Raw genomic sequence first — 115,343 nt, 5'->3', positions numbered from 1 at the left:
TTGAAATTTTGAAGATGGATCGTCGTCGTGGTAATATTGTGGTTTCACGTCGTACTGTTTTAGAAGAAAGTCGCGCCGAGCAACGTTCAGAAATTGTACAAAATCTTGAAGAAAACCAAATCGTTGAAGGTGTGGTGAAAAATATCACAGATTACGGTGCCTTTGTTGATCTTGGTGGGATTGATGGTCTCTTGCACGTTACAGATATGGCATGGCGGCGTGTTAACCACCCATCTGAAGTTCTCACAATTGGTCAAACGATTAAAGTTCAAATTATTCGCATCAATCAGGATACGCACCGTATTTCTCTTGGAATGAAACAGCTTGAAAGTGATCCTTGGGAAAGCATCAGTGTTCGGTATCCGATTGGTAAAAAAATTACAGGTGCTGTCACCAACATTACTGATTACGGTGGTTTTGTTGAAATTGAGCCAGGAATCGAAGGGTTGATCCATGTTTCTGAAATGAGCTGGACGAAGAAAAATGTTCATCCTGGAAAAATTCTGTCTACATCACAAGAAGTAGAAGTAGTTGTTCTTGAGATTGATCCTTCTAAACGGCGTATTTCTCTTGGCTTAAAGCAAACATTTGAAAATCCATGGGAAGCTTTTGCCAATAAATTTCCTGTCAATTCACAAATTGAAGGAGAGGTTAAAAATAAAACAGAATTTGGTCTGTTTATTGGGCTTGAAGGCGATGTTGATGGTATGGTCCATTTATCTGATCTTGATTGGAACCGTCCTGGTGAACAAGTCATTGATACTTACAATAAAGGCGATATCGTTAAAGCTGTGGTCCTTGATGTTGACATTGAAAAAGAGCGCATTTCTCTTGGAATTAAGCAGCTTTCCAGCGATAAAGTTGGAGAAGCAGCTGCTTCTGGCGAATTGCGAAAAGGTGCTGTTGTAACATGCGAAGTGATTGCTGTTAACGACAATGACATTGGTGTGAAGTTGATTGACCACAACCTTGAGACAACCATTCGGCGTGCTGATCTCGCGCGTGATCGTGATGAGCAACGTCCTGAGCGTTTCGCAATTGGACAAAAGGTTGATGCTCGCATCACAGCATTTGATAAAAAAACACGTAAAATTTCAGTATCGATTAAAGCTTTAGAAATTGCAGAGGAAAAAGAAGCTGTTGCACAATATGGTTCTACAGACTCGGGTGCTTCTCTTGGTGATATTCTTGGTGCTGCTTTAAAAAAACAAGAACAAGATTAATCATCAATCATTAAAGCTTACGGTGTTATTAAGGTCACTCATTTTAGGGTGACCTTTTTATTTTCTAAAAAAATTGTCTGCTCATTTTCTAATTATTGCGTAAAAAATTATAACTGCTTGCAACTAAAAACAAAAAGTTTGTTTTTTTGTCTATCAACGGTTCACTATTCAGATAAAATGCTTACAATTTAAATAAAAAACGATGTAATTGAATAACAATGGGACATTATGACGTGCATAATACCTTTCATAAAGTGCTTTTTTTCTCAAAAAGAGAAAAAAAACCATTTTATTAATACGGATTTTCCTCTTCGTGCAATTTATAAGGTACGGGAAGATCTTTATAACTTAGGGCATGATATAGCTTCTGGTAAAGAAATTTTACTCCCTGAATATGAAGGAGTAGAAGATTTTCGCAAGAGATTGAATGAAAATGCGAAACTTATTCTTAATGCCTTTCATACCAGTGATTTTGCAGCCCGAAATGATGAGACTATCGCACCGTCTGCTCAATGGCTCATTGATAATCATTACACCATTGATAAAACTATACAAAAGCTACGTCGTAATCTACCCAAGTCCTTCATAAAGCAACTTCCTCTTTCTACACACAAAGCGGAAATACCACGAATTTTTGCTTTAACTTGGCTTTATATTGCGCATACTGATAGCAGCTTTTCACAAGAAACACTCACTGCTATGACCAATGGATTTCAAGAAGTTTGTGCGCTCACAATTGGTGAATTGTGGGCTCTTCCTTCTGTTATGCAAATGCTGCTCATTGAAAATGTTCGTCGTCTTTCAGTACGTATCGAAAAAGCGCGACATATGCGCCATCTTGCTAGCCAAGTGGCTGATAAAATTTCTCTTGTAGAAAATAAAAAAAATCTACACTCTCTCTTTACGCAGTATAAACCATTTACTGTTGATCCAACGTTTTCAGCACATTTATTCTATCGCCTGCGTAGTGCATCTGTCGATTCAACCGTAGCATTAACTTGGCTTGAAAAGCAATTGAAAAGCCAAGGCAGTAGCTTAGAGATTGCAACAGCTGATGAACATACCCGACAAGCAGCAGATGGTGTGACCATGGGAAATATTATCCGTGCTCTTAAAGCTATAGATGATGTTGATTGGACAGCATGGTTTGAAACAGTGAGTTGTGTCGATTCTATTTTGCGTAAAAATAGTGATTTTTCTGAAATTGATTCTCACTCACGCAATATTTATCGACAAGTCATTGAAAAAGTTGCACGCTTTTCGCCTCTTAGTGAGCTGGAAATTGCACATAAAGTTGTAGAAATGGCAAATTCCACTTCTAAAGATATGCCTCATCATTCTTGTGTGGGGTGGTACCTTGTTGATGATGGTCGTGGCATATTTGAAAAGGCTTGTGGATATATCCCGCCCTTTCTCATAAAATGGACACGAGCTTCCTGTTGCTCAAAATTGAGAGTCATCGCCATTCCTGTCTCTTTTCTGACGCTCGCTCTTTTGCTTGTAATTTACGCCCTTTTACAAATATCTGGCATGACATCATGGATGTCTTTTTGCTTTACTGTATTAGCGCTTTTTCCTGCTATCGATGCTGCTTTTGCTTTATTTAACACTGTTGTTTCATGGTTTGTCCCATCAAGACAACTCATTGGCTATGAATATAAAGAAGGTATTCCAAAACATGCACGGACAATGGTTGTTGTACCTACTTTGATGACATCACGCGATGATATTGATGAACAAGTGCGCAATCTTGAAGTGCACTATCTTTCCAATCCTAAAGGTGCCATTCATTTTGCACTCATTACAGATTGGGTGGATGCTCCATTGAGAGAAACGCAAGATGATCTTGATTTATTGCACTATGCGCAAAAAAGTATTGATAAACTCAATAGTCGTTATCATTGTGATGAACTTCCTCTTTTTTTCCTTTTACATCGCCGACGCCTTTATAATACAAGCGAAAAATGTTGGATGGGATGGGAACGAAAGCGAGGAAAACTTCATGAACTCAATCGGCTCTTAAGAGGCGATAAAAACACAAGCTTTTATCCTCCCAATCCACACCTTCCTATGGATTGCCGTTTTGTTATGACGCTGGATTGTGATACACGTCTTACTCCAGAGAGCGTCGCGAAACTTGTTGGAAAGCTTAACCATCCACTCAATCATCCCATTTTTGATCCGCAAAGTGGAAAGGTTGTAAAAGGCTATAGCGTTTTACAACCACGCATTATTCCTTCTCTTACAACAGGAAAAAAAACATCAATTCTCCAACGGGTTTTTTCTATCAACCGTGGCATTGATCCTTATGTTTTTGCCGTTTCTGATACTTATCAAGATCTTTTAGGAGAAGGTACCTTTATCGGTAAAGGTCTTTATAATATTGATGCATTTGAACAAGCGCTTGATGGCAAAATTAAAGAAAATACTATTCTTAGTCATGATCTCTTAGAAGGAGGTTATGCTCGTACTGCTCTGGTAAGTAGCATAGAAGTCATTGAAGACTATCCAACCGCTTATAATATTGATGTTATGCGTTATCATCGCTGGATTCGCGGTGATTGGCAGCTTTTGCCTTATCTTTTTTCCCACCGTCAAATAAGTTCCGTGACGCGTTGGAAAATGCAGGATAATTTACGTCGTTCTCTTACTCCACTTATGTGGTTAATCGCAGCATTTGCAGGATGGACTTTTTTGTCTTTCAAGAGTGCAATTGTCTGGCAAATATTCTTGTTGTTTAGCTCCTTCATTTCTCCCATTCTATGTGTGTTAAAAACGCTAGTCTCGTCCAATATAGATCATTCTTTGCGTGGACATTTTCAATTAATTTGGAACAAAACTGCTCTTACAAGCGCTGATATATTTCTTAAAACAACGTTTCTTGCTCATTCGGCGTATTTTATGACCGATGCGATTATTCGTACACTCTATCGTATGACGATTTCAAAACAGCATCTTCTTGAATGGAAAACTTCTGCCGCAACAAAATCAATGCCCAATAGTTTGCGTTTCTATGTTTTTACAATGGCACCAGCATCGCTTATTGGTGTCCTTACTGTAGCACTTTCTCTTTTTTCTGATAGTTTTGCAAGCTTGATTGCTTTTCCTTTTGGGATAGCATGGTTTTTTTCACCCTTCATTGCTTGGATTGTGAGTCAACCTTCAACCTTTCAAGATAGCCTTGATCTTTCTTCAAAAGATGAAAAAAAACTTCGCTCTATTGCACGGCGTACATGGCTTTATTATACAACCTTTGTCAATGCACAAAACAACTATTTGCCTCCCGATAATTTTCAAGAAGATCCTGAACCTCTTGTTGCTCAACGTACATCTCCTACGAATATTGGCGTTTATCTCCTTTCTGTTATTGCTGCACGTGATTTTGGCTGGATTGGTTTTGAAGAGACCATTACCCGTATTGAATGTACATTACGCTCTCTTACAAAAATGGAAAAGTTCCGTGGTCATCTCTATAATTGGTATGAAACGGATACACTCAGGCCTCTTTTACCTACTTATGTATCAACCGTTGATTCAGGAAATCTTGCCGGTCATTTGATAACACTCTCTTCTGCCTTAAGTGAATGGGCTGAAAAACCGCCTCTTTTTTTTCAAATTGATCGAGAAGGCTTATCGGATGTTCTTGCTATTCTTGAAGAAACTGTCAAAGAAATTCCAGATCATCAACCCAATTTACGCTCGTTACGTCAAAAAATCGAAGAAAACATCACTCGTTTTCATGACTCTGTCTTCACTTTTGTAAAACAAGAAAATACGATACCTTCTCACATCATAGACCTTTCACATGCAGCCCACGATATTGTGCACTTAGTCAGTGAACTTGACTACAAAATTCAAACAATAGAATCTGCTCGTGCGCTTTCTTGGGCTAAATGCCTTATCGATACCTGTAACGCTTATCATCATGATGCGACTGCTCATTGTGATACTGAAAAATTACGTAAAAAACTAAACAGGTTGGCTATAGTGGCACGGCAAATAGCCTTTGATATGAAATTTGACTTTTTAGAACAGCCTAAACGGCATCTCTTATCCATTGGATATCGTGTTCAAGAAAACAAACTCGATGAAAATTGTTATGATCTACTTGCTTCAGAAGCACGTCTTGCAAGTTTTTTTGCTATCGCAAAAGGAGACATAAAACTTAAACATTGGTTTCGTCTTGGTCGACTCCTCGTACCCATAGGTTGGAAAGGTGCGCTCCTATCATGGTCTGGATCGATGTTCGAATATCTTATGCCATCTCTCATAATGCATGAACCTTTAGGATCTCTCCTAGATCAAACAAATCGATTGATTATTCGTTGTCAAATACAATATGCTCATAAACGGGAATTGCCATGGGGTATTTCAGAGGCCGCATTTAACGCTCGCGATCATTTAATGAATTACCAATACGCTCATTTTGGTGTTCCAAACCTCGGACTCCAACGTGGTCTTTCACGCAATGCTGTCATTGCTCCCTATGCCAGCCTTCTAGCGGCACAATATGCTCCTGCTTGCGCTGTCGCTAATTTAAAACGACTTCGTGATCTTGGAGCTTTAGGAACATATGGTTATTATGACTCTGTCGATTTTACCCCTTCACGCGTGAAAACAGGGGAAAAATACGCTGTTGTACGCAATTATTATGCGCACCATCATGGCATGTCTATCCTTGCTCTTAACAATGTTATTTTTCAAGGGCGAATGCGTGACCGTTTTCACCGTGATCCCATTATTGAAGCAACGCAATTGCTGTTACAGGAAAGAGCGCCTCATCTCATTCCTATTATTCATACCAAAGCTGTTAATCGTATGCGCAATAAGTCTCAAGCACTTGACGCCGCTCCTTTGCGCATTATTACAAACCCGTTGCTCAAACCACGAGAAACGTTACTTTTGTCTAATGGCTTTTATTTTACCATGCTAACAGCGAATGGTTCTGGTTACAGTCGGTGGCACGATTATGCGATTACGCGCTTTATTCCTGATGCAACAGAAGATCAACAAGGTACTTTATTCTTCTTACGCGATACGCATAGTGGACGGTGGTGGTCTGTTACTAGTGAGCCAACACGTGTTATTGAAGAAGAAGCTGTCAGCATTTTTACAGATGAAAAGGCTGAATATACAAAAATGGTTGATGGTATAAAATCAACACTTGAATGTCTTATTACATCTGAAGGATGTGGCGAAGGTAGACGTATTCAACTGATGAATACGACAAATAAAGAGCGCCTCATTGAAGTGACTTCTTATGGTGAATTAGCGCTTGCCACAATGGATACAGACGAAGCTCATCCTGTTTTTTCCCGTATGTTTATAGAGACAGAAATTGCTGAGGAAGGTAAAACAATTTTTGCTAAAAGGCGCAAACGTTCACCTAGCGATCCTGAAATCTATGTTGCCCATTTTGTCTCTAGTACAACAGATATTCTCCAAGAGACAGAAGCTGAAACGGATCGCTCTCTGTTTATTGGGCGGGGTCGATCTATTCATCGGCCCGCTGCATTTGACCAAAATGCTCGTTTCAGTAACAGTCAAGGTTGTGTTCTTGATCCTATTATGTCATTGCGATGCCGTATAAAAATTTCAGCATATGGAAAAGCAGAATTTATTTTTTGGACTTTTGCTGCTCATACAAAAGAAGCGCTGCATAATCATATTAAACATTATCGACAACCCGATATGTTTCAAAAAGAACTTTCAAGGGCATGGACGCGCTCACAAGTCGCACTGTATCAGAGCGGAACCCAGCCTAAAGAAGCTATTGTCTATCAAAAATATGCCACATCGCTTATCTACCTTGATCGAATATGGCGTCTTTCTCCTGAAATATTAGCAAAAACGCTTGGAAAACAGTCCGATCTTTGGCCTATGTCCATTTCAGGAGACAATCCACTCTGTCTCCTTAGATTAAATAACGAGGGAAATATCTCTGTACTGCGTGAGCTCCTTAAAGCACACGAATATTGGCGTATGCGCGGACTCATCGTTGATTTGGTAATTCTCAATGAACAAGTATTTTCCTATATACAAAATACACAACGGGCTCTTGAATGGGTCTGTGAATCTTATCGACACCACGCACAAGAGGCAGATGAACGCCAACATATTTTCATGCTTCAGCGTGACAAAATAAATGAACAAAGTTTTAAAACGCTTCTTGCATCAGCGCGCATCGTTCTTGATGCCCAAAATGGCTCTTTATCTGAACAGCTTAAACGATTTGATGAGAGTGATTTTGATCTTACAGTTCATAAAAATTATCATGAATTGCATGATCAATTAGATTACCAAAAATATAACGAAGGAAGGCAAGTTACAACACAAACTGAACAAAATTTTTTTGCTTCCATTGGTCTTATTAGCCAACGAAAACCATCTTCTTTTCTCATAAATGGAGAAGATCTAAAATATTGGAATGGTTACGGTGGTTTTAACCAGTATAACCATTATGTAATACGTCTTCATGGACGTACAACCACACCGCACCCGTGGATTAACGTCATCGCTAATCACAAATTTGGTTTTCATGTCTCTGCTGAAGGTGCAATTTTTACTTGGGTTAACAATAGCCGCGATTATAAATTAACTCCTTGGGCAAATGATCCAACATCTAACCGGCCAGGAGAAGCACTTTATCTGGTTGATCGCCAGTCTTTAAAACGTTTTTCACCCGTTTCTGCTGTAGAATGTGATGAAAATATTGTCTATGAGGCTTGTCATGGTTTTGGATTTTCAACTTTTAAATCGACACATTCAGAAATTGCATTAGAACTGACTCATACACTCGATCCGGAAAAACCAGTTCGCTTTTCACGTCTTACCCTCACGAATGAAGGGAAAAAACCACGCAGTTTACGCCTTTATAATTATGTTGAATGGGTTTTGGGAAATACCCGTACAAAATATGCCCCCTTCATTATTTCCTCTTATGAGGACAAAAGGGGTGTACATTTTATTCAAAATCCTTATCACATTGAAAAATCTCAACAAGTCACATTCTTATCGGCATCTGAAATGCCAACCAGCACCACAACCAATCGTGCTGAATTTATTGGTGCAACGGGAACCGTAACGCATCCAACAGCGATCCGTAAAGCTGGTGCTCTTTCGAATACCATTGAAGCAGGATGTGATCCTTGTTCAGCATTTTCCTATGATATTGATCTTCAAGCAGGGCAAACAAAAGAAATCATCTTTTATCTTGGCAGTGCTGAAAATAGACAAGAAGCTGAAAAATTACTTAATCACGTACGTGCAAGTGATTTTGAAATTCTGCTCACAAAACAAAAACAGCAATGGAGCGATTTTGTTTCTCCTTTTCAAGTTAAAACACCGGATCCCTCTTTTGATATTATGGTCAATCATTGGCTCCCTTATCAGACCTATGCATGCCGCATCATGGCACGCGCAGGATTTTACCAAGCTAGTGGTGCATTTGGCTTCCGTGACCAGTTACAAGATAGCTTATCTTTATTATTGCTGGAACCACAACTGGCACGTGAACAATTGTTAAACGCCGCCGCGCACCAATTTCTTGAAGGGGATGTGCAACATTGGTGGTTACCCGATACAAATGCTGGTGTTCGTATGCGCATTTCTGATGATATCGTTTGGCTTGCATATGCAACAGCTCTTTATGTCAATACCACTGGCGATGATGCCTTTCTTGATACGCTCATTCCTTTTATTGAAGGCGATGTTCTCAAAAGTGGGCAACAGGATGCTTATTTTCAACCCACCCAATCCTCAAAGGTTGCAACAGTTTATGAACATTGTGTTTTAGCTTTAGACCTTGCCATTAAACGTTGTGGACCCCATGGTCTCCCTCTTATTTTAGGTGGGGATTGGAATGATGGCATGAATTTGGTAGGTGTGGAAGAAAAAGGTGAAAGCACTTGGTTAGGATGGTTTCTTGGTACTACATTAAAAGCATTTATTCCTTTGGCCAAAAAACGTGGTGATAACAGCCATATGCAAATATGGAGTACATACCTTGAACGCTTAACAAAATCCCTAGAGGAAAACGGTTGGGATGGTGCTTGGTATCGACGTGGTTATTTTGATGATGGAACACCTCTTGGTTCTAAAATCAATGATGAATGCCAAATTGATACCATTGCTCAATCTTGGGCTGTCATTTCTCAAATGGCGTCGCCTGAACATCAAAAGCAAGCAATGACATCAATGTTGGAACATCTCTATGATAAAAAAGGCGGACTTATTCGCCTTTTTTGGCCACCTTTTGACAAAAGCACACTTGAGCCCGGTTATATAAAAGGTTATCCTCCAGGAATCCGAGAAAATGGTGGTCAATACACGCATGGTGCCATTTGGAGTATTTTAGCATTGGCAAAAATGGGGCAAAACGATAAAGCTTATGCGTTATTTTCTATGATTAATCCGATTACCCATGGACAAGATCCTGAGACTTATCGTGTTGAACCTTATGTGATGGCCGCAGATATTTATTCTGTTGAACCACGATGTGGTCAAGGCGGTTGGACATGGTATACAGGCTCAGCCGGTTGGTTTTATCGCGCTGCAACACAAGCTATTCTTGGAATACAGCGTCAGGGAGATCTGTTGTTTTTACAGCCACATTTACCCTCTATTTGGCCAAAATATGAAGCAACAATGAAGTTTTATGATGCCGTTTATACCATTAAAGTAAAATGGGGACCTAAAAATATGCTCCATGTTAATGGCAAAAAATATACCGAAGTTCATGCGGGGATAAAGTTACACAAAACAGGTCAGCATGAAATTATACGTATTGTTAAATCTTAGAGATGAAAGATGAAAAAGAGAGCAGACTTTTTTATTCTTGCTCAAAACTGTAGAGTTGTTATATCGCACCGCCTATATTGTCCGTGTTGGTGCATAATATTTTAGATTTTATGAAACTGAAAGAAAAAGGTTATGAATCATCCGGATATTGCTAGACGTGTTTACAATCATACTTGGAAACTTGATCCCATTATTCGTTCACTTCTTGATACGGATTTTTATAAGCTTCTTATGGTACAGATGATTTGGGGGTTGTATCCTGATGTTAATGTTACTTTTTCCCTCATAAATCGCTCTAAAACAATACGTCTTTCCGATGATATTGATGAGAGTGAATTACGTGCTCAACTTGATCATGCTCTTAGTTTGCGCTTTACAAAAAAAGAAATGATCTGGCTTGCTGGTAATACATTTTATGGACGCAAACAAATTTTTGAACCGGATTTTCTTCAGTGGCTTGAGAATTTTCAACTCCCAGAATATGAACTAACCCGCAAAGATGGCCAATATATGCTTCATTTTTATGGTTCGTGGGCTCATAGCTCTATGTGGGAAATTCCAGCCCTTGCTATTATCAGTGAATTACGTTCACGTGCAGCTCTCAAAAAACTAGATCGTTTTGCTCTTGATGTACTTTATGCGCGTGCTAAAGCAAAAATGTGGAGTAAAGTTGAACGTCTCAAAAAATTGCCTGATATTAAAATATCTGACTTTGGGACAAGGCGTCGCCATTCTTTTTTATGGCAGCGCTGGTGTGTGGAAGCATTAAAAGAAGGCATTGGTAATTCTTTTACTGGAACTTCTAATGTTCTTCTTGCCATGGATACGGATTTAGAAGCTCTTGGAACCAATGCACACGAATTGCCCATGGTTATTGCGGCTCTCAGCAACAACGATGATGAATTACGCAGAGCTCCATATCAAGTCTTGCAAGATTGGAACCGTTATTATGGTGGAAATCTTCTCATTGTTTTACCTGATACCTTTGGTACAGAAGCATTTTTACGCAATGCACCAGATTGGGTCGCTGATTGGACAGGTTTCAGACCCGATAGTGCGCCCCCTATTGAAGGTGGTGAACGTATTATTCAATGGTGGAAAGAAAAAGGAAAAGATCCACGCGAAAAACTTTTAATTTTTTCTGATGCTCTTGATGTCAATACAATTGAAAAAACCTATCATCATTTCCATGGCAGAGTGCGCATGAGTTTTGGATGGGGCACGGATCTTACCAATGACTTTACAGGCTGTGCACCTCAGGAAATCGAAACTCTTGATGCTCTTTCCCTTGTTTGTAAGGTGACCTATGCCAATGGTCGACCAGCCGTAAAGCTTTCAGATAATCCTGAAAAAACGATCGGTGATTCAAAAGAAGTACAACGTTATCTCAATTTTTTTGGTAATAAAAAGCGAATTGCTAGACCTATAAAGACGTAGTTTCCGGTTCTTTAAACGAGTATATTGACTCATCATATTGTTCATAAGATTGATTTTTGTCCTACCCTAAGGATGAGGGTTCTTAACCTTTGCTGGTCTGTAAATAGTTCGGTTGTTTTTTAAGAATTATCCTTAAGCTAAGAACAGATGTAACATTAAAGATTGATATAATAGACCGGCTTCTTAACTGTATAAGTATAAAATGATGATGTTTAGTAAGCTTTGTATTATATCTTCATTAAGAGATATGAAAACAAACGAAACGTCTTTTTAGAAAGAAAAGGCTATCATATCAATGACTTTTCAATGACGTATATATAGAGATTCATACAAACATGTCTTATAAAAATAATGACTCTCTTCCATGAATGTGGTTTATCCAAGTGAGAACATTTTGAGTGTGCGTAAACAGTCTTCTTTGTTCATAAAAATCATTTCACAAATATATTATTAATTAATTGCTTTCAAAAAGCTTACTACGTCATATGCATTTTGGATATGGAGAGCTTATATTCAAAACTTAAAAGTCCTCATAGTTTTTACAAATAAGTCGAAGCTAAAAAGAATATCTCATAAAGCCTTTTCTATCATTATGAAGATGGACGTGTTACAATATAAATGGCAATCAGCAGTAATATAACCGCAACAAGTAAGGAAATCCATAAAGGAGGGTGTACCATTACGAAAAAGGATAAAAATCCTCCTGTCATACTCATTATTGCAAAAACTTTAATGAATGGAGAGATTGCTTTTTTTTCTTCCCATCGCTTAATAGGGGGACCAAAAATACGATGATTATTCAACCATTGATGAAAACGTGGAGAAGAACGCGTAAAACACCATGAGGCAACTAACAAAAAAGGCACAGTTGGCATAATAGGTAATACTACACCGATAATACCTAATATAACCATTGTCCACCCTGCTATATAATAGCAGATACGCAAAGGGTGAGATATCTTCAAATCTTTTTTCATTTTCTTGTATTTTTTTCCTCTACGCAAAACCCTCTACAAAAACATTGTATCTGTTTCTTTCTGTTTACATGTCTGAGTGCACAATTACGTTCTATCCCTTCATGCGTAAGCGTCTTTGCTGTTATAAGTTCCTTGAAAATACCGAATAGCTTACGCAATATGATAATCATTTTAAATGATTTCAAGAAAAGAGAAGAGATTTTAGAAAATCAAAAAAATAAAAAGGCTGCAGAATAAATCGATGCAGCCTCTTAATTAAGAATGCAGCGTTGGGGGGAGAAAATGTACCGCATTCACTTGCTAGACATTAGGAGGAAAAATAACCTAGCGCCTCGAACTCTAATTAAAATAGAAATGAGAAACAATATATAAAAATGCATGGCTGATATGCATGAATTTTAACACTTTTAAGTTTCTTGAACTGTGTTTTGACGAAAAAAAATCATCATGAAAATAGCCATAAAAATCAACGTCAAGATCAACACAATTGTGGAAGCAGAATCAGAGCCGATAAATAAGCTGAGATAAATCCCTAAAAAACCAGAAAAAGCTGCAACAAGTATCGCGATCATTAACATAAAAGAAAACCGCTTTGTAACAAGATAGGCAATTGCTCCTGGTGCTATCAGTAAAGAAATAACGAGCACGATACCTACAGCTTTCAAAGCCGCAACAATTGTAAGAGAAATCATCGTTAGAAGGGTATAGTGAAGTAGAGATATTGGTAACCCCATTGCATGTCCTTGAACTGTATCAAAAATATACAACATAAAGTCGCGCCATTTTGCTGCTAAAATGAAAGTGACAACAGCAGAAATGATCGCCGTTTGTGTTATATCAAGCCAGTTAACACCTAAAAGATTACCAAATAGAATATGATTCAAATCTAAGCTACTATAAATAGACGTGGCTAAAACAAGCCCCAAACCAAACATCGAAGAAAAGACCACACCCATCACCGTGTCCTGTTTGATACGGCTATTGCTTCCTAAAAAACCCGTTAATAGTGCACACACCATTCCTGCAACAAAAGCACCGCAAGTAATCAGAGTCATTGTAATATTCTCTGGACGCATATGTTGAAACCAAGCAAATGGCAAAGAAGTCAGAAATGCAATTACCCATGGTGTTGTCATATAACCAACAACAACACCTGGAAAAACTGCATGAGAAATGGCATCGCCTAACAGCGCCCATCCTTTCAAAATAAGAAAACAGGAAAGCATCGCCATGGGAATAGAAAGAATCATGACAATAAGCATACCCTTAAGCATAAAAGAAAACTGAAACGGAAGTAGTAATTGATCAATCATGATAATATTACACCCTTTTTTGCCGCATTTATGCGTAAGCGCGCAGCAATATACCCATGTTTAGGAGCAAAAATAAAAGCCAAAACAAATAAAGATGCTTGAAAAAGCACAACAACCCCCCCCGTTTGTGCATTTAAAAAATAACTCACATAAACACCCAAGACACTTGTGAATGTTCCAATTACAACTGCAATAACCAAGATATTCACGAAACGATCACTTAAAAGATAGGCTGTAGCCCCAGGTGTCACAACAAGACAAATGACTAAGAACGCTCCAACGGTTTGCATAGCAGCAACAGTACAAGCAGCAAGTAATGTGAAAAAGAGAATCTTTAAAAACTTTACATTTAATCCAATGGCATGCGCATGCGTTTCATCAAATAACGAAACAAGAAGATCTTTCCATTTCAAAAGCAATATAAGCAACGAAAAAAAGCCGATAAAAGCCAATTGTAGAATATCTGATGAACTAACGGCTAAAATATTTCCCAAAACAATCGTATCAATATTAACAGCCATTGGTTTTAATGATTTGAGAAACAACCCAAAGGCAAAAAAGGAAGAAAAAATGAGCCCAATAATGGTATCTTCTTTCAGCTTTGTCCGGTGGTTAAAAAAGAGCATTGCTGCTGCTGCAAGACCACCAGAAAAAAAAGCGCCGAGTGAAAAAGGTAATCCTAAAAGATAAGCTCCTGCTACACCAGGAACAATTGAATGGGAAAGAGCATCACCAATTAATGACCAACCTTTTAACATCAAAAAAGCTGAAAGAAAGGCACAAACACACCCAACTAATCCAGAAACCCACATTGCATTCACCATATATTGATAGCTCAGTGGCTCAAGCAACCAAGAAATCATGCAACGTGCTCCACTCTTTCAATGTCTTCACAAACTGCAGACTGCTTTCTTCCTATGAAAACATCATTTTTTTTTGTGCTTTGAAGATCAAAAATATGGTGGTGCAAAGACCCTCCAAAGGTTTTCTCCAGATTTTCCTTTGTAAAGATTTTTTCTGTTAACCCAGAAGCTAAAACGGTTCCTTTTATTAAAACTGTATGATCACAAAATTCGCGAACAGAACCCAAATTGTGAGTTGAAACCAAGATCACTGCTCCTTCTTTACGAAGATCTTGTAACAAAGCAATGATTTTATCTTCTGTTGTAACGTCAACCCCTGTAAATGGCTCATCTAATAAAATAGCTTTTGCTTTCTGTGCAAGAGCGCGCGCTAGGAAAACGCGCTTTTTCTGTCCACCAGAAAGTTCTCCAATCTGGCGCTTGGCAAAAGCCAACATATCAACGCGTTCTAAGGCAATACGAACGGCTTCATAATCTTGTGTACGGGCATAGCGAAAGAAATTCATATGACCGTACCGCCCCATCAATACAACATCTTCGACCAAGACAGGAAAATTCCAATCAACATCTTCACTTTGAGGAACATAAGCAATAAGGTTTTTTTTCAAAGCTATATCAACGGGCAAATCAAACATGCGAATTTTTCCCTTTGAGGGGCGTACAAACCCCATAATCGCTTTAAATAACGTTGACTTACCGGATCCATTAACACCAACTAATGCCGTAACAGAACCCTTTGGACTTTCAAAATTTACTTCGCGTAAAGCTGTATGTCCATTACGATAAGTTACCGTTACTCCTTGGGCAAATATTCCAGATTCTGTCATTGGCTTTTTACTCCCTCTAATAAAGCATTGCTAATACGCCCACTCGTGACACGTAATAAATCAATATAAGTGGGTACCTCACCATTTTTCTCACTTAAAGAATCAACATAAAGAACACCACCGTATTTAGCCCCTGTTTCTCTGGCAACCTGTTTAGCAGGTGCAGGGGAAATAGTGCTTTCAGAAAAAACTGCATGAATATTGTATTTGCGAACCATATCAATAACATGCTTGACTTGCTGTGGTGTTCCTTGTTGGTCAGCATTGATGGGCCATAAATAAAGTTCTTTTAGATTAAAATCACGCGCCAAATAGCTAAATGCCCCCTCACTGGTCACAAGCCAACGCTTATCTTGCGGTACGGCTTCTAATTCAGCCTTAATTGGATCAATCGTTGCACGAATTTTCTGTTTATAAATTTCAGCATTCTCTTTATAAATAGCAGCATGTTCAGGATCATATTTCACAAAAGCATCGCGAATATTATCAACATAAATCAAAGCAGAGGTTGGTGACATCCAAGCATGAGGATTGGGTTTACCGCTAAAGGGGCCCTCACCAATTTTAATGGGTACAATACCTTTTGAAACAACAACACTTGGAACATCCTTGATATTTTGAAAAAACTTTTCAAACCAAAGCTCTAACTCTAATCCATTCCACAATACAAGGTTAGCTCCCTGGGCACGCATAAGATCGCGTGGGGTGGGTTGATATTCATGAATTTCCGCACCTGGTTTTGTAATGGATTCAACCTCAGCGGCATCACCTGCTACATTGCGTGCCATATCAGCAATGATAGTGAATGTCGTAACAGCTTTAAATTTACCAGCACACAAAGCAAAATTGGGTGTAAAAAAAATAACACTTCCAAAAACTATGCTGAAAAACGTTCTTACGTTCATTGATTCTCTCTTTCCTCTATATGCTTTCTTTTTATTGCAAATAATTTGCATTATCATTTAGCAATAGCAGTTATCTTTTACATTTGCAATGAAGGATTAAGAGAAAAAATAACTTTTCAAGATGTTTAAAAACAGCTTTTTTCATATTGAAAAAATTGATGATTTAAGCAGCTTGTTTTGGTAAGGAGCACCGCTTTCAAGAAGCTCTATCGCTCTTGAATGCCAAATAAAAAGGGAGCACTCAAAAATGCTCCCACTTCATGTAAAATATCTCATAAAAAATGAAAATACTCAGTAGCGCAAATATGCACCTGTCATTTTGGTAACATTATCCACGATCTTTAAGGCAAGCTTTTCTAAATCTTCATCTGTTAGAGTCCGTTCTATGGGCTGAATAGTTACTTCAATCGCAACAGATTTTTTATCTTCGCCCAAGCTTAAATCTTCAAAAATATCAAAAATCTGCACTGAATGAATAAGTTTTTTATCGGCTCCACTTGCCGCACGAATAATAAGAGAAGAGGCAACAGTTTTATCCGCTATAAAGGCAAAATCACGCCGCACCATTTGAAAAGGTGAGAGTTTCAAAGGAGGACGGCTTTTGGTCGTTTTTTTCTTTGATTCTGGAATTCTGTCTAGAAAAATTTCAAAGCCGCATAAAGGGCCACTAACATCTAACTTTTCTAATGTAGCAGGATGAAAAACACCAAAAAAACCAAGAATAATCTTTGATCCAAGTTTTATGACACCTGAACGACCAGGATGATACCAATCGGGCGCTCCTATTTCAATCTGCACTTTCCCAACATCCATATCGCATGCTTCTAAAATAGCTAAAGCATCTGCTTTGGCATCAAAAACATCAACGACGGTTGCATTGCCATTCCAAAAACGACCAGCCCCTTTAAATTGCTCTGTTCCGCGACGAATCCCACTAACAACACGGTGTTGTTTATCAGGGGTATCGCCTTCATAAATATTGGAAACTTCAAACAAAGCAAGATCGGAAAAACCACGATCAGCATTTCTCTGTGCCGCCATAATCAAACCAGGTAAAAGGGAAGGACGCATCATTGACATATCAGCAGCAATAGGATTAACCAATTTAAGCTCTTCTTGACCTCCTCCAAAAGCAAGAGCTTGATTTTCAGAAATAAAAGACCATGTTACCGCTTCTTTCATACCACGTTGCACTAAAGCCAAACGTGTAGCACGTGAACGAATTTGTGCGCATGTTAAAATTTGATCTTTTCCTTCTGCGAAGTTTTCCAAAGGAATAGGTTTAATTTTATCTAGCCCATAAATCCTCATGACTTCTTCCACCAAATCGGCTTTCCCCATAATATCAGGGCGCCATGATGGTACTTTTACTGTAACGACATCTCCTTTTCCTTCAACGAAAAATCCAAGTTTTGTTAAAATAGAGATGACTTTTTCAGGTTCTATTTCCAAATTTGTTAAACGTTTAATTTCAGAAAAAGGAAAAGCGATCTGTTTGATTTCTTGTTGCTGATAGCCAACGATCCTCTTCTTAGATACTTCACCACCACAAAGACGTAAGACCAATTCTGTTGCAATCTCAAGCCCTGTTTCTATAAAAGCCGGATCAACACCTCGTTCAAATCGATAACGTGCATCACTGATAAGACCTAATGCTCTTCCTGTTTGTGCAATGCTTTGCGCATCCCAAAGCGCTGATTCAATAATAACGCGACGTGTTGTCTCATCACAACTCGTTCTTTCACCGCCCATGATACCGGCAATCGAAACAATCCCCTCTTCATCTGCAATGGCACAATTCTTAGCGCCCAAATGATAGATTTTTCCGTTCAGTGCTTGAAGCTGTTCTCCCTCACGAGCACAACGTACACACAAATTACCTTTAATTTTATCTGCATCAAAAACATGGAGTGGACGACCAAGGTCAAAACTTATGTAATTGGTCATATCAACAAGCGCATTAATCGGTCTCAAACCAATTGCATTCAAACGCTGTTGCATCCACTGAGGTGATGCACCATTTTGAACATTGCGCACTTCACGCCAAGCAAAACCTAAACATAATGATGAATCTTGCGAAAAATCTAATGAAACATCGAGAGGTGTTTCAAAGGAAGGCTCAAATTTTGACAAGGATAATTCTTTTAATTTTCCTATTCCAGCGGCAGCAAGATCACGGGCAATACCACGAACACCTGTACAATCAGAGCGATTGGGGGTCAAACCAATATCAATGATCGGATCATCTAAACCAGCATAAGTTGCAAATGAATCTCCAATAGGTGCATCTTCTGGAAGTTCGATAATTCCGTCATGTTCATTTGATAATTCAAGCTCCGCTTGCGAACACATCATCCCAAAACTTTCAACACCGCGGATTTTTCCTACAGATAATGTCACATCGAGTCCTGAAATATAAGTGCCTGGTAGTGCCAGAACACCAACAAGACCTGCACGCGCATTTGGTGCTCCACAGACAACTTGAACAGGTGTAGAAGTCCCTGTATCGACGGACAGAATCTGGAGTTTATCTGCATCAGGATGCTTTATTGCTGTTAAAACTTTTGCAATCACAAAACCTTTTAAAGAAGACCGATCATCAACGTAATCAACCTCAAGACCTATAGCTGTTAGTTTCTCACAAATTTCATCCAAAGATGCACTTGTCTCTAAGTGATCTTTTAACCACGACAATGTAAATTTCATTTTAAAACCTCACATGAAAGCGATGACTAAGATCACATATTTCTATTAGGAAAAAAAGCAGGCATATCAAAGCAACGAAAGCCATAATGGTCTAACCAACGCAGATCAGCATCAAAAAAAGCTCGTAAATCAGGCATACCGTATTTCAACATGGCAATACGATCAATGCCCATTCCCCATGCAAAGCCTTGATATTCATCGGGATCTAAACCAACATTTTTCAACACATGAGGATGCACCATTCCGCATCCTAAAATTTCCAACCAATCCTGTCCTTCTCCGAACTTTACTTCTGAACCAGAACGATCACATTGAATATCCACTTCCATAGATGGTTCGGTAAAAGGGAAAAAAGAGGGACGAAAACGCATTTTTACAGAGGGAACTTCAAAAAATTCTTTACAAAAGGTTTCATGTAGCCACATCATATGGGCAATGGTGGAGGTTTTATCAATGACAAGACCTTCTACCTGATGGAACATGGGCGAATGCGTCGCATCCGAATCCATGCGGTAAGTTTTTCCAGGAATAATGATCCGTATCGGTGCTTTTTGTTTTTCTAGTGTGCGAATTTGTACGGGTGATGTATGGGTCCGCAATAATTTTCGTTCTCCCATTTTATCGACATCAAAAAAGAAGGTATCATGCATTTCGCGTGCTGGATGCCCTTCAGGAAAATTCAATGCCGTAAAATTATAATAATCTGTTTCAATATCAGGTCCCTCTGCAAGAGAAAAACCCAACTTCGTATAAATGGCAATAATTTCCTCAATCACCTGTGAAATAGGATGAATGCGTCCCCGTTCTATAGGTGAAGAGCGAATAGGCAAGGTAACATCAACCGTTTCACGAGAAAGACGGGCATCCATTGCCTGTCTTTTCAGAAGATCACGCTTTTGCGCCCATAATTCTAAAATACGATTTTTTAATCCATTAAGAACTGGTCCAACTTTATGGCGCTCGCTAGCATCCATCTTCCCTAATGCTTTTAATTTTTCAGAGATGCTACCTTTTTTACCCAATGCTGCAATACGCACTGCTTCAAGTGCCTGTTCATCACCCGCTGCCTCTAAGGCTAAACAAATTTCTTGTTCCAGACGCTCAATATCGTTCATATTTTTGCCTATTTTTTTAATAAAAAAAAACCCGCACTCGCAACAGCCAGCACGGGACCTCGAATAAATAAATGCTTTAAGAGAACACGACTGGCTTACTTGACAGCGCCTTCAAAAGCATTAGGTGTCGTATCTTTTAAATATTCCAAAGCCTTTTTTGCCGAAGCTACTAAAGCAGAAAATGCTTCTGCTTCGTGGATTGCTATATCTGAAAGAACCTTACGATCAACCTCAATACCGGCTTTTGATAAGCCATCAATAAAACGTCCATAAGTTAAACCTTCTGCGCGAACAGCCGCATTAATTCTCTGAATCCACAAAGCACGGAAAGTACGTTTCCTATTTTTGCGATCACGATAAGCGTATTGCTTTGAACGATCAACTGCTGCTTTAGCTGCACGAATGGTATTTTTACGACGACCGTAAAAACCTTCAGCCTGTTTAAGAACTTTTTTGTGCTTAGCGTGTGCTGTCACACCTCTTTTCACACGTGCCATATTATAATCTCCTCAAAATCAAAAGCGTAAGGTTTAAACACCATTCGGCAAATAATGCTGAACGACTTTTTTAGCATCTTGTTCACACAAAACCATTGTCCCACGTGCATCGCGAATAAATTTATTCGAACGCTTAATCATACCGTGGCGCTTACCGGCAGCTGCTACTTTAATTTTGCCTGACGCAGTGATTTTAAACCGCTTTTTAGCGGATGATTTGGTCTTCATCTTGGGCATTTTGCTACTCCGTACATTAATTTATTCAATCAAATATTTTATTCACTCAAGCGGACCAACGCTTGAACAAGCATTTAAACAGCCACGGCATGCCCTGCCGGGCGGTTCTAATAGTGTTTCCATAAGCCACTATACACAAAATAGCAAGACCGTATTACAAAAAAATCGGAGCTCCATTGCCTTGAAGCTCAACTAAAGGTGCCGGAATAGCATTTGTTTTGATAGCTGCTTTACATAGATCAGCAATAATGCATTGCCTACATTGTGCTTTACGTGCTTGGCAAACATAGCGTCCATGTAAAATAAGCCAATGATGTGCATGACGAAGATAATGGATTGGTATAATCTTTAATAATTTCTTCTCAACAATCTCTGGTGTTTTGCCAGGCGCTAAACCAAGACGATTGCTTAAGCGAAAAATATGTGTATCTACTGCCAATGTAGGCTGACCAAAAGCAACATTCAAAACAACATTAGCTGTTTTGCGCCCCACTCCAGGAAGGGACATAAGTGCTTCACGCGTATCAGGTACTTGACCGCCATAACAATCAATTAAACAGTTGCAAAGTGCATAAACATTGCGTGCTTTTGCTCGCCAAAGACCAATTGAACGGATATAATGTGCTATTTCTTCTTCTCCTAATGCAACCATTTTTTCCGGTTGATCAGCAAGGCGAAATAATTCTTTTGTCGCTTTATTAACGCTTACATCTGTCGCTTGAGCCGAAAGCACAACGGCAACCAAAAGCGTAAAAATATTTGTATAGATAAGATCACTCTTAGGCGCTGGGCGTTGCACAGAAAAACGGCGAAATATTTCTGCAATTTCATTTTCATTATATAATATACCAGATAAATTTCGCACGTTTGGCAATTTTATGGTACTTTGAGGCATTGAACTCTCTTAAATCTTCTCTCTTGAAGTTATCATTCACGCTCGCCATATGAGAGGAATGCAGCGAACACTTTTATAGAGTTTGGTCAAGTAAAGCCGTTTTAAAGAGGATACTCATGAATGACACATGTGACACCTTTCTCCAATCCCTTCCTTTTAGGGTTTGAAACCGTAGAAAAAATATTGCAACGTATCGGTAAAGCTGATGAGGCTTACCCAGCCTATAACATTGAACGTTTGCATAAAAATGATGATGCAAATCATATCCGCATAACTTTGGCTGTTGCTGGATTTAAGATTAACCATCTTAATATTTTGCTCGATGATAATCAATTGGTTATTCATGGTAAACAAACAGATAACCAAAATCATCAATATTTATATCGCGGTATAGCTGCGCGACAATTCCAGCGAACCTTTGTTCTCGCGGAAGGGATGCATGTTACAAATGCAGAGTTGAAAAATGGTCTTTTATCAATTAATCTGTATCAACCAAAGTTAAAAAAAGAAATAAAACAGATTCCAATTAAAGTCAGTAGTGGTGAGTCATAAAAGTTAAGGCGTAAAGGAACAGTGAAATGGGAGAACATAAACAGAACTTGTCGTTTCAGAACACATCCTACTCTGATGCGGGACAGATTGCCTATTTAAAAAAAGTTTGTACAGATGATCTGGCTAAAAATTTTCCAGATCTTCCACCAATGACCCCAGGAATTACGATATGGGCTCTCTTTGGTGAAACAGGTTATCCTATCATTTTATCCGATGAACGTTCTATCGCTCTTGCTGGAGCCAATGAGCATGAACTACAAATTGTAACTCTGCACTAGATCACCTTACGAGAAAACGCTGTACTCTTTGTAAATTCTATCTGTTTTTTCGTAAAGGGTGTAATGTGAGTTATAATGAGATAAGTATTGGTTTATATTCATAATTAATTTTTTACAACTGGAATGAGAGTCCCGAATATCATAAGGTTCTCTCATTTTAGATCCTCTTGTATTAAAACAATTAAAGTCACTTGCTTGTATGTCACACGCAGGGAAAGCCGTTTAGATAAAAACGCTTGAAGGAAGGAATAAAAATATCTCTTGTTAATTGTCTTAATTACCAAGGATGTTCGCAATATTGGGGATGAGAAAAATGTATGATGGTGTCAGTTTGCTTCTTCATAAGTGTGAAGATGTTCCCTATAGATTTATATTATTCACGGGGATTTTTATACCATTCATAGGCGCTATCGTGAAATAGGTTCGAGTGTGCATTGAAAAATGTTTCTTTAAAATGAGTACATAAAGGCTATACAAGTATATTTTGTTTGAGGTGTTCTGTTCTTCCCGAGGGAAGTAACTCCATTGAAGAGTGTAAAAACAAAAGCATGAGATAATGCGTCATCATTATTTAAAATATATTGCTATGAATGCTTTTGAAAGATGTAAAGCTGAATTGTAAGGAGATGATAGATTTTTACCATGATGCCTTTATATTCTTTCCAAATTAGGCTGTCTTCTTGTTCCAAAAATTACGCAAACAGATAGATGCAATATACTTACCAAATCTGGCCAAATCTTGCATACAAAAATCTGGAATAGTTCGTGCCACACTGAAGCGTTTTGATATTTGTCTCAAACGTGGACTTGCACAGGGATTAGATGTTGATTAACAGGTAATAAAAAAAACAAAGGCTTTACGAAAAAGTTTATGCAGAGCTTTTAATTTTGTGCTTCAAATGCCTCAGTACAAGGTATTTTTCTCTTTTGAATATTAAAGCTCTTGTTTTTATAATGAAGTTACAGCACAACAAGCAAAATGGAATTATTTGAGGGGAAAAAAATAATGCCTTCTTACCGTTCAAGAATATCGACCCACGGGCGTAATATGGCAGGAGCCCGCGGACTTTGGCGTGCAACAGGGATGAAAGATACTGATTTTGGTAAACCCATTATTGCGATTGCGAATTCGTTTACACAATTTGTACCAGGGCATGTCCATTTAAAAGATCTTGGGCAATTAGTCGCACAACAGATAGCAGTTGCTGGTGGTGTTGCGAAAGAATTTAATACCATTGCTGTAGATGATGGAATTGCGATGGGGCACGATGGAATGCTCTATTCTTTGCCCTCACGTGAAATCATTGCTGATTCTGTAGAGTACATGGTTAATGCACATTGTGCGGATGCACTTGTCTGTATTTCTAATTGTGACAAAATTACGCCTGGTATGTTAATGGCTGCTTTACGGTTGAATATTCCGACAATCTTTGTTTCCGGCGGTCCTATGGAAGCAGGTAAGATTAAATGGAAGGATCAAGATCTAAGGGTTGATTTGGTCGATGCCATGGTCGCAGCAGCTTCAGAACAGAATTCAGAAGAAGAAGTTGCTGAAATGGAGCGTGCTGCTTGTCCTACATGTGGTTCTTGTTCAGGAATGTTTACAGCCAACTCCATGAATTGCTTAACGGAAGCATTGGGGCTTTCGCTTCCCGGAAATGGATCAATGTTAGCAACACATGCAGATCGACGGATGCTTTTTGAAGAAGCTGGAAAACAGATTGTTGCATTGGTTAAACGTTATTATGAAAAAGATGATGAAACAGTTTTGCCCCGCTCTATTGCTTCACGCAAGGCTTTTGAAAATGCAATGACCGTTGATATTGCTATGGGGGGATCAACCAATACGGTACTGCATCTTTTAGCCGCGGCGCAAGAAGGTGAGGTGGATTTTACCATGACGGATATTGATCATCTTTCACGTCGTGTTCCTGTTTTATGTAAGGTTGCTCCTGCTGTTGCGAATGTACATATGGAAGATGTTCATCGCGCTGGTGGTATTATGGGGCTTTTAGGTGAACTGGATGCGGCAGGACTCATTGATACGTCAACTTATACGGTTCACGCAAAAACAATGAAAGAAGCTCTTTACCGTTGGGATGTGAAACAAACTAATGAACCAACAGTTCGTACATTTTATCGTGCTGCTCCTGGTGGTATTCCAACACAGACAGCTTTTAGCCAATCTTGTCGCTATGAGACCCTTGATCTTGATCGTGAAAAAGGTGTGATTCGCGATAGGGAACATGCATATTCACAAGATGGAGGATTGGCAGTTCTTTATGGAAATCTTGCAAAAGATGGCTGCATTGTAAAAACAGCAGGCGTTGATCAATCAATTTTAACTTTTAAAGGTCCGGCAAGAATTTTTGAAAGCCAAGATTCAGCTGTTTCAGCTATATTAACTGATAAGATTAAAATAGGTGAAATTGTTTTAATCCGTTATGAAGGTCCACGTGGTGGACCTGGAATGCAAGAAATGCTTTATCCAACAAGTTATCTCAAATCTAAAGGATTGGGCAAGGTTTGTGCACTTGTTACAGATGGACGTTTTTCAGGGGGAAGTTCAGGGCTCTCGATAGGACATATTTCACCAGAAGCTGCTGAAGGAGGAGAAATTGCGTTGGTGGAGGAGGGGGATATCATAGAAATTGATATTCCAAATCGTAGAATTCATATGTTGGTGGATGACGTTGAGATGAAGCAGCGCCGTGCTAAGATGGAAGCAAAAGGAAAAGGTGCTTGGCAACCGATTGAGAAGCGTCAGCGTAAAGTTTCAAAGGCTCTCAAAGCCTATGCAGCGATGACTACATCTGCTGCAAAGGGTGCAGTACGTAATATTTGATGAGATGAATGACGCGTCTTATAAAAGAGAGATAGTATTCTGATTTTTTGCATCTTTTACACGATATTCTAAGCTAATTATTTTATGAGCTTATCAGAATATTTCGAGTCATGATCAGTATGATTAAAAAGCTATCAATACAACTAAAAGCTGCTGCGGATTGCTTATTTTAGCAGCTATGTAAGACAGATAAAGATAGATATGGTATGATTACGTTTCATATCATATTTTAATTTTATACGAAATTACGATTTCCTGTTCTTATATTTATGAAAGATATCTATTGTACTGGTGGCATTATCTTGTTGTACCGTAAAAACACTGTCATTTAGAGCTGTGATATACGGCATCCTACTTAATATATTTAGTGTGTGGTGAATATTCTTAGACTTGTTTATCAAACTTTGAGTTTAAGTGAATCACATGACTAGGAAGTCAAGGTAAATCCCTTAGAATCTGGACTGTTTGCAGACTTGATTCGAATGAAAATCCTTATCCTTTGAGGTGCGGGAAGGAGTTCAAAGGATGTTTAGGAAAATAAAATGCTGCTGTGATATATCTGATTATATGATTCATATGAAAACAGTAAAAGAGCTCTTTATAACTTAAAATGTGAAGAAAATGCGAGACCCATTATCCATGAATTTATTATGCAAAATGGAGTGGCATCCCAACACCGACAGCTTTAAACTAAAACTGTTGCTATGATAACAATAATATTGATTGTGAAAAAGCATAATTCATTAAATGTTGTGTATTTGCAAGGTGGAGGAGATTTCATGACAATCTTTGCAAAAAACGACTATCTTGTAAAAATAGTCGATATTGACCAATTTTTTGTATACGGGCCAATGTTGATCTAAGGAAATATGAAATATAATGCATAGGATTTTGCCTCTATATGCATTACACTTATCAAAATATATTGTGTAGAAAAGCGATGGGAATACGGTAAACAACAGTTTGTGCTGTGGCATATCAAAAAGGGATACTTTATCTCCTATTAAGAAAGCTTTTTAATAAAAAATAACATCCGTTTTCTATAAAGGGTTACTCTTTTCAAGTTGTTTGAGGTGGTAAATTGCTTCTAAAGCTTGTTTAGGAGAGAGTTCGTCGGGATGGATATTTTTTAAAGCTTCGTGAAGTACACAATGTTTGTTTCTTGCTTCATTGACGGGAGATGTTGCTTTAAGAGAAAAGAGTGGTAAATCATCAATGAGTTTATGTCCTTTTCCAGCCATTTCACCTTGTTCTAATTGATGGAGTACATCTGTTGCTCGTGTAATAACGGCTGGGGGAAGTCCAGCAAGCTTTGCGACTTGTACACCATAGGAACGGTCAGCAGCTCCTGGCGTGACCTCATGAAGAAAAACTACATCACCATCCCAATTTTTGACTTTCATGGTTACATTATGCAGTCTGTCAAGTTTTTCGGTAAGTGCGGTCATTTCATGAAAATGGGTAGCGAGAATAGCACGACAATGGTTAACCTCATGGAGATATTCAACGGCAGCCCAAGCAATAGAAAGTCCATCAAAAGTTGATGTCCCACGCCCTATTTCATCAAGAATAACAAGGGAATGGTGGCTAGCATGATTGAGAATCGTTGCTGTTTCAACCATTTCCATCATAAAGGTTGAGCGCCCCCGTGCAAGATCATCGGAAGCCCCAACACGACTAAATAGGCGATCAACGACACCAATATGTGCTGAAGTTGCTGGAACGAAGGACCCCATTTGCGCCATAATAGCAATGAGAGCATTTTGCCGCAAAAAAGTTGATTTTCCTCCCATATTAGGCCCTGTCAACAGCCAGATTGCTGCATATTGCTGATTTTCTTGCACAGAGAGATCACAATTATTGGCAATAAAAGGTTCTGCTGCTTGTTTGCGGAGTGCTTGCTCGACGACAGGATGGCGTCCTGCTGTGATATGAAAGGTAAGTGAAAGATCAATTTTAGGTCGGCAATAGCCTTGTTCTTCAGCAAGATATGCTAAGGCGACAGAGACATCTAAAATAGCAAGTGCTTCAGAGGCTTTACGAATAAAATCAACTTGTTCGGTAATTTCCTGAACGAGAATATCAAAAATCTCTAGTTCAAGTGTCAATGCGTGATTGGCAGCATGGGCAATACGGCTTTCAAGGTCAGCAAGCTCTGTTGTCGTAAAACGCATAGCGTTTGCCATTGTTTGCCGATGAATAAAACGCGCTTTAGCTTGTGGATTATTTGTAAGAGCAGATGCTTGTGTACTGGTTACTTCAATGAAATAACCTAGAATATTATTATGCTTTATTTTAAGAGTCTTAATATCTGTTTCTTGGGCATATTGCGCTTGAAGTTCAGCAATGACACGGCGCGATTCATCACGTAAAGCACGCATTTCATCGAGCTCTTTATGATAATTTGAACGAATAAAACCACCATCACGTTTAAGGAGTGGGAGATCATCAGCTAATGTTTGTTCTAAATGAAAGTACAACGCTGTGGGTAAGTTTGAGAACACCTGTTGTACATCACTTATTTCTTGAGGCAGAAGCTCATTATTAAGAAGTTGATGCAATTCACGAATGATTTCAAAGCCGCGCTGAATTGTTGCCATATCACGGGGACCTCCTCGTCCAAGAGCCAAACGTGAAACGGCGCGAGGCATATCTGGTCCCCCTTTTAAAATAAGCTTTATCGCTTCTGCAAGAGAAGGATTACGTAGAAAAAAATCGATAGAATCCAAACGCGTATCAATAGCTGAAGGAGTGGTGAGGGGAGCAATAAGGCGATCGATGAGAAGGCGTGATCCTCCTCCTGTTACAGTGCGATCAATAGCTTTTAATAAACTTCCATCCCGTTGACCTGATGTCGTACGAATAAGTTCAAGGCTTAATCTGGTTGCGGCATCAATAAAAAGAGTCGCACTTTCATTTTGGCGCTCAGGCTGCATGAGGGGAGGACGATGCGTTATTTGTGTTTTTTCGATATAACGAATAGCAGCTACAATTGCAGAGAGTTCGGAACGTGAATAATCGGCAACACCTTCAAGAGTTGAGAGTTTAAAATAATTGCAAATATCGCGTTCAGCGGTTAGTGCATCAAAGAGACAAGCAGGTTGAGGTGAAATGATACGATCAAGAACATTAAAAAGTGATTTGTGAGATTTATCATGAAAGAATGAATCAGCAACAATGATTTCTTGTGGATCCACACGCATAATATCTGCTAAAAGTTTTTCTTGGCGGCTTTCTGTTACACGAAATATGCCTGTTGAGATATCAATCCAAGAAAGAGCAAATTCCTCTCCATCGCTAGTTTTTATACGAGAAAGTGTCATCAAATAATTTGCGCGTGTTGGATCAAGGAGTTTTTCTTCTGTTATCGTTCCAGGTGTTACAAGGCGAACAACATCACGCCGAACAACAGATTTTGAGCCACGTTTTTTTGCTTCAGCAGGATCTTCTATTTGCTCACACACAGCAACTCGGTAACCACAAGCAATCAGTTTTTGTAAATAATCATCAGCAGCATGAACGGGAACACCGCACATAGGAATATCTTGTCCTAAATGTTTTCCGCGTGCTGTGAGTGTGATTCCTAAAGCCTGAGCAGCTTCAATCGCATCATTAAAAAATAATTCATAAAAATCCCCCATTCGGTAAAAGAGAAGGGAATCATGATGGACGGCTTTGATTTCTATGTACTGCTCCATCATAGGTGTCAGACGTTCTTGAGAGGAAGCAGATGAGGAGACAGGCTGTGGAGTTAAATTATTTTTATGGTTGTCTTTTTTATCCATTTGTACGAGGCCTGTTTCCTTTAAGTGAAGTTTTTACTCTTTTTTGTTTACTTCAATATCTATTTATCTCTAAATTGCAACGCATCATCAGATTTGCTAAGGCAAGAATAGCGATTTCTAATATATGAATCAAATTTAATGACTATACGCATTATCAAGCAAAATTTACACTGTTTTTGGAGAAAATAAAGTGAGATGAAAGAGAGCGAGCAGGATCAGAAAATGTCTCAAACTGGTTACAGTGCGAGCGAACGAGAAGCTCTAGATTTTCATAGTCGTGGTCGACCAGGAAAGCTTGAGATTGTTGCAACAAAGTCTATGGCAACACAGCATGATTTAGCACTTGCTTATTCACCAGGTGTTGCAGTTCCAGTTAAAGCAATTGCTCAAAATCCAGCGTTAGCTTATGATTATACAGCAAAAGGAAATCTTGTTGCTGTTATTTCAAATGGTACAGCTATTTTAGGGTTAGGCAACTTAGGAGCCCTTGCCTCTAAGCCGGTCATGGAAGGCAAAGCAGTGCTGTTTAAGCGTTTTGCGGATATTGATTCCATTGATTTAGAAATTGATATAAACGATACAGAAAGTTTTATCAATTTGGTGCGTCATTTAGAACCTTCTTTTGGTGGAATTAATCTTGAAGACATTAAGGCGCCAGAGTGCTTTATGATTGAAAGCCGCCTACGCGAGGTGATGAATATACCTGTTTTTCACGACGATCAACATGGTACAGCAATTATTGTTGCTGCCGGTGTTCTCAATGCTTTGACTTTAACAGGGCGTGATATGCAAAATACGCGGTTAGTCTGTAATGGTGCTGGTTCTGCAGGAATTGCTTGTATTGAACTGATTAAAGCGATGGGCTTTCGTTCTGAAAATATCATATTATGTGATACAAAGGGTGTGGTCTATGAAGGACGCAAAGAGGGAATGAATCAGTGGAAATCTGCGCATGCTATTCCAACAGATAAACGTACGCTTATAGAAGCAATGGAAGGTGCAGATATATTTTTTGGGGTTTCTGCTAAAGGTGCTCTTACTCCTGAAATGGTAAGATCTATGGCACCACAGCCGATCATTTTTGCTATGGCTAATCCTGATCCAGAAATTACGCCGGAAGAGGTTATGCAAGTGCGTCATGATGCCATTGTTGCAACAGGGCGTTCCGATTATCCAAATCAGATTAATAATGTTCTCTGCTTTCCTTATATATTTCGTGGTGCACTTGATGTGCGTGCAAGAGTTATTAATGAAGAAATGAAGATTGCTGCGGCAAAGGCTCTTGCCAATTTAGCGCATGAAGAAGTGCCTGACAGCGTTGCGGAAGCTTATCGTGGAAAGCGATTAAAATTTGGTCCTAATTATATCATCCCTGTTCCTTTTGATCCACGTTTATTGACGGTTGTTTCAATAGCGGTAGCAAAAGCAGCAATGGAAAGCGGTGTTGCGCAAAAGAACATAGATGATTTAGAGGCCTATGAGCGCGATTTGAATGCGAGACGTGATCCTACTTCTTCGATGATGCGTGGGGTTTATAACCATGTTCGTCAAGCACCAAAACAAATTGTCTTTGCAGAAGGTGAAGAAGAGCAAGTTATGCGGGCAGCCGTTTCCTATGTTCATCAAAAATTAGGACAAGCGATTTTGGTTGGTCGTGAAGAGCAAGTAAGAGAAACAGCTGTTATCGCTGGAATTGATCTGGAGCGTGAAGGTATTTCTATTATGAATGCTAAGCTTTCTTGCCGTACAGATGCTTATGCGAATTATCTTTATAAAAAGATGCAGCGTCAAGGTTGGCTGTTGCGTGATTGTCATCGTCGTATCAATAATGATCGCAATTATTTTGCTGCGTGTATGGTGGCACTAGGAGATGCTGATGCAATGGTTACAGGGGTGACACGCAATTATGAAACAGCGCTGATCGACATACGTCGTGCAATTGATGAAAAACCAAAAGAACGATTGATTGGTATCTCAATGGCCATTTGCCGAGGACGAACTGTGTTTATTACGGATACAGCTGTTTATGAAAATCCTAATGCTGAAGAACTTGCGGATATAGCGGAACAAACCGCTTCATTTGTACGTGGATTTGGATATCAACCACGGGTAGCATTTTTAGCATTTTCTACGTTTGGTTATATGAAAGGGCAAATCACACAGCAAATTCAGGATGCGATTAATATTTTGCATGAACGCAAGGTTGATTTTGAGTTTGACGGAGAAATGAGCGCCGATGTAGCACTCAATTCCAAATTGATGCAGCAATATCCATTTATGGGATTAACAGAGCCCGCTAACATTTTGGTTATGCCTGGATATCACGCGTCTTCCATTGCAAGCAAAATGTTACAAGAACTTGGTGGAGCAACCATCATTGGTCCTATTTTAATTGGATTGGAAAAATCTGTCCAAATTGTACCGTTTAGTGGAAACGATACAGATGTTGTCAATATCGCAATGCTTGCGGCTTATCATGCCGCAAAAGTCGTCTAAAGGAAAAAAGCCCCTAATATACTAATAATATATCAAGGGGCTTTATGATAGCAAAAGAATAAATTTTTTAAGAGGGCTGTATTTGATTGTCTTTTTGTTCTTCAGCGAGACGCTTTTGGAAGAGGGCTGCAAAATCAATAGGATCAATCCATAAAGGTGGAAAACCACCATTTTGAGTAGCATCAGATATAATTTGGCGAGCAAATGGGAATAAAAGACGGGGACATTCAATAAAGACCAATGGCATAACATGTTCTTGTGGAATGTTTTCAAGGTGGAAAACACCACCGTAAATCAGTTCTACATGAAATAAGATTTCAGTGTTATCATTGGCTTTGACGGAGAGAGACAAAACGACATCATAATTGTCATCACCAATTGGGTTAGCATTGACGTTAATATTGATATCAATTTGTGGTGATTTTTCACGTGTACGCAATGAACGAGGAGCACCTGGGTTTTCGAATGATAAATCTTTTAAATACTGAGTTAATACAGCAAAAACCGGCTCTCCACCACTGTTATTCATTTCATCTTCGGCCATACGACGAACCTCTCTCATTATAATATGTATATTTATTTTAGATCTAAAGACAAAATTGGTTATCACGCCTTGCAAAAGGTTGCAAGAAATGCGCTCTTTATCTTGAATATTTTTTTAGTTTGTTACAGATTTTTTAGGCATTTCAATGGTTATCATCATTTTTGCGCCATGGAGATTCTGTCGTATCATAAGTTGTGTAATCTTCTGCATTAAGATCAATTATTTTTTCAGCATCATTTTTTCTTTTAGTATTGAGATTCATTTTGTTTTGTAATGATGTAAAGAAATGCCAAACAACAGAGCGAATTGGTTTAATAAGAAGTAATATTCCCAAGAGATCACTTACAAAGCCAGGAAGAATAAGTAAAATTGCACTAAACATAATGAAAACATCATTAATAATATTATTCTCTAATGTGCGTCCTTGGATAAGTTCAGTTTGTATGTTTTTTAAAAGGCTAATCCCTTGAATTCGCAATAAAACAACCCCAACTATGGTTGTGAGAATAACCAAACTCAAAGTTGCCAAAATACCAATTTCTTGACCAACAAAGATAAAACCAGCGATCTCGATTAAAAGAATGCAAAGAAAGATAACAACAAAAAAACGAGGATTTGTAGAATAAAGTTTTATCACATGCAAATTTCCTTCTGAATGAGGTGGGGAGAAATTCTTAAGAGCACTCCATTTAATATAAAATCTATAAAAATATTTGAATGGTAGGATTCCTTATTTTACATATTTATTGATAAATGGTATTGACTGCAATGTTTATTAGAGATTTAAGCTTTGGAGATTGACAGCGCCCATGGAATTTGACGTTATACTTGTCATAGCTCTTGTTGTTATGGTTGTTATTTTTGTACAACTCCGTAATGTATTAGGGAAACGAATTGGGTTTGAAAAGCCCCCCTTTGATCCTTATTCGCGTCGTTCTAAAAAACAGGTTGAAGCAGAAACGGCTGATAATATTGTTTCGTTCCCTCATCAGAAAAATTCACAAAAAGACGACTTTAGTGAAATTGATAAAATTTCACCGGAGGGGAGTGTTTTGAATAAAAATTTGCGGGAATTGCATAAAATTGATCCTCAATTTTCTCCTCAATTTTTTATAAAAGGTGCACAAATTGCTTATGAAATGATTGTAACAGCTTTTGCCAAAGGTGATCGCAATCAACTTAGAAGCTTGCTTTGTCAGGATGTTTTTGAGAGCTTTTGTACGGCTATTGAGCAACGAGAAAAAAATAAAGAGAGAATAGAGTTCACTTTTGTTGGAATTAATAAGATCGAATTTGTTGCGGCGGCAATACAAGAAAAGGATGAACTTCTAACGATACGTATTGTCAGTGAGATGATTTCTGTTACTTATAATGAACAGGGTGAGCGTATAGACGGTGATCCTGATGCTATTGTAGAAATCAGGGATATTTGGACTTTCGTTCGCAATAGTTTATCGTCAGATCCAAACTGGAAGCTTTTTGCTACAGAAAATGAAAATTAAAATACTTTTTGTTTTTCTTCCATAAGCATTCAATGATTTATGAGAAATTAAAATGTCCTCAAGTAAATGGAGACAAAAAAGAGATTTATTGGCTTCACAGGATCGCCTTTTATGGGAGATGGTTTGTCGTACGATAACACCGCTTCACGGGAAGAGGCTCTCTTCTGCTTCAGAAACTATTGCAAATATTAATGATAAAAAACAGCCTGTAACTCAAATCTCCTCATTGTCTCAGGAAAATCAACAACCCTCGACAATTATTAAAAGAGAAAAGAGGGCAGTTACACAAGTACAAAAGATTCATTTCTTTGATCATGTTGCACATCGTAAAATTTCCCAAGGTCGTTATCCTCTTGAGGCGCGCCTTGATCTCCACGGCTATATGCAGGAAGAAGCTTATTTTTTCTTAAAAAAATTTCTACAATCCTCTCAGCAGAGAGGATTGCGTTATGTCCTTGTGATTACAGGAAAAGGGCGATCCGTTGGGAGCGATGGAGCTTTGTATAGATTTGTTCCGTATTGGTTATCAACACCAGCTTTTCGATATTATGTCCATGCGTTTGAGCAAGCAGCGCGTCAGCATGGCGGAGAAGGTGCACTTTATGTTTGGTTGCGCCGTTTCTTGTCGGGAAAAGGAAAGTGATGTTATTGTGGTCGTTCTAGGTTTAATATTTATTTATAAGTAATAATTCATAGTTTTCGTATATTTCGTAAGAGCCTTGAATACAACATCCCCTTATTTATAAATAATTATAAATATATCATTTTACATTCTACGTATTGCTTCACGCTTTTGTTTATCGCATTCTTTAATGGGGCACATCCCTCACGCAAAACAGAATGACATTGGATTGCATATATGCACAGGCTTGTTTTAAAGAAACATTTCTCAACGCACCCAAGCCTATTTTGCGACGGCATCCGTGAAGGGTATAACGATAAATCCATTAAGACTCTTATTTTTATGCTTAATAAAAGAGCAAGCTGGCATCATCACACACTTTGCTAGCTCCCAATGTTGCAACAACTCTTGAAGCTCTTGGCACTTGAAAGCATTTGTAGAAGGCATGCTTTTCTTTAAGTGTTTTTACTCTTCACAGTTCTCATCTCATTCGTGACGCCCAAACGAAAGATTTTGATTGATTCAATATAAGAGGGCTTGAAATGAAAGAGATATTGATGGATCTCATTTAGGGTGCAACGCGATAAATTGTTTTTATAAACCACAGCATTACTCTATTAAATACACGAAGAATAAAAACATGAGAAATTGTCTTATTCAAAAGATATTGCTATGGATAGTGTTAGAAGTAGTACAACTAAATTAAAGAGAATCTTGGAAATAAACAGGAATATAACTTTACAACACATAATTGTGCAATAGCACAAAAGATACAATTTCGTTGAATAGTTTCATGAAGAAATTTTTTCACTCATTAAAAGCTCTATTAAATTTCTTTCTCATAATAATTCGATAATTAAAATTTCATAACGAAGCGCAGAAGGTGTAGAATATGAGATTCAATCGAGGATATTACACTCTTATCCGACGTCTTTCAGATATTGGTTGAAATGCTAACTTAGCATGAAAGGCACAATAGGGGCTATTTTCATCAGAATCTGCACCACAAAAATGAAAATCTGCTGATAATGGATCGCCAACCGGCCATCTACATGTATTTTCACTCAATTGTAAAAGATTAAGTTGACGTGATATAGGCACAACTACATTGGATTTTGTGGACATATCAACTTCTTTTATATCTTCCGCTACAAATTCTGTCTTTAAAGCTGTTTCTTCAATACTTACAGATGATGTGTTCATTGGCGATACCGTGGATGTGTTGCGACGCACACGTGGAGATGATGGGCTGCTTCCCACGGGGTTTTTTTGCGTACGCGCACTTCCTTGTGCTGTTTTACCGCGTCCTGGCAACTTTAATCGGTGTACTTTTCCGATGACTGCGTTTCTGCTGACCCCACCTAATTGAGCAGCAATTTGACTTGCACTTAACCCTTCACTCCAAAGCTTTTTAAGAAGCTCAACGCGTTCACATGTCCAACCCATACCAGCACTCCATTCCGATTACGTCACTAAGATGCTATCCCCCTTTGCATCTTCAAATGTTTTAATAATATTCTCACTACGCTGAATGAAAGAATTTTACACTCTAAGCGAGCATAAGAAAATCATCCAACCTGTGGACTTACAAACTAAAACACATCATCTTGCTTATTATATTATAAATTACAATATGCACTCACTCTATGACAAGAGTCTTTACCTCTTGAAGAGTTTATTTAGAATGTTTTCCCCAACTTGCAAATCAATCATAGGTTAAACTTTCACTTTTGTTTAAGGCTTTTTCCCAAAATGCTTATTTGTAGAACCTTCATTGACTTTTTTTCAATTGGTGTAATGATCTATTCCATAGGTGTAATCATTAATCGTAATGAAATGTTGAAAGCACCGTAACAAAATGTACCATGTTGTTTTATTTGTAGTGTTGCTTTGTATATATATTGAAAAGGTTAAAATATAAAGGAAATTATGATGGATGCCGTCTCTATACAACCACTTTATGAATGCTTCGCACGACGAGATTTGCATTTTGAACAGGGGCATGGTGTATGGCTTATTTCCGATAAGGGAGAACATTATCTTGATTTCACATCTGGCATTGCTGTTAATGCATTAGGGTATTCACATCCAAAATTGGTTGATACGCTTAAAATGCAAGCTGAAAAACTTTGGCATGTTTCTAATATTTTTCAATCCCCTGAACAAGCAGCTCTTGCCACGCGGCTTTGTGCAAATAGTTTTGCGGATAAGGTTTTTTTCTGCAATTCAGGCACTGAAGCATTGGAGTGCGCATTCAAAACGGCACGTCATTATTACTATGCTGCGGGTCATTCAGAACGCATTGAAATAATTACTTTTGAAGGGGCATTTCATGGACGTACACTTGCAGCACTTGCTGCGACTGGGCATGAAAAATATCTTGAAGGCTTTGGACCTAAAGCTGGTGGATTTATTCAAGTACCTTTTTGTGATGAAATCGCTTTGCGTAACGCTATTAATAAAAATACCGCCGCTATTCTTATTGAACCTATTCAAGGAGAAGGAGGAATACGAACAGTTTCTCATGAATATTTAAGATTTTTGCGCAAAATATGCGATGATAATGGTCTGTTATTGATTTTGGATGAAGTCCAAACGGGTATAGGACGAACAGGGAAGCTTTTTGCTTATGAATGGAGTGATGTCTCGCCTGATATTCTTACCCTCGCAAAAGGATTAGGAGGAGGATTTCCATTAGGTGCTTGCCTTGCAACGGATAAAGTTGCAAAAAGCATGACACTTGGGACCCATGGTTCAACCTTTGGAGGAAATCTTCTTGGAATGGCTGTAGGAAATAGTGTTCTTGATATTTTGTTAGAGCCAAATTTTCTCAACCATGTTCAGCGTATGGGAAATAAACTAAGAAGTGGACTTTTGCACATTCTCAATATCTATCCTGATATTATCTGCGCAGTTCAGGGGATGGGCCTAATGGTGGGTATTCAGTGTGTTGTGTCTTCTAATCTTGTCGTTAATGCTTTAGAAAATGAATATCTCTTAAGTGTTGCTGCCAACAACAATGTTGTGCGCTTATTGCCTCCTCTTATCATTAGGGAAGAAGAAATAGATGAAAGTTTGCATCGTATTGAAAAAGCAATAGCGTATCTTTCGCAAGTAAACAAAGAAAGACAAATATTACACACATGACAAATGCTCTTCGTCATTTCACGGACTTATCCATTTTAACGCCATCAATAGCACGCGCACTGATCGATTATGCAAAAATCCTTAAAGCATCTTTTAAAGCAGGGAAAGGTTCAAAACCTTTTATAGGTAAAACACTTGCGATGATTTTTGAAAAACCATCCACACGAACCCGTATTTCATTCGATATCAGTATGCGCCAGCTTGGGGGAGATACAATCATGCTCACGGGGTCAGAGATGCAGCTTGGTCATAGTGAAACTATAGCTGATACGGCTCGTGTTTTATCCCGTTTTGTGGATATCGTGATATTACGAACAACAAAACATCAACGTATGCTCGAATTGGCACAATATGCACAAATTCCTGTCATTAATGCCCTTACAGATGATACACATCCTTGCCAAATTTTAGCAGATATATTAACCTATGAAGAGCATCGGGGGCCAATTGCTGGCAAAATATTCGCGTGGATGGGGGATGGTAATAATGTGCTCCATTCCTTAATTGAGGCCGCAGCTCTTTTTGATTTTCATTTGCGTATTGCTACTCCAAAGGGCAGTGAACCACAAGAAAAATTTATACATTGGGCACGTGAACGAGGAGCGCACCTTACACTAACCCATAGTCCCCAAAAAGCAGCTCAAGATGCTGATTGTATTATGACCGATACATGGGTCTCCATGGGACAAGAATTTCGTGCTCGCAGTCATTCTATTTTTCAGCCTTATCAAGTCAATGAAGCTCTCATGAAATTAGCAAAATCTGATGCTCTTTTTATGCATTGTCTTCCTGCTCATCGTGGTGAAGAAGTGGTTGATTCTGTTATTGATGGACCGCACTCCGTTGTTTTTGATGAGGCTGAAAATCGTCTTCATGCTCAAAAGGCAATTCTTTCTTGGTGTTTACAAGATGCGTTTTTCTCTCCACAATAGCTCCTCTACAACAAATTATATAAAAAAGGCAAAGCTATGAGTAAACAAGCTAAAGATGAAGCCTCTCTCAACAACAACTTCTTGCATGAAGATGATACTGTTATTCCCTTTCAAGTCGAAGAACTTGATATCCGTGGACGTGCCGTACAACTTGGGGAATCTTTAAATTCTATTCTTAACAGACATCAATATCCTGAACCGGTTTCTTATCTTCTAGCAGAAGCTTTACTTTTAACTGTTTTGCTTGGAACTTCTCTAAAGCTTACGGGAAAATTTATTTTACAAACTCATTCCGATGGACCGGTTAATATGTTGGTATGCGATTTTTCGCCTCCTTCCAGTTTACGTGGATATGCTCGTTTTGATAAAGAACAGCTTAAACAAGCCATAGACAATAATCAAATCTCTTCAGAAACACTTTTAGGAAAAGGCACTTTAGCCTTCACAATTGATCAAGGTCCCCATATGCAACCCTATCAAGGGATAGTTGCATTAGATGGATCAAATTTACAAGAAACTTCTCGTATTTATTTTGATCAATCAGAACAAATTCCTACCGATATCCGTTTGGCTGTTGCTATATTAATTAATCGTGACCAACAAGGAAAAACGCAGAAAAGCTGGCGAGCTGGAGGTATTTTGATCCAACTTTTACCCCAAGAATCGTCTCATCATAAAATAGATACCCCTCATCAAACGCGAGAAAAAACGAAAACCCATAGCCAATTGGATAACCAATGGCAGGAAGCTAAAATACTCATGGCAACGATTGAAAGTTCAGAATTAACAGATCCCCAAGTTGGTAGTAAACAGCTCTTGTTCCGTCTTTTTCATGAACAAGGTGTTAGAGTTTTTAATCCTTTTTCTCTTGTCGATCAATGTTCTTGTTCACACGAAAAAATTAAAGGAATCCTAGAAGGATTTTCGATTGATGAACGCAATAAAATGGTTAAAAATAAATATATCTCAGTCACATGTGAATTTTGCTCAAAAACGTATTGTTTTACACCACAAGAATTTTTAGAAGAAAAAACATAATCAAATATTTTTCATAAAAAAATGATGATTGCAACAAAAGCCTATTTTATTTGCGTCATAAAAGTTTACCTATAAGCTCATATGAAGTTCTAGAATATTTCTTGTCTTAGAGTTTTTTAATGTATACGAGTGATCTTTCTGTTGAAATCAGTAATCACGTCACAGAGTGCTTAAAAAAGAGTTCTCTGTAAAATATATTTTCTCCTCTCGAAAAAGCTTCTTGTTTATTTTTTTCATCTCAAAAGCTTATTTCTTACAATGAATTCTTTTATAATATTCATTGATAGATTGATCATGTACTTATAACTTATCTTCTCTGTTAAATGAGATTTTTTGATTGTAGTCATATTTTCTTACTCGAATTTATCTTATTAAGAGTCAAAAAAGCTTATTAGTTATAATCATAAGATAAATTATCGAAAGAATAAGAATGTATAGACTCAATATGGACTTTATGGAGTCTATTACGAACAGATAGTGTAATGGGAATAAATATACCAATAACGCTGCGAAGGAATGGATTTGTTATTTTATAAAGATGAAAATAGTGGTGAAGTCCCCTCATAACAATGTGCATTTCAGATAAAAAAGCGGAGACAGAACACTATATGATTTTGAAAATAATAGTCGGTTTCTTTCACTAATCTAACGATGTTTCTATAACAATATTGTTTTGTCCAAATAATCAAAAATAAAGCTCCCAAACAGATATTTAATCGCTAAAAAAATGAAAACTACTTTAATTTTTGTCATATTTGGGAGGTTTGCTCTACAGATATTTCTTTGCACATGTTTTTGAATCAACAATGGTAATACTCTTGTCAAATTTTCCTAAGAAGAATGAGGATCCGTATAAATAAAATAGCATACATAGCATGATAAAACGTTATGTTTTTACAAACCTGCATTATTATATTTTTCAATTTAAAATATTGCCAATACTTTTCACGTTTAGACAATTCATAAAAGGTATTTTTAGTCTTTATCCTAAATGTTTTTTTGATTCAACATATAGAAATTTTAAAAAATCTCATAGTATACGGTATTTTCATTTAATAGATAAAAATGGTAAATTATTATTTATAAATCAATATGTTGATATTTTATTTTTCTTCTGTCATGAGCGCTTGTTCAATTTTTGGTAGAATTTTTTTTTGATAAATTTGCCATGTTAAGGGACCAACATGTTTAGCGATAATGGTGCTCTCTTTATTCAAGAGAAAGGTTTCTGGGGGGCCATATATTCCCCAATCAATGGCTGTATATCCTGAAACATCAAAGCCAATAAATTTAAAAGGATTACCAAAACTGTTTAAAAAGCGCAGGGCGTTTGTTTTGTTATCTTTATAATTAATACCAATCAGATCAAAACGTTTATCTTGTGCAATTTTCATAAGAATAGGATGCTCTTCGCGACAGGGCAAACACCAAGAGCCCCAAAAATTGACCAATGTGACACGTCCTTTAAACTGTTTTGAATTGAGATAACTTTCTTTATCAAGAAGAGGAAGATGAATATTAGGAGCAGATTTTTCAGCTAATGCGTTTGGGAGAAGGGAAGAATCTTGAAGGTATTTTTTATCCATAAAGTTGAAAAAAAGCACCATGAGAAGAAGAAAAAGCACAAATGGTCCAAAAAAAACAAGCAGAATAGGCAAAGATATATTTTTTTTAAGTTTTGGAGGGATGTTTTTCATTATACTTTTCTTTTTGTGACAGCTCTTTTTTGTTTAGCTGTTGGAGAATTTTTTTTTGGTATAGGGCTTTGCAAAGAATATATCCAATAAGACATAAGAGGGATATTGCAGAAAGCACATAGCTTAAAACAACAATTTGCTCGTGTTTAAGGGTGCTAAGGAAAAAATCAATTTTCTGAGATAGATTTCCTAAAAGTCCGCCTTGGATGCCATTTAGGTCGAGCATGATGAAGAGTCCTGTTGTTGTGCACGGCGGGATTTTTTAATCTGAAGCATTCGGATATAATGACTATTGATTTCATTTCGCATAGCCATCAAATAGAGCGAAATAAACATAAATATGAAACAAAATAGCATTGTTATAAGAGGCCATAACATAGCATTGTCGATTGTTGATCCTCCAGCACGTAACAATGATGCTGGTTGATGCAATGTATTCCACCAATTAACGGAAAATTTAATAACAGGGATATTAACAAATCCAACAAGTGTAAGAATTGCAGTAGCGCGAGCGCCTTTTACTTGGTTGTCAAAAGCACGTCCAAGCAGGATAATAGAAAGATAGATAAAAAGCAGAATTAAAACTGATGTTAACCGTGCATCCCAGACCCACCATGTTCCCCATGTAGGTCGCCCCCAAAGTGCTCCTGTCATGAGAGCCAATGCGGTAAAAATTGCTCCAATAGGCGCCCCACATTTAAGTGCCACATCAGCAAGATGATATTTCCAAATCAGATTTCCTAATGCCGCTGCACTTATCGTTACATAACAGAATGTAGACAACCACGCAAAGGGCACATGAAGGTACATAATCTTAACAGTAACGCCTTGTTGATAGTCATCAGGGGAATGCATTATCAGAATAAGCCCTAAAATAAGGAAACACAATGTTATGCCGGCCAACCAAGGTAAGACGGTACTGCTTATTTTCATGAAAAGGGTGAAACTTGCAGGGAGTGATCTGATTTTATATGGACGAGATAGTTCATTCATGAAATTCATAATAGGCAGAGTTTTTCTATGCGGCAATCATCTTTTATTATTCTGATAAAAGTTTAAGCGTTATTGCAGCAACAAAAGAGCCAAAGAGACTCAAAATAAGTGAAAAAGCGCTAAGAAGAGCCAAGGACGTGAGAAAAGAAATATTTGGATTTATTGGGGCTGTAGCAGCAGAAACACCAAAAATCATAATTGGAATGATCCACGGTAAGATAATGATAAAAATAAGCAGAGTACTGTGCAACAATGAGGTTGCGAGTGCAGCGCCTATGGCGCCAATAAAAATAATGGCTGGTGTTCCGCATAAAAGGGTAAGTATTGTTGTAAAAGTTATTGTTGCATCTAAATGGAGCATGAGGGCTAAAATAGGTGTAGCAAAAATAAGAGGAAGCATTGTTCCTACCCAATGGGCAAGACATTTGGTAAAGATAATTAGTGTAAAACTTTGTCTTTTTCCTGAAAGGATAAATTGGTCGAGATTACCATCATCGCGATCGATTTGGAAAAGTTTGTTCAGATTGAGGAGTCCTGCAAGAAGGGCTCCAAACCACAATATACCAGGCCCTATTTGTGCAAGAATTTTGGGATCTGGTCCAATGGCAAAGGGGGTTATGACAACAACAGCGATAAAAAACAATAGTCCTGTTAGTGAAGAGGCTTGTGGCGCTAATAATAGTTTAAGATCACGCCAGAACAGTGCTTTCATTTTATTCTCTCCTAGAGAGGTAAAAATTTTTCCAGAGCGATTTTATGGTTTTCTGGAATACCTAGGGAATTATGAGTTGCAGCGATAATCATACCACCTTGATTGAGATGACGCTGGAAAATACGAGCAAGGAGTTTTTGAGCATGGTTATCAAGCCCAGATATTGGTTCATCTAAAATCCAAAGAGGACGATAGGAGAGCAAAAGGCGAGCAATAGCTACGCGTCTTTTTTGTCCAGTTGACAGAGCTTTAAAGGGTAAATGTTCAAGGTTAGAAAGACCAATATCAGCAAGAACCTCATGCACAAAGCGTAAATGTTGACCATAAAAATCTGCCCAAAATTGCAAATTGTCCATGACAGATAAGAGAGGTTTCATAGCATTTTGAGGACCAAGATAATGACACGCAGTTGCAACAGGGTATATTTGATCATGGTCTTTAAGTATTATATGACCTTCAGCAGCTTCAAGAAGACCGACAATGATTCGGAGTAATGTAGACTTTCCGATACCATTAGGACCAGTGATTGTCATCAGTTGCTGTGAAAACAAACAAAAAGAAAGACCTTTAAACAGAATTTCCTCGTTTCTGTAAGCAGCTAAATCTTTGCCTGATAACACCATGTGATTACCTATTTTGTTTTTATTTTCATATTCTTTATTGCATTATAGAATAAAAAACACATTTTTTGTGCAATTGTACCTAGAATAGTTCTAGAAATAATTCTATAAGGGATGCCATACATCAATATCTGGTGTAAAATGGTTTCTGGCGCTGATTTCCGCATTTGCCTATGAGAAGGTGGAGGGGGAAATGGATAGCGGAGGTGATTGCGTCTGCGCTCAAGCTGCGACCTTGACTCGTAGTTTGTGTTGTTCATTCCTGGAAATTGGGTGGTTATAGTATGAGGGTGGACAGTCATGACTCAAATTGATAGCTTTAATTGTCGCAGAGTATTAAATGTTGGTGGCAAAGAATATACTTATTATAGTTTGATCGAAGCGGAGAAGAATGGACTTGAAGGTGTTTCTCGTTTACCGTTTTCGATGAAAGTTATTCTCGAAAATTTATTGCGATTTGAAGATGGTCGCACAGTTAAAAAAGAGGATATCCTCAATGTTGCTAAGTGGTTAAACGACAAAGGGAGCGCTGGAGCAGAAATTGCTTACCGTCCTGCACGTGTTCTGATGCAGGATTTTACGGGTGTGCCAGCAGTTGTTGATCTTTCTGCAATGCGTGATGCTATGGTTAAACTTGGCGGTAACGCTGAAAAAATTAATCCTCTCATTCCCGTTGATCTCATCATTGATCACTCAGTTATTGTTGATGCTTTTGGCAATTCCATGGCTTTTAAGGAAAACGTTGAGCATGAATATGAACGCAATGGTGAACGCTATCGTTTCCTTAAATGGGGGCAGCAAGCCTTTCAAAATTTTCGCGTTGTTCCTCCAGGAACAGGGATTTGTCATCAGGTTAACCTAGAGTATTTAGCACAATGTGTATGGATGAAGAATGAAGAGGGCTGTGAGACGATTTATCCTGACACCTGTGTGGGAACTGATTCGCATACGACTATGGTTAATGGTTTAGGGGTTTTAGGTTGGGGTGTTGGTGGTATTGAAGCAGAAGCAGCAATGTTAGGCCAACCTGTTTCTATGTTGTTACCTGAAGTGATTGGTTTTCGTCTAACAGGTAAACTTAAAGAAGGTGTAACAGCCACCGATCTCGTATTGACTGTGACTCAAATGCTACGCCGGAAGGGTGTTGTCGGTAAATTTGTTGAGTTTTTTGGTCCTGGTTTGGAGCAGATGACGCTTGCTGATCGGGCAACGATTGGAAATATGGCACCTGAATATGGAGCAACATGTGGTTTTTTCCCAATTGATAAGGAGACAGTGCGTTATCTCAATATGACAGGGCGTGATGAAGATCGGATCGCCTTAGTAGAAGCTTACACCAAAGCACAAGGGATGTGGCATGACGAAATGGTGGCTCATCCCATTTTTAGTGATACAATTGAATTGGATATGGGAACTGTTGTTCCTTCTATGGCTGGTCCTAAACGTCCTGAAGGACGTATTGCATTGGAAAACGTTGGGCAGGGTTTTGAAAAGGCGTTGGTCGAAGACTATAAGAAGACTTCTGAACAAGATAAGCGTTATCAGGTTGAGGGTGAAGAATATACGCTTGGTCACGGTGATGTGGTGATCGCTGCGATTACGTCGTGTACGAATACATCGAATCCAAGTGTTCTTATTGCAGCGGGTCTTTTGGCAAGAAATGCTGTGGCAAAAGGTCTCAAGAGCAAACCATGGGTAAAAACTTCTCTTGCACCAGGTTCACAAGTCGTTGAAGCTTACCTTCAAAATTCCGGTCTGCAAAAAGATTTAGATGCATTAGGATTTAACTTAGTAGGATTTGGGTGCACAACATGTATTGGGAATTCTGGTCCTTTGCATCCAGCTATTTCCAAAACGATTAATGACAATGGTATAATTGCATCTGCAGTTCTTTCGGGAAATCGTAATTTTGAAGGGCGTGTTTCCCCTGATGTGCAAGCGAATTATTTAGCTTCACCACCGTTAGTTGTTGCACATGCGCTCATCGGGACGGTGTGTAAAGATTTAACCAAGGAACCTCTTGGTGAAGATTCAAATGGCCAACCCATTTATTTGAGAGATATTTGGCCAACCTCTCAAGAAATACAGGAATTCATCGAAAAAAATGTCACGCGTAAGGTTTTTGCTGAAAAGTATGCAGATGTTTTTAAGGGAGATGAAAATTGGCAAAAAGTTCAGATCCCTACGGGTTCTACCTATTCTTGGGATGAGCAATCCACTTATGTACGCAATCCACCTTATTTCGATGATATGCAGAAAACACCTGATATCTTACCAGATATTAAAGATGCACGGATTTTAGGTTTATTTGGTGATAAAATCACGACGGATCATATTTCTCCTGCTGGTTCTATTAAAGCAGCTTCTCCTGCCGGAAAATATTTAATGGATCATGGTGTTAAAGTGGCTGATTTTAATCAGTATGGAACGCGTCGTGGGAATCATGAAGTTATGGTGCGTGGGACCTTTGCCAATATTCGCATTCGTAATTTCATGTTGGGGGAAAATGGTCGAGAAGGAGGTTATACGGTTCATTATCCGTCAGCGGTAGAACAAGCCATTTACGATGCAGCAATGGCGTATAAGCAAGAAGGTACTCCACTCGTTGTTTTTGCTGGTATTGAATATGGCAATGGATCATCGCGCGATTGGGCAGCCAAAGGTACCAATCTTCTTGGTATAAAAGCAGTGATTGTACAGTCTTTTGAAAGGATTCATCGCTCTAATCTTGTTGGTATGGGCATTGTTCCCTTTGTCTTTGAGGAGGGTGTAAGTTGGAAATCTTTAGGCTTAAAGGGAGATGAAAAGGTGACAATTGAAGGAATTCATAACTTGAAACCTCGTCAAAAGACAGTAGCGAAAATTACTTTTTCTGATGGTACGATAAAAACCGCTCCGTTATTATGCCGTATCGATACTGAAGATGAGCTAGATTATTTGCATCATGGGGGAATTTTGCAATATGTCTTGCGTAAGTTAGCCGTTTAAATTTTTTTGTTTGTTAAGGAATATCTATTATTAAGCTATAAAGTTGCGGATCAAAGAGTTTGGCTTCGTTTTTTTATGACTATCTTTGAAAATCTAATTGACGTTAGCTTTGGGATTGCGCTATAAGCCACACAGTTATAGGCAGCTTTATAGTTTTGCTTGGGTTGAATTTATTTATATTGGTAGAGTTGTTATTTAGACTCATTTTACCAAGGTGTTGAAAGAGAGATTATATTTATGGCGAATACACCTTCTGCTCGAAAAGCGGTGCGCAAGGTTGCGGCACGCACACAGGTTAATAGGGCCCGTCGTTCGCGCGTTCGTACCTTTATACGTAAGTTTGATGATGCTTTAGCGGGTGGCGATAAGGCATCTGCAGAGATTGCATTTAAGAATTTTGAGCCTGAAATTATGCGTGCGGTTTCTAAAGGGGTTTTTCATAAAAATGCTGCTGCGAGGAAAGTATCGCGTTTAGCTAAACGTTTGAAGGCTCTCAGCGTTTAAGCTTTTTCTCCTTTATTGAGAATCAAGCCAGTATCCATGAGGATGCTGGCTTTTTGTTTATTATTTCAAAAAGTTTCTATTGAAAATAAGAATCGATAATGATTCTCCTCTTGAAAAAGGAGAGAAAGTTTATAAGGGGAGTATGGTTATCCACAAGCTTTGTGGATTTTTACAGAGTCTTTTTTGTCAAGCATTTTATTTTTTTTTTTAAATCTGAAGAGATTTTTTAATTGTTGGTAAATTTAGAGAAAAAAAATGAATTGAATCAATATTTTTTTCATTCCTCATTGATACAAGCATTTTTTTCGGGTTTTTTGATTTTATTTTGACCTCTTGCATTTTACCTCTGCTGTTTTGTATGGTTCTTATGAAGACTAAAAAGCATGAAGGGGTCACACCAGCACATTGTTCTATATTTTGTTGAGTACAAGATGTTTTGACTTAGGCTTTTCGAAGCTTTTGTGCTGGAGAGGTTTTCTGACGATTTTTTAGTTTTCTGAATGGATATGTTTACCATTTTAGAAGGGTGGGTCATATCATGAGTGCAAGTAAATCTTATTGGTCATCTTTGTTAGTGGGGTTGTGATGAGGCTATCCTAGGGGAGGGTGAGTAATCTTATTTGGGGTAGGGCGTTTTGCCTTCGCTAGATTTATTTTAGCTGTTTGGCAGGACAAAATTTTATTTTTATCAGGATGGAAGATGGTGGATAAATTGAACTCTAAAGCTAGTTCCTTTAAAAGGGTTTCGGTGAATATCCTGTCAGCAGAGAACATAATAAAGAATAGGGTGACGGAGAGTGATGAGGATGTTTGTAGAAATGCTTCTATAGGGCATTCTATTGTTTCAGAGGAGGAAAGTGCGGCGGCTTTTATACGTGTTATGGCGCAATTAAAGGTGCAGGTTGGTGTTGAGGCTTATACCAGTTGGTTTGGGCGCGTGAAGCTTGCTGAATATAGCCATACTCTTGTAAAGCTTTCTGTTCCTACTGCTTTTTTACGTTCATGGATTAATAATCACTATGGTTCTCTTTTGACTCATTTATGGAAACAAGAGAATTCAGCAATTCTTCGTGTTGAAGTTATTGTTCGTGGTATGGAACGCGTTTCAAGAGACGTTGTTTGTAAAAGAAGTGTTCCTTCTGTTGTGCTAGAGGAGCAGGCGACTTCATCTTTTGTTGAAAGTTGTGCAGAGCATTCAGTTAAGAATTCTCAAACGGGAGTTTTTGGGTCTCCGCTTGATTCTCGCTATACTTTTGAAAGTTTTGTTGAGGGGGCTTCTAATCGTGTTGCTTTAGCAGCTGCGCGTTCAATTGCGGAGGGGCATAAAAGTGCTTTGCGTTTTAATCCTCTTTTTATTCACGCATCTGTTGGTTTAGGAAAAACACATTTGCTTCAAGCGATTGCTGCTTCTGCATTGAAGCGTTTAACGTCTGCGCGCGTTATTTATTTAACTGCTGAATATTTTATGTGGCGTTTTGCAACAGCTATTCGTGATAATGATGCTCTTTCTTTTAAAGAACAGCTTCGTGATATCGACCTTTTGATTATTGATGATATGCAGTTTTTGCAGGGTAAGTCGATACAACATGAGTTTTGCCATTTGCTTAATATGTTGCTTGATAGTGCAAAACAAGTTGTTGTCGCTGCAGATCGTCCGCCAGCAGAATTAGAATCGCTTGATCTTCGCGTTCGTTCTCGTCTTCAGGGAGGGGTAGCCCTTGAAATTGAAGCACCAGATTATGAAATGCGTTTGCAAATGTTGCGCCAGCGGTTGAAGGTGGCACAGCAAGATGATGGCATGGTATCAATTTCTGATGATATCTTGGAATATATTGCGAAAACGGTTTTAGGGTCGGGGCGTGATATTGAAGGTGCATTTAATCAGCTCTTGTTTCGTCAATCTTTTGAGTCTGATTTATCTTTAGAGCGGATTGATGAGTTATTAGGTCATTTGACACGTCCTGGTGAACCTAAGCGCATTCGGATTGAAGAAATTCAGCGTACGGTAGCACGTCATTATAATGTTTCTAAACAGGACTTGTTATCTAATCGTCGAACACGTACGGTTGTGAAGCCACGGCAAGTTGCAATGTATTTAGCAAAAGTATTAACTCCTCGCTCGTTGCCAGAAATTGGGCGTCGTTTTGGTGGACGTGATCATACAACAGTTTTACACGCTGTGCGTAAAATTGAAGATTTGGTTTGTGGTGATCAGACCTTGGCTAAGGAACTTGAACTGCTTAAGCGGTTGATTGGAGAACAGGCTGTATAGTGTTTATCGTTTCTTTCTTTGGAGAAACTTTAAAGAATTTAATGAAAAGATTTATTTTTTCTTATGCAGGAGTGACTTGCCATTTTAAGAGAGGTTTAATAAAGTCTAGCAGGCGATTCTTTGAAGAGGATCTATTTTAATGCTAAGGAATTCTTATAGTTTTTAGTAAATCATACGGGGCTTTTATGCGTATTACAGTTGATCGCAGTCAATTTCTCAAGTCTCTTGGTCGGGTTCACCGTGTGGTAGAGCGCCGTAATACTGTTCCTATTTTATCGAATGTGCTGATTGATGCAGAAAATGGTTCTGTGCAGTTAAAAGCAACAGACCTTGATTTAGAGGTTACGGAATCTTTTGCAGTTAATGTTAAACAAGCTGGAGCAACAACTGTTCCGGCACATTTGCTCTATGATATCATTCGAAAACTTCCTGATAGCAATGAAGTTGTATTATCCGTCGATGAGAATCAGGCAGGTACAATGTCTGTTGTTTCGGGTTGTGCACATTTTCAGCTTCAATGTCTTCCGAAGGCAGATTTTCCAGAGTCGCTTCCTGGGCAGTTTGGTTATCGTTTTTCTCTATCGGCATCAAGCTTAAAACATTTACTTGATTGTACGCAGTTTGCTATTTCTACTGAAGAAACCCGTTATTATCTGAATGGTATTTATTTACATGTTATTAATGATGGTGTTTTGAAATTGCGTTTGGTTGCAACTGATGGTCATCGTTTGGCACAAGTTGAGATGGAAGCTCCTTCAGGAGTTGAGGGAATGCCTGGTGTTATAGTCCCCCGTAAAGCTGTAGGAGAATTGCAAAAACTTCTTTCAGAAGAAAATGATAGCGATGTATGTATAGAGCTTTCAGAGACAAAGATTCGTTTTTCTGTAGGTTCTGTGATTTTTACATCAAAATTAATTGATGGAACATTTCCGGATTATCAACGTGTTATCCCTCTTGGAAATGATAAAGAATTAATTGTTAATAGGCAGGACTTTTCTTCTGCAGTTGATCGTGTTTCAACGATTTCAAGTGATCGGGGGCGTGCAGTTAAATTAACGATTGAGCATGGACAGTTAAGGCTTGTTGTTAATAGCCCAGATTCGGGCAGTGCAGAAGATCAATTATCAGTAACTTATGCATCTGAACCGCTTGAGATAGGATTTAATTCACGTTATCTTTTGGATATTGCTGGGCAGCTTTCAAGTGACGAGATGGTTTTTATGTTGGCTGAGGCTGGAGCACCAGCTCTGATTCGTGATAATGATGATGCGGATGTGCTCTATGTACTGATGCCTATTCGCGTTTAGGGGCAATTGTTTTGCAATGCATGGCCAGTCATGTGCACAAAGTGGCAGTGAGGCAGCTGAAGCTTTTACGTTATCGCAATTATCCTTTTTTCAATATTCATTTTTCTGGTCAGCATGTGGTTTTTACCGGCCATAACGGTGCTGGTAAGACGAATCTTTTAGAGGCGTTATCTTTTCTTTCTCCTGGTCGTGGTTTGCGGCGTGCTGCTTATTCTGACGTTAGCTTTGTAGATGGTGGCGGTGGAGGATTTGTTGTATTTGCGCGTCTTGAATGCGCTCTTTATGGTGAAGTAAAGATTGGTACAGCTTTGGAGGTTAGCGATAACAGTCGAAAAGTCCATATTAATGGTGTAAATGAGTCGGGTGATTGCCTAACAGATTATTGTCATATTAGTGTCCTAACACCGTCCATGGATGGTCTTTTTACAGGTCCTTCGCTTGAGCGCCGTAGTTTTTTGGATCGTATGGTTTTGGCGATTGATCCCTTGCATAGGCGCCGCATAGCCGATTATGATAGAGCTATGCGCGCACGTAATCGTTTGTTTTTAGATGGAAATGAGGATTGTGCTTGGTTTGATGCTTTAGAAAAGCAGATGGCAGAACTGGCGACAGCTATTTCTGCGGCGCGTATTGATGTTATTCGTCTTTTAAATGATATGTTTACACAAATGCCATCACAGATACCTTTCCCACGAGCTTTTTTGCAAATTGATGGTTTTTTGGAAACAGCTCTTGGTGAAATATCAGCAATTGAAGTTGAAGAGCAATTTTGTGATCGATTGCGACATAATCGCGCAATGGACCGTGCTGCTGGTCGGACGTTAGAAGGACCACATCGCGCAGATTTGCAGGTTTTTTATGCTGATAAAAATATAGCAGCAACATCGTGTTCAACAGGTGAACAAAAAGCGCTGCTGACAGGTTTAGTTTTGTGTCATGCACGTCTAACAGGTATGATGTCGGAAAAAGCTCCCATTCTTCTTCTTGATGAAATGGCTGCTCATCTTGATTCGCATCGACGTGCTGCTTTATTTGATATTCTTGATGATTTAGCTGTACAAACATTTATGACAGGAACAGATCGTCTTTTATTTGATGACTTAAAAGGACGTGCAGAATTCTTTGAGATTAAGGATGGGGCTTTATTGTCGTAAAAACATGCTAAATATTTTTTTAATAAGTGATAGGTCTAAAAGAAAAGGCATGCTATGTCTGAGATGATAACGATTTTAAATGGTCCTAATTTAAATTTTCTAGGTCAACGTGAGCCAGAAATTTATGGAACTGAGACTCTGGAAGATATTGAAAAAAGATGCAGAGAATGGGCAAAAAAAAATGATATCATAATAAATTTTTATCAAAGTAATTGTGAAGGGCAGTTGGTAGCATGGATACAAGAAGCAATAGAGGAAAGTTCTGGATTGATTATTAACCCAGCGGCTTACAGTCATACATCTGTTGCACTTCTTGATGCCCTAAAAATGTTTTCAGGGCCAAAAGTAGAAGTTCATTTATCTCATATTTACCAGCGGGAAGCTTTTCGTCACCACTCTTATACATCTGCAGGTGTAGACGCTATCATAACTGGGTGTGGAGGTGATGGATATTGGTTTGCACTTGAATATATTGCAAAACAATTAAGCAAAACAACTAAATTATGATAGGTAAAGAATAAGCGTTTGATAAGAGTAATATAGGCATTGAATTCACTTGATAATTATTTTCAAATCTGTACAATACGAGGTATATATATTTATGACAATTTTTGGTGCATATGACGGGGGTAAATAGAGATGAAAAGCTTTGTTCGACAATTAGAAATGCTTGTGACTTTAGGGGGAGCACTGCTTTTATCTGGTTGTAAAATTGATGTTATACAGCCATCAGGTTATGTTGCACGTCAGCAGCTCATTTTGATAGTTGTTTGTGTGGTGGTGATGCTTTGTGTTGTCATCCCAGTTATGGTGAGTGTGGTATTTTTAGCTATAAAATATCGTGCATCGAATATGAAAGCGGACTATTCTCCTGATTGGGCGCATTCAAATAAAATTGAAGCGTTGATGTGGGGTATTCCAATTGTAATTGTAATGGTTTTAGGTTCATTAACAGCTTATTATACTTATAAGCTGGAACCTACAAATCCTCTCCCAGTGGAAGTTGTAGGTGAAGGAAAGCCATTACAGATTGATGCCGTTTCTCTTGATTGGAAATGGCTTTTTATTTATCCTGAATATGGTGTTGCATCGATTAATGAGATTTATGCACCTGAAGGACGTCAAGTTTTATTGCAATTGACGTCAGAGAATTCTGTCAATGCTTTTTGGGTCCCCAAACTGGGTACAGTTCTTTACGCTATGCCGCAGATGAATGCTAAGTTGCATTTGGTCGCTGAAGAGCAAGGAGTATTCAAAGGAACCTCAGCAAATTACAGTGGTGATGGTTTTTCGAGTATGCGGTTTAAGTGGCATTCTGTGTCTTTGCAGGATTTTGAGGATTGGATTGTAAAAGCTCGGGCTAATGGTCGAGTACTTGATCGTGCATCTTATCGTCAACTTTCTATTGCGCCTCGTATGGGTGATATTGCTGCGAAGAAAAAAGATGCTGAAGTTCGTTATTTTGCACCTGTTGAGAAGCGCCTTTACTATCGTGTTGTTAATCGATGTGTCGATGAAAATACGGTATGTAATGAGGATTTAATGAAACGTGCTGCTGCTCAGACGCTATGGGGTGCACTATGTTCAGTATTTGATCCTGATGTTATTTAAAGGGTCAGTAAAGAAAGAGCCCTTTTAACATAAGGTTTCTTTTAAACTTGAATTTCATTTGAAATGGGTTGAGAAATGTTTGGAAGACTTACAGATCCTACGGCAGGTGCTTTTCATGCACTTGCACATGAGCCGATCGTTTTATACACGTGTATTGCGATTGTTGTGGTTGGTTTAATTGCTGTTGTTGCTCTAACAGCACTTGGGTGGTGGGGGATTCTATGGCGAAATTGGATTACAACTGTTGACCATAAACGCATAGGCATTATGTATATAGTTCTTGGAATTATTATGCTTGTTCGCGGTTTTGCGGACGCACTCATGATGCGAACACATCAAGCTTTAGCTCTTGGGAGTGAAAGTGCAGGTTATTTGCCCCCTGACCATTTTGATCAAATTTTTTCGGCGCATGGTACTATTATGATTTTTTTCATGGCCACGCCTATTTTATTTGGTCTTTTTAATTATCTTATACCGCTTCAAATTGGTGCGCGTGATGTTGCTTTTCCCTTTGCAAATAATCTAGGTTTTTGGATTACGGCTGCAGGGGCAATATTGATTAACATATCCCTAGGTGTTGGGAATTTTGGTCGTGGTGGCTGGTTGATGTATCCACCTTTTACAGAATTGCAAACGAGTCCAGATACAGGGGTAGACTATTATTTATGGTCACTTCAACTTTCTGGTATAGCGACAACAATGGGGGCGGTCAATTTTGTTGCGACTCTGATTAAGATGCGTGCTCCTGGGATGACGATGATGAGAATGCCTGTTTTTTGTTGGAGCGCTTTTGTTAGCAATGTCCTTATTTTAGTTATTTACCCTGTCTTAACTGTAGCATTTGCACTCTTGGCATGCGATCGTTATTTGGGCATGAATTTCTTTTCTAATGTTGGTGGCGGAAATCCGATGGTATGGATTAACTATGTTTGGGTTTTTGGTCATCCTGAGGTTTATGTTTTGGTTGTTCCTGCTTTTGGAATTGTTTCTGAGGTTGTATCAACTTTTTCTTCAAAACGCCTCTTTGGTTATACTTCGATGATATGGGCCATGTTGGTTATTTTGATTCTTTCGCTTCTTGTTTGGGGACATCATTTCTTCACAATGGGTGGCGGTGAAGCTGTGAATACTTTCTTTGGTATTGCGACAATGATTATTGCCGTTCCAACAGGTGTAAAAGTCTTTAATTGGCTGCTAACTATGTATAAGGGGCGGATTCGCTTTGAGCCTCCAATGCTTTGGTGCATGGGAATGATTTTTACATTTGTTGGTGGTGGATTAACTGGTGTTTTGTTATCTATTGTGCCAGCTGATTGGCAGTTTCATAATTCGTTGTTTTTGGTAGCGCATTTCCATCATACAATTATTGGTGGTGTCGTTTTTGCGTACTTGGCGGGGATTGCATTTTGGTTTCCAAAAGTTTTTGGTTATAAACCGAATCGGGCATTGGGTATTGCATCTTTCTGGTGTTGGTTCATTGGTTTTTACCTTGCCTTTTTCCCAGTCTATGCACTTGGTTTAATGGGTGGGACGCGTCGTCTCCAGCATTATATGGAACCTAGTTGGCAACCGATGTTTATGATTGCTGCATTAGGTGCTTTTATTATTTTGCTTGGTATCCTTTGTTTTGTGCTGCAAGTTGTTTTGGCGATTTGGTACGGTATCAAACATAAGGGACGTTTACCTGTAACATTAAATGATTCTTGGGGTGATGCACGGACCCTTGAATGGTCTATCTCTTCACCGCCTCCTTCTTACAATTTTGCAATAGTTCCGAAAATACAGTCTGATGATGCTTATTGGAATATGAAGAAAAGTGGTTATCAACGTCCTACCAGTGGATTTACAAAAATTCATATGCCGTCCAATACATCGGCTGGAATTATTGCGGGATTCTTCTCATTAGTTGTTGGTTTTGCGCTTGTCTGGCATATTTGGTGGCTTGTTGCGGTCGGTTTGATTGGTTTTATTGCAACGCTTGTGTGTCATTCATTAACAGGTGACCATCATGGTTATTATATTCCGGCTGAAGAAGTACAAAAAACTGAAGATGCCTTTACAGCTGTTCTTAAAGAACAAGGAGTGACAGTATGAGTGCAGTAACAATGAATAAAGTGAGTGCTGTGGATGAACATCACCACGATAATAGTTCGGTAATGACGTTTGGTTTTTGGGTCTATATTCTCTCAGATTTGATCCTGTTTTCGACACTTTTTTCAAGTTTTGCTGTTTTTTCTGCTTCTTATGGTGGTGGTAAGGCCGGCAATGAGTTTATTGATTTAAAATTTGTTTTGGTTGAAACTGCTTTCTTGTTGGTTTCGTCCGTCACTTATGGTTTTACAATGGTACAAGCACATAAAAATAACATCAGTGGTGTGCGTTTATGGATGGCTATTACCTTTGTATTTGGGTGTTGCTTCATTGGTATGGAACTTTACGAATTTCATGAACTTTTGGGTGAGGTCTTTTATTACGATCCAAATGCTTATGCTGGTATTGATCCTGCAACGGGTTTACAGCTTTTTGGACGGGAGATTCTCTCTGCTTATTGGTCAGCATTTTTTGCTTTGGTTGGCACCCATGGACTTCACGTAAGTGTTGGTCTTCTTTGGATGGTTGTGATGTTTTTTCATCTTCGTCGTAATGGCTTGGATCAGAACAATAAAACACGTTTAGCATGCCTTTCCATTTTTTGGCATTTACTTGATATTGTATGGGTTGGTGTTTTCACCATGGTTTATCTATTAGGAGCGTTGTGATGAGCATGCAAAATGAAACACATGGTCCCAGTACTGGTTCCTATTTGGTCGGTTTTATTCTGGCTGTATTTTTCACCCTAGGTTCTTTTGTTCCTGTGATGTATGGAATGATGGAAAGTTGGGCAGTTAGTACAAAGGTTGCATATCTTATTGGGATGGCGATCATTCAGATTATAGTACAAATTGTTTTCTTTTTGCACTTGAATTCTGGTCCAGATGCCAAGTGGAATTTAAGCGCATTGTGGTTTGCTGCTATTTGCGTTTTTGTTATTATTGGGGGAACTTGGTGGGCTATTTCTCATTTGAATTATAATATGATGGGTGGTTCTGGACGTGTTATTGAACCGGAAATATCAAGTAGAGATGATTCTTCAGTATCTGAGCAGTTATCAAACAAAGATATATCCGTAAGAAAACAGCCAGAAAAGATACAGGGCTCAGAAATGCCTGTGGAGCAGGGGCTAAGTACGCAGTCTCCTGTGGAGTAGTTGTTAGAAGTATCTGTGGAGCTGATGCAGCATGTATCAGCTCTTACAAGAAATTCGTAGGATATTAAAGAGAGGGGTGGGTACAAGATATCAGTGGAATGAGTCTCATGATTTTAAATGTACTTTTATTTTAAAAGAGAAATTCCATAGAGTATTTAGTCAAGCCTTAATTTTTGAGATAAATAGCTCTTTGTAGGATATACAAAAAGTGATGTTTATACAATTTACTACAAAGAAAGAGAATGTGAGAAACAAGTTTTTATGTTGTGTGAGATAAAAGCTACGAGGTGGTAACGTTTTTATGATTTACAGGATTTATATCAAAGATAGCATTAGAAGTTATTTGTAATAATAACATGCCTCTGAAATCAAAATTTAGAGAATAATCAGAAAACTTAATGAAAACCGTTGCAATGACAGTTATTGGTGCTGGTTCTTTTGGTACTGCATTAGCGATTGCTCTTGCCCGTAATGGTCATAATGTTTTACTTTGGGGATATAAACCCCAACATATCAAAGAATTACAGGAACAACGTTGTAATCAAGTATATTTACCCGATATTCAATTTCCTGAAAATTTATTACTTGAAGCTTCGCTTGAAACTGCAATAGCAGCAAGTCGCAATATATTAATCGCTGTTCCAAGCCATGTATTTCATCAAGTTTTGTATAATATTCAGCCTTATTTAGATCCGCATTCACGTGTTATTTGGGCAACAAAAGGTTTAGAACATGGTACCGGACGCTTCTTACAAGAGGTTGCTCGTGAGATTTTAGGTGAAAAAATTCCTTTAGCAGTTTTTTCTGGACCAACTTTTGCTCAAGAACTAGCTATTGGTTGGCCTACTGCAATGACGATAGCAGCTTCTGATGTTGAGTTTGGTGAAGAATTGCAGCAACTTTTTCATTGTGACAAAAGTTTTAGAGTTTATAAAAGTTCAGATATGATTGGTGTTCAATTAGGGGGAGCAGTCAAAAATGTTATTGCTATTGGTGCAGGAATATCAGATGGCATGGGGTTTGGGGCAAATGCACGAATAGCTCTCATCACACGAGGACTAGCTGAAATCAGTCGTTTGGGGGGGGCTATGGGTGCTGAGCTTTCCACATTTATGGGAATGACAGGCTTAGGTGATCTGGTTTTGACATGTACTGATAATCAGTCGCGTAATCGCCGTTTTGGAATACTTCTTGGTAAAGGAGTAAATATAAAAGAAGCAGAAAAACAAATTGGTCAGGTTGTGGAAGGGTACTTAAATACCAAGGAAGTACATACGTTGGCGCAACGTATTGGGATAGAAATGCCCATTGTAGAACAAATTTATCAAATTCTCTATTGTGGTAAAAACATAACTGAAGCGGCGAACGCATTACTAAGCCGTACTCTTAAGGATGAAATACAATGATATCCTGTTTTTTTAAATAATTCCAATCGTAAAAAATAGAAACATGCTATGATAGGTATATAAAATAGATTGTATTGATGGTTGTATAAGACAGTCATATTCTAGGAAATTATAGATTCATATCATTCGATTCTTTATGAAACATGGATGAAATATAAAAGTTTTGGCTTTTGTCTAAGAACTATCTCTTTGAAAATAAATTATCGTTTCCACTTACACATGTTTATGTAATATAATGAATTTATGCAATGTAATGAACAAGATATTTTGATTTTCTCTTAAATTCAGTTTTATGCTATCTAAAGCATATCTTTTAAATAGTGGAGATTACCTCACACCTTGATGTGTCAGGTAAAATAGAACGCCCAAAATAAAACACTATTGCTGTTGTATATTCACGCGCTTGTTTTAAAGAGACCTCTCTTAAAACGCCCAAGCCCAATTCGCGACGGTGACCGTGAATAGTGTAACGATAAAGCCATTGTGCACATCCCCATCTTTACCTTTACGAAGGAGGAAGCCGGGCATCATCACACATCCTACCAGCCCCCAATGTTGAGACAGCTCTTGGCACTTGAGGCTGTTCAGTAGAGATGTTTACGCCTTTTATTTTCTCACATGTCAATTCTGTTTTTTATATGCAAGAAATGACTTTTGAAAATCTAAAATTGAAAAAATGTTATCGTACTTGTTTGTGGCTGTCATTTAAACTGAAAAAATAATGTGATTATAAAGATAACAAATTGATTTGTATGAATAATTCTTTTTATTTTTGTATTGAATTAATTAAAAATATGTATTTTCTTGTCACAAGCGGGTTAGTATGTGGATAAAAATTATTAAAAATACTTCTAATGAATCATCTCAAGTATCAAGGGGTGTTTCAACATTAGAACATGGCAAGTAAAATGATGGTGTCGGTTTCTCATTTGTATAAACATTAAAATGGTGGAGCAAAAAGGATTTATGTACTTCACGGGGATTTTTATACGTTCTACAGATACCATTGTGAAATGGAATTGCGTGTATTGAGAGATATCTTTAAAAAAATGCATGAAGGAGCAACAGCCGTAGTGTTTTTGGGCGTTCTATTTTACCTGATATATCAGAGAAATGCTTTCATGAAAGAACGAGAAAAATAAAAGTGTGAGGTAAAGCGTAACCTCCCTTATTTAAAAAATATTGATGTGGATGCTTTTAAAACTGTAAAGCCTCATTAAAGAATAATAGTAAGGCTAATGATTGATTTCTTTACGTCTTTATATTCTTCCTAAATTAGATTGCCTTTGCGTTTCAAGAATAAATAAAACGGTAGGCAATATTTTTTTCAATCTGGTATACAAAAGCTGAAGCTAAGGATTTTAATAATCCTCTAATCTCTGTTTCAAACTGCGAGGGCTGGGGATTGATTTATAAGCAACAGCAAAAGCGTATGCTTTAGTAAGGTAAATAACGTCATAAAATACAAAATTTATCAACCATGGATTGAAGAAATATTCCGGATTTTTATGAAACACTTTGCAAAACAAGGTATCTGGTTTTGTATTACACTTATTCTTATAAAGACCTGCACACGTGCCTTACGTCATATTTTTCTAAGTGCGATGATTTTTATCCTTCCTGAGTATCATCACTTTTTTTCAGCTCTTCAAGTATTGGCATAGACATGATGTTATAACCTGAATCAACATAATGGATTTCACCTGTAACACCTGATGATAAGTCAGAGAGTAGATAAAGAGCAGATTTTCCAATTTCATGAATATTTACGGTACGACGTAATGGGGCATTACGGCGTTGATGTGAAAATATTGCACGTGCAGCTGCAATACCATTACCTGCTAAAGTTCTAACAGGACCAGCGGAAATCGCATTGACACGGATATTTTGAGGACCAAAGTCCGCTGCTAAATAACGTACCATAGCTTCTAGAGCTGCTTTAGCAACACCCATGATGTTATAATTAGGCACAACTTGCTGTGAAGCACCATAGGTAAGAGTTAAAAGTGTTCCTCCATTGGGCATAAGCCTACCCGCGCGCTGGGCAATTTCAGTAAAGGAATAAGCTGAAATAACCATCGTGCGTTGAAAGTTTTCACGTGTTGTAACATCAACATAACGCCCTTTTAGCTGAGTTTTGTCTGAAAAACCAATGGCATGGACAATAAAATCAATTGTTTTCCATTCTTTTTCAAGTTGCTCAAAGACGTAGTCAATATTTTCAATTTTTTCAACATCACACTCTAGCACTAATTTGCAGCCAAGTTTATCAGCTAGAGGCTGAACACGTTTTCCAAAAGCATTCCCTTGATAAGTCAATGCTAATTCAGCTCCTGCTTGTGCGAGCTGACAGGCAATGCCCCAAGCAATTGAATGGTCATTCGCAATCCCCATAATAAGGCCACGTTTGCCCTCCATCAAACCTTTCATATTATTCTCCGTAAGACCGTACTTTTTTCAATTACTAAGAACTTGTGTTTATTCATAGCGTTGGAAAACAAGTGTTGCATTGGTACCGCCAAAGCCAAAAGTATTTGACAATACGGTATTCAGTTGTTGATGATCACGTCGTTTACGAACGATTGGCATATCAGCAAAAGCTGGATCAAGTTCTTCAATATGGGCACTTTCACAAATAAAATTATGCTGCATCATTAACAGTGTGTAGATTGCTTCTTGAACACCAGCTGCACCCAAGGAATGACCAGTCAGAGATTTTGTGGCAGAAATTGGCGGGCATTGATCACCTGCTCCGAAGATACGGCGGATCGCTTCTATTTCAGGGGGATCACCAACAGGTGTTGCTGTTGCATGGGGATTGATATAATCAATCTTATTTTTGACGGTCGCAAGTGCCATGCGCATGCACCGCTCTGCTCCCTCACCCGATGGAGAGACCATATCGTGTCCATCGGATGTAGCGCCATAACCAACAATTTCTCCATAGATTTTTGCACCACGTGCTTTAGCGACTTCTAGTTCTTCAAGAACCAAAACGCCAGCACCACCAGCAATAACAAATCCATCACGATTAGCGTCATAAGCACGCGAAGCTTTTTCTGGTACATCATTATATTTGCTGGACATAGCACCCATAGCATCGAATAAAACAGATAATGTCCAGTCCAGATCTTCGCAACCACCAGCAAAAATGCGATCTTGTTTTCCATATTGGATTGTTTCATAAGCATTGCCGATACAATGATTGGATGTAGCACATGCGGAAGAGATTGAATAGTTTACGCCCTTAATTTTAAAAAAAGTTGCAAGTGTTGCGGATGCCGTAGAACTCATCACTTTAGGCACAACAAAAGGACCGATGCGTTTTGGACCTTTTTGGCGTGTAATGTCAGCAGCTTCTACGATTGAATGTGTTGAAGCACCTCCAGAACCCATAATAATACCCGTGTGTTCATTCGATACTTCATGCGGTTCTAGACCCGCATCAGCAATTGCCTGATCCATAGCGATGTGATTCCATGCTGTTCCACGCCCATGAAAACGTAGAGCACGCCGATCTACGAGTTCTTCTATATTAATATCGGGTTTGCCGTAAACTCTGCTACGAAAGCCTAATTCGGCATATTGAGGCGCGTAAGAAATTCCGGATTTTGCTTCACGTAAACTGGTTAAAACAGCTTCAGGTCCATTTCCAATCGCGGAGACAATTCCCATTCCGGTTACAACAACTCGACGCATTCATACCTCCTCGTTCCATACAGAATAGTGAAAAGTTCTTTCTGACGGAAATAACGTTCAATCTTCTTTGAATAAAGCAACGCGTAAATCATTCGCCTTATAAATAGTCTCTCCATCTGCTTTTAGCCACCCATCAGCTATTCCTAAGACTAAATTTCCACGTCGAATACGCTTAAAATCTATTTCATATTCAAGAATTTTGGTTTGTGGAGTTACCATCCCTGATAACTTTACTTCACCTGTTGATATCGCTCTTCCTTTTCCTGGTTCGCCTAGCCAACCAAGAAAAAAGCCTGTTAATTGCCACATACCATCCAGTCCGAGACATCCCGGCATGACGGGATCGCCTATAAAGTGACAATTAAAGAACCATAGGTCTGGTGTAATGTCAAATTCGGCGCGAACCATTCCTTTATCGTATTTACCATCAGTTTCACTAATTTGAGTGATTCGATGAATCATCAACATTGGCGGTGCTGGCAATTGCGCATTACCTTTACCAAACATTTCGCCGCGAGCGCAGCTTAGAAGCTCTTCATAAGTGTAGCGAGACTTTTGTTCAGCCATTGTTACTCCATTTATTTGCATATATTTTTATTTCTGCGCTTTTCCCAACCTACTTTTAGAGCAAATTTCAAAGAGAGGGAAATGATTTTATATCATTTTTAATGACAAAAGCCCTTTTTCATGTATTCTACACAGGTAATTATTTAAAAATGGAATACAAGATTACACCATACTATTCCCATTTTTTTGTATTTTGATCTTATTTAGCAGGAATATATTTGGGTTTGTAATATGTCAGTAAGTGCAGACGATTTAGATATGAATGAAGAACAACAGTTCACAAAAGAGTGTGGAAAAATTGTGCAATATTATTCCATTTCTATGTTAGAAAAACGTTTGCGTCAAAATGGTCTGCGTCCAACACGTCAGCGGCTGGAGCTTGCACATATGATTTTTTCTCAAGGAAATCGTCATATTACTGCTGAAGAGCTCTATGAGGAAGCGGGGAGGGCAGGTGTACCTGTATCTTTAGCAACGGTTTATAATACGCTTCATCAATTTACGGAAGCGGGATTGTTACGGATTATTGCCGTAGAAGGCTCAAAAACTTGGTTTGATACCAATACCTCTGATCACTACCATTTTTATATAGAAGGCGAAAATCGTATTCTTGATATTCCTTACAATTTGGAAGAAGCTCCCATTATTAGAAATTTGCCTAAGCCACCAGAAGGTATGGAAATTTCACATGTTGATTTGATAGTACGATTGAAACCAAAAAATCAATCTTGTGATAGGCAGTGAGGATATTCAATGAGGAATAAAAGTTAAACTTGATAAGTTTGAGTATTCACCAACCTTTTACTTTTTCATCAGGATAGATTCCCCATAACTGGGGTTGCTGAAGCCATCCGCGCGTATTATTAATGTTTAGTTCGCACCATTGTCCATCACATTGGCGAATATTACCAATGACATTAGGTTCTACTTCCGCCACAAGTTCTGCGTTGTCGGTGGGGTTTTTTCGTAGCATCAGCCTTTTTGTTTTATCTTTTTGCCATGGAATAGTTATAGCAGTTCGCTTTCCCGATAAAAGCGACTGATACACCCACCCCTCATCGCCTTCTGCATCACGAATTTTGCGCCATTGATCATATTCTTGAATGATTTCAATAGGTAATCCCTTCTTTTTGTAGGTAAAAATGATAGAATAGTTGCTTCCTGGTCCGACGCGGACATTAACGCTGGTGGGTTTAATCGAAGCAAATCGCGGAAGTGGTAAACCGCTGGGCCCTAAATTTTGATTAAATGTTTGTGCGTGCAACAAATGAGGTGAACCCAATACAATGACTGTTGCTATTAAGATACATGATGCGAGTATTGAAACGCGAAACCAACAAGAATTTTGCACACTGAACTCCTTTATTTCGTCATATATTGGAAATTTAAAATCTGAAAGATAAGACTAGAAACTGATAAAAATTATGACATATCGCTCGTTAAAGAGATCTAAACAATGAAAAAATTGTTACGAGAATAGCAAAATAAGGAAAATAAAAGTTTTTATTTTTTAGTGCTTATCTTGTTTATGAGGGGATAAATATAAATAAACACTGGATTTTATGTAGCTGTACGCGTGATAAAACAGTAAAGTATACTGGGAGCATAGCAGTTTTTGTACAGGAAATTAGGGCTAAAGTATTGCATCTCTTTTCTGAGTTTGTTTCTCGAAGTAAAAGTACATGTATGCATATTATGAACAAAGAGCTGTTCAGTAAAGGGGTTATCATGTGGCTTGAAAAGAAGTTTTGAATGGACAAAATAATACGATGAATAAAACATTTAAGCTTAAAAATATGAGCAAAATTATGGAGTAGATTGATATATGAAGGGCTGATTTTAACAGGATAGTTTTTCGTGATAATCCATTTTATAAAATTTGCTATGCTATGATCTTATGCCATGATAATGCTTATCTGTATGGTAGATAAGCTGGATCCATCATACCTTTACCAGCTCTCAATGTTACGTAGTTCTTATTATTTATGGCGTTCATAAGAGGCATTTTTATTTTTTTCTTAAATAGCTTTTATTCTATTTGCATACTAACCCTGCTTATGATGTACAAGAAAATAATCTTGATTGATTCAATATAAGAAGGTGTTGAGAAACTTCACGTTATTCAGAATTATTACTTAATATGAAAAACGATTACTTATAACGATAAATCAATGCGTTAAAAACTTTAACTCGTTATTTAAATTGTAAAAATATTTCCATCAAAAATGGTAATAAAAGGCACATTCATTCATCCATATTAAAATACAGTGTTTTCTTTGTTTATTGTCAATTTTCTTTTTCTCTAACTCAGTATAGAAGAAAGTTGAATGAAATAGAGGGGCTTATTCGATACACTTATGGGGGTCACTACATAAGTGATGAATAGAAGAAATTTATCAAGAAAAAAGAATCTGTAGTGCAGTGGTTGAAATTTGTCATCGTTTAGAGAGACAGAGTCAAGGGATATAAAAAGTTATGGAATTATATCGTTTTTTTACATAACTGAAGGGAAAGAGGATTATGCATTTGATATCATATTTTTATACACAATCGCATATTGCGATAGTTGCTTTTGTTTTGCAATCTGATCTAGCATCTTCGAAAGATGTAGAATATTTAATGACAAAAAAAGAAAATCATCATGAAATTTATACATAAGAAACAGTTACTTAAGAGATATCCGGAAGGAGAAAAATTATAGCGAAAAGCGATAATAAAACACCCTACACTCAATTCACATAAGAACAAGTCGCTTAAATATCTAAAGCGTAATTTGTTATCTGTTTTTTGAAATATAAGAATGAAAAAACCACCCCTATGACAGAAACCTTATTATTTTCAGATAACTAAATATTAGATAACATTGTACACAAAAAACCATACACAAGCAATTTATTGCAATCGCCTATGAAGATAAAATTTTCTGGAAGCTTATTACCTACTGCTTACGCAATTATATAAAGTATATTACTTTACCGCAACAGTTCGTCCGTTACTAACAAAACCTTCTCTTTGCGCACGCTTACGAGCAAGCTTGCGTGTACGACGAATAGCCTCAGCTTTTTCACGAGCACGCTTCTCAGATGGCTTCTCATAATAACTACGCATTTTCATTTCACGGAAGATACCTTCACGCTGCATCTTTTTTTTCAACGCACGGAGCGCTTGGTCAACATTATTATCACGAACGAGTACTTGCACTATCTATCCTGCTTTTTTCAGTGTCATAAATGATAGGAAAAACCTACGTCCTTTTAAAGGCATATCCAAAAGGACAAGCACCTATATCACATAAATAAGACATTTGTCTATATCGCTTTTTAAAATTCTATTCTTTTTGCAATAAAACGCTTTTTATAATGAATGATAGAATTTACGGTTATAAATTTATGAAAGTCCTTGTATTTGATCATTTTCGTCAAGATGAATTTTTTCAGCCGTGGGATAATGGGGTAGTCCCGGCATGGTCATAACATCTCCACAAATGACAACAATAAAGCCGGCTCCCGCACAGAGACGAACTTCACGTACGGGAATTTCAAAATCAACAGGAGCACCATATTGCTTGGGATCAGAAGAAAAAGAATAAGGTGTTTTTGCCATACAAATAGGGTAGGCACCAAAACCTTCTTTTTCCCAAGATTCAAGTTGTTTGAGAATAGGGGCTGGGATGATGGCGCCACGCCCACCGTATAGCTTTGTTATAATACAATTAATTTTTTGAACGAGTGGAATATTATCTTGATATAAAACTTTAAAATGAGAATGTTTTTCTTCAATCAAGGTAACGAGTTCTTGTGCAAGTTCTATAGCGCCTTTACCACCTTGTTCCCAATGCTTACAGATAATAGCTTTGTGTCCAGTTGTTGCAACTATTTTTTGTAATGTTTTTATTTCAGCATCGCTATCGCTGTCAAAATGATTGATAGCCACAACACAAGGAATACCGTAGTGCTCCATATTCTTTATATGTCGTAAAAGATTGGCTGTTCCTTTTTCTAAAGCGGTGATATTTTCTTCTGTCAGGTTATTTTTATCCACACCACCATTCATTTTTAATGCACGAATAGTTGCGACGATCACTGTAGCATTTGGTACAATACCTGCTTGCCTACATTTGATATTGAAGAACTTTTCTGCTCCAAGATCTGCTCCAAACCCTGCTTCTGTGACAACATAATCAGCAAGTTTTAAAGCAGTTTTTGTTGCTATAACTGAATTGCAACCATGAGCAATGTTGGCAAAAGGTCCTCCATGAACGAGAACAGGGTTATTTTCAATTGTCTGTACGAGATTGGGTTGTATAGCATCTTTGAGAAGAACTGCCATTGCACCTTCTGCATTGAGATCAGAAACGGTGATGGGCGTTTTATCATAACGATAAGCAACAATAATTTTTTTGAGTCTTTGTGTAAGGTTTTCTAAATTTTCAGAGAGACAAAGAAGTGCCATAATTTCTGACGCAACAGTAATATCAAAACCTGTTTGGCGTGGAAAACCATTTGTTATACCCCCCAATGAAATAACAATATCGCGCAATGCACGGTCATTCATATCAAGAACGCGTTTCCAAACAATGCGACGTGGATCAATGTTTAGAGTATTTCCCCAATAAAGATGATTATCTATCATTGCGGCAAGAAGATTATGAGCAGCTGTAATAGCATGAAAATCACCGGTAAAATGTAAATTAAGGTCATCCATTGGAACGACTTGCGCATAACCACCACCAGCAGCACCACCTTTTACACCAAAACAGGGACCTAAAGACGGTTCTCTCAAGGTCGCTATTGTTTTTTTACCAATAAGATTAAGAGCATCACTTAGTCCAACTGTTGTTGTTGTTTTGCCTTCTCCGGCAGGTGTGGGGTTGATAGCTGTGACGAGGATAAGTTTACCATCTGGATTTTTATCAAGCGATTTTATGTATTCAGAAGAAATTTTAGCTTTATCATGGCCATAGGGAATGAGATTTTCATGTGAGATACCAATTTTTTGTGCAATTTCAATAATATGCTGCTTTTTAGCAGTGCGAGCAATTTCAATATCTGTTTTAGGCATGGAAAAATTCTTTAAACTTATCTTTTATTAATGTTCGAGATCTGTACCCCATGGATTAATTAGAAGAATTCATAGAGAACAGAAAGTGTTAGGATATCATAGAAGTCGATGACATGCTATGCAAGAGATAATGCTAAAGAAGCACGAGAAGAGTTTCATTGTTTTTTAGGAAAAAGAGTTTCTTTGCTTTTAAGCAGTAAAAATATGTTTAATTCAATTAAAAATATCTCGAAAAGAAGCTTTGGTTTGCAACAAAATGCTAATGATATTAATGGATACCATAAGTGTTTTATGGCGGCACATCTGAAGTCCCTATTAAGATGGGATTGCTAGGAATAAAATATCCAGAAACATCTAGTTATGGAAAAATTAGAAATAAGCACGCAAAAAATTATCTAACTGATTAAAGAGTATAATCCGGAAGAGACTAAAAACAAGCGCACAGATCGAAAAAAGAAAACAACACACGCTGCTTATGCAATCGTTATGATTATTAGCTAATAAAAGCACCTTGGAGCTGAATTGAAGGACTCATAACATCCTATTCTAGCAAAATGGCTAAAGAAACGACTCACAACAGAATGAAGTAACAAAATACAAAAAACAAAGATAGGCAAAAATAAATCACAAAATAAAGAATTTAAAGAGCCTGAATTTATAAGAAGATATTATTGATAGATGGCGCACCCGAAGAGATTCGAACTCCTGACCCCCAGATTCGTAGTCTGGTGCTCTATCCAGCTGAGCTACGGGTGCATACATTTCAGTTTTTTATATTATCTACGACAAAGGGTTCCTAATCGTTTCATTAAAGAAATGCAAGTGAAACTTGGATAGTAATAAAAAAAACTCTCTTTTTTATGAGATATTTTAAAAAAGGATATAATATATTATGGTTTCAGTTAGTTTTGATATAATCATTTTTTGTCGTGACCGTACAAAGCAATATGAACGATAGTTAACTTGACGTTTTAATCTATGAAAGATAGTCAAGCAAATATGAGATGTGTTTTTTGCGGTGGGGGGTAAGATATATACACCCGCTGTTTGGGTTTTGTGTAAAACGTCGATATTACTGTTGAAAACTATTTCAGATGAACATGACACAGCAAGGGTGGATGTATGGCGTTATTAAAAAAGAGCTTTCCGTTGGTGTTTTTAATCGTCGTTTTAACGGTTACTTATTGGGCTGGAAAAAAGAGTGCAGAACAACCCATTTCTATGGTGGATAAAACAAGAGTATCGTATAAAGCTTCAAAGGAAAAAATGGGAAGACCACCGGCGAATGTTGTCGTTGATCTTGTAAAAGTTCAAGATTTTTATGAACAACTTAACGTTCTTGGGAGTGGAAAAGCTCTTGCAGAAGTCGATCTTACCCCTTTATCCTCAGGTGTTATTGATAAGCTTTTTGTATCAGCTGGTACAAAAGTACAAGTCGATGATGTGATTGCAAAGCTTGATTCTAAAAAAGAGGAAATAGCGGCTGCAAAAGCAAAAGTACAACGTGATAATAATGCATTAACGCTTTCGCGCATTCTTAAATTACGCGCCAGCAATACAGCAACGGAAGTTCAAGAAATTACAGCACGTTTAGAGTTGGATAACGCAAATTTAGTTTTGCGTAATGCTGAATTAGATCTCGATCGGCGAACAATTCGTGCACCGATTCCTGGAGTTGTTGGTATTTTGCCCGTTGATGTGGGGAATAACGTGACCCTTAATACCGTAATAGGGCGTATTGAGAATAGAGAACGTATTTTGGTCGATATATGGGCCCCTGAACGATATGTGTCGCGCATCCATAAAGGAGATGAGGTAACGGCAACATTAACTGCGCAGCCAGATAAATCTTTTGTTGGCCATATTTATGCGATTGATAATATTGTTGATCCAGAAAGTCGCACGCTTCATGCTCAGGTTGAAATCAATAATGAAAAAGATACGCTCATGTCTGGTATGTCCTTTTCTGTTGTATTGCAATTTCATGGTGGTTCTTTTCCTGTCGTTAATCCTCTTGCGGTTCAATGGAATAGTAAAGGGTCATTCGTTTGGCGTGTGAGAGAAGGAAAAGTAGAGTCTATTCCCGTATCAATTATTCAGCATAAAGCGGATCAGGTTTTCGTGAAAGCTCCCCTAGAAAAGGGTGATCAAGTTGTCATTCAAGGGGTGCAAATGCTTTATCCAGGAAGTAAAGTAACTATTGATGACCCAAAGTCCCATCAACAGCAATTATCAGCGGTTTATGGAACGGATATACAATGAGCCAAGAATTAAGCACAAAACAGCCTATGTCAAAGGTGGAGCAAGGTGGTCTCATTGCCTTATTTATTCGCAGACCGGTTTTTACTTTTGTTTTAAATGCTATGATCATCATTGCAGGATTTGCAGCATGGTTGAATGTTGATGTAAGAGAATTACCCGATGTTGATACTCCAGTAACAACGATTGTGACGATGTTTTCTGGTGCGTCAGCAGAAACCATTGATCGTGAAGTAACAAAAATTATAGAAGATGCGGTTTCTCGTGTTTCAGGTGTTAAGACAATTTCTTCAACATCTTCTTTTGGACGCTCTCGTGTGCAAATTAATTTTAATGTCGGTGTTGATTTGAATGTAGCGGCATCTGATATTCGTGATGCTCTGTCTCGTATTGCTTATTCTTTACCAAAAAATGCAGATACCCCTCTGATCATTAAAGCAGATTCGAATGCTGCTGCTATGATGTATTTGGTTGTGACGTCACCAACAATGAGTATTGATGATTTAACAACGATTGTAAATGATCAGATTGTTGATGCAATTTCTGCTGTTGATGGTGTTGGTGATGTACAGGTTGATAGTGCTCGCACAAAGATTTTTCAGATTGATATAGATCAAGCAAAACTTGCAAGTTATGGATTAACTGTAGCAGATATTTCACGTGTTCTTGCTGATATGACAACGGATGTGCCAGTAGGATCATTACGCAATTCTAAGCAAACTTTAGTTGTCCGTGCCACTGCTCGTCTAACAACACCAGAATCTTTTGAACAAGTTGTTTTAAAGCCTCATGTGCATCTTGGTGATGTTGCGCATGTTACTTTATCGCCGGATATAGAAACGGTTATTCTTCGTGTCAATGGAAAGACAGGTATTGGATTAGGTATCGTGCGGAAAGCACAATCCAACACGCTTAATATTTCTCAAGGTGTAAGAGCCGTTGTTGATAATCTCAAAAGTATTGTTCCTTCTTCTGTACATATAGACGTTATTAATGACGATGCAATTTTTATTAAAAGTGCCCTTCATGAGGTTGAGGTTGCGTTGGTCATTGCTATTTTGAGCGTTATTTTAGTCATTTTTCTTTTTCTCAGAGACATTCGTGTAACACTGATACCTGCTTTATCTCTTCCTGTTGCCTTAATTGGTACCATTGCAGCTATTTATCTTGTGGGATTTTCATTGAATATTCTCACATTTTTAGGACTTGTTTTAGCAACAGGGCTTGTTGTGGATGATGCCATTGTTGTTCTGGAAAATATTGTTCGATGGCGCAATATGGGGTTAGGTTCCAGAGCTGCAGCGGTGTTAGGAACACGTGAAGTTTTTTTTGCTGTTGTCGCAACAACATTGACTTTAGTGGCTGTATTTGTTCCTATTTCCTTTCTTCCTGGGCAAGTTGGAGCGCTTTTTAGAGAATTTGGTTTTGTTTTGGCAATTTCTATTTTGCTTTCTTCAATTGTTGCCTTAACGCTTTGTCCCATGTTGGCTTCACGTTTTCTCAAAGAACATATTGAGGAGAAAGAAGAAAAGTCCCATCATTTTACTTTTTTATATAAATTAGGTACTTTTCTTCATAAGGCATATACTTACAGTTTGCATCAGTGTTTAGAAAAGCCTTGGTCTGTTGTTTTTGCTTCACTTATTTTTGCGGGTCTTTGTGTTGGAGGCTATATGAAGCTGAAACAGGAATTAACTCCAGCAGAAGACAGAGCTTTTATCTTTTTGGTTATTAATGGACCACAAGGTATTTCAACACAATATTTGAACGAACAGGTAGAGCAAATTGAAGCAAGTCTACAGCCATTACGTGATGCAGGGGAGATTGCTAACAGTTACTCTATTGCGGGTATTGGTGGTTCACCCAATACTGCTTTTTTGCTTTTATTGCTTTCATCTTGGGATAAACGTTTACGTAGTCAGCAAGAAATTGTGAAGGATGTTAATGCAAAGGTTAGACAGTTTCCCGCAGTTTTTGTGTTTGCTGCGGAGGGAAATTCTCTAGGTGTGAGAGGAACTGGGCAAGGATTACAATTTGCAATTCTTGGCAACGATTATGCAACACTACAACCCATTGCTGATAAGCTGGTGAGTGCTTTACAAGATGATCCGCGTTTTATTCGACCACGTCTTACTGTTGATGCAACACAACCGCAATTTTTTATTGAAATCAATCGAAAAAAAGCCTCCGATTTAGGGATTGATATCACCAATTTGGGCGATACATTACAAGCAATGTTGGATGGTAAAAAGATTGGTTCCATTAACGTGGATGATCATTCTTACGATGTTAAATTGATATCGCGTAAAAATTCTATGAAGAGTCCTAGTGATTTAGAAAATATTTTCTTAAAGACTAAAGACAATCGATATGTTCCTTTATCGGTTATTGCGCATTTACATGAAAAAGCTATCGCTCCCCAATTAAAGCGGGAAAAACGCATGAGCGCTGTTATTTTAAGCGCAAATCTTGCTCCAGGTATCGCTTTAGGGGAAGCTTATCAAACTGTACAGAAAATTGCTTCTCCTTTGTTATCAAAAGGAATCTACGTGGTTCCCTTAGGAGAAGCTGAAACGCTTAATGAAACATCTTCCAATTTTATGATTGTTTTTGGCATTGCTTTTTTGATTATTTTATTGATTTTGGCTGCTCAGTTTGAAAGTTTTATTTCAGGATTCATTATCATAGCTACGGTCCCATTAGGGATTGGTTGTGCTGTAATTGCTATGCTATTAAGTGGTGTGAGTCTTAATATTTACAGTCAAATTGGACTAATTTTGTTAATTGGCGTTATGGCAAAAAATGGTATTCTCATTGTTGAATTTGCAGATCAATTACGAGATCAGGGAAGAAGTGTGCGTGAAGCCGTAGAAGAAGCAGCAAATATTCGACTTCGTCCAGTTTGTATGACAATGATTTGTGCCATTTTAGGAGGTATTCCTTTGGTTTTAGCCAAAGGTGCTGGTGCAGAAGCTCGTATAGCTTTAGGTTGGGTTATCGTTGGTGGCCTAGGTTTAGCAACTATTTTTACGCTTTATGTCACACCGGTTGTTTATCTTTTTTTGGGGCGGTTTATAAGACCGAAAGCAGAAGAAGATTTACGCTTAACAAAAGAACTCAATCAAGTTAAATGATGTATCTGATAGAAAAGATTTGAAAGTTTATTCTTGTAAAAATATCATTTTCGGATCTTATCCTTTTATTTTGTATATTCCTTCATTTTTATGTGAGCAGTGAAAATAGCGAGTAATATGAGCACTACAGGAGACGCTTTCTGCTTTGTTATGGTTTGGGCATAGATTTCATTATCAATAACCGTATAGGATAAGCTTATGGGAGATAGCTTTTCGATTCGAAATGAAAAGGCTTTTGAGGCCACGTTAAAAGCTTTAAGAAACCATGCCGCAAAGGATGGGGTCTATGATATTCGTCGACATTTTGTAGAAGATGAACAGCGTTTTTCCCATTTTTCCCTCAGACTTGATGATCTTCTTTTTGATTTTTCAAAATGTGGTGTGACATTTAAAACATTGCAACTTCTAGATGACTTAGCTGTCGCAGCAGATGTGTTAGGCCGGCGTGATGCAATGTTTTCTGGTAAGGCGATTAATACAACTGAAAAACGCTCAGTTCTTCATATTGCGTTACGTTTACCTGCTGATGAAATTTTCATGCTGGATGGTCATAATCTTATTCGCGATATTCAAGACGTCCTTGAAGATATGGAAAGATTTTCTGAAAAGGTACGTGATGGCAGCTATAAGGGAAACAGCGGCGAGAGAATAAGTGATATTGTCAATATTGGTATTGGTGGTTCTGATCTTGGTCCTGCAATGGTCACATATGCTTTAAAACCTTATCATGATGGTCCACAGTGTCATTTTGTTTCTAATGCTGACAGTGCCCATATTTCTGATACTCTCTCTATTTTGAATCCAGCAACAACGCTGTTTGTCATTGCTTCTAAAACTTTTACAACGGCTGAAACAATGGTAAATGCTCAAGTTGCACGTCAGTGGATTTGTTCACATTTAGGAGAAGAAGCCGTTGGTACGCATTTTGTTGCTGTTTCAAGTGCGCTTGATAAAGTGGCAGAATTTGGCATAGATTCCGCAAGAGTTTTTAAATTTTGGAATTGGGTGGGAGGACGTTATTCAATTTGGTCAGCCATTGGACTTGTTGTTATGTTTGCAATAGGTGGTGGAAATTTTCGCCAATTTCTCAATGGTGCATTGCAAATGGACCAACATTTCAAAACTATGCCTTTGCATAAAAATATTCCTATTCGTTTTGCTCTTTTAGGATTCTGGCATCGTGTTATTTGTGGTTATTCATCACGTTCTATCATTCCTTATGCACAGCGTTTAATACATTTTCCAGCTTATTTACAACAGCTTGATATGGAATCAAATGGTAAGCAAGTCTCGCTGGATGGAAAACCATTAAGTTTTTCAAGTGGTCCGATTGTTTGGGGGGATTCAGGAACAAATAGTCAACATGCTTTTTTTCAGCTTCTGCATCAAGGAACAGATATTATTCCTGTAGAATTTATTTTATTTATAAAAGGGCATGAGCAAAATTTACATTCTATGTATGAGATGTTGCTAGCAAACGGTTTAGCACAATCAAAAGCATTGATGAAGGGGCGTAGTATTGAAGATGCTTTGCATATCTTGATAAAAAATGGAGTTAATGAGGGTGAAGCAAATCATTTAGCACTTCATAGAAGTTTTAAAGGAAACCGTCCCAGCATTACGTTGGTTCAAGATTTATTAACACCTTTTACACTCGGTCGTCTTATTGCGCTTTATGAACATCGTATTTTTGTTGAAGGGATTTTAATGAATATTAATTCATTTGATCAATGGGGGGTTGAACTTGGTAAAGAATTAGCAAATGAGTTACTACCAATTCTTCGTGGAGAAAGTAAAGCGGATAATCGCGATAGTTCAACATTAGGGTTGCTAGCACATATTCAAGAAAGACGTGCAAAATAAATATAATTTGACAGTAGGTTTTGTACTAACTAAGCAAAAGTAGAATGAGAGAGAATTATGAGATAATTCTTTGATTTTACTATACGTTCTCTTATTATCTGAACTATATTTATGTAACAGAAAGCCAAAAAGTGAAAAAATTGTAATAATGAGAATTTATTCGCACAAACGATAAAGAGCTTTGAAAAGTCTTGAAGATCTTTTGAAAAATGGATTGATACAAAACCTGCTGACAAACTACACTAGGTAAAAATATACAGAATCCACCGGCAAGCTACGATTAAAGACATTTTAATAATATCGCTTTATAAACTTTGGCGGAGAGAGAGGGATTTGAACCCCCGATAGAGTTGCCCCTATGCCGCATTTCGAGTGCGGTGCTTTCAACCACTCAGCCATCTCTCCATAATAAAGTGAAATAAAAATTGGCACTATTTGAGTGTATAAGGGGTAGATAACCTTCAATTGTTTTTGGTACAACCTTTTTTTCTTTTTTATGGGACTTTATTGACAGAGAATAGAAATTCCTTCATATATACGGAACATGAGCGTGGAGAAATCTGCGCGTATTTGTGTTGAAGAAGGTTTTATCCTTCTTTAAAATCTATTACGACTGATAAAAAGCAGCCTATTTTCCCTTATTTCAAGGCAGAAATTAAATAAGAGCTGGAGTGAACGGAAGGATAAAAAATGTTCGCAGTCATTAAAACTGGTGGTAAGCAATACCGCGTTGTTGCTAATCAAGTGGTGAAAGTTGAAAAAGTTAGTGGAAATGCGGGTGATGTTGTTGAATTCAATGACATATTGATGGTTGGGCAAGAAGGTAATGCGGTTATTGGTACCCCTGTCGTTGCTGATGCATTGGTGACAGCCGAGATTGTAGAACAGGCACGTGGGCGCAAGGTTATCGCATTTAAGAAGCGCCGTCGTCAAAATTCTAAACGCACGCGTGGTCATCGTCAAGAATTTACGAAGCTTCGTGTTTTAGAAATTTTAATGGGTGGTTCAAAACCTAAAAAAGCAGCTGCAAAGCCGATAAAAGAAGAGGCAACTGCACCAAAAGAAACAAAAGATGCTGCTTCTGTTGAGAAGACGGCTAAAAAAACGGCTGAAAAAAAGACTGCGTCGCAGAAGAAAGCGTCTGTAGCATCAAAGAGTAAGAAAGATTAAAGGAGAGCGTCTATGGCACATAAAAAAGCTGGTGGTTCCTCGCGTAATGGTCGCGATTCAGAATCGAAACGTCTGGGCGTTAAAAAATTTGGTGGTGAGACCGTTATTGCTGGAAATATTATTATTCGCCAGCGTGGTACACGTTGGCATCCTGGCAACAATGTCGGCATTGGAAAAGACCATACGCTTTTTGCATTATCAAATGGAAAGGTTTCTTTTCAACGCAAAGCGGGTGATCGTTCCTATGTTTCAGTCATTCCTATGGTGGAGGCCGCAGAGTAATCTGTAACACTCTCTAGCAATCAACGGGATTCCATTGAATTGTAGTTGTGGTTTTATAAGTATTAAAAGGGAAAGATAGAATTTCATCTTTCCCTTTTTGTTTTGGTACTATAATAAATGTAGAAGATATACGAAAAAGGTGGAATTGGGGAAATAACTTTTCTCAATGAGGGGAGAAACTTGTGCGGTGTTATGTTAGTATTTAGTACTGAACGTATTGATATTATGATAGAATTTGTTGATAATTTTTTGTATAATCATAGTGAGGAGAGACTTTCTTTTTATGCATGAAGAAGTGTCTAGTAATTTCTTTATAAGAGGAGCAGTTTGTTTTCAGGAAATTATGAGAAATTTCATGAAAGCATTATTTATGTAATCATTTTGATAAAGATGGATCTTTTTATTGGCATTGTAGTATTGATGAGTTGTCATACTGTTTTTAGGTGGTGGTGTAGATAGGTGGGGCTATTCATTTAAAAGGATATAGGGATAAAAAATCCATAAGATGGCAGTCAAAACTACTTTGAAAGCGACGTGCATTAAGGGAAAGCGACGTGCATTAAGGAGTTTTCGGTAAATCGAGAGTGAAATTATATTTTTAAGGAGGACGCTGTTTAAAGATATAAAAATAACCAATGTGCAATCAGCGCTCTTCAAGAATATTTTTTCTGATTTCACTATTATTGTATTGTACATTTTTGAAAATAAACAAGCATAAAAGCTGGGGTTAAGGCAATAACTGCTTTTCATTTTTTACTTTATTTATCTTATTTGTAGCGTTTTTCTTTATTTTAGTAGTTGATGATGGTGCTTGGGTGATGCTCGTACTTTGCAGATATGCGACAGAGGGTATTGTATGTTTGCGATATTGATTGAAGTAAAGGAGTATCTTAAAATACATGGATGTTATATATCAATGAGGTAGCGTCATAGGATGAGCTGCACGGAATTTTAAAGATGATAAGTTGCATAGAGCAATTTATAATTATGTAATGAATTTATAAAGAGGGATAATAGGTTAAATAAACTTTGAGGAATCAGTTAAAATATTAACTGAAGTTACAGATGATTGGGAAGGATGCTTTCTTTTAGGGAGAATAATGAAAAGTTATGTTGAATAACTTGGGATAATGAGAGCGTTTTTAAAACATAGTTTTTTAGGTGATTGGTGCTGTAAAAATCGGGGTTTTGTTTTTGTAAAGTAAAAGAGTAAGAGGCAGATTTGCTTATGATGCTTTTAAGCACCTCGCTAGATGATAATATCCAATTGTATTATCGGTTATATTGAGGTATTTAAGCACCTCACTTAGCTACATTTCGTAAAATATAAAGAGAGCTGTGGTGGTATTTATAGCTTGTATTTTGGGAAATGCAGCTTTGAAAAGGAATTTATCAGAGATATTTGTGTTCAAATGTGAGGCAATTTGAATTCATGATGAGATGTGAGAAAGCAGAAGCAATGAATGTAGATTTTATCGAGAGTGAAATCTTGTCTATAAGATCTGTACAACTTGCAGCTGCTTTTGATCATAAAAATGATGCAATTTATGCTGCTGCTGAATTGCTTGTGCAGGTTGGTGCGGTTGATAAGTGTTATCTGGCAAGCATGCTCGCATGTGAAGAAATAACCAATACTTGGCTTGGAAATGGTATAGCCATTCCTCATGGTATGGCTGAAAATCGTGATTTAATTATCAAGGACGCTGTTGCTGTTATACAGGTTCCTGCTGGTGTTGAGTGGCAGGATGGCAAAAAAGCACATTTGGTTATTGCTATTGCAGCATGTCCAGATCGCTATAGAGAAATTTGTAAAAAATTGACGTCTCTTTTATTTGATAAAAAACAGCTTGAAGTACTTGCAACAACTATGGACAAACAGCAAATTGTTACAACTTTGTTTGATCAAGATATGAAGATAGAAAAAACTTTTATTGGTGACCTTTCGGTGTGTCAGGAATGGACTTTAGATTATCCAAGTGGTCTTCATGCACGACCAGCTTCTCTTTGGGTTGATTTTGCGAAAAAGGCTCAAAATTCTATCAGAGTTCGCCATGGTCAATATGCCGTTGAAATGAAAAATTTGGTTGGTTTATTGCAATTAGGAGCAAAAAACGGTGATGTTCTGATTTTTTCTACAGATGCTGCAGAAGGAGCACAACTTCTCAATGATGCCATTGCTATTGCAAAAAAAGTGAGTATTAGTGAAAAATGCCTGATGAGAGCAATGGAATCTCAAACAAAGGCTTTTCATGGTTGGTATCCACGCTCTATGCAAAAAGGCATTTCTGGTGTTGGAGCAAGTTCAGGATTAGCATTTGGTAAGATTTTTGTTTTAAGGCAAAATGATATTTCTATAATAGACCAGCCAATTGATTTTGCAGCTGGTGCAGCATGTCTTGAAAATGCTCTTAAAAAAACAAAACATAAAATGGCATCTGTGATTTCTGATATTACAGTGCGTATGGGAGCAGATTCTGCTGCGATTTTTTCTGCGCAAATGGTTTTGCTTGAAGATGAAAATTTAATAGCTCAAGCTTGTCGTTTTATAGCAGAAGGTCATGGTGTCGCTTGGTCTTGGGATAGAGCGGTTCGTCAATTTTCAGATATGTTTTTTAAGGTAGATAATCCTTTGTTAGCAGCACGTGCTGTTAATTTAGTTGATGTTGGTCGACGTGTTTTAGGTGAAATCAATCCATCCTATAGATCATTCTTTTTAAATGATATTCCACATGGTGTAATTCTAGTTACAAATGACCTTTCTCCTTCTGATGTAGCACAACTTGATTGTACAAGGGTAAAAGGATTAGCAACAGCATGGGGAGGTCCATTATCTCATACAGCTATTTTGGCGCGTACTCTTGGTATTCCAATGGTTGTTGCTGCAGGTGATGATATTTTAGCGATACAGTCTGATATTCAAGCTATTATTGATGGCGATAACGGGTTTATTTATCTTGATCCTACGCTTGAAGACGTTGAAGATGCTCAAAGGCATATTGATACTGTTGTGCAAAAACGTGTCAGTGAAATAAGTGCGTGTAGATTACCAGCGCAAACAACAGATGGTCAAAGAATTCGTATCATGGCTAATGTCAACTACGCAAATCAGGTTCCTGTTGCGCTTGATTTGGGGGCTGAAGGTGTTGGACTCATGCGCACGGAATTTTTGTTTTTAGAGAATCCACATATTCCGGATGAAGAGCTACAATTTAATACATATCGGGCGATGATTACAGCTGTAGGAGATAAGCCATTAATTATTCGTGCACTCGATATTGGTGGGGATAAACAGGTTACGCATTTACATTTATCTAAAGAGGACAATCCTTTTTTAGGTGTTCGAGGGACGCGGCTTTTGTTACGTCGACGTGATCTTTTGGTGCCTCAATTACGTGCTTTGTATCGAGCAGCAAAAGAAGGCGGAGATCTATGGATTGTGTTTCCGATGGTAATGTCTGTTTCAGAGATTGTCACTATAAAAAAGATTGCAGAAGAAATCCGCAATGATATTGATGCACCAAAATTAAAACTTGGTATTATGATCGAAGTTCCAGCAGCCGCCATTATGGCAGATGTGTTGAGCGCCCATGTTGATTTTTTCTCAATTGGAACCAATGACCTAACACAGTATACAATGGCTGTTGATCGGCAAAATCCGTACCTTGTGTCTGAAGCTGATAGCCTTGATCCAGCAGTTTTGCGTATGATTTATCAGACTATTCAGGGAGCTTCACAACATAAGTGTTGGGTTAGTGTATGTGGTGGTATGGCTGGAGATCCTTTTGGTGCAATGATTTTGACTGGGTTGGGAATTAATGAGCTTTCTATGATATCTTGCGATATTTCTCCAGTAAAGGCGTGTTTGCAGACTCATAGTTTTGAAGATATGAAAATTTTAGCACAAAAAGCATTACAATGTGAAACTGCACGAGCTGTACGTGCTCTAAGCAAGGATATAAGGTGATAAAGAACATTAAGGGGAATGAGCTAACTCATTTTGCAGAGTAATCAGATCGTTAGTGCTGTAAAACATTATTCTTTTATACGTTACAGGGAGGAGTAGCGTGTGAAAAACACTTTAAGAAAGAATAAATGCCTTTTATGCATTCTCTCAAATAGCAAGGGATGTTGCAACATTAGGGGATAAATAGCGTGATGGTACTTGGCTTGTACTTTTTATTTAAGGAAAGATGATGCTATTCAATAGATTTTATACCATTCATAGACACCGTATGAGATAGATGTGACAATCTTTTTATTCCCATTATTGTATTATACAAACCTATCCACGGAAAAAGTTTTTTCTTAAAAAGAAAGGATGTGCTTGTTATTCAACAGATATAAGCTCTTACTTTAATAAATGAATTTGTTTTTTGAACTTTGAATGTATAATTTAGGCTTGCACGTTATTTCTTTCTGGGTATAGTGCGAGACTTCTGGAGAGGTGGCCGAGTGGTTGAAGGCGCACGCCTGGAACGCGTGTATATGGGAAACCATATCGAGGGTTCGAATCCCTCTCTCTCCGCCATTAATTTAAAACGAATTTTCATATGCTTGATATGACATAGCTTAAAAAGCTCAGGATTTTTTTACTGTTTGCAATTGACCAGTTTGCGCCGATCTGTATCTGTCATTATGTATACCTAGAAATTGCAGTTGAATTTCCATGAATTTTATAATTTCTAAGTTACTCTCCTCTCGATCTTTAGATAACCTGATCTAGCATAAACGATCTCTTCAAATATCATTAAGGGATTTTTGCCATTATCACTAACTTCTGATAGAGTTTCAGAATTAATGGTGATCATAGTGCTATTTGCAATTCCGATTAACGGGCTAAATGCGTTTTATCCACATGAGAGGTAACGAACACCTCAGCTTTTCTCACGCAATGTGCTCATTTAAAATTAATGTCATGAATGTTTGTACAAAATCTTTATCTATACGATAATCAAAAAAAGGCTGACGTAATATAATAATTGAAGATCATTCATGCGGTGCTTTCTTTTATTTTTAAGCTTTGTATGTAAATAGATAGTCCGTGTAAAATAAATAAAGGGGCGCAAAAACCTATAAATATACACAGGACGTATAATGTAGAAAATGAAAAAAAATTTCCGGCATATAAAAGCACAATAGAGAATAAAGCTGTTATGATGCGCACACTGGCATCGCCTGCCAAAATCACCTCGGCTAAATTTTCACTAGGTGTGATAGCTTGTCCAATTGTTATTCCCGATACCCTAAAATAAAATTGCCCAATACCTAATAAAAAGCCCATAATATAAAGGGAATATTGAGTAAAATTTAAATATAAAACAAAAGAGATTGCGATCACTGCAAAAGCCGGTGTTCCCCATACAAAAAAACGAATTAAAGATGGAAATTTCCGTAAATAATAGGATGAGATAAGACCATTGACTACAAAACCCAGTGCTGACAAAGCAAAAATAGTATTTTGAATAGCTGTAAATTTTGTATTATCTGATGTTATAGATGCAAGAACAAGTGGCAATAGAACAATAGGCCCCGTATAGAGAAAATTATTCAAAATACGATTAATCGTTAAAAAACGTAACGCATAAATCCGCCAAAGGCATCTAAAACCAACTCCATAAGCTTTTTGAGATGGCTTTTGTAATAGCTCTTTTACTCTGTTTATTTGTTGTATAGACTTTATACGAAACCATAGGCTGGCATTCAAAAGATAAATAAACACAATAAAGGCTATGGCTATTTTGTGCCCCAAATGCGCAATTATAAAATATATAAGCAATGGGGATATAATAACAAAAAACTGACAGCAACTAGTATAAAATGCAAAAATTCCAGCTTTTTGTTTGGGAGCTGGAACCAGCTGATTCAAGGCACTGTTGTTATTTGGATTATCAGCCCCCATCAAGAGAGCAAGTAAAAAAAATACAAATAAAATAAGTACCGGATTGTTCATAAATAATAAGAACGATAATAAACAAGCGCAAATAATTTGACTATAAAACCCAATTATAAAGCCTTGATAGCGCACCAACACATTTCCCAAACATAAGCCTGCAATTCCAATTGCGATTAAATTAACAACATTTAAAGTAGCAGATGCTTTTCCAGTTGTATCTTGGAATTGTAACAAAGAAAGGCCAATAGATAATACACCACTAGCACAAAAACTCGTCAAACAACCAATCAAAATCATAAGAAAAACAGAATTACGCAATAGCTTCCTCACTCTTAAACAGAGACTCGAGCCATTTTATGATTTTCTCCATTGTCGAATATGGTTCGGTACTAAATTCCAGTTTTTCATAAAAGTTTAGTTCAAATGCGTTATAGGGACTTATTTTTTGCAAGTCATCTGTCAGTATGAATTCTATACTTGGCAACGTTGCGCCCATAGATTGAGACAAATAATAGGAAATTACTTTCCAATACATATGGGCACGTTCTCTTGCCAAATAATTTTCCAAGACATATTTCAAGTGACAACCATCTAAAATATATTTCGAACAATGGTGCAAAGGATAACAAATACAAATAGCATCTGTTTCATGTACGGGACAAGAAGAAATATTAATATTTTTATCATTTCATAATATTATAAAAACTTCAGTGAGCAGATCTTCTAAATTTAGTCTAGTCACAACAAGATTGGGTGCTAATTTTTGGGCAACATGAGACCAAGCCAATCTTACTACTAAAGTTCCAAAAACCTTTAAGTCAGATTCTAGATAAGCTTTTTTTAAATTCCCCACCCATATGGTTCTATGACATATAATAATTGGCTCATCTCGTCTGAATGAACAAGATGTCATTCTAAACCAATATTATCACAAAGGTTTGAGCTCTTGAATTGCTCGGATCCTAATCTGGTATTATTAAATCATTATAGCAACTAAAGAGTTTTTAAGTATTCCAGCTTTTATTAAACTTTGTAATAATGTATTGGAATCTCCCCTTCACGGACTTTGACAATTATTGTATCACCACTATAAGAACAAAAAAATTATCTTTGAATTTGCTTACTTTTAGAAAGAAAAATGAGCAACACTCTTCCTTAACTAAAAGAAACATGTTCTCTACTTTTTTCTTTATGATGATCAAAAACCTATACTGTTACAATTCGATCATCAATTATTAGGATAAATATTCTGCGTTTAGTCTAATAAACTGTTATGATCAATGTTTCTCTCTATTCTAAAAATCAGCGCTTTTCTTCCTAGAGATACTCGTAATTGCTGTACAATCTTTCCCAAAAAGGCACTCCTTCAACATTTCTATTAACACGATCATTCTGAAAAGTTTTATACATACACACGGCATTATACGGAATGCTATGTATTTTTTTAACTTACTCAACTAACCAATATCTTTTTGATGGGCAAAATAAATCACGAAATTTGTGTGCTGTCACAATTCGAAAAACAATCATATATCTCCCACCAATGATAGACGATGTCATTAGAAGAAAGCTTTAATGATATTGGTAGAATAAATTAACCAGAAAAAATTGCAGCGCTGATGGAATAAATTCTATTTTATACCTTGTAATTCTATCTAAATTTTAATCATTTTTGTTAAAGATTCTTATGCAACTTTTTCTACGTTCAGCATTTTTTTTCCACTTGTTTGCAACAAAAGATTAATAGCTAAATTCACCTGTGTCATAATAGCTCTTCTTTTGGTAAAATAGAGCTGCTTCAATCTCGATATATAAATATTTTAGTTCTTTTAATATATTCTCTTCAGATGCTTTAGATTAATAACACACCAAAACCCAAAATAAAAAATATTTATTTTACTTAAGTTATTGAATATTATTTGAAAAGTATGGAAATAGAGTGATGCAAGAGTTAAGAAATTATTTAAAAGTTCAAATCCACCTACACTAGAGCCATCACGCATGGTAATAGCAGTTGTCATTAGATATACTAAGTATGCTTGATAACTTTTCTGCTTCATGCCTGTAGGGAGTTTCAGATAGAGATAATACCAGAATCCATTCGTGAATGCTCGACAATAAAGCTGTAAACAAAATTATTTCCTTGTTGTTTAATCCATTAAGCTTGATCAATTTTTAATATTTGTCTATATTTTCAATTAGTTACGCTGATGAATCTATGTTTTCTTTCCAATTATTGTATTTTATAAGAAATTGCTACGAATAATCCTCTCCAAAGCTGATAATTCATCATCACTGTGTCCCCAAATTGCTATAATGGCAGGGCAGGTATTTAAATCGATGGTTAGGGGTAGGGGCTCATTTTCTTTAAAAAGGAGCTTAAAATGAACCACATTTTCCCAAGAATGAAGCTTTTGCTGCCATAAGTTAACATCTTTTATAATATGACCGTCGATCTTGTTGATAAGAAAGATAATACGCCCTTTTTTCTTAAAGCGACTTGGTTTTTGCGAAAACACTCCTGCAATAAGATTAACGGAGCTTTCAAGTAAATCATCTTCATAGCAATGTGCGAACAAGGTGGGTGCAATTCCTCCGTGGAGGCGGGCTCCTACTTCGATCATCACTGGACCACGAGCTGTTTGCATGATTTCCATATGCGCGGGTCCATATTCAATCCCCAGCGTGCGAATACATTTTTTTGCATAAGAGATAAGAGGGGTATAAGAGGGATCTTGAGCATCAAGCACATCAAGCGATTCATAAACAAAAGCACTTCCATTATGAATACCTTTTTTATATCGCGATAAAGCACATATTTTTATAGCCTCTCCCTTTACGACGGCGTCGACGATGTATTCCTCTCCCTCCAATCTTTCTTGGAGCAAATAAGCCTCGTTAGGTGCGCCAAAAATATTTTTTTGCGTCCAGTCGATTCTAGAGGACCATGCCGCTACTTCCTCACGGCTGGAGAAAAACAAAATGCCATCACTCCCAGCAGAATCATTTGGCTTCACTACATAGCCGCTATGACTTTCAAAATCATCGATAGCACAATCGCCTTTTGTAAGAATCTTCGACCGAATGTAAGATAAACCATTTTCACAAAGGCGCCTTTGCATTGCTGCCTTTTTTCGTCGCCAATCGGTGGTTGAGGGATTATTCCCAAGGCAACCATAATAAGCCGCCAATTGCTCTGCACAATAAATACCTCCTTCGGCGCCTGCTACCACAGCCTCTATCGCGCCGATAGGAAAGCGTATCTTGATCTCATCTACATTATGAAGTTTTGCTTCTGCCATGCCTTTTCCCTGATAAGAAAGCATATAGCGTGAAAAAAGATCTGGTTGAGAGACAACTCCATAACAAGCATAGCCTAATTTTTGCAAAGCAGGGCCATAGAGGGCACCCGTGGAGAAAGGGTCGACAATAAGAATAGGTTTTCTCATACTTTGTTCCGCTGTGATAAAAGGAAAAGAACATAAATAAAGATTATTAGCCCTATAAGGGGTAGAAGATAAACAGCTGCTTGAGGACCCATAAGGGCAGAGCTTGTAAGAAGACCAAGGATAACATAACCTGCCGATTGGGAGAGAGTATAAAGCATGCCGCTATAGCTTCCCACCAGCTCTGCTTGAGCCTCTGTTTTAGTCGCTTCAATCGTATGTTTGCGGGCATTAATTCGCATGGTATTCATTGAAAAGCCAATAAAAAAGCAAAAGACCACAGCCAAATAGGGCAATTGTGTGGTGCTAAAAATAAGATCAGCCACGCTCAACATAAGGGCTGGGAGAATAAATTCAAAGCGAGGGATTTTGATAAAAGCAGCCAAAAAAGCACCCACGCCTGCGACCGCACTGCAAAGCCCATAATATTCAGAGCCAAAATTTTTCACACTCTGAAAAAGAATGGTTGCCAGCGTATTATAAGCGCAAATATGAAAGCCAATAAGTCCTATGCAGACGCATAAAAGTTTAAGCTCATAAGAGAGTTCATTCGCTTGCGGTGTAGGTACTGGCTTCTTATCGGTTGCAAGTGCTGTGGTATCTGTAGCGTTATATTCATCGCAAAAGATGATATATCCGGCTATAAGGCTTATAATGATGTCAAACACACAAAGTGCCACAATCAAACCATTATAGCCAATTTCAGCCGCTGCCCCTCGAGGGCTGGTCGCTTCTAAGAGATAACCACTCAGTGCTGCTCCCAAAAAAGCGCCAATTTGCACAACTGTTTGCATAATGCGGGAAGCCTTTTGGGCGCTAATATAACCACCAAGTGCGAGTTTAGTATTATAAGTCTCGAGAGTGCTTAAGGTAATCAAAGAGAGATAGCCGATAGAGATAGAGACAGCGATAAAACCAAAGGGAGAATCGGCATAATGGAAAAGAGCAATCAATAAAAGAAGGCTATAGATAATGATCCGCCTTTTGTATAAATCGACTAACCGCAGTGAGGCTTTAATGCGCACAAGTCCGCTTTTTTTTAAAAGGTAAGGCGTAAGGGTGCCCAAAGCCATGGTTATGCCTAGGAAAATCGATGAGGATGTTATGCGATAAGCATTCCAAAGATTACTTAAGAATAGAACCATATCAGAAAGATATAGTAAGACAACAAGCCCATAAAACCGAAACATCAGTTGTTTGTGCACATCATCCCCCCATTTTGAAATCTCTTAAAACACGCAGTATTATAAATCAGCACACATGTTTACGAATAATAAATACACACATACATGGCTGGGCATGTCAAGTTTTTTCGGTAGAAAAAATTGAACGCTGATGTTTATGCTAGTGATAGCTTATTTTCAGGAGAATGAGTAGGATGGAGGCTGGTATTTTTACTGCGTCTCTTGGCAGGTGGTTTGCCAATAAGGAACTATGTCCTAGAGATATATTTCGCGCTTTCAAGTTGATTTTGTTTATACTCAAGGTTGAGGTTTTGTTATTGACGGTTGTTAGATGTTGTTGTGACAATAAACTTCGTTATCTATCAGAAACGTTTATGGCATTAGCGCTAAGGTGTGCGGTTGTATTAAAGCCTTTACATGGTAGTCTTTTTCATAGAGAAGGTATTATTGGTTCAGTTTTAGGAGGCTTTGTCACGGCCGATTTGGGCGTCGTCGTTGTTTGAAGTCTTATTATAATATTCTTAGTTTCAGTTTATGAATATACCGAAAAATATAGTGAAACATTTGATTCAAACGCTTTTGCAAGGCATATTTCAATATCTCAGCGATGTTTTCTGAGAATTGTTCTGCCGCTTTTTGACGGAATCGGATATCAAATGCTTATGGCGTGGGCAGTGGTTTGAGAAAAGATAGAGTTGATTTCGTTAGATTCCTATGTAGCGGAATTCAGTATCAGTCCTTAGGGGGGCAATAATATACTTAGATCGAACTCATTTCTATACGCTTACACGACGTTATAGGAGTAATCCTCAGAAACTCTACTAGAATTCGTTAAAAAATGGCAGGTTATGTAGCGTGAACAAAAAATATATTTTTTAAAAATACTTAAGCTCATTTTAAGTTGTCTAAAATATAATCTTATCTTAAAACTAAGTCTATATACCGCCATTTATCATAAAGTTAATAAGTTATACAAATACGGGAGTATTGTGTTTTTCTGTTTAGAGACGAGTAAAAAAACATCTTATTAAACATTAAGAGATTTTAGACATAAAACAATTTAACTTATGGAGAGTATATAGACAAAATGTATCTTGATAAAAAAGTTTATAATTCTATGTGGTTTTCAAAGAAATTTTCCGGTTCTTTTATTGTCTTATGCGGGTTTGATGGGAGTGGAAAGACAACACAAACAAAAGAAATTGCTCGCCATTACTCAACAGAAAAACATATAATACAAACTTTTCAACCCAGTTATTGGTATAGAAATAATCCAGAAATTAGAGATTACTTAGATAATGGAAAAGCAATTGATCCGTTGCTTTTAGCACTCTTATCAGCGACAGATAGACGCAAACATACGCTTGAAATTATTGAACCTTCCTTAATGTCATCGCAAAATTTATTAATTAGCAATCGATATGTTTATTCTAGTCTTGCTTATTTTTATGCTCGAGAGCTTTCTGTTGAAAGTGTAGTTAAATTAAATCAATCTATTCCAAGACCTCATATTACATTTTATCTTCATTTACCGCCCACTACTATACTGGAGCGATTGCAGAAAAGGGATGGTTTAAACTTAAAATACGAAGAACAACTCTCTTTTATTGAAAAAGTTTATGAAGTATACCAAGTTTTATCAGAAATAGATGAGCGGTTTATAACAATTGATGGAACTGCTTCTGTTTCTTTAATTCATCATCAAATACGACGTCATATAGATGAAGTTTGTTTTTGATTATGAATAAAATCATTTATTAATCAATTTATCCACGATAAATCCTTCTTATGTATTCGTATTCTAAATCTGAAACTTTAGAGATATGATTGCAATAATTTAACTGCTCAGGAAAAATATCACGTTATATATTTTAATTGGAAAATTAACTGTAATGGGCTTGTTTTAAAAGATTTAGAGAAGGGGAGTAGAAAAGTTATCAATATTTATCGTGAGAATAATAGTATGTTTATTCTTTTAGAGACGAAGTGTGGTAATAGAAGAACGACATAGAGGGATATACTCGAGCATATTTTAGTGCATAAATGTTTTGTTTTCATAGAAGAATTAATCATACAACAGCACAAAGATTTTAAAAGCCTCAAAAAAGGAATTTTGCTTTCTTAAATTTAATGATCTAAAATGAAAACCGTAAGAATGCATGTTTTTAAACAGGATGTATCATGCATATCGACGGGTATTTATTTTAGAGGATAATTTATGTTCACTTCAAATTTGAAGGAACGCATTGCTTTATTTGAAAATAGAACTTTTCTCTATTTTACTTTGAGCGGCTTATTTGCTACATTTGGAAATGGACTAAATTATATTGCATTGTCATGGCTTGCTTACAATCAGACGGGTTCAATCCGTGGTGTAGCGTTGATGATGCTTTTTCTTTGGACGCCTAGCATTATTTTTGCCCCTATTTTGGGCATATTGGCAGATAAATATAATCGTAAAACGCAGATTATTATTTCAAATCTTGTGAGAGGTTTGGTAATCGTTGGCTGGGTAATGCTATGGCATTTTGGTATAGAAATTGAATTGATGGTCTTATCTGCTCTTTTGGGTATTTTTATCTCTTTTTATATGCCATCAGCTATTTCTTTAATTCAAAGTATTGTGCTGAAAGAACAACTCATCAATGCAAATGCGACTATCGATATGATTTATGAACTTGGCACTATCGCAGGTATGGGCTTAAGTGGATTGATACTGTCCTACGCAGGAACAAAAGGAACTCTTCTGATAGGTGGTATATTCTTTATTATTGCTGGTTTATTTAATTGTGCAATGAAGGTACCTAAAAACCGAAGATCTAAAAACCAAAACCAGCAAAATTGGTGGAGAAATTATACAGCAGCCCTTCATTATTTTAAACAGAATCCGGCTCTTTTTGTACCTTATGTAAGCCAGATGATTATTATGACTCTTTTGATGACCATTCCTGTTATTCTTGTTCCTTATATACAAGAGGTTTTGCACGCGGATAGCAGGACCTTTGCAATATTTGAGGTGCTTTATTCTATGGGCGTATTGACAGGTGCGTTTTTTTCACCACTTCTTTGTAAAGTTTTATCCATAAAGAAAACATTAGCCATTTTATTAGCTTTTATGGCTATTGGTCTCGCTATTCTATCTGTTAATACACATAATTTTGTTGTTTTTCCTGTTTACTTTATGATTGGATTTGGACTTTCGAGTTGGGCTCTTTCGATTTCTTTATCACAACTCTCTTGTGATCCTGAATACCAAGGAAGATTGCAGGCAAGTTCTAATGGTATCTCTGGATGCTTGATTCTCGCAGTCTATCTCATTATGGCACGCGATAACAGTAGCATATCACCTCAATCGATATATTTTTTTCAAAGCATTTTTGCGCTTGTTGGAATATTCATAGTGCTGTTTTATAAACATGAAAAACAATAAATTACATTTATAAGTGTGGTAATACACGCTATTTTATAAACATTTACGCTACAACATATTTCATATTTTGCTTTTACAGGGAAGTGAGAAAATATAAAAATTGGTGCTTAATGAATAAAGCATACATTGATGTATGCTAGAGAATACTCTCTATTTTTTGATAACGACCCACAAGAATTTCTGCGTTTCTTTAATTCATCTCACTGTTGTTAAGAAGATGAAACCGCAACATTTTAAATCTTCTTGAAAGTTTTTTTTGTTTAAGCGCAGTAGAAAATAAAGCGATGAGGTAATATCGTATCATACGGGGAGAGTGTTGCATTATTTTTGTTTTTCAAAATCCATATGAAAAATTGTATCAATTTCATCTTCATTGGAATGGGTATTTCTACGACGATGCAAGGTTTGCACAATCTCTTTTTTTAAAACGGCATCTATTTCACTTAAACGGTGAATACTGAGTTCTAATTCAAGAGATAACGCCAAATCCACGCACAATTTAAGCTCTTCTCCAATGTCGAAACCGCGTTGATAGTCGTCATAAAGACCAACCAATGTATCAGATAATTCTTTATCGCATAAAGAGGTCATGCTTAATTCCTCCGCGTTGCGGTTTCCATGCAGCTTTTTTAAGTATCACTCCACTATTCTCACTTAGAATTGCCATGTATACGAACCTCATGGTTTTGTCAATTTTCTGCAAAATACGCGCTTTTAAACCAATGTCTATTAAAGACTGTATTACTTCAAGATTTTGAAGCGCCCAATTGTAAATATGGATGGTAATGTGTTTACTATAGAACTTATAGCATTTAAAATACATTGCTAAAAGGCTTTTAATATGCATAGAGGAGGAGCATTCTGACGATAAACCAAACACCCTGAAATCTCTATTGCCAATTACAGCTAACTTAGCACCATTAATATATAAAATAAGCAAATATGGTTTGTAAACGTCTAACTTTTTAATAACGAGTGATGATCTCATTTTTTGTAGAATACCAATTATTTTGCCTATTTTATATTGATTTTTAGACATTGATAAACTTTTTACCTTATGTTGTAATGTAAAAACTTTGGGAAGTGTATTTATAGATTTTTGCAAAAAGGTTTAAGCAGGTTTACTAGGCTGTTGAGTGAGAGAACCTGTGTTGGGCTTTTTGCTTCTGAAAAATATGACTGTGACTTTTGAGAAAGCAGTTGGCAAGGATTTGCTTGGCGTGCAAACTGATGGAGTTGGCAGTGGCGCATTTAGCTTTTTCATTAGGCTGTGTCCAAATGTTTTTGACTCTGGAAAATAGCCTCTGATAGGCTTGAGTTTTTCCAAAGTTATATTACAGGGGCGCAGTTCAGTAAAATACCACGGCGATTGCATTTTTTGTGTGATTGTCATAAATTTCGCTCCTGCATACGGATGCTGCAACATCTGTTTTTGTGGGGTTATGTATGTAGATCTTTGCCCAACATAAGGGGCAGTAACAAGAGGTATAATACAAATATTGAATTAAGTCAATGCAATATTTGTATTATTATGTAATTTGGCAAAAAAAGAGATTGAACCCAAAACAGAACAAGCGAAGCGATTACGTTTGATACGAGAAAGTTTGCTATTTAGTAGGCACCAAATAGCAACCCGTTTAGGTATTAATAAAGCCATTTATGATCACGCTGAAAGAGGCACGACCTTTCCCAATGTAGAATTTTTGGCTGTTTTATCACAGAAATTAAAAGTCAATTTAAACTGGCTTGTAACGGGCAATGGTGAGATGTTTTCAGATATGGCAAAGGCGAAAGCAGCTGGTTTTAAACCACAAGCGATTCCTGTTGGGCTGATGAAAAAGCTTGGACATTTGGTTTATACGACCTATCATGATGCAAAAATAACACTTTCTCCTGAAGATGTTGCGGAATTAGCAGCAGAGCTTTATGGAAAATTGCAAGAGCTCATTCAAAACCTCAATGATATGGAAGAAGTCGAAGCCACTTTGCCACTTTTAAAATTACATTTAAAGCGTAAAATCGAAACTGAAAAGCACATCTAGAAACTTCATAAGATGCAAATGAACAGCCTTTTTAAAAAATAAAACTTTTTTTGTCTCTTATTCAACATAAAAAAAATGATAAATTATCGTTATAAATTAATGTGTTGCTCTAATAAAGGTAAAACTGCTTATAAAAAGAATTACAGTTAGTAATACAAAAAAATTTATACAACAGTGAAAATACAATGACGATGTTTTGTTTCTATAAAAGGGTCACAGACATATAAGAGAGAAGAAGGAAAGACTATTTATAGGCGCGCTTTTGTCTTTTATGAAGATGATGAGATGAGCGCATTGAAACTTTTTACAGAGCGTGCATCATTATATTAAGAGAGATTTCTTTCAAAGATATGTATCATATATTGAAACAGCTTACTTTGTAGAAAAGAGTGAGGTCATTATGATAATTGTCATCCATTACATTATGCTATAAGTTTAAAAAATCATAAATTTGTGCTTATAAGAATAGCTAATTTATTGAGAAGTATTTTTACAAATTTATAAAAAATTATTTTTTGTACTCTTGCCATTCTTCTGAGGCGCTTTATCTAAAAAATAGAATTGCTCTTTAGTGAAACTATTTTTGTTAAGAGATAAATCGCAGTGTTTTTGAATGGAGATTACGTTATATTTTCAAAGTCTTGTGTTTTTATTTATTTTTTAGCTTGAATCCCTCTAGCTAAAAGGGTTGGGGACTTTTCTAGATTCGATGTTGTTGCAAAGATTTTAGGGCGATGCCGTAATAAATAGCGGTATCGAGGGGAGGGTTTTGTCTTGATTTGTTGGTTTTTGAAATGCGCAAACTAAGGGGTTTGCCATGTGCGTTTTCACGCGTTGTGATGATGTTGAACTCTGTTGGAGGAGGTTCTTATGAAAAAAAAATATTCCACACCAAATTTAATTAAAGCTGTCTCTCTCAGCGCGGCAATGGCCACACTCTTATCGAGTGTTTCTCCTGTTTTTGCTGCCAACTTTGCCTTCACAGGAGGGGCTAATTTAAGTACAAGTGGTACCGGTGTTGTATATCCACATGGTAGTCATGGTAGTGTTGTGTTGGCTGGTGATGATGATTTCTGTGGTGCAGACAACGTTATTGGTCGTGGCGGCAAACAACAACAAGGAGTTTCTAATAATCAACGAATAACTGCAGAGCAGCAATATGACAGATTTGTTGGTGAGAAAGTTTTTGGAGGTCGTAAACCTTATGGCACGACCACTGAAAAGGTTACTTGGCAAAGCGCTGGGATTCTAACCAACAATGCTACTTATATGGGAACAAACACTAGTGGTATCATTAATGCTATGCCTGAGGCTTATGGTGTTTATTCTTTTGCAACGGGTTGTGGATCTGCAGCGACGGGTAATTATTCAACCGTATTTGGTGCAGGTGCGACAGCAAAGGCAGGGGGTGCACAAGCTTTTGGTGTTTCCGCACTTGCAAGTGGTATAGCAAGTGTTGCTATGGGTGTAGGCTCAGAAGCATCGGGAAAATCTTCAGTTTCTATTGGAGGGCTTGCAACTGCATTAGGTACAAATAGCATTGCTTTAGGTACAAAGGTAAAGGCAGAAAAGAGTTATACGATTGCTATAGGTACAGATGCTGAAGCTAAAGCTTCAGGTGCTATTGCAATAGGGGGCAGGCGCTCTGACAGAACCGAAGAAAATGATCCTAACAGAAAAGTAATCGCGAATGCTGAAAATGCGATAGCTATAGGCACGCAAGCTTATGCTGAAAAAGAAGATTCGGTTGCCATTGGTGTAAATTCGCAAGTGCTTGTTAAAGATGGTGTTGCTGTAGGTGGTGGGGCTATCTCTGATAGAGACAAGAATGTTGCTGGTTATGATCCTGTAACAGGTAAAGGGACAACAAAAACCAGTATAGCATGGAAGAGCACCACAGGCGCTTTTAGCGTTGGTGAAGTTGGCGGTCGTGGTAATGGTACGCTAACACGACAAATTACAGGGGTTGCAGCTGGAAGTGAAGATACTGATGCGGTAAACGTGGCGCAACTAAAAGCTATGAAAGATATCATAGCAGGGGGAGGGGGGTGGAAACTTTCTGCTAACGATACCGATCCGACAGATGTGAATTCAGGCAATACCGTAGATTTTTCAGTGAAAAGTGAAAAAGAAGCGGGAAAAGACAACTTAAAGATTGCAAAAAACACTGCAGATAATAAGCATAAAATTGAATTTACTTTAAATGATCATCTTAAATTGACGCAAGTCACCACAGGCCAAAGCACGATGAGTGATGATGGCTTTTTTGTTAACGGTGAAAGCGGTTCACGCATGACTGTAGACGGCTTTTTTATTAATGGTAATGATGGTCCAAGCATGACTATTGATGGTATTGATGCAGCCAAGCAAAAGATCACAAACGTAGCAGATGGGTCTGAACCTAACGATGCAGTGAATTATAAACAGTTGCAAGAGGTGAAAAACGCGAACAAAACGAGTTGGCAGCTTGCTGTTAATGGTGGAAATGCTACGGCTATTGGTCCAAATGGTACAGTAAATTTTCAGTCAGCTGACAATAAAGGTACAAAAAATATCAAGATCGAAAAAGATAATGATCACAATGTCACATTTGATCTAGCTGATGATATTCAGGTAATGACTGTCACAGCAGGAGAAAGCGTTATGAGTGCTGTTGGCTTTGGGTTTGCTGATGATAATGGGCCGAGCATAACTGTTAATGGCATTCATGCTGGTAATAAAACGATTAAAGGAGTAGCGGCAGGGGAAGAAGATACTGATGCTGTAAATTATAAGCAGTTGACAGAGGTAAGAACACTTGCTGAAGCAGGCTGGAAACTTTCTGTTGATGGGAACAATGCTACAGATGTTAAAGCTGGGAGTACAGTAGATCTTGTTGCGGATGCGGGTGAGGACGGAAGCAAAAATATCAAAATTGCAAAAGACAGTAATCAAGTTACATTTTCTCTGAATGATACTCTTAAGTTGACGAGTGTCACGACAGGCAACAGCATTATGAGCAACGATGGCTTTAAGTTTGTTGATGGAGGACCAAGCATAACTGTTAATGGTATTAGTGCTGGCGATCAAAAGATTACAAAAGTGAAAGCTGGTACTGATGATACTGATGCAGTAAATTATAAACAGCTGAAAGACCTTACAGCGGGGATGGAAACGGGCTGGAAACTTGCTGTTGAAGATGAAGAAGCTACAGATGTTGAAGCAGGAAGTACAGTAAAGTTTGTTGCAGTTAAGCATAAAGATGATGATAATAATGACAGTGAGAACACAAATATAAAAATTACCAAAGGTGATAACAATGAAGTAAAGTTTGATTTAAGCGAATATATTAAAGTTGGTCGTGTAGAAACAGGGGACAGCAGAATGAGTAATGCCGGTTTCATGATCAAAGATGGCCCAAGAATGACCAAGGGTGGTATTCATGCTGCCAATACAAAAATTACAGGAGTCGCAGATGGTAGCAATGAGCATGATGCTGTTAATCTTTCACAATTATATAAAATGAAGTTTGAGATAGAAGACAATAGTCTTGTTAAATGGAGCAAAAGTAAAAAAAATATTACCATTGGTGCTGAAAAAGAAGGTATCGAAATCAATATTGCGAACTCTGAAGGCAGAGATCGAATTATTTCTGGCGTTGCAGTTGGAAAAGTCAGTTCCGATTCAACAGAAGCAATAAATGGCCATCAACTGTTTAATTATATTACTAATATAGTGGATTTTTTTGGTGGTGAGGAGACAGATATACTTAATGGTATCAAACCAACATTTACTGTTCAGAATACAAAACACGACAATGTAACTGGTGCTTTCGCTGCTGTTGATACTTCTATCACAGATATTTATAGTCAGATTAATAATGTAACAGAAAATAGTCTTGTTAAGTGGAAAGAAGATCAGAAGCTTATCACTATTGGTGCTGAAAAAGGCGGTACGAAAATTGATATCACAGGTGCTGACGGAGAGCGAACCATTGCAGGTGTAAAAAATGGTGAAATTTCCAAAGACTCCATGGAAGCTGTAAATGGTAGCCAAATTAATACAATAGCTGGAGATATTGCAAAATTCTTTGGTGGTAATACCTCGTTTGAAAATGGTGTTTTTGCAGGACCACAGTATAATTTATCTACAGTTTCTGCAGATGGTACAGTAGTACAGAAAACATTTGACAATGTTGGTGAGGCTCTTGAAGGACTTGATGTAAATGTCAAGAATGTGAATAAACATATACAATATGTAGACAAGAAATTTGATGATAAATTTGATAAATTTTCTCAAGACGCGTTACTTTGGAGTGAAGAGGAAAAAGCGTTTGTCGCACTGCGTGGACCAAATGGACAGAAGACAGATAGTAAGATTAAGTTCCTTGCGAATGGCGATATTTCAGAAGATTCAACAGATGCAATAAATGGTTCTCAACTTTATAAGATGGGCGATAAGATTGCGAATTATTTTGGCGGTGGTGCTCGCTATAAGAATGGAGAGTGGAGCGATCCTACTTTCAAAGTTGCTATAATTAACGATAATGGTGAGATTGTTGAGAAAAAACACCATAATGTCGCTGATGCTTTTGAGGGTGTCGATAATTCTATCACAGATATTTATAATCAGATTAACAATGTAACAGAAAATAGCCTTGTAAAGCAGGAGGGAGAAGATGGTCTTATTACCGTGGGTAAAGAAACCGGTGGTACTGAAATCAGCCTTGTAAATAAAGATAAGCAAGAAAGAACACTTTCCGGTGTAAAAGATGGAGAACTTTCTCAAACATCAACGCAAGCGGTAAATGGTTCACAGCTTTTTGCTACGAATGAGAAGGTTACAACTGTTACTGACAATCTTAAAAAAGTTGCTGAAAATACATCGAAATATTTTGGGGGTAGTACAGATGTACTCGAAGGTATAGAGCCATCTTTCCTTATTCAGGATAAAGAATATCATAATATTTTTGATGCTTTTAATGGTGTCAATACTTCGATTACAAATATTGATGATAAGATTTCTGATGTGATAAAAAATAGTCTTGTTAAGCAAGATGGAGGTGCATCAGGTGTTATTACTATTGGTAAGGATACCGCTGGTACTGAGATCAATATTGCAGGTGTTGGTGGTTCAGGACGTAAAATTTCTGGCGTGCGGGAGGCAGAGAAGGGGGATGAAGCTGTTAACAAAGACCAACTTGATAAAAGCATAAAGGATATTACGAAAGATATTGAGACAGTCACTGCTGCTGCGGTTCTCTATGATAAAGATGTAGATGGTAATGTTAATTATGGTAGTGTAACTTTGGGCGGCGATAAGAACAACGGACCAGTTGCTCTTCGTAACGTGAAAGATGGTAGCATTTCTGAAAATTCCAACGATGCAATCAATGGTAGTCAGATTAATAAAATATCAGCAGATATTGCAAAGTTTTTTGGCGGTGGAGCAAAGTTCATTAACGGTACTTTTGAAGGGCTGAAATATACTTTATCCGCTATTGTAGGTGGTGAAGTAGGGAAGGCTAATTTTTATGACGTTGGTTCAGCTTTAACAGGTCTCGATAAAAATGTTCAAGATGTGAATCAACGCTTAACGAATGTATCCAATGAGTTTAATCAGAAAATTGAAGATTTCTCTAAAGATGCTTTACTGTGGGATGATGAAGAAGAAGCATTTGTTGCACGTCATGAAAAAGATGGGCAGAAAACAAAGAGCAAATTGAAGTATCTTTTAGATGGTGAGATTGCGGATGGTTCAACGGATGCTATTACGGGTAACCAGCTTTATTCCATGAGCAACCAGCTTGCTAATTATTTCGGTGGCGGTGCCAAATATGAGAATGGCAAATGGACAGATCCTACTTTTAAGATTGTTCAAGTCAATGCTAATGGTACGACTGTTGAGAAAGAGCACCATAATGTCGCTGATGCTTTTGGTGACGTCAATAAAAATATGTCAAATATTAATAACCGTATTGATGATGTCATCAACAAGGTCGATTCAGATGCTTTAAATTGGAACAGTGATAAAAAAGCCTATGATGCTAATCATGATGGTAAGCAGAGTAAGATTATCAATGTAGCTGATGGTGAAATTAAAAAAGGTTCGAAAGATGCGGTTAATGGTGGACAACTTTGGGAAACCAATGAACGTGTCGCGAGTGTTGAAAAAGATGTTAAGCATCTTAACAACAAAGTTGATAACATTTACAATACGATTGATGATATTAGTGATGTAGTTATCAATATTGATGGCAAAGTTGATAATATTGATAATAAAGTTAACGATATTGCTGAGGATGCGGTTCGTTATGATAGAGATAAAAACGGCAAAAAAACCAATAAAATCACATTAGCGGGGGGTGATCCTAGTGAACCTGTTATGATTGATAATGTAGCTGATGGTAAAATTGAAAAAGGGTCGAAAGAAGCTGTAAATGGTGGTCAACTCCATGACTATACTCAAGAACAGATGAAGATTATTCTTGATCAATCCAAGCAGTATACAGATCAACGGGTTAATAATATTGTGATTGATGCGATTGATGATGCTGTTGATCGGGCTAAACAATATACAGATATGAAGTTTGATGTTTTAAACTATAGTATTGAGAGTGTGAAAAAAGAGGCAAGACAAGCAGCTGCGATTGGTTTAGCAGTGTCTAACTTACGCTACAATGATACACCTGGAAAATTAAGCATTGGATTTGGTACTGGTTTATGGCGTAGCCAATCTGCATTTGCCTTTGGTGCAGGTTACACCTCAGAAAATGGAAAATACCGTTCTAACATATCCGCAACAACTTCTGGAGGTCACTGGGGTGTAGGTGCGGGATTCAATATGACATTGAATTGATAATAAACAAAATACATAAAAACTCCTTTTCACCCCTGCCTCATGAGGCAGGGGTGAATTGTTTTTACGGATGTAAAAAATATATAAATTGATAAGCGCTATAATGATCAATACAGGCTTAAAAAACAGAAAAACCGTACACTTTCAACAAAGTGAACTTCTTATTTCAAAATAAGATAATGAGTTTTTTCATAAATTATAAGTTCATTATTTTCTGCTTTAATTTTTAAATCTAAAAAATTTGTAGCATTCTACAGATAGAAAACCCCTTTCACTCTCTAGAAATCTATTAAAAAACCTTCTAGTAAGACGGAGTATATATTTAAATGTATTTCAATTTTACTGGAGGAAGTTATAGAAACAATATACTAAACTAACTCTACCCCTTGCAAAAAACAATCAACACGTTTAAAGGTTAAAAAACCAATCACAAAAAATTTACCTTCTTAGGAAATTTAAAAGAGCAAAACACGTTAACCATAAAACCTAAAAACACAATCTCTCTATCTTTTCAATTAGGTACTAAACTCTTGAACATGTTTAGAAAAGCCAATTTTAAAGAACTTTATAGCGTTTAAATGTGTCTTTTTTGTGTTTATAGTTATTTTTTCATTGGGGAGCTCATTATGAAAAAATTATATACAAAATTAGCAGGGAGCGATTTAAAATTTTCTCGTTTTCCTTTTATTAAAGTTCTATCCTTGACTTCAATAGCGGCACTTTCATCCACCATTTCTCCTGCTCTTTCGAATAATCTTGATTCAAGAGAAACAATTTCTGCGAACATAAGGAACACTACTGGGATATATCCACAAAGTGTTATCTCTGTTTATGATGAATCTAGAAGTAATTTGGGTTCTTTCAATGAATCAAAAAATAATTATATAAGAATGTTGAATGTAGCACTGACATCACAAGTTAATGCTTTAAGTGGATACAAAAATTTTTTAATGAGAACCCTTACTGGTGTAAGTGATGATAATTCTATTACGAATATTTTAAAAATCGATACCAATAAGTTATCAAAAAATACATTATCTTCCACTCAAAGTGGACAGGATGCAGTGACTATTGATGTATCTGATTTCTCGCGAAAAGATCCCATCGCAAGCATAACACGTGGTGGAGAAGTACAGGGTGATGCATCGGGAAGTAATGTCATTTTTGGTGAAGAAGTTGAGGCAAAAACCACGAACAGTGTTGTTATTGGTTATAAAGCGAAGGCGGTCTTCGCTGGAGAAGATAAAAAGCTAGCGGCATCTGTTATTATAGGTGCTAAATCGGAGATCCGTGGAGGAGGGAACGTTTCCATTGGGGCAGAAACAAAGATATTAAAGAGTGACTCGGTTGCCATTGGTCGTTATGCAACAGTAGAGGAGGGGGGAAGTATAGCTCTAGGCTTTAAGGCGAATACGAAAGGTGAATTTGGTGTTGCTGTAGGGAATATGGCGCACGCTTTGGGTAAAAGCAGTGTTGCAATAGGTGGTGAATATAATGAGAAGAACGGGGACGATGATTATACAACTGCGAAGGATGATTATTCAACAGCTGTAGGAGCCGTTTCTAAAGCCCTAGGGTTTGGTTCGACAGCTCTTGGTCATCGTGCATATGCATTTGATCAAAACGCTATTTCTATCGGCTTTTATTCAAAAGCAAATGGGACTGGAAGTATTGCTTTAGGTGCCAATTCTAACGTGACGGTTGATGGTGGTGTTGCTTTGGGAAGCGATTCTGTAGCCAATAGGGCTGCTGGTAAGTTTGGCTATGCTCCTTCGTTGAAGGATGAGGTTTCAAAAAATGACACAGTTCAGTGGAAAAGTACGAAAGGTGCAGTGAGTGTTGGTTATGATGATGCTGATAATGGACAAACACGACAAATTACAGGCGTAGCAGCTGGTAGTGAAGCTACCGATGCCGTGAATGTTGCACAGTTGATGGACATGAAAAGCTTCGTAAAAGAAAACGGTTGGAAACTGTCAGTTGGAGATAAAAATGCTACAACTGTTCTTATGGATAGCGGAGTAGATTTTTCTGCTGGAAGTAGCAACCTAAATATTACAAAGGGCGAAGATGACAATAAGCTAAAATTTGATCTGGCTCAAGATGTTACATTAACGAGCTTAAAGGCAGGAACAAATACCTTCGATGCCACCGGCTTAGTCATTACTGATGGTCCGCAAATAACGATTTCTGGTATTGACGCTGGAAATAAAAAGATAACGCGTATTGCACCTGCTGATCTTAGTGCAGATTCACAAGACGCGGTAAATGGTAGTCAGTTGAATGTTTTAGCTACCCATATAGCTCGATATTTAGGTGGTGGTGTTAAATTTACAAATGGCCAATGGGATGATCCAAAGTTCAAAATTAAAACTTTCAATCCTGAGACGAATGAGATTGAAGAAGAAAGTTTTCCGGATGTAGCAAAAGCCCTTGAGGGTGTGGGTAAGTCTTATGTAAATCTTCACAATGAGATTAAAAAAGCTGCCGATGATAGTGTCTTTAAATGGCATGCCGAAACGGAGAGCATTACAATTGCTGCCAGTGAGGGAAAAGGTGGGCAAGGAAGTATTGCTATAGGTAAGCTTTCAAGTGCAGCTGCAGAAAATAGTATTGCACTAGGTGGTTTTTCAGCGGCAAATGCAGAAAATAGTATTGCGTTAGGTGGACTTTCAAATGCAAATGCAGAAAATAGTATTGCGTTAGGTGGACTTTCAATTGCAGCTGCAGAAAATAGTATGGCATTAGGCTCAAATGCACAAGTACTAGCTAATGTTACTGGTGGTGTTGCTGTAGGTTATCAATCTGTTTCTCGTAACTCAGTGTCCACAGTTGGCTATGATCCTTCCATAGGGGGCCAGTCAACAGATGATGGTGTGATATGGAAGAGCACTCAAGGAGCTTTTAGTATTGGTGATACTCCGAATAAGATAACACGACAGCTTACAGGTGTGGCAGCGGGTTATGCAGACACTGATGCCGTCAACATTGCGCAGCTGAAAGCACTAAGAGAGTACGCAGGCAAAGGTTGGAAACTTTCTGTTGATGATAAAAATACCCAAGCCGTTAGCATAGATGATACAGTAGATTTTTCAACTGGAAGTAAAAATTTTAAAATTACAAAAGGCGATAAAGATAATAAGATAAAATTTGATCTGGCTCAAGATGTTGCATTAACGAGCTTAAAGGCAGGCACAAATACCCTAGACGCAACAGGCTTAGTGATTACAGGTGGTCCGAAAATAACAACGGGTGGTATTGACGCTGGCAGTAAGAAGATAACAGGCATTCAAGATGGTGCACTCACAGCAGAATCAACCGAAGCGGTCAATGGTTCCCAACTTTTGGCAACAAATACTGAAATTAAAGAAGTAAGAGACAGTATCCTTGTTAAGCAAGTAGCAAAGAAGAGGAGAACGCGCAATCTCCCTAATGAAGGAGAAGGTCTTATCACTGTTGGTATGGAAACTGGTGGTAGCGAAATCAGTATTCTAAATAAGGATAATGGAGCTCGGAAACTTTCCGGTCTACTCGGCGGGGCAATCAGTGCAACTTCAACAGACGCAGTAAATGGCTCACAGCTTCATACATTGGGCACAGGTGTTGCATCTTATTTAGGTGGTGGTGCTAGCTATGCGGATGGTAAATGGACCGCTCTTACATTCAAGGTAAAAGCAATCAAGGAAGATGGCAGCCCTGAAGATAAGGAATATCATGATGTAGCATCTGCTTTTTCTGGAGTTGGTAGTTCTATCACGAATGTTCAGAATAAATTGACTGAACAGGTTAATAATGTGATTAACAAAGTAGAAAGCGAAAGCTTTGTTCAGCAAGACAAAACAACGCATCGTCTCACTATTGGAGCTGCAGTAGAAGGCAGTGAAATCAATATTGCCAATAAGGCTGGTGCGGATCGGATTCTTTCTGGCGTAAAGGACGCGACGAAAAACAATGAAGCCGTTAACAAAGGACAGCTTGATAAAGGCTTGAAAGATCTTTCGAACAGTCTTCAGTCTGATGAATCAGCAGTTGTTCATTATGATAAAGATTCAGATGGTAAAACTAATTATAGTAGTGTGACTTTAGGAAAAGCTAAAGATAAGACAGCTGTAGGTCTCCATAATGTTGCTGATGGTAAGATTTCCAAGGATTCACATGATGCAATCACGGGTGGTCAGATTAATACCATAGCTTCGGATTTATCAAAAATTTTAGGTGGAGATGTATCCTTTGATGGAAAAAACTTTAAAGGGCCAACTTATAATTTATCGAATATTGATGAAAAAGGTGAAGTAACAGATAAACCGCATACCGATATTGGTTCTGCCTTTAAAGGACTTGATGATAATATCAAGAATGTGAATGCTCGCATTAAGGAAGTCTCAGAAGGAGTTGCACAAGATTCTTTATCTTGGAGCGATGGTGACAAAGCTTTTGTGGCTCTGCATGGGGAAGGGGATGACAGAAAAGCCAGTAAAATCACATCGCTTGCTGTAGGAGATATTACGAAAGAATCGACGGATGCAGTAAATGGTTCTCAACTTTATTCACTGGGCAATAAGGTTGCAAAATATTTTTCTAATGACGCTGAATATAAAGATGGGGAATTGAATGTTCCTGATTTTAAGCTCAAAACTATCAATGATGATGGCACTGAAGCTGAATCAAGCTATAAGAATGTATCAGATGCATTTTCAGGTGTGGGTAAACTTTTCACAAAGGTTCAAAATGCGATCAGCGATGTAATTAGTAATCTTCTTGTTACGAAAAATGAAGATGTTATCAACATTGGTAAAGGAGTAGAAGGTAGTGAAATCAATATCGCAAACAAGAGTGGTACAGCACGGACTGTTTCTGGTGTGAAGGCAGCAGAAAAAGATAATGAAGCGGTTAACAAGGGACAGCTTGATAAAGGTTTGAAGGATCTTTCTGATACCCTTCTGTCTGATAGTTCTTCTGTTGTTCTTTACGATAAAACAACCGATGATCAAATTGATTATACAAATGTAACTTTTGGTAAAGGGAAGGGTGCTACACCTGTTGCACTGCATAATGTAGCCGCAGGATTGATTGCGGAAAACTCAACAGATGTTATCAATGGAGGACAGATTCACATCCTTTCAACGGATGTAGCAAAATTCTTGGGTGGAGATGCTGAATTTAAGGATGGTGCTTTTAAAGGGCCAACTTATAATTTATCCAGTATTGATAAAGATGGTGAAGTAACAGATAAACCGCATACCGATGTTGGTTCTGCCTTTAAAGGACTTGATGATAATATCAAGAATGTGAATGCCCGCATTAAGGAAGTCTCAGAAGGAGTTGCACAAGATTCTTTATCTTGGAGCGATGGTGACAAAGCTTTTGTCGCTCTGCATGGGGAAGGGGATGACAGAAAAGCCAGCAAAATCACATCACTTGCGGCTGGTTCTATAGCATCAGGCTCGAGTGATGCGGTTAATGGCGGACAGATTTATGATCTGAATCAGTCGCTAGCAAAGTATTTTGGTGGCGATGCTAAGTATGATGGTGATGGCTGGGTCCTTCCAGGTTTCAAGATAATGGCTTTCCAAGAAGATGGCAGCTTTGAAGAGGAGGATTATGATAGCATTGCAGCTGCATTTGCCGGTATCAATAAGGTCTTCAAGAATCTTCATAATGAGATTTCAGAAAACATTGAGCAAAATGCGTTGTTGTGGAGTGATGATGCGGGTGCGTTTGTAGCACAGCATGAGAAGGAAGGTAAAAAGGACAACAGCAAGATCACGTTCCTTGCGGAAGGAAAGATATCAGAAGATTCGACGGATGCGATTAATGGAGGTCAGATTTATACTCTACAACAGAGCTTTGCCTCATATTTTGGTGGAGGAGCTGGTTATGATAAGGAAGGAAACTGGCAAGGACCGAAATTCTACGTTCAGGTCTTTAATAAGGATGGTACGAAAGGTGATAAAGAGGAGCGTAATAATGTCTCTGAAGCATTTGATGTTGTTAACGACAGCATGAGCACTATCAACGATCGTATAAAAGAAGTTGAAAAGGATGCCTCTTCGAATGGTCTGAATTGGAATGAAGAAAAAGGAAGCTATGATGCCTCTCACGTTGATGATCAGGGCGTTAAGAGTCCTAGTAAGATTATCAATGTAGAGAATGGTAAGGTAGACAAAGATTCCAAAGAAGCAGTTAATGGAGGTCAGCTTTGGGAAACCCAGCAGATGATTACAGATCAGGTCAAGGATATTGAAACTAAAGTTACGGAGGGATCTGTACTCTATGATAGAGATAAAAAAACAGGTGAAAAGATCAATCAAGTTACATTAGTTGGTGGAGATGACAGTTCTCCAGTATTAATAGACAATGTAGCCGGTGGAAAGATTGAAAAGGATTCGAAAGAAGCTGTTAATGGAGGTCAGTTACATGATTACACAGAACAGCAGATGAAGACGGTTCTTGAAAATGCAAAGAAATATACGGATGAGAAAGTTAGTAGTCTTGTCAATAATGGCGTTAATGAGGCTAATTCGTATACGGATATGAAGTTTGAAACATTAAGTTACGCTGTTGAGGATGTTCGGAAAGAGGCAAGACAAGCAGCAGCTGTTGGTTTAGCGGTAGCTGGTTTACGCTATAGTGATATTCCTGGAAAATTAACACTCGCATTTGGTAGTGGTTTATGGCGTAGTCAATCCGCGTTTGCTGTTGGGGCTGGTTATACTTCAGAGAACGGTGATATTGGTTCCAACTTGTCAATTACCACTTCTGGAGGTCACTGGGGTATAAGTGCAGGGGTTAATGTGATACTCAACTAATAAACGACTGAATCCGTAAAATTGATTTGCCTTTTTCTTATTTAAGAAAAGGGCAAATTTTTTACCTTCTTCCAGAGCCCTCTAAAGCTATTCTAAATGTACAAAACTCCCGTAATTATATAAAATCCGAATATAAAAAGCTTATTACAACTTTTGTTGAGAATAAAAGACCTCAGTGGCAAAGATTCAAAAAATTGATTACTATTTTTTTGATAATTAGGTAATGAGGTTATTGCTCTATCTTGTTATTTTGATTTATTAAAGTTCATAAAGCAATGTGAGTACGAATAGACCCTTTATTAAAAAGAGACAGTTTTAGCTTTTATTTTCGTGTAGTGTTAAACCTATGCTTTATATTGGTATCGTTATAATTTTTCATTGAAATTCTTGTTGTTTAAGTGACAAATTATCTTAAGAATAAAATAGTTAAAAATATTATGTTTTTTAATCATTTTCCTTTCTTGTAGCTTCATAGTAAAATTTTAATTTCTCCAAATTGTTTTAACCTAATTACGAGTATAAAAAGCAAATAGTGCAAATTCTTACAATTAAAAATATGTCTTTTTTATGTTTTGTGCATGGTTTTTTGTTGAGGGTTTGTTATGAAAAAATTATTGAATCACATTCAAGGGAAATAGCTCAAGTTTTCAGCGTTTATTTTATCGGTTGTTTGTAGCAACGTTTTCATTGGGAGTTGTGATAGTTGTTTTTTTATCGAATGCTATTCCTAGTTTGGCGAAAAAAATTGATATAATAGAACAGCTGTTTTCAGCCATGGCAAAAGCAGCAAAGAGCTATTCTCAAGGAAAAATGCTCCTTTCTGCGCATGCTAACTCTAACAGCATTGGGGCTCTCTCAAAAGGTTTTGATTTATCAAAAGCAAGTTATTTAACAGCACTTAATACAGCACAGCAATGGCACCAATAGTGGGTGATTCTACAGATGATAGTGGCTATATCAATTTTCTCGTTAATACGCTTTCTATTAAGAGTAAGGATGATTTTAGTGAGAGATTTCTTACCGATCCGCAATTGGTTATGAACAATAACTCTACAATTACAATGAGTTCTGAAAACAACGAAGATGCAAGGATTATCAATGGATCTGACACCTTGCGACATGATTTCATTACAAGAATGCAACGATTTACAGGTATGCAACGTACTCCAAACACAAGTATTGCTTTAGGTAGTGGAACGCAAGCGGAAAAAGAATGGAGCGTTACTGTAGGCAGTATGGCTCACGCTTTGGGGAAAAGCAGTGTCGCAATAGGTGGTGAATATAATAAGAAGAAGAGCGAATATGGAGATAATAATTATACAACTGCGAAGAGTGATTATTCAATAGCTGTAGGAGCCGTTTCTAAAGCCCTAGGGTATGGTTCGATTGCTTTTGGGTGCATATGTATTTGCTCAAGAAGCTATTTTATAGGCTTCTATTCAAAAGCAAATGGGGTTGGACGTATCGTTTTAGGTTCCTATTCTAACGTGACGGTTGATGATGGGCGGTGTTGCTATCAGGAACAACTCTGTGCCTAGTAGAGCTGCTGGCGTTTTTTGAGGATGCGTCTCTTTTGCAAGGACCGGCCAAAAACACCGAATCTCAATAGAAAAGTACGAAAGGTGAAGTGAGTATTGGTGTTTCTAGTAAGAACATAACGCGACAAATTATAGGCGTAGCAGCTGGTAGCAAACCTGCCGATGCAGTGAACCTTAGATAGTTGCAGGATTTAGAAGAAGTTGTAAGAAAAAAGGTTGGAAACTGTCTATTGCTGGTGAGGCAGCTAAAGATGTGGATGCTAGCTAATACAATAAATTTTCATCCGGAGGAAGTAACTTCAGGGTTAAAAGAGATAAGGACGATGAAAATAAGCTCATATTTGGTTTGGCTAATGACATAGCATTGAAAAGCATAACATTAGGAGAGAAAACAAAAGTAGATGCAATAGGCTTAGTAATTACTGATGTCCCGCAAATAACTACCGGTAGTATTAATGCGGCAAGTAAAAAAGTAACAAATATTGCGGAAGGAAATCGCAATACTGATGCAGTGAATTTTTCACAACTGAAGGAAATAAAAGAACAAGTAGCAGTGAGTATTTTTGTAAAACAGGATACAGCAATGAAACACATTACCATTGGTAAGGATATAGATGGTGATAAATCGATATTGCGAATAAAAGTGATAAATTACAGATAATTTCTGGTGTTAAGAAAGCAGAGAGAGATAAAGCATCAATGATGCTGTTAATAAAAAAACAGCTTGAAGAAAGTTTAGAGAAACTTGCTAATAATTCTGCTGTTGTTCATTATGATAAAGCAAATAATGAAAATGGCACTATTAATAGGGCACTATTAATTATGAAGGTGTGACTTTTGGAAAAACTACAGCTCCCGCTGCACTTCATACTGTAGCAAATAAAGTTACGGAAAATTCCACAGATGTTGTCAATGGTAGTCAGCTTTATTCATTGGGTGATAAAGTTGCGAAATCTTTAGGTAGTGGAGCATATTTTAGCGACGGTATTTTTACAGCTCCCACTTATAAATTATCATCAGATTGATGAAAAAGGTGCGGTAATAGAGAAACCATATATCCACTCTAACTTATTTTACAGGTTTTGATCACAATATCAAGAATATAAATAATCGTATTAAAGGAGTCTCTGAGGGGGGCAGGATTCTTTATCATGGAGCACAAAGGATCAAGCTTTTGTTGCAAAACATGGAGAGAAGCAAAAAAACAGCAAGATCACATTCCTTTCGGTAGGAGCTATTACAAAGAGTTCCACGGATTCTGTGACGGGGTGGAAAGCTTTATTCACTAAATCAAACGCTGGCAAAATATTTTGGCTGTGGTGCTAGATATGAGAATGAAGAATGGACAGCACCAAGTTTCAAGCTATAGAACCTTTGAAGAGAACAGCTATGATAATATTGCAGCAGCTTTTGCTGGCATAAATAGTGTTTTCGCGAAGCTTCATAATGAAATTTCTGGCAACATCGAGAAAAATGCTTTGTTATGGAGTAATGAAGCAGGGGCATTTGTGGCTCGGCATGGAAAAGACGAAAAAAAAGCTATAACGATATTGCTAATGCATTTAATGCAGGTCGTGGCGTTGATAAGAATAAGAAGGCGAGTAAGATTATCAATGTAGAGGGTGGAAAGGTAGAAGAAGGCTCGAAAGAAGCAGTAAACGGTGATCAGTTACATGATTATACGAAAAAGCAGACAGATACGATTCTCGATAAAGCGAAAGAATATATGGATGAGAAAGTACCTAATATTGTAAAGGATGGTATTAAAGATGTTTATTCGTATACGAATATGAAGTTTGTAACGTTAAGTTATGCTGTTGAGGATATCTGAAAAGAAGCAAGACAAGCCGCAGCCGTAGATTTGGCAGTGTCTGATTTAAGCTATGAAGATACTCTTGGAAAAATAAGTTTTTCTTTTGGTAAGGGTTTGTGGCAGAGTCAATTAGCTTTTGCCTTTGGCGCTGGTTATATGTCTGAAAGTGGAAGAATTCGCTCTAACATATCTGCAACGAGTGTTGGAGATCATTTTGGGATAGGCGCAGGGTTTAGGGTAACTCTGAATTGACAATAAACAAATTCTAACCATTAACTTTATTAACATTTTGTTTTTATTTCTCTTAATGAGAGATGGGAGAGTATAGTAGGTGCGCGCATGAGGTACCGTTACGGTGAACATAAGCAGCAATTAACATGAGTTACAATATTTTATGATATTAAGACAGTTCAGAAAGAAGTAAGACAGACGGCTTCTGTTGATTTAGCAGTATCGAATTTAAGTTATGAAGATACCCTTGGTCTTTAAGCATTTCATTTGGTACGGATGCATTGGTGTAGTGCATCCGTCTTTGCTATCAGAGCCGGTTATATGTCAGAAGATGGAAAAATCTGCTCCAATCTCTCCGCAACGAGTTCTGGTGGTCATTGGGGTGTAGGTGTTAGGCTTAATTTAATACTGAACTGATAAGCAAAAAACTTTTTTAAATATGCTCTTTGCCCTTGCCTCATCAAAGCAGGGGCATTTTAGTAAAAATCTTTCATCAATCCTCTAATGAAATAAAAAATCTTATTCACGAAAAATAAACTGATGCCTAAATGGATGATCAATAGGTACAAAAATTATACCTCTTTCAAAGAGGTCAAAGCTAAAAACGATGTACAACCTTTGATAGAAAAAACGAAATTAACTCTAATATTAAGCGTTTTTTTACCTTCCTTAAATTGACTTTCACGAACCTGCCCCTAACTACCTTCTAAAGGCGCTGTAGAAACAACAGCTTATGTCTTAATTTTATTTATGTCCTAAAATACGCTGTAAAAGCAGGAACACGCAAGGGAAATAAGAAAGCTTTAGAGCTCTAGAGCATACCTTTTTTGTGTTTTTAATCTATTATTATGAAGGGGGTATTATGAAAAAATTATATACTACACAAAATCTGCGTGATTTGAGTTTTTCTCGTTCACATCATCGATCATCACTGTTTAAAGTGGCTTCGTTAGGAACTGCGGTGGCATTGTTTTTATCGAATGCTTCTCCTGTTTTTTCAGCAAATCTCGATTTAACAAAAGCATCTCTTGAAAATGTGAAGAATGCTGCCGTAGTTTATCCGCAAAGCATTATCTCTGCATATGATTACTATGATGGTGATAAGGAAAATTATTTAACAGCATTGAATGTGGCAATGGTGCCAAAAGTTGACGCTTCTGATGACTATGCAAATTTTTTAACCAAAATCCTTTCTGGTATAAGTAATGATGATCTTATTGTGAATGTTTTAAGGGCAAATGGCAAAAACGCATTGGAAAGAACATTAGATGCAGGCGGGCAATATAAAAAATCGATCATCAGTTCATTGAATGGTGAGAATACAGCGATTATTGATGCATTGAATCCTTTGCGCAATGACTCTATGGCTAGAATGCAGCGCGGTACCGGACTGCAACGTGACGTAGAGGGTACTAATGTCATATTTGGTAATGATATAACAAAGGCCAAAAAACTCCATAATAGTAGTGATATTACTGCTCTTGGTGCCAAGATAATAGTAAATGCCTCAGATTCGGTTGCTGTTGGTTATGGTGCGCAGGTGGATAATAGCGTTACTGTTGCTTTAGGTCATTTGGCGTACGCTGTAGGTAAAAAAAGTATCGCAATAGGTGGTGAAGGTAGATGGAAGGATAACCCGATCCCCCCTGAGGGGCGTACAATAGCGAAGGGCGAAGAATCAATTGCTATTGGACATCGTGCTAAGGCGGATAGTATGAAATCTGTAGCTTTTGGTGCTTATTCAAAAGTGAATGTAGATTCAGGTGTTGCGATTGGAAGCGAGTCTGTGGCTGATGTTGCTGCTGGCGCTATCGGTTATGATCCTTACATTAAAGGTCCTTCACAGTCTGATAACTTTGCATGGAAAAGTACGCTAGCTGCAGTGAGTGTTGGTGATGTTGAATCAGAGAAAACGCGCCAGATTGTAGGAGTGGCAGCTGGTACTGAATTGCATGATGCCGTTAATGTTGCACAGCTAAAAACGTTACAATCATACGTAGACCAAGGTTGGAGTTTGTCTGTTGGAGGTGAAAATGCTAAAGCCGTTGGTATAAAAGATATTGTAGATTTGTCGGCTGCAAGTAACAACCTTACGATTACAAAAGGTGCGGAAGACAATAATGTAAAATTTGATTTAGCTAAGAATATTACAGTGGCAAGTGTCACTGCAGGGAATGCCTCTATGAGTAGTGATGGCTTTCTGTTTGCTGGTGGGGCTAGAATAACTGTGGATGGTATTGATGCTGGCAATAAACAGATTACAGGAGTGGCAGCTGGGAAAGAACTTGATGATGCAGTGAATTTTGCGCAGCTACAAGAGATAAAAAATGAAATAGCAGCACATAGTTTTGTTAAGCAAGATGGTGGAGAAGAAGGTCGTATCACCATTGGTATGGCAACAGGTGGTTCTGAAATCAATGTTGCAAACAAATTGGGTGAAGATAGGATAATTTCCGGTGTGAAGGCTGCAGTAAACAATAACGACGCTGTTAATAAAGAACAGCTCGATGGTCAGATTGCAGATGTTGTTGACACCATAAAAAGCAATAGCCTTGTTAAGCGAGAAGAAAAGACAAATCGTATTACCATCGGTAAGGAAATAGAAGGTACAGAGATTAACATTGCAAACAAATCAGATGGTGCTCGTACAATTTCCGGTGTGAAAGAAGCAGTTAAGGATGATGAAGCTGTTAATAAAAAACAACTTGATGGTGAAATTGCAGATATCACGGACAGTATTAAGGTCATTAAAGAAGCAAATAGCTTTGCGGTTCTTTATGATAAAAATGCAGATGGCACCATTAATTATAACAGTGTGTCTTTGGGCGGCAATAAGAGTCAAGGACCAGTTGCACTCCTTAATGTCAAAGATGGCACAATTTCGCAAGGATCACATGATGCGATAAATGGGGGACAAGTTAATCAAATCTCTCAAGATATAGCAAACTATTTTGGTGGTGATGCCGAATTTGTCGATGGTGCTTTTGTAGGACCACAGTATAATTTATCTACAGTTTCTGCGGATGGTTCTGGAGAACAGAAAATCTTTTATAATGTTGGTGACGCTTTGACAGGTCTTGATGCAAATGTAAAGAATGTGAATAGTCGCTTAACATATGTAGTCAATGACTTTACTCAGAAAATTGATGGTGTTTCTAAAGATTCCCTCTTGTGGAGCGAAGATGAACAAGCATTTGTTGCTCTTCATGAAGCAAATGGAGAGAAGATAGACAGCAAACTCACATTTTTGAAGGATGGAGACATTTCTGCTAATTCAACGGATGCTGTAAATGGTTCGCAGCTCTTTACGACTAATCAGAATGTTGACACTGTTACAAATAATCTGACAACAGTTTCTCAAAATATATCGAAGTATTTTGGTGGTGGTGCAGATGTGTCTAACGGTAAGGCTCCCACCTACACTATTCAGGGCAAATCACATAATGATTTTGAATCTGCTTTTAGTACTGTTGATAATTCTATCACGAATATCCAAAATCAGATTACGAATGCGACGAAAAATAGCCTTGTCAAGCAGGAGGAAAATGAAGGTACTATCACCATTGGTAAGGCAACAGGTGGTACTGAAATCAATGTTGCGAACAAATCAGGTGGTGCTCGTACAATTTCCGGTGTGAAGGCAGCGGTTAATAATGATGAAGCTGTTAATAAAGAACAACTGGATGGTCGTATAGCGGATATTAGTAACAGTATTAATAATATTAAAGAGGGAAGTGCTTTTGCAGTTCTCTACGATAAAAATACAGATGGCACTGTCAATTATAACAGTGTGTCTTTGGGCGGCAATAAGAGTCAAGGACCAGTTGCACTCCTTAATGTCAAAGCTGGCAAAATTGCTAAAAATTCGCATGATGCGATCAATGGGGGACAAGTTAATCAAATCTCTCGAGATATAGCAAACTATTTTGGTGGTGATGCCGAATTTTTCGATGGTGATTTTTGGGGACCGGAGTATAATTTATCTATAGTTTCTGCGGATGGTTCTGGAGAACAGAAAATCTTTTATAATGTTGGTGACGCTTTGAGTGGTCTTGATGCAAATGTAAAGAATGTGAATGATCATTTAACAAATGTGACAAATGATTTTACACAAAAAATCAATAATATTACACAAGAAGTTAAAGGCGACGCCTTGTTGTGGAGTAATGATGAGCAGGCGTTTGTAGCACAGCATGGAGAGGGAAGAACCAATAGCAAAATTAAGTTTCTTGCTAATGGAGATATTTCTGCTAACTCAACGGATGCTGTAAATGGTTCACAACTTTATTTGATGAGTAATCAGCTTGCTGCGTATTTTGGTGGTGGCGCTGGCTATAATAATGGACAATGGACCGCTCCTACTTTCAAGATAGCACAATTCAATAATGACGGTAGTTCTGGTGAGAAGGAGACCTATCATGACGTTGCCAATGCTTTTGATGGCGTAAGTGAGAGTATGTCCAAGATAAACAACCGCATTCAAAATGTTGAAAACAATGTTTCGTCCAATGGTTTAAATTGGAATGAGCAGAAAAAAGCCTATGACGCTAGCCATGATGGTCAACCAAGTAAGATTATCAATGTAGAAAATGGTAAAATTACAGAAGGTTCAAAAGATGCAGTCAATGGCGGACAGCTTTGGGAGACCAACGAACGTGTTACGGGTGTTGAAAAAGATGTTAAGCATCTTACCAACAGAGTCGACAATATTTCCACGACAGTTACGGATATGGGTGAAACGGTTTTCAATATTGAAAACAGAGTTGATAATATTGAAAACACGGTTAATAATCTTTCTGATGGCGCAGTTAACTATGATAAAGATGCTGACGGTAAAAAGACCAATAAGATCACTCTAAAAGGTGGGAATGAAAGCGAACCTGTTATGATTGATAATGTTGCGGATGGTCGTATTGAACAAGGTTCGAAAGAAGCTGTAAATGGTGGTCAACTACATGACTATACCCAAGAACAGATGAAAATTGTTCTCGATGAATCGAAGCACTACACAGATCAACGGATAAATAATATCAGGATTGATGCGATTGATGATGCTGTTGATCGGGCTAACCAATATACAGATATGAAGTTTAATATTTTAAGTTATGACATTAAGAGTGTACGCAAAGAGGCAAGGCAAGCAGCAGCCGTTGGTCTAGCAGTGTCCAACCTACGTTACTTCGACGAACCAGGATCTTTGAGTGTCTCATTTGGTAGCGGCGCATGGCGTGGACAATCCGCATTTGCTCTTGGTGCTGGTTATACATCTGAAAACGGAAAAATCCGCTCTAATCTCTCTGCTACGAGTGCTGGTGGTCACTGGGGAATAGGTGGAGCAATCACTCTGAAAATAAAATAATACGAACAACGAAAACTTAACAAAATATTCACCCTTATTGATTGAAATAAGGGTGATTTTTTTTACAGACGCACAGTATTTATCCAGAGATAAGCATAATATTTGATGACGCTATAAACTTTGAGATTTTATAGAAGATTTTTCTATATTTTTGTTGAAAAAAAATCACAGTAGAATCCATATTGCTAAAAAGTTATATTTTTATGTTGCTATTTTCTTGAACAGTCTATAGTGATACAGAAATGTATATTAGTAAGACTCATTTTGATAAAATAACTTTCAAAGGGGGAATAAGTAGTGCGTAAAAGGTACATCACAAGACCGCGCATATATCATTACATGATACTTAAAAAAGAGAAAACCTAACTAAAAGGTTGATTATTCGAGGCGAGCTAGATTTCGAACATATTACAATCCCTTTTTACTTTACTTGTTATTAACAAAAAAATGCTTTTTAATAAAACTAAAGTCTATAATTAGGAAAACACGAACAAAAACCTTTTTTAAAGCATTTTATATTAACGACGACCAAGTAAAAAGTAAGACTAAATATGCAAGACCTCTTTTTTAGTTAGGAAAAAACAGCGCATTAAACCCCTTAGGCTCTAAATGTGTCATTTTTATGCCCACAAAACATAATCAAAATATAAACATTTAGGTCTCAACACAGAAAGCACAAA

At 37.6% G+C, this 115,343-nt stretch carries 76 protein-coding genes, 3 tRNA genes and 2 pseudogenes (1 of these 81 running past the window's edge); 47 read left to right on the top strand and 34 right to left on the bottom strand.

Annotated features, from left to right (window positions below):
* The 3 genes from rpsA to pncB form a co-directional block, all read left to right on the top strand.
* A protein-coding gene (gene rpsA, locus ACFIJ8_RS01870) for a 30S ribosomal protein S1 (protein WP_026500132.1) crosses the window boundary here: on the top strand, nt 1-1,223 show its 3' portion. 478 nt of this gene lie to the left of the window's left edge; only the last 1,223 of its 1,701 coding nucleotides appear in the window; its start codon lies beyond the left edge, outside the window; it ends in the stop codon at nt 1,221-1,223.
* 228 nt (nt 1,224-1,451) lie between these two features.
* A complete protein-coding gene (locus tag ACFIJ8_RS01865) occupies nt 1,452-10,022 on the top strand; it encodes a GH36-type glycosyl hydrolase domain-containing protein (RefSeq protein ID WP_375638850.1) in 8,571 nt (2,856 codons plus the stop codon).
* Between the two features lie 132 nt (nt 10,023-10,154).
* Nucleotides 10,155-11,459, top strand: a complete 1,305-nt coding sequence (gene pncB, locus ACFIJ8_RS01860) for a nicotinate phosphoribosyltransferase (protein WP_375638848.1) — start codon at nt 10,155-10,157, stop codon at nt 11,457-11,459.
* 590 nt (nt 11,460-12,049) lie between these two features.
* On the opposite strand, the gene ACFIJ8_RS01855 is transcribed toward pncB, so the two are convergent.
* The 10 genes from ACFIJ8_RS01855 to nth all read right to left on the bottom strand — a co-directional run bounded on the left by ACFIJ8_RS01855 (nt 12,050) and on the right by nth (nt 21,794).
* On the bottom strand, nt 12,050-12,436 hold the full coding sequence (locus ACFIJ8_RS01855) for a YbaN family protein (protein WP_012754508.1): 387 nt from the start codon (nt 12,434-12,436) through the stop codon (nt 12,050-12,052).
* Nucleotides 12,437-12,843: 407 nt separating this feature from the next.
* Nucleotides 12,844-13,749, bottom strand: coding sequence for a metal ABC transporter permease (locus ACFIJ8_RS01850; RefSeq protein WP_012754509.1), 906 nt, complete (start codon nt 13,747-13,749; stop codon nt 12,844-12,846).
* Complete coding sequence (locus ACFIJ8_RS01845) at nt 13,746-14,612, bottom strand: metal ABC transporter permease (protein WP_012754510.1); 867 nt, start codon at nt 14,610-14,612, stop codon at nt 13,746-13,748. The genes ACFIJ8_RS01850 and ACFIJ8_RS01845 overlap by 4 nt, the downstream gene beginning before the upstream one ends.
* A complete protein-coding gene (locus ACFIJ8_RS01840) occupies nt 14,609-15,439 on the bottom strand; it encodes a manganese/iron ABC transporter ATP-binding protein (protein WP_273787488.1) in 831 nt (276 codons plus the stop codon). Before ACFIJ8_RS01840 ends, ACFIJ8_RS01845 begins: the two co-directional genes overlap by 4 nt.
* Complete coding sequence (locus tag ACFIJ8_RS01835; RefSeq protein WP_375627965.1) at nt 15,436-16,344, bottom strand: metal ABC transporter substrate-binding protein; 909 nt, start codon at nt 16,342-16,344, stop codon at nt 15,436-15,438. Before ACFIJ8_RS01835 ends, ACFIJ8_RS01840 begins: the two co-directional genes overlap by 4 nt.
* A gap of 291 nt (nt 16,345-16,635) precedes the next feature.
* The gene (pheT, locus tag ACFIJ8_RS01830) at nt 16,636-19,050 is read right to left on the bottom strand and encodes a phenylalanine--tRNA ligase subunit beta (protein ID WP_375638845.1); all 2,415 of its coding nucleotides are present in this window, start codon (nt 19,048-19,050) and stop codon (nt 16,636-16,638) included.
* 32 nt (nt 19,051-19,082) lie between these two features.
* Nucleotides 19,083-20,165, bottom strand: coding sequence for a phenylalanine--tRNA ligase subunit alpha (gene pheS / locus ACFIJ8_RS01825; protein WP_273787485.1), 1,083 nt, complete (start codon nt 20,163-20,165; stop codon nt 19,083-19,085).
* 95 nt (nt 20,166-20,260) lie between these two features.
* Nucleotides 20,261-20,662, bottom strand: a complete 402-nt coding sequence (gene rplT / locus ACFIJ8_RS01820; protein ID WP_012754515.1) for a 50S ribosomal protein L20 — start codon at nt 20,660-20,662, stop codon at nt 20,261-20,263.
* Between the two features lie 33 nt (nt 20,663-20,695).
* Nucleotides 20,696-20,899, bottom strand: coding sequence for a 50S ribosomal protein L35 (gene rpmI, locus ACFIJ8_RS01815; RefSeq protein WP_012754516.1), 204 nt, complete (start codon nt 20,897-20,899; stop codon nt 20,696-20,698).
* Between the two features lie 154 nt (nt 20,900-21,053).
* Nucleotides 21,054-21,794 carry an endonuclease III gene (gene nth, locus ACFIJ8_RS01810; RefSeq protein ID WP_375638843.1) on the bottom strand — a complete coding sequence of 247 codons (741 nt, stop codon included), beginning with the start codon at nt 21,792-21,794 and terminating at the stop codon, nt 21,054-21,056.
* Between the two features lie 120 nt (nt 21,795-21,914).
* Here nth and ACFIJ8_RS01805 point away from each other — a divergent pair, with 120 nt between their 5' ends.
* The 4 genes from ACFIJ8_RS01805 (at nt 21,915) to ilvD (ending at nt 25,469) form a co-directional block, all read left to right on the top strand.
* Complete coding sequence (locus ACFIJ8_RS01805) at nt 21,915-22,346, top strand: Hsp20 family protein (protein WP_012754518.1); 432 nt, start codon at nt 21,915-21,917, stop codon at nt 22,344-22,346.
* A 26-nt stretch (nt 22,347-22,372) separates the two neighbouring features.
* A complete protein-coding gene (locus ACFIJ8_RS01800) occupies nt 22,373-22,624 on the top strand; it encodes a DUF1150 domain-containing protein (protein ID WP_012754519.1) in 252 nt (83 codons plus the stop codon).
* Between the two features lie 680 nt (nt 22,625-23,304).
* Complete coding sequence (locus tag ACFIJ8_RS01795; RefSeq protein WP_375638841.1) at nt 23,305-23,457, top strand: hypothetical protein; 153 nt, start codon at nt 23,305-23,307, stop codon at nt 23,455-23,457.
* Nucleotides 23,458-23,630: 173 nt separating this feature from the next.
* Nucleotides 23,631-25,469: a dihydroxy-acid dehydratase gene (gene ilvD, locus ACFIJ8_RS01790; protein WP_375627959.1), complete on the top strand. Its 1,839-nt coding sequence runs from the start codon at nt 23,631-23,633 to the stop codon at nt 25,467-25,469.
* A gap of 1,040 nt (nt 25,470-26,509) precedes the next feature.
* Here ilvD and mutS read toward each other — a convergent pair.
* Complete coding sequence (gene mutS, locus ACFIJ8_RS01785; protein WP_375638839.1) at nt 26,510-29,254, bottom strand: DNA mismatch repair protein MutS; 2,745 nt, start codon at nt 29,252-29,254, stop codon at nt 26,510-26,512.
* Nucleotides 29,255-29,449: 195 nt separating this feature from the next.
* On the opposite strand from mutS, the gene ACFIJ8_RS01780 reads away from it, so the two are divergent.
* Entirely contained in the window at nt 29,450-31,750 is a 2,301-nt protein-coding gene (locus ACFIJ8_RS01780) for an NADP-dependent malic enzyme (RefSeq protein ID WP_273787480.1), read from the top strand.
* Nucleotides 31,751-31,817: 67 nt separating this feature from the next.
* Here ACFIJ8_RS01780 and secB read toward each other — a convergent pair whose 3' ends face one another.
* Both secB and ACFIJ8_RS01770 read right to left on the bottom strand, forming a co-directional pair.
* On the bottom strand, nt 31,818-32,294 hold the full coding sequence (secB, locus tag ACFIJ8_RS01775; protein ID WP_012754523.1) for a protein-export chaperone SecB: 477 nt from the start codon (nt 32,292-32,294) through the stop codon (nt 31,818-31,820).
* A 142-nt stretch (nt 32,295-32,436) separates the two neighbouring features.
* The gene (locus ACFIJ8_RS01770; protein WP_273787479.1) at nt 32,437-32,931 is read right to left on the bottom strand and encodes an FxsA family protein; all 495 of its coding nucleotides are present in this window, start codon (nt 32,929-32,931) and stop codon (nt 32,437-32,439) included.
* Between the two features lie 172 nt (nt 32,932-33,103).
* On the opposite strand from ACFIJ8_RS01770, the gene ACFIJ8_RS01765 reads away from it, so the two are divergent.
* Nucleotides 33,104-33,796, top strand: a complete 693-nt coding sequence (locus ACFIJ8_RS01765; protein ID WP_375638836.1) for a Tim44/TimA family putative adaptor protein — start codon at nt 33,104-33,106, stop codon at nt 33,794-33,796.
* A 52-nt stretch (nt 33,797-33,848) separates the two neighbouring features.
* Nucleotides 33,849-34,439 (top strand): Smr/MutS family protein, encoded by a 591-nt coding sequence (locus ACFIJ8_RS01760; RefSeq protein ID WP_375638834.1) that lies wholly within the window; start codon nt 33,849-33,851, stop codon nt 34,437-34,439.
* Nucleotides 34,440-35,330: 891 nt separating this feature from the next.
* Here ACFIJ8_RS01760 and ACFIJ8_RS01755 read toward each other — a convergent pair.
* Nucleotides 35,331-35,864: a GcrA family cell cycle regulator gene (locus tag ACFIJ8_RS01755; RefSeq protein ID WP_375627951.1), complete on the bottom strand. Its 534-nt coding sequence runs from the start codon at nt 35,862-35,864 to the stop codon at nt 35,331-35,333.
* Nucleotides 35,865-36,350: 486 nt separating this feature from the next.
* Between ACFIJ8_RS01755 and ACFIJ8_RS01750 the strand changes: the two genes are divergently transcribed.
* Genes ACFIJ8_RS01750 through ACFIJ8_RS01740 form a run of 3 tightly spaced genes read left to right on the top strand, consistent with a single transcriptional unit; the run spans nt 36,351 to nt 39,535 of the window.
* Entirely contained in the window at nt 36,351-37,565 is a 1,215-nt protein-coding gene (locus tag ACFIJ8_RS01750; RefSeq protein WP_012754528.1) for an aspartate aminotransferase family protein, read from the top strand.
* Nucleotides 37,562-38,497 (top strand): ornithine carbamoyltransferase, encoded by a 936-nt coding sequence (gene argF / locus ACFIJ8_RS01745; protein ID WP_273787475.1) that lies wholly within the window; start codon nt 37,562-37,564, stop codon nt 38,495-38,497. The genes ACFIJ8_RS01750 and argF overlap by 4 nt, the downstream gene beginning before the upstream one ends.
* A 36-nt stretch (nt 38,498-38,533) precedes the next feature.
* A complete protein-coding gene (locus tag ACFIJ8_RS01740; protein ID WP_375627949.1) occupies nt 38,534-39,535 on the top strand; it encodes an Hsp33 family molecular chaperone in 1,002 nt (333 codons plus the stop codon).
* A 1,103-nt stretch (nt 39,536-40,638) separates the two neighbouring features.
* On the opposite strand, the gene ACFIJ8_RS01735 is transcribed toward ACFIJ8_RS01740, so the two are convergent.
* The 5 genes from ACFIJ8_RS01735 to ccmA are packed head-to-tail and all read right to left on the bottom strand — an operon-like array spanning nt 40,639 to nt 43,560.
* Nucleotides 40,639-41,232, bottom strand: a complete 594-nt coding sequence (locus ACFIJ8_RS01735) for a DsbE family thiol:disulfide interchange protein (protein WP_375638831.1) — start codon at nt 41,230-41,232, stop codon at nt 40,639-40,641.
* Nucleotides 41,207-41,458 (bottom strand): hypothetical protein, encoded by a 252-nt coding sequence (locus tag ACFIJ8_RS01730; RefSeq protein WP_375635429.1) that lies wholly within the window; start codon nt 41,456-41,458, stop codon nt 41,207-41,209. Before ACFIJ8_RS01730 ends, ACFIJ8_RS01735 begins: the two co-directional genes overlap by 26 nt.
* A complete protein-coding gene (locus ACFIJ8_RS01725; protein WP_375627946.1) occupies nt 41,446-42,225 on the bottom strand; it encodes a heme ABC transporter permease in 780 nt (259 codons plus the stop codon). Before ACFIJ8_RS01725 ends, ACFIJ8_RS01730 begins: the two co-directional genes overlap by 13 nt.
* A gap of 46 nt (nt 42,226-42,271) precedes the next feature.
* A complete protein-coding gene (gene ccmB / locus ACFIJ8_RS01720) occupies nt 42,272-42,937 on the bottom strand; it encodes a heme exporter protein CcmB (RefSeq protein WP_375627944.1) in 666 nt (221 codons plus the stop codon).
* 11 nt (nt 42,938-42,948) lie between these two features.
* Nucleotides 42,949-43,560 (bottom strand): heme ABC exporter ATP-binding protein CcmA, encoded by a 612-nt coding sequence (ccmA, locus tag ACFIJ8_RS01715; protein ID WP_375638829.1) that lies wholly within the window; start codon nt 43,558-43,560, stop codon nt 42,949-42,951.
* Between the two features lie 297 nt (nt 43,561-43,857).
* Between ccmA and acnA the strand changes: the two genes are divergently transcribed.
* The 11 genes from acnA (at nt 43,858) to gpsA (ending at nt 58,046) form a co-directional block, all read left to right on the top strand.
* Entirely contained in the window at nt 43,858-46,545 is a 2,688-nt protein-coding gene (acnA, locus tag ACFIJ8_RS01710) for an aconitate hydratase AcnA (RefSeq protein ID WP_273787468.1), read from the top strand.
* Between the two features lie 237 nt (nt 46,546-46,782).
* On the top strand, nt 46,783-47,049 hold the full coding sequence (rpsT, locus tag ACFIJ8_RS01705; protein WP_012754537.1) for a 30S ribosomal protein S20: 267 nt from the start codon (nt 46,783-46,785) through the stop codon (nt 47,047-47,049).
* Between the two features lie 700 nt (nt 47,050-47,749).
* The gene (gene dnaA / locus ACFIJ8_RS01700) at nt 47,750-49,321 is read left to right on the top strand and encodes a chromosomal replication initiator protein DnaA (protein WP_012754538.1); all 1,572 of its coding nucleotides are present in this window, start codon (nt 47,750-47,752) and stop codon (nt 49,319-49,321) included.
* 185 nt (nt 49,322-49,506) lie between these two features.
* Nucleotides 49,507-50,628, top strand: a complete 1,122-nt coding sequence (gene dnaN, locus ACFIJ8_RS01695) for a DNA polymerase III subunit beta (RefSeq protein ID WP_273787467.1) — start codon at nt 49,507-49,509, stop codon at nt 50,626-50,628.
* Nucleotides 50,629-50,648: 20 nt separating this feature from the next.
* A complete protein-coding gene (gene recF / locus ACFIJ8_RS01690) occupies nt 50,649-51,782 on the top strand; it encodes a DNA replication/repair protein RecF (protein ID WP_375638826.1) in 1,134 nt (377 codons plus the stop codon).
* A 54-nt stretch (nt 51,783-51,836) separates the two neighbouring features.
* Nucleotides 51,837-52,289: a type II 3-dehydroquinate dehydratase gene (aroQ, locus tag ACFIJ8_RS01685; protein WP_375638824.1), complete on the top strand. Its 453-nt coding sequence runs from the start codon at nt 51,837-51,839 to the stop codon at nt 52,287-52,289.
* Between the two features lie 132 nt (nt 52,290-52,421).
* Nucleotides 52,422-53,393: a ubiquinol oxidase subunit II gene (gene cyoA / locus ACFIJ8_RS01680; protein WP_375638822.1), complete on the top strand. Its 972-nt coding sequence runs from the start codon at nt 52,422-52,424 to the stop codon at nt 53,391-53,393.
* Nucleotides 53,394-53,468: 75 nt separating this feature from the next.
* Nucleotides 53,469-55,487, top strand: coding sequence for a cytochrome o ubiquinol oxidase subunit I (gene cyoB, locus ACFIJ8_RS01675; RefSeq protein ID WP_375619283.1), 2,019 nt, complete (start codon nt 53,469-53,471; stop codon nt 55,485-55,487).
* Complete coding sequence (locus tag ACFIJ8_RS01670; RefSeq protein WP_375638820.1) at nt 55,484-56,152, top strand: cytochrome (ubi)quinol oxidase subunit III; 669 nt, start codon at nt 55,484-55,486, stop codon at nt 56,150-56,152. Before cyoB ends, ACFIJ8_RS01670 begins: the two co-directional genes overlap by 4 nt.
* A complete protein-coding gene (gene cyoD, locus ACFIJ8_RS01665) occupies nt 56,152-56,640 on the top strand; it encodes a cytochrome o ubiquinol oxidase subunit IV (protein WP_273787462.1) in 489 nt (162 codons plus the stop codon). Before ACFIJ8_RS01670 ends, cyoD begins: the two co-directional genes overlap by 1 nt.
* 398 nt (nt 56,641-57,038) lie before the next feature.
* Entirely contained in the window at nt 57,039-58,046 is a 1,008-nt protein-coding gene (gpsA, locus tag ACFIJ8_RS01660; protein WP_375627934.1) for an NAD(P)H-dependent glycerol-3-phosphate dehydrogenase, read from the top strand.
* Between the two features lie 385 nt (nt 58,047-58,431).
* Here the strand turns inward: gpsA and ACFIJ8_RS01655 are convergent.
* The 4 genes and pseudogenes from ACFIJ8_RS01655 to fabA all read right to left on the bottom strand — a co-directional run.
* Nucleotides 58,432-58,584 (bottom strand): annotated as a pseudogene (locus ACFIJ8_RS01655) (Arm DNA-binding domain-containing protein); the annotation flags it as partial.
* Nucleotides 58,585-59,657: 1,073 nt separating this feature from the next.
* The gene (fabI, locus tag ACFIJ8_RS01650) at nt 59,658-60,476 is read right to left on the bottom strand and encodes an enoyl-ACP reductase FabI (RefSeq protein WP_273787460.1); all 819 of its coding nucleotides are present in this window, start codon (nt 60,474-60,476) and stop codon (nt 59,658-59,660) included.
* Between the two features lie 48 nt (nt 60,477-60,524).
* Nucleotides 60,525-61,745 carry a beta-ketoacyl-ACP synthase I gene (fabB, locus tag ACFIJ8_RS01645; protein ID WP_375638818.1) on the bottom strand — a complete coding sequence of 407 codons (1,221 nt, stop codon included), beginning with the start codon at nt 61,743-61,745 and terminating at the stop codon, nt 60,525-60,527.
* Nucleotides 61,746-61,802: 57 nt separating this feature from the next.
* Complete coding sequence (gene fabA, locus ACFIJ8_RS01640; protein WP_375627932.1) at nt 61,803-62,312, bottom strand: 3-hydroxyacyl-[acyl-carrier-protein] dehydratase FabA; 510 nt, start codon at nt 62,310-62,312, stop codon at nt 61,803-61,805.
* 231 nt (nt 62,313-62,543) lie between these two features.
* Here fabA and irrA point away from each other — a divergent pair, with 231 nt between their 5' ends.
* Nucleotides 62,544-63,056, top strand: coding sequence for an iron response transcriptional regulator IrrA (gene irrA, locus ACFIJ8_RS01635; RefSeq protein WP_273787458.1), 513 nt, complete (start codon nt 62,544-62,546; stop codon nt 63,054-63,056).
* 46 nt (nt 63,057-63,102) lie between these two features.
* On the opposite strand, the gene ACFIJ8_RS01630 is transcribed toward irrA, so the two are convergent.
* The 4 genes from ACFIJ8_RS01630 to ACFIJ8_RS01615 all read right to left on the bottom strand — a co-directional run bounded on the left by ACFIJ8_RS01630 (nt 63,103) and on the right by ACFIJ8_RS01615 (nt 68,129).
* Entirely contained in the window at nt 63,103-63,663 is a 561-nt protein-coding gene (locus tag ACFIJ8_RS01630; RefSeq protein WP_375627930.1) for an SH3 domain-containing protein, read from the bottom strand.
* Between the two features lie 1,616 nt (nt 63,664-65,279).
* Complete coding sequence (gene rpsU, locus ACFIJ8_RS01625) at nt 65,280-65,513, bottom strand: 30S ribosomal protein S21 (RefSeq protein WP_012754552.1); 234 nt, start codon at nt 65,511-65,513, stop codon at nt 65,280-65,282.
* A 186-nt stretch (nt 65,514-65,699) separates the two neighbouring features.
* Entirely contained in the window at nt 65,700-67,373 is a 1,674-nt protein-coding gene (locus tag ACFIJ8_RS01620; RefSeq protein WP_375627928.1) for a formate--tetrahydrofolate ligase, read from the bottom strand.
* Between the two features lie 679 nt (nt 67,374-68,052).
* Nucleotides 68,053-68,129, bottom strand: a tRNA-Arg gene (locus ACFIJ8_RS01615).
* 366 nt (nt 68,130-68,495) lie between these two features.
* Between ACFIJ8_RS01615 and ACFIJ8_RS01610 the strand changes: the two genes are divergently transcribed.
* The 3 genes from ACFIJ8_RS01610 (at nt 68,496) to pgi (ending at nt 74,629) form a co-directional block, all read left to right on the top strand.
* Nucleotides 68,496-69,635, top strand: coding sequence for an efflux RND transporter periplasmic adaptor subunit (locus ACFIJ8_RS01610; RefSeq protein WP_273787455.1), 1,140 nt, complete (start codon nt 68,496-68,498; stop codon nt 69,633-69,635).
* Nucleotides 69,632-72,766, top strand: a complete 3,135-nt coding sequence (locus ACFIJ8_RS01605; protein WP_273787454.1) for an efflux RND transporter permease subunit — start codon at nt 69,632-69,634, stop codon at nt 72,764-72,766. The genes ACFIJ8_RS01610 and ACFIJ8_RS01605 overlap by 4 nt, the downstream gene beginning before the upstream one ends.
* A gap of 198 nt (nt 72,767-72,964) precedes the next feature.
* Nucleotides 72,965-74,629 carry a glucose-6-phosphate isomerase gene (gene pgi, locus ACFIJ8_RS01600; protein WP_375638814.1) on the top strand — a complete coding sequence of 555 codons (1,665 nt, stop codon included), beginning with the start codon at nt 72,965-72,967 and terminating at the stop codon, nt 74,627-74,629.
* Between the two features lie 315 nt (nt 74,630-74,944).
* On the opposite strand, the gene ACFIJ8_RS01595 is transcribed toward pgi, so the two are convergent.
* Nucleotides 74,945-75,034 (bottom strand) — tRNA-Ser (locus tag ACFIJ8_RS01595).
* 285 nt (nt 75,035-75,319) lie between these two features.
* Between ACFIJ8_RS01595 and rplU the strand changes: the two genes are divergently transcribed.
* The 4 genes from rplU (at nt 75,320) to ACFIJ8_RS01575 (ending at nt 80,609) form a co-directional block, all read left to right on the top strand.
* Nucleotides 75,320-75,799 carry a 50S ribosomal protein L21 gene (gene rplU / locus ACFIJ8_RS01590; protein WP_273787452.1) on the top strand — a complete coding sequence of 160 codons (480 nt, stop codon included), beginning with the start codon at nt 75,320-75,322 and terminating at the stop codon, nt 75,797-75,799.
* Between the two features lie 12 nt (nt 75,800-75,811).
* On the top strand, nt 75,812-76,081 hold the full coding sequence (gene rpmA / locus ACFIJ8_RS01585) for a 50S ribosomal protein L27 (protein ID WP_273787451.1): 270 nt from the start codon (nt 75,812-75,814) through the stop codon (nt 76,079-76,081).
* 1,432 nt (nt 76,082-77,513) lie between these two features.
* Nucleotides 77,514-80,045, top strand: a complete 2,532-nt coding sequence (gene ptsP, locus ACFIJ8_RS01580) for a phosphoenolpyruvate--protein phosphotransferase (protein WP_375638812.1) — start codon at nt 77,514-77,516, stop codon at nt 80,043-80,045.
* A gap of 474 nt (nt 80,046-80,519) precedes the next feature.
* A tRNA-Ser gene (locus tag ACFIJ8_RS01575) sits at nt 80,520-80,609 on the top strand.
* A gap of 462 nt (nt 80,610-81,071) precedes the next feature.
* Here ACFIJ8_RS01575 and ACFIJ8_RS01570 read toward each other — a convergent pair.
* The 3 genes from ACFIJ8_RS01570 to ACFIJ8_RS01560 all read right to left on the bottom strand — a co-directional run bounded on the left by ACFIJ8_RS01570 (nt 81,072) and on the right by ACFIJ8_RS01560 (nt 86,610).
* Nucleotides 81,072-82,271 carry an MFS transporter gene (locus ACFIJ8_RS01570; protein ID WP_375638810.1) on the bottom strand — a complete coding sequence of 400 codons (1,200 nt, stop codon included), beginning with the start codon at nt 82,269-82,271 and terminating at the stop codon, nt 81,072-81,074.
* 1,946 nt (nt 82,272-84,217) lie between these two features.
* Entirely contained in the window at nt 84,218-85,423 is a 1,206-nt protein-coding gene (locus tag ACFIJ8_RS01565; RefSeq protein ID WP_375638808.1) for an ATP-grasp domain-containing protein, read from the bottom strand.
* A complete protein-coding gene (locus ACFIJ8_RS01560; protein ID WP_375638952.1) occupies nt 85,420-86,610 on the bottom strand; it encodes a hypothetical protein in 1,191 nt (396 codons plus the stop codon). Before ACFIJ8_RS01560 ends, ACFIJ8_RS01565 begins: the two co-directional genes overlap by 4 nt.
* Nucleotides 86,611-86,789: 179 nt before the next feature.
* On the opposite strand from ACFIJ8_RS01560, the gene ACFIJ8_RS01555 reads away from it, so the two are divergent.
* The 3 genes from ACFIJ8_RS01555 to ACFIJ8_RS01545 all read left to right on the top strand — a co-directional run bounded on the left by ACFIJ8_RS01555 (nt 86,790) and on the right by ACFIJ8_RS01545 (nt 90,034).
* Nucleotides 86,790-87,107, top strand: a complete 318-nt coding sequence (locus ACFIJ8_RS01555) for a hypothetical protein (RefSeq protein WP_273787445.1) — start codon at nt 86,790-86,792, stop codon at nt 87,105-87,107.
* A 584-nt stretch (nt 87,108-87,691) separates the two neighbouring features.
* Nucleotides 87,692-88,342 (top strand): dTMP kinase, encoded by a 651-nt coding sequence (gene tmk, locus ACFIJ8_RS01550; RefSeq protein ID WP_375638806.1) that lies wholly within the window; start codon nt 87,692-87,694, stop codon nt 88,340-88,342.
* Between the two features lie 480 nt (nt 88,343-88,822).
* A complete protein-coding gene (locus ACFIJ8_RS01545) occupies nt 88,823-90,034 on the top strand; it encodes an MFS transporter (protein WP_375638804.1) in 1,212 nt (403 codons plus the stop codon).
* A 321-nt stretch (nt 90,035-90,355) separates the two neighbouring features.
* Here the strand turns inward: ACFIJ8_RS01545 and ACFIJ8_RS01540 are convergent, their stop codons facing one another.
* The 3 genes from ACFIJ8_RS01540 to ACFIJ8_RS01530 form a co-directional block, all read right to left on the bottom strand.
* Nucleotides 90,356-90,625, bottom strand: coding sequence for a hypothetical protein (locus ACFIJ8_RS01540; RefSeq protein ID WP_273787442.1), 270 nt, complete (start codon nt 90,623-90,625; stop codon nt 90,356-90,358).
* Nucleotides 90,606-91,073, bottom strand: coding sequence for a hypothetical protein (locus ACFIJ8_RS01535; RefSeq protein WP_114647992.1), 468 nt, complete (start codon nt 91,071-91,073; stop codon nt 90,606-90,608). Before ACFIJ8_RS01535 ends, ACFIJ8_RS01540 begins: the two co-directional genes overlap by 20 nt.
* Before the next feature lie 72 nt (nt 91,074-91,145).
* On the bottom strand, nt 91,146-91,427 hold the full coding sequence (locus ACFIJ8_RS01530; RefSeq protein ID WP_375638802.1) for a hypothetical protein: 282 nt from the start codon (nt 91,425-91,427) through the stop codon (nt 91,146-91,148).
* Nucleotides 91,428-91,572: 145 nt separating this feature from the next.
* Between ACFIJ8_RS01530 and ACFIJ8_RS01525 the strand changes: the two genes are divergently transcribed.
* The 12 genes and pseudogenes from ACFIJ8_RS01525 to ACFIJ8_RS01475 all read left to right on the top strand — a co-directional run bounded on the left by ACFIJ8_RS01525 (nt 91,573) and on the right by ACFIJ8_RS01475 (nt 114,663).
* The gene (locus ACFIJ8_RS01525) at nt 91,573-92,076 is read left to right on the top strand and encodes a helix-turn-helix transcriptional regulator (RefSeq protein WP_273787439.1); all 504 of its coding nucleotides are present in this window, start codon (nt 91,573-91,575) and stop codon (nt 92,074-92,076) included.
* Between the two features lie 870 nt (nt 92,077-92,946).
* The gene (locus tag ACFIJ8_RS01520) at nt 92,947-98,913 is read left to right on the top strand and encodes a Vomp family autotransporter (RefSeq protein ID WP_375638801.1); all 5,967 of its coding nucleotides are present in this window, start codon (nt 92,947-92,949) and stop codon (nt 98,911-98,913) included.
* Between the two features lie 626 nt (nt 98,914-99,539).
* Nucleotides 99,540-105,722 carry a YadA-like family protein gene (locus tag ACFIJ8_RS01515; protein WP_375638799.1) on the top strand — a complete coding sequence of 2,061 codons (6,183 nt, stop codon included), beginning with the start codon at nt 99,540-99,542 and terminating at the stop codon, nt 105,720-105,722.
* A 696-nt stretch (nt 105,723-106,418) separates the two neighbouring features.
* A complete protein-coding gene (locus tag ACFIJ8_RS01510; protein WP_375638798.1) occupies nt 106,419-106,649 on the top strand; it encodes a hypothetical protein in 231 nt (76 codons plus the stop codon).
* The gene (locus ACFIJ8_RS01505) at nt 106,637-107,260 is read left to right on the top strand and encodes a hypothetical protein (protein ID WP_375638796.1); all 624 of its coding nucleotides are present in this window, start codon (nt 106,637-106,639) and stop codon (nt 107,258-107,260) included. Before ACFIJ8_RS01510 ends, ACFIJ8_RS01505 begins: the two co-directional genes overlap by 13 nt.
* Before the next feature lie 346 nt (nt 107,261-107,606).
* A complete protein-coding gene (locus ACFIJ8_RS01500; RefSeq protein WP_375638795.1) occupies nt 107,607-107,921 on the top strand; it encodes a hypothetical protein in 315 nt (104 codons plus the stop codon).
* 169 nt (nt 107,922-108,090) lie between these two features.
* Entirely contained in the window at nt 108,091-108,285 is a 195-nt protein-coding gene (locus tag ACFIJ8_RS01495; RefSeq protein WP_375638793.1) for a hypothetical protein, read from the top strand.
* 303 nt (nt 108,286-108,588) lie between these two features.
* Nucleotides 108,589-108,879, top strand: coding sequence for a hypothetical protein (locus ACFIJ8_RS01490; RefSeq protein ID WP_375638791.1), 291 nt, complete (start codon nt 108,589-108,591; stop codon nt 108,877-108,879).
* A gap of 248 nt (nt 108,880-109,127) precedes the next feature.
* Entirely contained in the window at nt 109,128-109,325 is a 198-nt protein-coding gene (locus tag ACFIJ8_RS01485) for a YadA-like family protein (protein ID WP_375638790.1), read from the top strand.
* A gap of 246 nt (nt 109,326-109,571) precedes the next feature.
* Nucleotides 109,572-109,721: a hypothetical protein gene (locus tag ACFIJ8_RS01480; RefSeq protein ID WP_375638958.1), complete on the top strand. Its 150-nt coding sequence runs from the start codon at nt 109,572-109,574 to the stop codon at nt 109,719-109,721.
* Between the two features lie 445 nt (nt 109,722-110,166).
* Nucleotides 110,167-111,333, top strand: a pseudogene (locus tag ACFIJ8_RS08540) (hypothetical protein); the annotation flags it as partial.
* A 153-nt stretch (nt 111,334-111,486) separates the two neighbouring features.
* Complete coding sequence (locus ACFIJ8_RS01475) at nt 111,487-114,663, top strand: Vomp family autotransporter (RefSeq protein ID WP_404978557.1); 3,177 nt, start codon at nt 111,487-111,489, stop codon at nt 114,661-114,663.
* Nucleotides 114,664-115,343: the final 680 nt, after the last annotated feature.

It is taken from the genome of Bartonella sp. MF74HXZ (assembly GCF_042194445.1).
Lineage (GTDB): Bacteria > Pseudomonadota > Alphaproteobacteria > Rhizobiales > Rhizobiaceae > Bartonella > Bartonella grahamii.
Note: the sequence above shows the minus strand (reverse complement) of the source record. Positions and strands in the feature narration are given on the sequence as shown.

Coding starts and splice junctions, on each gene's coding strand:
- ACFIJ8_RS01565 (WP_375638808.1), bottom strand. CDS start 85,423: ATGAGAAAACCTATTCTTATTGTCGACCCTTTCTCCACGGGTGCCCTC.
- ACFIJ8_RS01740 (WP_375627949.1), top strand. CDS start 38,534: ATGAGTAAACAAGCTAAAGATGAAGCCTCTCTCAACAACAACTTCTTG.
- rpmI (WP_012754516.1), bottom strand. CDS start 20,899: ATGCCCAAGATGAAGACCAAATCATCCGCTAAAAAGCGGTTTAAAATC.
- ACFIJ8_RS01780 (WP_273787480.1), top strand. CDS start 29,450: ATGAAAGAGAGCGAGCAGGATCAGAAAATGTCTCAAACTGGTTACAGT.
- ACFIJ8_RS01855 (WP_012754508.1), bottom strand. CDS start 12,436: ATGAAAAAAGATTTGAAGATATCTCACCCTTTGCGTATCTGCTATTAT.
- ACFIJ8_RS01475 (WP_404978557.1), top strand. CDS start 111,487: ATGAGTAGTGATGGCTTTCTGTTTGCTGGTGGGGCTAGAATAACTGTG.
- ilvD (WP_375627959.1), top strand. CDS start 23,631: ATGCCTTCTTACCGTTCAAGAATATCGACCCACGGGCGTAATATGGCA.
- ACFIJ8_RS01605 (WP_273787454.1), top strand. CDS start 69,632: ATGAGCCAAGAATTAAGCACAAAACAGCCTATGTCAAAGGTGGAGCAA.
- ACFIJ8_RS01760 (WP_375638834.1), top strand. CDS start 33,849: ATGTCCTCAAGTAAATGGAGACAAAAAAGAGATTTATTGGCTTCACAG.
- ACFIJ8_RS01530 (WP_375638802.1), bottom strand. CDS start 91,427: ATGACAATCACACAAAAAATGCAATCGCCGTGGTATTTTACTGAACTG.
- ACFIJ8_RS01515 (WP_375638799.1), top strand. CDS start 99,540: ATGAAAAAATTATATACAAAATTAGCAGGGAGCGATTTAAAATTTTCT.
- ACFIJ8_RS01800 (WP_012754519.1), top strand. CDS start 22,373: ATGGGAGAACATAAACAGAACTTGTCGTTTCAGAACACATCCTACTCT.
- fabI (WP_273787460.1), bottom strand. CDS start 60,476: ATGAAAGGTTTGATGGAGGGCAAACGTGGCCTTATTATGGGGATTGCG.
- ACFIJ8_RS01610 (WP_273787455.1), top strand. CDS start 68,496: ATGGCGTTATTAAAAAAGAGCTTTCCGTTGGTGTTTTTAATCGTCGTT.
- recF (WP_375638826.1), top strand. CDS start 50,649: ATGGCCAGTCATGTGCACAAAGTGGCAGTGAGGCAGCTGAAGCTTTTA.
- irrA (WP_273787458.1), top strand. CDS start 62,544: ATGTCAGTAAGTGCAGACGATTTAGATATGAATGAAGAACAACAGTTC.
- ccmA (WP_375638829.1), bottom strand. CDS start 43,560: ATGGTGTTATCAGGCAAAGATTTAGCTGCTTACAGAAACGAGGAAATT.
- ACFIJ8_RS01725 (WP_375627946.1), bottom strand. CDS start 42,225: ATGAATGAACTATCTCGTCCATATAAAATCAGATCACTCCCTGCAAGT.
- cyoA (WP_375638822.1), top strand. CDS start 52,422: ATGAAAAGCTTTGTTCGACAATTAGAAATGCTTGTGACTTTAGGGGGA.
- ACFIJ8_RS01555 (WP_273787445.1), top strand. CDS start 86,790: ATGAGTAGGATGGAGGCTGGTATTTTTACTGCGTCTCTTGGCAGGTGG.
- ACFIJ8_RS01570 (WP_375638810.1), bottom strand. CDS start 82,271: ATGATTTTGATTGGTTGTTTGACGAGTTTTTGTGCTAGTGGTGTATTA.
- ccmB (WP_375627944.1), bottom strand. CDS start 42,937: ATGAAAGCACTGTTCTGGCGTGATCTTAAACTATTATTAGCGCCACAA.
- pheS (WP_273787485.1), bottom strand. CDS start 20,165: ATGAACGATATTGAGCGTCTGGAACAAGAAATTTGTTTAGCCTTAGAG.
- nth (WP_375638843.1), bottom strand. CDS start 21,794: ATGCCTCAAAGTACCATAAAATTGCCAAACGTGCGAAATTTATCTGGT.
- pheT (WP_375638845.1), bottom strand. CDS start 19,050: ATGAAATTTACATTGTCGTGGTTAAAAGATCACTTAGAGACAAGTGCA.
- tmk (WP_375638806.1), top strand. CDS start 87,692: ATGTATCTTGATAAAAAAGTTTATAATTCTATGTGGTTTTCAAAGAAA.
- gpsA (WP_375627934.1), top strand. CDS start 57,039: ATGAAAACCGTTGCAATGACAGTTATTGGTGCTGGTTCTTTTGGTACT.
- ACFIJ8_RS01490 (WP_375638791.1), top strand. CDS start 108,589: ATGAGAATGAAGAATGGACAGCACCAAGTTTCAAGCTATAGAACCTTT.
- pncB (WP_375638848.1), top strand. CDS start 10,155: ATGAATCATCCGGATATTGCTAGACGTGTTTACAATCATACTTGGAAA.
- secB (WP_012754523.1), bottom strand. CDS start 32,294: ATGGCCGAAGATGAAATGAATAACAGTGGTGGAGAGCCGGTTTTTGCT.
- ACFIJ8_RS01545 (WP_375638804.1), top strand. CDS start 88,823: ATGTTCACTTCAAATTTGAAGGAACGCATTGCTTTATTTGAAAATAGA.
- ACFIJ8_RS01845 (WP_012754510.1), bottom strand. CDS start 14,612: ATGATTTCTTGGTTGCTTGAGCCACTGAGCTATCAATATATGGTGAAT.
- ACFIJ8_RS01540 (WP_273787442.1), bottom strand. CDS start 90,625: ATGACCTCTTTATGCGATAAAGAATTATCTGATACATTGGTTGGTCTT.
- ACFIJ8_RS01560 (WP_375638952.1), bottom strand. CDS start 86,610: ATGTTTCGGTTTTATGGGCTTGTTGTCTTACTATATCTTTCTGATATG.
- acnA (WP_273787468.1), top strand. CDS start 43,858: ATGACTCAAATTGATAGCTTTAATTGTCGCAGAGTATTAAATGTTGGT.
- ACFIJ8_RS01755 (WP_375627951.1), bottom strand. CDS start 35,864: ATGGGTTGGACATGTGAACGCGTTGAGCTTCTTAAAAAGCTTTGGAGT.
- rpsT (WP_012754537.1), top strand. CDS start 46,783: ATGGCGAATACACCTTCTGCTCGAAAAGCGGTGCGCAAGGTTGCGGCA.
- ACFIJ8_RS01620 (WP_375627928.1), bottom strand. CDS start 67,373: ATGCCTAAAACAGATATTGAAATTGCTCGCACTGCTAAAAAGCAGCAT.
- ACFIJ8_RS01805 (WP_012754518.1), top strand. CDS start 21,915: ATGACACATGTGACACCTTTCTCCAATCCCTTCCTTTTAGGGTTTGAA.
- rpmA (WP_273787451.1), top strand. CDS start 75,812: ATGGCACATAAAAAAGCTGGTGGTTCCTCGCGTAATGGTCGCGATTCA.
- ACFIJ8_RS01730 (WP_375635429.1), bottom strand. CDS start 41,458: ATGCTCGACCTAAATGGCATCCAAGGCGGACTTTTAGGAAATCTATCT.
- fabB (WP_375638818.1), bottom strand. CDS start 61,745: ATGCGTCGAGTTGTTGTAACCGGAATGGGAATTGTCTCCGCGATTGGA.
- rplU (WP_273787452.1), top strand. CDS start 75,320: ATGTTCGCAGTCATTAAAACTGGTGGTAAGCAATACCGCGTTGTTGCT.
- ACFIJ8_RS01735 (WP_375638831.1), bottom strand. CDS start 41,232: ATGAAAAACATCCCTCCAAAACTTAAAAAAAATATATCTTTGCCTATT.
- cyoB (WP_375619283.1), top strand. CDS start 53,469: ATGTTTGGAAGACTTACAGATCCTACGGCAGGTGCTTTTCATGCACTT.
- ACFIJ8_RS01505 (WP_375638796.1), top strand. CDS start 106,637: ATGGCACCAATAGTGGGTGATTCTACAGATGATAGTGGCTATATCAAT.
- ACFIJ8_RS01765 (WP_375638836.1), top strand. CDS start 33,104: ATGGAATTTGACGTTATACTTGTCATAGCTCTTGTTGTTATGGTTGTT.
- ACFIJ8_RS01835 (WP_375627965.1), bottom strand. CDS start 16,344: ATGAACGTAAGAACGTTTTTCAGCATAGTTTTTGGAAGTGTTATTTTT.
- ACFIJ8_RS01520 (WP_375638801.1), top strand. CDS start 92,947: ATGAAAAAAAAATATTCCACACCAAATTTAATTAAAGCTGTCTCTCTC.
- cyoD (WP_273787462.1), top strand. CDS start 56,152: ATGAGCATGCAAAATGAAACACATGGTCCCAGTACTGGTTCCTATTTG.
- ACFIJ8_RS01865 (WP_375638850.1), top strand. CDS start 1,452: ATGACGTGCATAATACCTTTCATAAAGTGCTTTTTTTCTCAAAAAGAG.
- pgi (WP_375638814.1), top strand. CDS start 72,965: ATGGGAGATAGCTTTTCGATTCGAAATGAAAAGGCTTTTGAGGCCACG.
- argF (WP_273787475.1), top strand. CDS start 37,562: ATGACAAATGCTCTTCGTCATTTCACGGACTTATCCATTTTAACGCCA.
- ptsP (WP_375638812.1), top strand. CDS start 77,514: ATGATGAGATGTGAGAAAGCAGAAGCAATGAATGTAGATTTTATCGAG.
- mutS (WP_375638839.1), bottom strand. CDS start 29,254: ATGGATAAAAAAGACAACCATAAAAATAATTTAACTCCACAGCCTGTC.
- aroQ (WP_375638824.1), top strand. CDS start 51,837: ATGTCTGAGATGATAACGATTTTAAATGGTCCTAATTTAAATTTTCTA.
- ACFIJ8_RS01670 (WP_375638820.1), top strand. CDS start 55,484: ATGAGTGCAGTAACAATGAATAAAGTGAGTGCTGTGGATGAACATCAC.
- dnaA (WP_012754538.1), top strand. CDS start 47,750: ATGGTGGATAAATTGAACTCTAAAGCTAGTTCCTTTAAAAGGGTTTCG.
- dnaN (WP_273787467.1), top strand. CDS start 49,507: ATGCGTATTACAGTTGATCGCAGTCAATTTCTCAAGTCTCTTGGTCGG.
- fabA (WP_375627932.1), bottom strand. CDS start 62,312: ATGGCTGAACAAAAGTCTCGCTACACTTATGAAGAGCTTCTAAGCTGC.
- ACFIJ8_RS01750 (WP_012754528.1), top strand. CDS start 36,351: ATGGATGCCGTCTCTATACAACCACTTTATGAATGCTTCGCACGACGA.
- ACFIJ8_RS01850 (WP_012754509.1), bottom strand. CDS start 13,749: ATGATTGATCAATTACTACTTCCGTTTCAGTTTTCTTTTATGCTTAAG.
- rplT (WP_012754515.1), bottom strand. CDS start 20,662: ATGGCACGTGTGAAAAGAGGTGTGACAGCACACGCTAAGCACAAAAAA.
- ACFIJ8_RS01840 (WP_273787488.1), bottom strand. CDS start 15,439: ATGACAGAATCTGGAATATTTGCCCAAGGAGTAACGGTAACTTATCGT.
- ACFIJ8_RS01535 (WP_114647992.1), bottom strand. CDS start 91,073: ATGTCTAAAAATCAATATAAAATAGGCAAAATAATTGGTATTCTACAA.